The 112,698-nt window shown below is 70.3% G+C and carries 103 protein-coding genes, 1 tRNA gene, 6 pseudogenes and 1 riboswitch (2 of these 111 running past the window's edge); of the genes and pseudogenes, 50 read left to right on the top strand and 60 right to left on the bottom strand.

What is annotated here, in order from left to right; all coding sequences use genetic code 11:
• The 12 genes from AC068D_RS10340 to AC068D_RS10285 form a co-directional block, all read right to left on the bottom strand.
• A protein-coding gene (locus tag AC068D_RS10340) for an alpha/beta hydrolase (protein ID WP_478822521.1) crosses the window boundary here: on the bottom strand, nt 1-328 show its beginning. It extends 572 nt beyond the left edge of the window; only the first 328 of its 900 coding nucleotides appear in the window; the start codon lies at nt 326-328; the stop codon falls past the left edge of the window.
• A gap of 77 nt (nt 329-405) precedes the next feature.
• On the bottom strand, nt 406-1,653 hold the full coding sequence (gene kynU / locus AC068D_RS10335; protein WP_478822520.1) for a kynureninase: 1,248 nt from the start codon (nt 1,651-1,653) through the stop codon (nt 406-408).
• A complete protein-coding gene (locus AC068D_RS10330; protein ID WP_478822519.1) occupies nt 1,646-2,491 on the bottom strand; it encodes a tryptophan 2,3-dioxygenase in 846 nt (281 codons plus the stop codon). The genes kynU and AC068D_RS10330 overlap by 8 nt, the downstream gene beginning before the upstream one ends.
• 151 nt (nt 2,492-2,642) lie before the next feature.
• Nucleotides 2,643-3,056, bottom strand: a complete 414-nt coding sequence (locus tag AC068D_RS10325; RefSeq protein ID WP_478822518.1) for a DUF3151 domain-containing protein — start codon at nt 3,054-3,056, stop codon at nt 2,643-2,645.
• A 168-nt stretch (nt 3,057-3,224) separates the two neighbouring features.
• Nucleotides 3,225-4,697, bottom strand: coding sequence for an MFS transporter (locus AC068D_RS10320; RefSeq protein ID WP_478822517.1), 1,473 nt, complete (start codon nt 4,695-4,697; stop codon nt 3,225-3,227).
• A 141-nt stretch (nt 4,698-4,838) separates the two neighbouring features.
• Complete coding sequence (locus tag AC068D_RS10315) at nt 4,839-5,999, bottom strand: MalY/PatB family protein (protein ID WP_478822516.1); 1,161 nt, start codon at nt 5,997-5,999, stop codon at nt 4,839-4,841.
• 103 nt (nt 6,000-6,102) lie between these two features.
• Complete coding sequence (gene fbaA, locus AC068D_RS10310) at nt 6,103-7,125, bottom strand: class II fructose-bisphosphate aldolase (RefSeq protein ID WP_478822515.1); 1,023 nt, start codon at nt 7,123-7,125, stop codon at nt 6,103-6,105.
• A gap of 174 nt (nt 7,126-7,299) precedes the next feature.
• Nucleotides 7,300-7,839: an orotate phosphoribosyltransferase gene (gene pyrE / locus AC068D_RS10305; RefSeq protein WP_478822514.1), complete on the bottom strand. Its 540-nt coding sequence runs from the start codon at nt 7,837-7,839 to the stop codon at nt 7,300-7,302.
• A gap of 10 nt (nt 7,840-7,849) precedes the next feature.
• A complete protein-coding gene (locus AC068D_RS10300) occupies nt 7,850-8,653 on the bottom strand; it encodes an aldose epimerase family protein (RefSeq protein ID WP_478822513.1) in 804 nt (267 codons plus the stop codon).
• A gap of 20 nt (nt 8,654-8,673) precedes the next feature.
• A complete protein-coding gene (locus AC068D_RS10295) occupies nt 8,674-9,771 on the bottom strand; it encodes an SRPBCC domain-containing protein (RefSeq protein WP_478822512.1) in 1,098 nt (365 codons plus the stop codon).
• A 187-nt stretch (nt 9,772-9,958) separates the two neighbouring features.
• On the bottom strand, nt 9,959-11,488 hold the full coding sequence (locus tag AC068D_RS10290) for a polyamine aminopropyltransferase (RefSeq protein WP_478822511.1): 1,530 nt from the start codon (nt 11,486-11,488) through the stop codon (nt 9,959-9,961).
• An 84-nt stretch (nt 11,489-11,572) separates the two neighbouring features.
• Nucleotides 11,573-12,091 (bottom strand): DUF2617 family protein, encoded by a 519-nt coding sequence (locus tag AC068D_RS10285; protein ID WP_478822510.1) that lies wholly within the window; start codon nt 12,089-12,091, stop codon nt 11,573-11,575.
• 727 nt (nt 12,092-12,818) lie between these two features.
• Between AC068D_RS10285 and AC068D_RS10280 the strand changes: the two genes are divergently transcribed.
• Together AC068D_RS10280 and AC068D_RS10275 are read left to right on the top strand one after the other, a co-directional pair.
• A complete protein-coding gene (locus AC068D_RS10280; RefSeq protein ID WP_478822509.1) occupies nt 12,819-14,009 on the top strand; it encodes a pyridoxal phosphate-dependent aminotransferase in 1,191 nt (396 codons plus the stop codon).
• 366 nt (nt 14,010-14,375) lie between these two features.
• A complete protein-coding gene (locus AC068D_RS10275; protein ID WP_478822627.1) occupies nt 14,376-15,545 on the top strand; it encodes a hypothetical protein in 1,170 nt (389 codons plus the stop codon).
• Nucleotides 15,546-15,560: 15 nt separating this feature from the next.
• Here the strand turns inward: AC068D_RS10275 and AC068D_RS10270 are convergent, their stop codons facing one another.
• The gene (locus AC068D_RS10270; RefSeq protein WP_478822508.1) at nt 15,561-16,100 is read right to left on the bottom strand and encodes a type III secretion system chaperone family protein; all 540 of its coding nucleotides are present in this window, start codon (nt 16,098-16,100) and stop codon (nt 15,561-15,563) included.
• Between the two features lie 257 nt (nt 16,101-16,357).
• Entirely contained in the window at nt 16,358-18,949 is a 2,592-nt protein-coding gene (clpB, locus tag AC068D_RS10265) for an ATP-dependent chaperone ClpB (protein WP_478822507.1), read from the bottom strand.
• 129 nt (nt 18,950-19,078) lie between these two features.
• Here clpB and AC068D_RS10260 point away from each other — a divergent pair, with 129 nt between their 5' ends.
• A complete protein-coding gene (locus AC068D_RS10260; protein ID WP_478822506.1) occupies nt 19,079-19,492 on the top strand; it encodes a pyridoxamine 5'-phosphate oxidase family protein in 414 nt (137 codons plus the stop codon).
• 195 nt (nt 19,493-19,687) lie between these two features.
• Here the strand turns inward: AC068D_RS10260 and AC068D_RS10255 are convergent, their stop codons facing one another.
• A complete protein-coding gene (locus AC068D_RS10255; RefSeq protein WP_478822505.1) occupies nt 19,688-20,005 on the bottom strand; it encodes a (2Fe-2S)-binding protein in 318 nt (105 codons plus the stop codon).
• Entirely contained in the window at nt 20,002-20,250 is a 249-nt protein-coding gene (locus tag AC068D_RS10250; RefSeq protein WP_478822504.1) for a hypothetical protein, read from the bottom strand. Before AC068D_RS10250 ends, AC068D_RS10255 begins: the two co-directional genes overlap by 4 nt.
• A 130-nt stretch (nt 20,251-20,380) precedes the next feature.
• Here AC068D_RS10250 and AC068D_RS10245 point away from each other — a divergent pair, with 130 nt between their 5' ends.
• A complete protein-coding gene (locus AC068D_RS10245; RefSeq protein ID WP_478822503.1) occupies nt 20,381-21,403 on the top strand; it encodes a helix-turn-helix transcriptional regulator in 1,023 nt (340 codons plus the stop codon).
• Nucleotides 21,404-21,563: 160 nt separating this feature from the next.
• Here the strand turns inward: AC068D_RS10245 and AC068D_RS10240 are convergent, their stop codons facing one another.
• From AC068D_RS10240 to dnaK, 4 genes are read right to left on the bottom strand one after another with little or no spacing between them, the layout of a single operon-like run.
• The gene (locus AC068D_RS10240; RefSeq protein ID WP_478822502.1) at nt 21,564-22,013 is read right to left on the bottom strand and encodes a heat shock protein transcriptional repressor HspR; all 450 of its coding nucleotides are present in this window, start codon (nt 22,011-22,013) and stop codon (nt 21,564-21,566) included.
• 4 nt (nt 22,014-22,017) lie between these two features.
• Nucleotides 22,018-23,196 carry a molecular chaperone DnaJ gene (dnaJ, locus tag AC068D_RS10235; protein WP_478822501.1) on the bottom strand — a complete coding sequence of 393 codons (1,179 nt, stop codon included), beginning with the start codon at nt 23,194-23,196 and terminating at the stop codon, nt 22,018-22,020.
• A gap of 39 nt (nt 23,197-23,235) precedes the next feature.
• Complete coding sequence (gene grpE / locus AC068D_RS10230) at nt 23,236-23,904, bottom strand: nucleotide exchange factor GrpE (RefSeq protein ID WP_478822500.1); 669 nt, start codon at nt 23,902-23,904, stop codon at nt 23,236-23,238.
• Complete coding sequence (dnaK, locus tag AC068D_RS10225; RefSeq protein WP_478822499.1) at nt 23,904-25,760, bottom strand: molecular chaperone DnaK; 1,857 nt, start codon at nt 25,758-25,760, stop codon at nt 23,904-23,906. Before dnaK ends, grpE begins: the two co-directional genes overlap by 1 nt.
• A 233-nt stretch (nt 25,761-25,993) precedes the next feature.
• On the opposite strand from dnaK, the gene AC068D_RS10220 reads away from it, so the two are divergent.
• Both AC068D_RS10220 and AC068D_RS10215 read left to right on the top strand, forming a co-directional pair.
• Nucleotides 25,994-26,512 carry a sugar transferase gene (locus AC068D_RS10220; RefSeq protein WP_478822498.1) on the top strand — a complete coding sequence of 173 codons (519 nt, stop codon included), beginning with the start codon at nt 25,994-25,996 and terminating at the stop codon, nt 26,510-26,512.
• A gap of 127 nt (nt 26,513-26,639) precedes the next feature.
• Nucleotides 26,640-28,910, top strand: a complete 2,271-nt coding sequence (locus AC068D_RS10215; protein WP_478822497.1) for a heterodisulfide reductase-related iron-sulfur binding cluster — start codon at nt 26,640-26,642, stop codon at nt 28,908-28,910.
• A 117-nt stretch (nt 28,911-29,027) separates the two neighbouring features.
• On the opposite strand, the gene AC068D_RS10210 is transcribed toward AC068D_RS10215, so the two are convergent.
• Nucleotides 29,028-29,729: a hypothetical protein gene (locus AC068D_RS10210; RefSeq protein WP_478822496.1), complete on the bottom strand. Its 702-nt coding sequence runs from the start codon at nt 29,727-29,729 to the stop codon at nt 29,028-29,030.
• A 367-nt stretch (nt 29,730-30,096) separates the two neighbouring features.
• Here AC068D_RS10210 and AC068D_RS10205 point away from each other — a divergent pair, with 367 nt between their 5' ends.
• Both AC068D_RS10205 and AC068D_RS10200 read left to right on the top strand, forming a co-directional pair.
• On the top strand, nt 30,097-31,236 hold the full coding sequence (locus AC068D_RS10205; protein WP_478822495.1) for an FG-GAP repeat domain-containing protein: 1,140 nt from the start codon (nt 30,097-30,099) through the stop codon (nt 31,234-31,236).
• Nucleotides 31,237-31,404: 168 nt separating this feature from the next.
• Nucleotides 31,405-32,310: a Yip1 family protein gene (locus tag AC068D_RS10200; RefSeq protein ID WP_478822494.1), complete on the top strand. Its 906-nt coding sequence runs from the start codon at nt 31,405-31,407 to the stop codon at nt 32,308-32,310.
• Nucleotides 32,311-32,355: 45 nt separating this feature from the next.
• On the opposite strand, the gene AC068D_RS10195 is transcribed toward AC068D_RS10200, so the two are convergent.
• From AC068D_RS10195 to AC068D_RS10185, 3 genes and pseudogenes are all read right to left on the bottom strand, one after another.
• Nucleotides 32,356-32,904: a hypothetical protein gene (locus tag AC068D_RS10195; RefSeq protein ID WP_478822633.1), complete on the bottom strand. Its 549-nt coding sequence runs from the start codon at nt 32,902-32,904 to the stop codon at nt 32,356-32,358.
• Nucleotides 32,905-33,099: 195 nt separating this feature from the next.
• Nucleotides 33,100-33,329: pseudogene (locus AC068D_RS10190) on the bottom strand (transposase); the annotation flags it as partial.
• Nucleotides 33,330-33,372: 43 nt separating this feature from the next.
• On the bottom strand, nt 33,373-34,029 hold the full coding sequence (locus tag AC068D_RS10185; RefSeq protein ID WP_478822493.1) for a hypothetical protein: 657 nt from the start codon (nt 34,027-34,029) through the stop codon (nt 33,373-33,375).
• A 203-nt stretch (nt 34,030-34,232) separates the two neighbouring features.
• Between AC068D_RS10185 and AC068D_RS10180 the strand changes: the two are divergent.
• Nucleotides 34,233-34,679, top strand: a pseudogene (locus AC068D_RS10180) (hypothetical protein); the annotation flags it as partial.
• A 1,269-nt stretch (nt 34,680-35,948) separates the two neighbouring features.
• Here AC068D_RS10180 and AC068D_RS10175 read toward each other — a convergent pair.
• From AC068D_RS10175 to AC068D_RS10165, 3 genes are all read right to left on the bottom strand, one after another.
• The gene (locus AC068D_RS10175; RefSeq protein ID WP_478822492.1) at nt 35,949-36,458 is read right to left on the bottom strand and encodes a phosphoribosyltransferase; all 510 of its coding nucleotides are present in this window, start codon (nt 36,456-36,458) and stop codon (nt 35,949-35,951) included.
• A 13-nt stretch (nt 36,459-36,471) separates the two neighbouring features.
• A complete protein-coding gene (gene dcd, locus AC068D_RS10170; protein WP_478822491.1) occupies nt 36,472-37,047 on the bottom strand; it encodes a dCTP deaminase in 576 nt (191 codons plus the stop codon).
• Nucleotides 37,048-37,111: 64 nt separating this feature from the next.
• Entirely contained in the window at nt 37,112-37,303 is a 192-nt protein-coding gene (locus AC068D_RS10165; RefSeq protein WP_478822626.1) for a hypothetical protein, read from the bottom strand.
• A 340-nt stretch (nt 37,304-37,643) separates the two neighbouring features.
• On the opposite strand from AC068D_RS10165, the gene AC068D_RS10160 reads away from it, so the two are divergent.
• A tRNA-Gly gene (locus tag AC068D_RS10160) sits at nt 37,644-37,717 on the top strand.
• A 249-nt stretch (nt 37,718-37,966) separates the two neighbouring features.
• Here the strand turns inward: AC068D_RS10160 and AC068D_RS10155 are convergent.
• The 3 genes and pseudogenes from AC068D_RS10155 to AC068D_RS10145 form a co-directional block, all read right to left on the bottom strand.
• Complete coding sequence (locus AC068D_RS10155) at nt 37,967-38,185, bottom strand: hypothetical protein (RefSeq protein WP_478822490.1); 219 nt, start codon at nt 38,183-38,185, stop codon at nt 37,967-37,969.
• 370 nt (nt 38,186-38,555) lie between these two features.
• Nucleotides 38,556-39,076, bottom strand: a pseudogene (locus AC068D_RS10150) (tyrosine-type recombinase/integrase); the annotation flags it as partial.
• A 329-nt stretch (nt 39,077-39,405) separates the two neighbouring features.
• Complete coding sequence (locus tag AC068D_RS10145) at nt 39,406-39,720, bottom strand: DUF6234 family protein (protein WP_478822489.1); 315 nt, start codon at nt 39,718-39,720, stop codon at nt 39,406-39,408.
• Nucleotides 39,721-40,080: 360 nt separating this feature from the next.
• On the opposite strand from AC068D_RS10145, the pseudogene AC068D_RS10140 reads away from it, so the two are divergent.
• From AC068D_RS10140 to AC068D_RS10125, 4 genes and pseudogenes are all read left to right on the top strand, one after another.
• Nucleotides 40,081-40,281: pseudogene (locus AC068D_RS10140) on the top strand (alpha/beta fold hydrolase); the annotation flags it as partial.
• Nucleotides 40,282-40,519: 238 nt separating this feature from the next.
• Nucleotides 40,520-40,984, top strand: coding sequence for a hypothetical protein (locus tag AC068D_RS10135; protein ID WP_478822488.1), 465 nt, complete (start codon nt 40,520-40,522; stop codon nt 40,982-40,984).
• Between the two features lie 267 nt (nt 40,985-41,251).
• Nucleotides 41,252-41,542 carry a hypothetical protein gene (locus tag AC068D_RS10130; protein WP_478822487.1) on the top strand — a complete coding sequence of 97 codons (291 nt, stop codon included), beginning with the start codon at nt 41,252-41,254 and terminating at the stop codon, nt 41,540-41,542.
• 240 nt (nt 41,543-41,782) lie between these two features.
• Nucleotides 41,783-42,550: a MerR family transcriptional regulator gene (locus AC068D_RS10125; protein WP_478822486.1), complete on the top strand. Its 768-nt coding sequence runs from the start codon at nt 41,783-41,785 to the stop codon at nt 42,548-42,550.
• A gap of 406 nt (nt 42,551-42,956) precedes the next feature.
• Here AC068D_RS10125 and AC068D_RS10120 read toward each other — a convergent pair.
• Nucleotides 42,957-43,190, bottom strand: a pseudogene (locus tag AC068D_RS10120) (tyrosine-type recombinase/integrase); the annotation flags it as partial.
• A gap of 62 nt (nt 43,191-43,252) precedes the next feature.
• Here AC068D_RS10120 and AC068D_RS10115 point away from each other — a divergent pair.
• Nucleotides 43,253-44,038 (top strand): DUF6193 family natural product biosynthesis protein, encoded by a 786-nt coding sequence (locus tag AC068D_RS10115; RefSeq protein ID WP_478822485.1) that lies wholly within the window; start codon nt 43,253-43,255, stop codon nt 44,036-44,038.
• Nucleotides 44,039-44,300: 262 nt separating this feature from the next.
• Here the strand turns inward: AC068D_RS10115 and AC068D_RS10110 are convergent, their stop codons facing one another.
• Nucleotides 44,301-44,654, bottom strand: a complete 354-nt coding sequence (locus AC068D_RS10110; RefSeq protein WP_478822625.1) for a hypothetical protein — start codon at nt 44,652-44,654, stop codon at nt 44,301-44,303.
• 1,048 nt (nt 44,655-45,702) lie between these two features.
• On the opposite strand from AC068D_RS10110, the gene AC068D_RS10105 reads away from it, so the two are divergent.
• Nucleotides 45,703-46,143, top strand: coding sequence for a DUF6980 family protein (locus AC068D_RS10105; protein WP_478822484.1), 441 nt, complete (start codon nt 45,703-45,705; stop codon nt 46,141-46,143).
• Between the two features lie 326 nt (nt 46,144-46,469).
• Complete coding sequence (locus tag AC068D_RS10100) at nt 46,470-47,372, top strand: GNAT family N-acetyltransferase (protein ID WP_478822483.1); 903 nt, start codon at nt 46,470-46,472, stop codon at nt 47,370-47,372.
• A 125-nt stretch (nt 47,373-47,497) separates the two neighbouring features.
• Here AC068D_RS10100 and AC068D_RS10095 read toward each other — a convergent pair whose 3' ends face one another.
• Together AC068D_RS10095 and AC068D_RS10090 are read right to left on the bottom strand one after the other, a co-directional pair.
• Nucleotides 47,498-48,076, bottom strand: coding sequence for a suppressor of fused domain protein (locus tag AC068D_RS10095; protein WP_478822482.1), 579 nt, complete (start codon nt 48,074-48,076; stop codon nt 47,498-47,500).
• A 255-nt stretch (nt 48,077-48,331) separates the two neighbouring features.
• Complete coding sequence (locus AC068D_RS10090) at nt 48,332-48,745, bottom strand: VOC family protein (RefSeq protein ID WP_478822481.1); 414 nt, start codon at nt 48,743-48,745, stop codon at nt 48,332-48,334.
• A gap of 646 nt (nt 48,746-49,391) precedes the next feature.
• Here AC068D_RS10090 and AC068D_RS10085 point away from each other — a divergent pair.
• Both AC068D_RS10085 and lepB read left to right on the top strand, forming a co-directional pair.
• Nucleotides 49,392-49,856: a hypothetical protein gene (locus AC068D_RS10085; RefSeq protein ID WP_478822480.1), complete on the top strand. Its 465-nt coding sequence runs from the start codon at nt 49,392-49,394 to the stop codon at nt 49,854-49,856.
• A gap of 224 nt (nt 49,857-50,080) precedes the next feature.
• Nucleotides 50,081-50,827 carry a signal peptidase I gene (lepB, locus tag AC068D_RS10080; protein ID WP_478822624.1) on the top strand — a complete coding sequence of 249 codons (747 nt, stop codon included), beginning with the start codon at nt 50,081-50,083 and terminating at the stop codon, nt 50,825-50,827.
• A gap of 506 nt (nt 50,828-51,333) precedes the next feature.
• On the opposite strand, the gene AC068D_RS10075 is transcribed toward lepB, so the two are convergent.
• The gene (locus AC068D_RS10075; protein WP_478822479.1) at nt 51,334-51,570 is read right to left on the bottom strand and encodes an SCO5918 family protein; all 237 of its coding nucleotides are present in this window, start codon (nt 51,568-51,570) and stop codon (nt 51,334-51,336) included.
• A gap of 302 nt (nt 51,571-51,872) precedes the next feature.
• Here AC068D_RS10075 and AC068D_RS10070 point away from each other — a divergent pair, with 302 nt between their 5' ends.
• The 6 genes from AC068D_RS10070 to AC068D_RS10045 all read left to right on the top strand — a co-directional run bounded on the left by AC068D_RS10070 (nt 51,873) and on the right by AC068D_RS10045 (nt 58,580).
• Nucleotides 51,873-52,076 (top strand): cold-shock protein, encoded by a 204-nt coding sequence (locus AC068D_RS10070; RefSeq protein ID WP_478822478.1) that lies wholly within the window; start codon nt 51,873-51,875, stop codon nt 52,074-52,076.
• A gap of 588 nt (nt 52,077-52,664) precedes the next feature.
• Entirely contained in the window at nt 52,665-52,919 is a 255-nt protein-coding gene (locus AC068D_RS10065; RefSeq protein WP_478822477.1) for a hypothetical protein, read from the top strand.
• Between the two features lie 721 nt (nt 52,920-53,640).
• A complete protein-coding gene (locus AC068D_RS10060) occupies nt 53,641-54,132 on the top strand; it encodes a hypothetical protein (RefSeq protein WP_478822476.1) in 492 nt (163 codons plus the stop codon).
• A 585-nt stretch (nt 54,133-54,717) separates the two neighbouring features.
• Nucleotides 54,718-55,347, top strand: coding sequence for a hypothetical protein (locus tag AC068D_RS10055; protein WP_478822475.1), 630 nt, complete (start codon nt 54,718-54,720; stop codon nt 55,345-55,347).
• 289 nt (nt 55,348-55,636) lie between these two features.
• Nucleotides 55,637-56,707 carry a lysostaphin resistance A-like protein gene (locus tag AC068D_RS10050; RefSeq protein ID WP_478822474.1) on the top strand — a complete coding sequence of 357 codons (1,071 nt, stop codon included), beginning with the start codon at nt 55,637-55,639 and terminating at the stop codon, nt 56,705-56,707.
• 337 nt (nt 56,708-57,044) lie between these two features.
• Nucleotides 57,045-58,580: a DUF1254 domain-containing protein gene (locus AC068D_RS10045; RefSeq protein ID WP_478822473.1), complete on the top strand. Its 1,536-nt coding sequence runs from the start codon at nt 57,045-57,047 to the stop codon at nt 58,578-58,580.
• 25 nt (nt 58,581-58,605) lie between these two features.
• Here AC068D_RS10045 and AC068D_RS10040 read toward each other — a convergent pair whose 3' ends face one another.
• Nucleotides 58,606-59,031, bottom strand: coding sequence for a hypothetical protein (locus tag AC068D_RS10040; RefSeq protein ID WP_478822472.1), 426 nt, complete (start codon nt 59,029-59,031; stop codon nt 58,606-58,608).
• A gap of 247 nt (nt 59,032-59,278) precedes the next feature.
• On the opposite strand from AC068D_RS10040, the gene AC068D_RS10035 reads away from it, so the two are divergent.
• On the top strand, nt 59,279-61,087 hold the full coding sequence (locus tag AC068D_RS10035) for an alkaline phosphatase family protein (RefSeq protein WP_478822471.1): 1,809 nt from the start codon (nt 59,279-59,281) through the stop codon (nt 61,085-61,087).
• A 642-nt stretch (nt 61,088-61,729) separates the two neighbouring features.
• On the opposite strand, the gene AC068D_RS10030 is transcribed toward AC068D_RS10035, so the two are convergent.
• Complete coding sequence (locus AC068D_RS10030; RefSeq protein ID WP_478822470.1) at nt 61,730-62,491, bottom strand: CDP-alcohol phosphatidyltransferase family protein; 762 nt, start codon at nt 62,489-62,491, stop codon at nt 61,730-61,732.
• Between the two features lie 111 nt (nt 62,492-62,602).
• On the opposite strand from AC068D_RS10030, the gene AC068D_RS10025 reads away from it, so the two are divergent.
• From AC068D_RS10025 to AC068D_RS10005, 5 genes and pseudogenes are all read left to right on the top strand, one after another.
• The gene (locus AC068D_RS10025; RefSeq protein WP_478822469.1) at nt 62,603-63,622 is read left to right on the top strand and encodes a zinc-dependent alcohol dehydrogenase; all 1,020 of its coding nucleotides are present in this window, start codon (nt 62,603-62,605) and stop codon (nt 63,620-63,622) included.
• Between the two features lie 94 nt (nt 63,623-63,716).
• Nucleotides 63,717-64,115: a 6-pyruvoyl trahydropterin synthase family protein gene (locus tag AC068D_RS10020; RefSeq protein ID WP_478822468.1), complete on the top strand. Its 399-nt coding sequence runs from the start codon at nt 63,717-63,719 to the stop codon at nt 64,113-64,115.
• Nucleotides 64,116-64,192: 77 nt separating this feature from the next.
• Nucleotides 64,193-65,275 carry a glycosyltransferase family 4 protein gene (locus AC068D_RS10015; RefSeq protein WP_478822623.1) on the top strand — a complete coding sequence of 361 codons (1,083 nt, stop codon included), beginning with the start codon at nt 64,193-64,195 and terminating at the stop codon, nt 65,273-65,275.
• Nucleotides 65,272-66,192: a methyltransferase domain-containing protein gene (locus AC068D_RS10010; RefSeq protein WP_478822467.1), complete on the top strand. Its 921-nt coding sequence runs from the start codon at nt 65,272-65,274 to the stop codon at nt 66,190-66,192. The genes AC068D_RS10015 and AC068D_RS10010 overlap by 4 nt, the downstream gene beginning before the upstream one ends.
• Nucleotides 66,189-67,190 (top strand): annotated as a pseudogene (locus tag AC068D_RS10005) (lysylphosphatidylglycerol synthase transmembrane domain-containing protein); the annotation flags it as partial. The gene AC068D_RS10010 and the pseudogene AC068D_RS10005, both read left to right, overlap by 4 nt.
• Here the strand turns inward: AC068D_RS10005 and AC068D_RS10000 are convergent.
• Together AC068D_RS10000 and AC068D_RS09995 are read right to left on the bottom strand one after the other, a co-directional pair.
• Nucleotides 67,089-67,994: a RibD family protein gene (locus AC068D_RS10000; RefSeq protein ID WP_478822622.1), complete on the bottom strand. Its 906-nt coding sequence runs from the start codon at nt 67,992-67,994 to the stop codon at nt 67,089-67,091. The pseudogene AC068D_RS10005 and the gene AC068D_RS10000 sit on opposite strands and share 102 nt — an antisense overlap.
• Nucleotides 67,995-68,038: 44 nt before the next feature.
• Nucleotides 68,039-68,860, bottom strand: coding sequence for a creatininase family protein (locus tag AC068D_RS09995; RefSeq protein WP_478822621.1), 822 nt, complete (start codon nt 68,858-68,860; stop codon nt 68,039-68,041).
• A gap of 213 nt (nt 68,861-69,073) precedes the next feature.
• On the opposite strand from AC068D_RS09995, the gene ribA reads away from it, so the two are divergent.
• The 3 genes from ribA (at nt 69,074) to AC068D_RS09980 (ending at nt 71,836) form a co-directional block, all read left to right on the top strand.
• The gene (gene ribA / locus AC068D_RS09990) at nt 69,074-69,733 is read left to right on the top strand and encodes a GTP cyclohydrolase II (protein ID WP_478822466.1); all 660 of its coding nucleotides are present in this window, start codon (nt 69,074-69,076) and stop codon (nt 69,731-69,733) included.
• A gap of 161 nt (nt 69,734-69,894) precedes the next feature.
• Entirely contained in the window at nt 69,895-71,001 is a 1,107-nt protein-coding gene (locus AC068D_RS09985) for a hypothetical protein (protein WP_478822465.1), read from the top strand.
• 13 nt (nt 71,002-71,014) lie between these two features.
• Complete coding sequence (locus AC068D_RS09980) at nt 71,015-71,836, top strand: maleylpyruvate isomerase family mycothiol-dependent enzyme (RefSeq protein ID WP_478822464.1); 822 nt, start codon at nt 71,015-71,017, stop codon at nt 71,834-71,836.
• Between the two features lie 60 nt (nt 71,837-71,896).
• Here the strand turns inward: AC068D_RS09980 and AC068D_RS09975 are convergent, their stop codons facing one another.
• Together AC068D_RS09975 and AC068D_RS09970 are read right to left on the bottom strand one after the other, a co-directional pair.
• Nucleotides 71,897-72,547, bottom strand: a complete 651-nt coding sequence (locus tag AC068D_RS09975) for a hypothetical protein (RefSeq protein WP_478822463.1) — start codon at nt 72,545-72,547, stop codon at nt 71,897-71,899.
• Between the two features lie 237 nt (nt 72,548-72,784).
• On the bottom strand, nt 72,785-72,976 hold the full coding sequence (locus AC068D_RS09970) for a hypothetical protein (RefSeq protein ID WP_030858776.1): 192 nt from the start codon (nt 72,974-72,976) through the stop codon (nt 72,785-72,787).
• A gap of 168 nt (nt 72,977-73,144) precedes the next feature.
• Between AC068D_RS09970 and AC068D_RS09965 the strand changes: the two genes are divergently transcribed.
• Nucleotides 73,145-74,278 carry a glutathione-independent formaldehyde dehydrogenase gene (locus AC068D_RS09965; RefSeq protein ID WP_478822462.1) on the top strand — a complete coding sequence of 378 codons (1,134 nt, stop codon included), beginning with the start codon at nt 73,145-73,147 and terminating at the stop codon, nt 74,276-74,278.
• A gap of 249 nt (nt 74,279-74,527) precedes the next feature.
• Here the strand turns inward: AC068D_RS09965 and AC068D_RS09960 are convergent, their stop codons facing one another.
• Complete coding sequence (locus AC068D_RS09960; RefSeq protein WP_478822461.1) at nt 74,528-74,977, bottom strand: YybH family protein; 450 nt, start codon at nt 74,975-74,977, stop codon at nt 74,528-74,530.
• Between the two features lie 301 nt (nt 74,978-75,278).
• Entirely contained in the window at nt 75,279-76,586 is a 1,308-nt protein-coding gene (locus AC068D_RS09955) for a phytase (protein ID WP_478822460.1), read from the bottom strand.
• 470 nt (nt 76,587-77,056) lie between these two features.
• Here AC068D_RS09955 and AC068D_RS09950 point away from each other — a divergent pair, with 470 nt between their 5' ends.
• Nucleotides 77,057-77,614, top strand: a complete 558-nt coding sequence (locus tag AC068D_RS09950) for a DoxX family protein (RefSeq protein ID WP_478822459.1) — start codon at nt 77,057-77,059, stop codon at nt 77,612-77,614.
• A gap of 207 nt (nt 77,615-77,821) precedes the next feature.
• On the opposite strand, the gene AC068D_RS09945 is transcribed toward AC068D_RS09950, so the two are convergent.
• Nucleotides 77,822-80,899, bottom strand: coding sequence for a glycoside hydrolase family 3 protein (locus tag AC068D_RS09945; RefSeq protein WP_478822458.1), 3,078 nt, complete (start codon nt 80,897-80,899; stop codon nt 77,822-77,824).
• Between the two features lie 289 nt (nt 80,900-81,188).
• On the opposite strand from AC068D_RS09945, the gene AC068D_RS09940 reads away from it, so the two are divergent.
• Entirely contained in the window at nt 81,189-81,929 is a 741-nt protein-coding gene (locus AC068D_RS09940; protein WP_478822457.1) for a PP2C family protein-serine/threonine phosphatase, read from the top strand.
• 176 nt (nt 81,930-82,105) lie between these two features.
• On the opposite strand, the gene AC068D_RS09935 is transcribed toward AC068D_RS09940, so the two are convergent.
• Complete coding sequence (locus AC068D_RS09935) at nt 82,106-83,722, bottom strand: MFS transporter (protein WP_478822456.1); 1,617 nt, start codon at nt 83,720-83,722, stop codon at nt 82,106-82,108.
• 186 nt (nt 83,723-83,908) lie between these two features.
• Here AC068D_RS09935 and AC068D_RS09930 point away from each other — a divergent pair, with 186 nt between their 5' ends.
• The 4 genes from AC068D_RS09930 to AC068D_RS09915 all read left to right on the top strand — a co-directional run bounded on the left by AC068D_RS09930 (nt 83,909) and on the right by AC068D_RS09915 (nt 88,039).
• Nucleotides 83,909-84,616 (top strand): flavodoxin family protein, encoded by a 708-nt coding sequence (locus tag AC068D_RS09930; protein ID WP_478822455.1) that lies wholly within the window; start codon nt 83,909-83,911, stop codon nt 84,614-84,616.
• A 52-nt stretch (nt 84,617-84,668) separates the two neighbouring features.
• On the top strand, nt 84,669-85,820 hold the full coding sequence (locus AC068D_RS09925; RefSeq protein WP_478822454.1) for a sulfite oxidase: 1,152 nt from the start codon (nt 84,669-84,671) through the stop codon (nt 85,818-85,820).
• Between the two features lie 209 nt (nt 85,821-86,029).
• Nucleotides 86,030-87,316, top strand: coding sequence for a phosphoribosyltransferase family protein (locus AC068D_RS09920; protein ID WP_478822620.1), 1,287 nt, complete (start codon nt 86,030-86,032; stop codon nt 87,314-87,316).
• Nucleotides 87,317-87,493: 177 nt separating this feature from the next.
• Nucleotides 87,494-88,039: a hypothetical protein gene (locus AC068D_RS09915; RefSeq protein ID WP_478822453.1), complete on the top strand. Its 546-nt coding sequence runs from the start codon at nt 87,494-87,496 to the stop codon at nt 88,037-88,039.
• A 196-nt stretch (nt 88,040-88,235) separates the two neighbouring features.
• Here the strand turns inward: AC068D_RS09915 and AC068D_RS09910 are convergent, their stop codons facing one another.
• Nucleotides 88,236-89,426, bottom strand: coding sequence for a thiolase family protein (locus tag AC068D_RS09910; RefSeq protein WP_478822452.1), 1,191 nt, complete (start codon nt 89,424-89,426; stop codon nt 88,236-88,238).
• Nucleotides 89,427-89,713: 287 nt separating this feature from the next.
• Here AC068D_RS09910 and AC068D_RS09905 point away from each other — a divergent pair, with 287 nt between their 5' ends.
• Complete coding sequence (locus tag AC068D_RS09905; protein ID WP_478822451.1) at nt 89,714-91,303, top strand: IclR family transcriptional regulator domain-containing protein; 1,590 nt, start codon at nt 89,714-89,716, stop codon at nt 91,301-91,303.
• A 7-nt stretch (nt 91,304-91,310) separates the two neighbouring features.
• On the opposite strand, the gene AC068D_RS09900 is transcribed toward AC068D_RS09905, so the two are convergent.
• Nucleotides 91,311-91,907, bottom strand: coding sequence for a vitamin K epoxide reductase family protein (locus AC068D_RS09900; RefSeq protein ID WP_478822619.1), 597 nt, complete (start codon nt 91,905-91,907; stop codon nt 91,311-91,313).
• A 217-nt stretch (nt 91,908-92,124) separates the two neighbouring features.
• Between AC068D_RS09900 and AC068D_RS09895 the strand changes: the two genes are divergently transcribed.
• A complete protein-coding gene (locus AC068D_RS09895) occupies nt 92,125-92,259 on the top strand; it encodes a hypothetical protein (RefSeq protein WP_478822450.1) in 135 nt (44 codons plus the stop codon).
• A gap of 100 nt (nt 92,260-92,359) precedes the next feature.
• On the opposite strand, the gene AC068D_RS09890 is transcribed toward AC068D_RS09895, so the two are convergent.
• From AC068D_RS09890 to AC068D_RS09875, 4 genes are all read right to left on the bottom strand, one after another.
• Nucleotides 92,360-92,857, bottom strand: a complete 498-nt coding sequence (locus tag AC068D_RS09890) for a DUF5949 family protein (protein ID WP_478822449.1) — start codon at nt 92,855-92,857, stop codon at nt 92,360-92,362.
• A gap of 129 nt (nt 92,858-92,986) precedes the next feature.
• Nucleotides 92,987-93,271 carry a hypothetical protein gene (locus AC068D_RS09885; protein ID WP_478822448.1) on the bottom strand — a complete coding sequence of 95 codons (285 nt, stop codon included), beginning with the start codon at nt 93,269-93,271 and terminating at the stop codon, nt 92,987-92,989.
• A gap of 245 nt (nt 93,272-93,516) precedes the next feature.
• A complete protein-coding gene (locus tag AC068D_RS09880) occupies nt 93,517-93,756 on the bottom strand; it encodes a chaplin (protein ID WP_478822447.1) in 240 nt (79 codons plus the stop codon).
• 169 nt (nt 93,757-93,925) lie between these two features.
• Nucleotides 93,926-94,165, bottom strand: coding sequence for a chaplin (locus AC068D_RS09875; RefSeq protein ID WP_478822446.1), 240 nt, complete (start codon nt 94,163-94,165; stop codon nt 93,926-93,928).
• A gap of 229 nt (nt 94,166-94,394) precedes the next feature.
• Here AC068D_RS09875 and AC068D_RS09870 point away from each other — a divergent pair, with 229 nt between their 5' ends.
• On the top strand, nt 94,395-95,618 hold the full coding sequence (locus AC068D_RS09870) for a glycosyltransferase (protein WP_478822445.1): 1,224 nt from the start codon (nt 94,395-94,397) through the stop codon (nt 95,616-95,618).
• A gap of 113 nt (nt 95,619-95,731) precedes the next feature.
• Here AC068D_RS09870 and AC068D_RS09865 read toward each other — a convergent pair whose 3' ends face one another.
• The 5 genes from AC068D_RS09865 to AC068D_RS09845 all read right to left on the bottom strand — a co-directional run bounded on the left by AC068D_RS09865 (nt 95,732) and on the right by AC068D_RS09845 (nt 99,312).
• Complete coding sequence (locus AC068D_RS09865) at nt 95,732-96,400, bottom strand: chaplin (RefSeq protein WP_478822444.1); 669 nt, start codon at nt 96,398-96,400, stop codon at nt 95,732-95,734.
• 111 nt (nt 96,401-96,511) lie between these two features.
• Nucleotides 96,512-96,745 carry a chaplin gene (locus AC068D_RS09860; RefSeq protein ID WP_478822443.1) on the bottom strand — a complete coding sequence of 78 codons (234 nt, stop codon included), beginning with the start codon at nt 96,743-96,745 and terminating at the stop codon, nt 96,512-96,514.
• 537 nt (nt 96,746-97,282) lie between these two features.
• A complete protein-coding gene (locus AC068D_RS09855; RefSeq protein ID WP_478822442.1) occupies nt 97,283-97,477 on the bottom strand; it encodes a hypothetical protein in 195 nt (64 codons plus the stop codon).
• Nucleotides 97,478-97,590: 113 nt separating this feature from the next.
• Entirely contained in the window at nt 97,591-98,748 is a 1,158-nt protein-coding gene (locus AC068D_RS09850; RefSeq protein WP_478822441.1) for a methyltransferase, read from the bottom strand.
• A 12-nt stretch (nt 98,749-98,760) separates the two neighbouring features.
• On the bottom strand, nt 98,761-99,312 hold the full coding sequence (locus AC068D_RS09845; protein ID WP_478822440.1) for a DM13 domain-containing protein: 552 nt from the start codon (nt 99,310-99,312) through the stop codon (nt 98,761-98,763).
• Between the two features lie 91 nt (nt 99,313-99,403).
• On the opposite strand from AC068D_RS09845, the gene AC068D_RS09840 reads away from it, so the two are divergent.
• Complete coding sequence (locus AC068D_RS09840) at nt 99,404-99,811, top strand: GNAT family N-acetyltransferase (RefSeq protein ID WP_478822439.1); 408 nt, start codon at nt 99,404-99,406, stop codon at nt 99,809-99,811.
• 84 nt (nt 99,812-99,895) lie between these two features.
• On the opposite strand, the gene cobN is transcribed toward AC068D_RS09840, so the two are convergent.
• The gene (cobN, locus tag AC068D_RS09835; protein ID WP_478822438.1) at nt 99,896-103,498 is read right to left on the bottom strand and encodes a cobaltochelatase subunit CobN; all 3,603 of its coding nucleotides are present in this window, start codon (nt 103,496-103,498) and stop codon (nt 99,896-99,898) included.
• Nucleotides 103,499-103,537: 39 nt separating this feature from the next.
• Nucleotides 103,538-103,676: riboswitch (cobalamin riboswitch) on the bottom strand.
• A 55-nt stretch (nt 103,677-103,731) separates the two neighbouring features.
• On the opposite strand from cobN, the gene AC068D_RS09830 reads away from it, so the two are divergent.
• From AC068D_RS09830 to AC068D_RS09820, 3 genes are read left to right on the top strand one after another with little or no spacing between them, the layout of a single operon-like run.
• On the top strand, nt 103,732-105,099 hold the full coding sequence (locus AC068D_RS09830) for a cobalamin biosynthesis protein CobG (protein WP_478822437.1): 1,368 nt from the start codon (nt 103,732-103,734) through the stop codon (nt 105,097-105,099).
• Nucleotides 105,096-105,737: a precorrin-8X methylmutase gene (locus AC068D_RS09825; protein WP_478822436.1), complete on the top strand. Its 642-nt coding sequence runs from the start codon at nt 105,096-105,098 to the stop codon at nt 105,735-105,737. The genes AC068D_RS09830 and AC068D_RS09825 overlap by 4 nt, the downstream gene beginning before the upstream one ends.
• A complete protein-coding gene (locus AC068D_RS09820) occupies nt 105,734-107,254 on the top strand; it encodes a precorrin-2 C(20)-methyltransferase (protein WP_478822435.1) in 1,521 nt (506 codons plus the stop codon). Before AC068D_RS09825 ends, AC068D_RS09820 begins: the two co-directional genes overlap by 4 nt.
• A 160-nt stretch (nt 107,255-107,414) precedes the next feature.
• On the opposite strand, the gene AC068D_RS09815 is transcribed toward AC068D_RS09820, so the two are convergent.
• The gene (locus tag AC068D_RS09815) at nt 107,415-108,548 is read right to left on the bottom strand and encodes a cobalt-precorrin-5B (C(1))-methyltransferase (protein ID WP_478822434.1); all 1,134 of its coding nucleotides are present in this window, start codon (nt 108,546-108,548) and stop codon (nt 107,415-107,417) included.
• Between the two features lie 15 nt (nt 108,549-108,563).
• Here AC068D_RS09815 and AC068D_RS09810 point away from each other — a divergent pair, with 15 nt between their 5' ends.
• Nucleotides 108,564-109,310 (top strand): cobalt-precorrin-6A reductase, encoded by a 747-nt coding sequence (locus tag AC068D_RS09810; protein ID WP_478822433.1) that lies wholly within the window; start codon nt 108,564-108,566, stop codon nt 109,308-109,310.
• A 427-nt stretch (nt 109,311-109,737) separates the two neighbouring features.
• Here the strand turns inward: AC068D_RS09810 and cobM are convergent, their stop codons facing one another.
• On the bottom strand, nt 109,738-110,487 hold the full coding sequence (cobM, locus tag AC068D_RS09805; protein ID WP_478822432.1) for a precorrin-4 C(11)-methyltransferase: 750 nt from the start codon (nt 110,485-110,487) through the stop codon (nt 109,738-109,740).
• Nucleotides 110,484-111,734, bottom strand: coding sequence for a precorrin-6y C5,15-methyltransferase (decarboxylating) subunit CbiE (gene cbiE / locus AC068D_RS09800; protein ID WP_478822431.1), 1,251 nt, complete (start codon nt 111,732-111,734; stop codon nt 110,484-110,486). The genes cobM and cbiE overlap by 4 nt, the downstream gene beginning before the upstream one ends.
• Nucleotides 111,735-112,026: 292 nt before the next feature.
• On the opposite strand from cbiE, the gene AC068D_RS09795 reads away from it, so the two are divergent.
• Nucleotides 112,027-112,698 carry the 5' portion of an LLM class flavin-dependent oxidoreductase gene (locus AC068D_RS09795; protein WP_478822430.1) on the top strand. 417 nt of this gene lie beyond the right edge of the window, so 672 of the gene's 1,089 nt are visible here — the first part of the coding sequence; its start codon is at nt 112,027-112,029; its stop codon lies off the right edge, out of view.

Genomic DNA, 112,698 nt, shown 5'->3' with positions numbered 1-112,698 from the left:
CGCCCGCCCCCTCGTCCTCACGCTGCTGGGGCAGCGACGGGCCCCTGCGGTACTCCACACTGGCAACGGCGAAACCGCGCCGCGCCAGGAAGTCCGCGAAGGGACTCACGTGCTGCCGGTCGTACGGCGCCCGCCACGCCCCGCCGTGCAGCACCACCACCAGCGGCGCCCGGTCCCTGTCATCGCGCGGAGCGTAGAAGTCGATGATCTGGTCGGGGTGCTCGCCGTAGGCGGCAGTGGCGTCCGGAGCGACTGCCGGATGCGACATCGCCGAGGCTTCCTCGGCGGCGTCGCGAGCTTCGTCGTCGTGCGCGGCGGGGTCCGGCATGCTGCGCCAACCTTTCGGTGAGGGGGCCGAATTAGCCTGGCCAGCGGGGACGGTACCAGGCCCCCGGCCCCCTGCGATCAGCCGAGCGTCGAGGCGGGCACCTCGGCAAGCACGTCCGCGAGAACCCTCGCCGCGCGCTCGGTGTCCGCGAAGCCGACGTACAGCGGAGTGAACCCGAATCGCAGCACGTCAGGGCGGCGAAGATCGCCGACGACACCGCGTGCGATCAGTGCCTCCATGACCGCGGGCGCCTCGGCGCACGACAGCGCGACCTGGCTGCCGCGTTCATCGTGCGCACGCGGTGTCAGCGAGCCGACCCTCCCCTGGGGCCCTCCCCATCCGGGGACGTACGCCGCGACGCACTCCAGGAAGAAGTCGGTGAGGGCGAGCGACTTCGCCCGGACCGCCTCCACGGAAACCCCGTCCCAGACGTCGAGCGCCGCCTCCAGCGCAAGCATCGAGAGGATGTCGGGTGTACCGACCCGGCCCCGTGCCGCGCCGTCCGCCGCCATGAAGCCGGGGGCCATGGCGAACGGGTCGGCGTGCGAGTTCCAGCCGGGCAGCGGGGAGTCGAAGCGGCCCTGGTGGCGCTCGGCGACATACAGATACGCGGGCGAACCGGGGCCGCCGTTGAGGTACTTGTAAGTGCAGCCGACCGCGAGGTCCACACCGTGCACGTCGAGCCCGACCGGCAGCGCGCCGGCACTGTGGCACAGGTCCCAGACCGCGATCGCACCCGCCTCGTGCACGGCCGCCGTGAGCGCCGGAAGATCGTGCAGCCGGCCCGTACGGAAATCGACGTGGTTGATGAGCACCGCGACGGTACGGGGCCCGAGGGCCCCGGGCAGCTCCGCCGGGGTGACGGGCACCAGCCGGCATCCGGTCATCCGGGCGGCGGACTCGGCGATGTACCCGTCCGTGGGGAACGTCGTCGCGTCGACGACGATCTCGTCCCGGCCCTCGCCCCTGTCGCCGGCCAGGCGGACGGCCGCCACCAGCGCCTTGAAGACGTTCACGCTGGTGGAGTCGCCGACGACGATCTGCCCGGGGGCCGCGCCGACGAGCGGGGCGATCCGGTTGCCGATCCGCTCCGGCGCGGTCCACCAGCCGCTCTCGTCCCAGGAGCGGATACGGAGCTCGCCCCATTCGCGGGTGATGACATCGGCCATGCGGCCGGGGACATGGCGGGGCAGGGCGCCCAGCGAATTCCCGTCGAGATAGACCGTGCCGTCCTCGATCGCGAACAGCTCGCGCCGCTTGGCCAGTTCGTCCGCGGCGTCCAGCGCCGCCGCCTTCTCTATGAGGCCCGTGGAGAGGTCAGACATGGCTGCGCGCCGTCCACAGCTCGGGGAACACGTTCTTCGTCGCCCGCTTCTCCAGCCAGGCGACACCCGCGGAGCCGCCGGTGCCGGCTTTGGCACCCATGGCCCGGCGAGTGGCGACGAGATGGTCGTTGCGCCAGCGCCAGACCAGCTCACCGACGTCGGTCAGTGCCTCTCCGAGACGTACGAGCTCGGCGTCCTGGTCGTCGTCCGCGTACACGGACGCCCACACCTGCTCGATCTCGGGCGACGGCTCGTAGCGCTGCGACAGATCGCGGTCGAGTACCGCCTGCGGGACCGGCAGACCGCGGCGCGCGAGCAGCCGCAGGACCTCGTCGTACAGGCTCGGCTGCTGGAGCGCCTTCTCCAGTTCGGCATGGACACGCGGGGCGCCACGGTGCGGGACGAGCATCGACGCCGACTTCTCGCCGAGCAGGAACTCCATCCGCCGGTACATCGCCGACTGGAAGCCGGAGCCCTCGCCGAGGGCGCTGCGGTAGGAATTGAACTGGACGGGGGTGAGCTGCGCGAGCGGGCGCCAGGAGGCGTTCAGCGCCTCCAGCTCCCGCAGGGACCGCTTGAGGGCGTCCATCGCCACGGGCAGGTCGTCACGGCGCAGCGCGTCGGACGCGGTCTCCCACTCGTGGACGATGACGGTGAACCAGAGCTCCATCACCTGGGTCGTGACCAGGAAGACCATCTCTCCGGGATCGTCGGAGCGAGGGTGCTGGAGGTGGGTGAGGACGTCCGCCTGGACGTAGTCCTCGTACGGGGTCGTGCCCGCGAAGTCGAGGTTCGGGGTGACCGAACCGGCTCCGGAGGCATCGGGATACTGCGACATCGCTGTCTCCTGACACAAGTGTCCGGGTAGCGGTCCGCCCCTTTCCGTTGGTGGTATCGGAGCTCCGGTCCCCTGCGGGCATCATAAAGGCCACTCGCACGGAAGGGCGGGGCCGGTCGGACCCTGCCCTTCCGCATCGGTCCGGAGGCTGTCAGCCGAGGGTTTCGGCGGCAGTCCCGGAGGAATCGCGCAGGAACGTGGTGCAGCGCTCGTACTCTTCCTGCTCGCCGATGGCCTGCGCGGCGCGGGCGAGGGCGTGCAGGGCACGCAGGAAGCCGCGGTTCGGCTCGTGCTCCCAGGGCACCGGGCCGTGGCCCTTCCAGCCGCTGCGGCGCAGCGCGTCGAGACCGCGGTGGTAGCCGGTGCGGGCGTACGCGTACGACTCGACGACGCTGCCCGCCTCGAACGCCTCGTCGGCCAGCTGGGCCCAGGCCAGCGAGGAGGTCGGGTACTTCGCGGCGACATCGGCCGGGGCGGTGCCGTTCGCGAGCAGCTCCCGGGGCTCCGGGTCGTCGGGCAGATGGGTGGGGGGCGGGCCCCCCAGCAGGTTTTCGTGGATGGACATGGCTTCAGTGTCACAGAAGCCCGATGGCGCGGCCGCACCCGGCGGTCCGCCCGCCGCGCAGGCCCCGGCCGGCGAACGACCGGTGCGGCGGTCCCTGCCGGGACCGGTGCGGCGGTCCCTGCCGGGACCGGTGCGGCGGTCCCTGCCGACACGGCCGCTGCGACGGCCTCAGCCGACGGTCCCGTCCGGCTTGTCGGCGCTGCCCCGCCGCGGCTCGACGATGCGTTCCAGGGTGGGTGCCCCGACCCCGCACTGCACCTTGCACTCGGGGTGGCATGCCGTCGCCGCCGGCCGCCGCACCATCGCCCAGGCGATCACCGCTCCCAGCACCAGCACGCCCGCACACATCGGCATCGCGCGCCGGAACGTCGCGTCGAACTCCTCCGGCATGCGGTACGCCTCCTGTCCCATCCCGGCCAGCAACGGCAGCGCGGCCACCGCGAGCAGGCCGGCCGCACGGGCGGCCGCGTTGTTCACGCCGCTGGCCAGGCCCGCGCGCGCGGTGTCGACGGAGGCCAGCACGGTCGCCGTCAGTGGGGCGACGAGGGTCACCATGCCCAGGCCCAGCACCAGCAGGGCGGGCAGGACGTCGGCGACGTAGGAGGCATCCTCGCCGACCCGCAGCATCAGCAGCATTCCTGCCGCGCACAGCAGCGGGCCGACGGTGAGAGGGATCCGGGGCCCGATCCGCTCCCCGAGCTCGCCGGAGCGGGCGGAGAGCAGAAGCATCAGCAGCGTGGTGGGGAGGAGGGCGGTACCGGCCGCGAGGGCCGAATAGCCGGAGACGACCTGGAGCTGCAGAGCGGCGAGGAAGAAGAACCCGCTGAACGCGGCATACACACAGACAGTGACCAGATTGACCGCGGTGAACTGCCGTGAGGCGAAGATCGACGGCGGCAGCATGGGCGCCGGGCGCCGCCGTTCGACGATCACGAACACCACCCCCACCACCACACCTGCCAGCCCGGCCCACCAGGAGACGTCGATGAGTCCGTACGTCACCAGCGCGAGGCTCAGGGCGCCCAGCACCGCGCCCAGGACATCGAACCGGCCGTGGGCGGCCTGGTCCCGGGATTCGGGAACGTGTCGCAGCGCGACCGGTACACACACAGCGGCCAGCGGCACATTGAGCAGGAAGACCCAACGCCATCCGGGCCCGTCCACCAGCCAGCCCCCGACGAACGGTCCCACCGCGGCGCCGACCCCGCCGAACCCCGACCACAGCCCCACGGCCCTGGCCCGGTCGTCCGGATGGAAACTGGCCTGGATCAGCGCGAGCGACCCGGGGGTCAGCAGCGCCCCTCCGACGCCCTGCAGCGCCCGGGCGATGATCAGCACGGTGGCGTCCGGCGCGAGCCCGCAGGCGAGTGACGCCAGGGCGAACCACACGACACCGATGACGAACACGCGCCGCCGCCCGTAGCGGTCCCCGAGGGCCCCACCGAGCAGGATCAGCCCGGCGAGCGTGAGCATGTACGCGTTGACGGTCCACTGCAGGGCAGCCAGATCGGCATCGAGATCGTCGCCGATGTGCGGCAGCGCCACGTTCACCACGGTGGAGTCGAGCATCGCCATGCTGGATCCCAGGACGGTCGTCAGCACCACCCACCGACCAGTCGCCGACGCCAGCCTGATGTCCATACGCCGATCATCCTCGGTCCCCCCGCCCAGGGCCATTGTTCGGCGGCCGCCCTCCGCGGGGGCGGTGCGGACCGTGGCATTCGGCGTGCCCGCGGCTCCGGTGGGCCCAGTACCGGTGGGCCGCCCCGCCCCGGCGGCCGGTCAGCCCGTCCCGACCAGGCGGTTCAGTGCCCGGATCAGGGCTTCCGTGCCCGCTTCCGCCTTCGCCCGCGGGCATCCCACGTTCAGCCGGATGAATCCCGGGGCGCCGTACACGCCGCCCGGCATGACCGCCACCTTCTCCCGCTCGATCAGTTCACGCTGGAGCTCGTCGTCCGGCACATCCAGCTTGCGGAGGTCGATCCAGGCGAGATAGCCGGCCGCGGGAGGGGTCCAGCCCAGTACGGGAAACGCACAGTTCAGACGATCCGCGATCATGCACAGATTCCCTGCGACATAGCTCCGCAGCGCGTCGAGCCAGGGTCCGGACTCCCGGTAGGCGGCGATATGGGCCGTGAGGGACAGCGCCGAGGGGGAAGCGAGGCCCTCGCCCGTCTCCATCCGCGCGATGAACGCCGCTCGATCCTGCGGATCCCCGAGAATCCCGTACGAGCCCGTCAGCGCGGGAAAGTTGAAGGCCTTCGACCCGGACGTGACCAGCGCCCAGCGGCCGCCCTCCGCCGCAAAACGGGTCCACGGCAGATGCCGGTGGCCTTCGTGCACCAGGTCCGCATGGATCTCGTCGCTGATCACAGCGACGTCATGGGCCGCCGCGAGCCGTGCCATCCCACCCAGCTCGCCTTCGGTCCAGACCCGACCCGTGGGATTGTGCGGGGAGCACAGCAGCAGTATCCGGCTGTCGGGCCTTGCCAGCTCTCGTTCAAGGCCCTCCGCATCCCCCACCGGCACCTCCCGCAGCTCACGCCCGAGCCCGGTGACCGCCTTGCGGAACCCGTCGTACGTCGGCGTGTGGACGACGACCCCGTCGCCCGGCTCCGTCCACATCTGCAACAGCTGCGACAGCTGGCTGAGCACGGACGGTGCGTAGACGATCCGCTCCGGATCGAGCTCCGTCCCGTACCGCGCCGCGTGCCATGCGCATATCGCCGCGCGGAAGTCACCGAGTCGCCAGTCGGTGTATCCGAACACTCCGTGTGCGACCCGCTCCCGCAAGGCGTCCAGCACCTGCGGCGGAGAGGGGAAATCCATGTCGGAGATGGTGAACGGCAGCAGTCCGTCCACCCCGAAGCGGGCCCGGACGCCGTCCCACTGCACACACGCGGTGCCGCGGCGGTCCATGGGCTTGTCGAAGTCGTACGTCATCCCGGGTCCCTTCCGGACAGGACGGAGGCCCGGCACCGAAATGGTGCCGGGCCTCCTGTCTGGCTTGGTCTCGCTTGCCCTCGGCTCGCTCGCCTGAACTCGCCTACTTGAGCTTGGTACCCGCGGACCGCAGCGCACCACACGCCTCGGCCACACGCTCGGCCATGCCGGCCTCGGCCGCCTTGCCCCAGCTGCGCGGGTCGTAGGTCTTCTTGGAGCCGACCTCGCCGTCGACCTTCAGCACACCGTCGTAGTTCTTGAACATGTGGTCCGCCACGGGGCGGGTGAAGGCGTACTGCGTGTCGGTGTCGAGGTTCATCTTCACCACGCCGTTCTCCAGCGCGGTGGCGATCTCCTCCTGCGAGGAGCCGGAGCCGCCGTGGAAGACGAAGTCGAACGGGTCGGCCTTGCCGAACTTCGCAGCGACACCCGCCTGCAGGTCCTTCAGCAGTTCGGGGCGCAGCACGACGTTGCCCGGCTTGTACACGCCGTGGACGTTGCCGAAGGACGCGGCCAGCAGGTAGCGGCCCTTCTCGCCCAGACCGAGGGCCTCGGCGGTGCGGATGGCGTCCTCGACGGTGGTGTACAGCTCGTCGTTGATCTCGTGGGTGACACCGTCCTCCTCGCCGCCGGTCGGGGTGATCTCGACCTCGAGGATGATCTTCGCGGCGGCGGCCTGGGCCAGCAGCTCCTGGCCGATGGCCAGGTTGTCGGCGAGGGTCTCGGCGGAGCCGTCCCACATGTGGGACTGGAACAGCGGGTTCTGGCCGTTCGCGACGCGCTCGGCGGAGATGGCGAGCAGCGGACGCACATAGCCGTCCAGCTTGTCCTTCGGGCAGTGGTCCGTGTGCAGCGCGACCGTGATGTCGTACTTCGCGGCAACGATGTGCGCGAACTCGGCGAGGGCGACCGCACCGGTCACCATGTCCTTGCTGTGCTGGCCGCCCAGGAACTCCGCACCACCCGTGGAGATCTGGATGATGCCGTCGCTCTCGGCCTCCGCGAAGCCGCGCAGCGCAGCGTGCAGGGTCTGGGACGAGGTGACATTGATGGCCGGGTAGGCGAACTTGCCTGCCTTCGCCCGGTCGAGCATCTCGGTGTAGACCTCGGGGGTTGCGATGGGCATCTGTCCGCTCCTTGTGATGTGCGGGTTTGCGTTGCTAGGCCCTGACCTGGGTGCGACGACATCGTCGCACCTATCCTTCCAGACGCCCACGGGGGCTCCCGGTCCAAGGGGCCGAGGTTTCACGTGAAACCCTCGCCCCTTGGCGAATCCGCAGGTCAGACCCGAGCAGCCCGGTCAGGAGAGGCCGAGGTCCGAAAGCTGGAATCCGGTCAGATACGTCAGCCCCGCATCGGCGATCGCCCCAGCGGCACCACGGTCCACAATCGTGGCAACCGCAACGACCTCGCCGCCCGCCTCACGGACCGCCTCGACGGCGGTGAGCGGCGAGCCTCCCGTCGTCGAGGTGTCCTCGACGACAAGGCAGCGGCGGCCCTTGACGTCGGTGCCCTCGATACGGCGCTGCATGCCATGCGCCTTCTGGGCCTTGCGTACGACGAAGGCGTCCAGGCGCCCACCCCGTGCGGCGGAGGCGTGCAGCATCGAGGTGGCGACCGGGTCGGCGCCCAGCGTCAGACCGCCGACACAGTCGAAGTCCAGCTCCTCGGTCAGATCGAGCATGACCTGACCGACCAGGGGCGCGGCCTCGCCGTCCAGCGTGATCCGGCGCAGGTCGATGTAGTAGTCGGCCTCACGCCCCGAGGAGAGCGTCACCCTGCCGTGCACCACGGCCTTGTCCTTGATCTGCTGGAGGAGCTCAGCACGTACGTCAGTCATGGCCATGAGCTTAGGCCAGGCGGCGCCAGGTCCAGGTCGCCGCGATCTCGAGGGGATCGATGGGCGTGACCAGTCGCGGGTGGGTGTTGAGGCCGTTCGGAGGGCCGGACTGGGGCTCGACGCAGACCGCCTCGGGCTGCTCGTCGTAGATGACGACCCACTCGGCACGGCTCTTCACGGTGAGCTCCAGATGCTCCGGCCAGGTGAGGGTGACATCGACGCCGTCCGGCATGCCGAAGCAGTCGTCCCAGGGGCCGGGGGTGGGGCCGATACGGCGGCCGGTGGGGAGGTGGTCCGGTCCGCGCTCCTCCTGCCAGTCCGGGGTGAACGACAGCTGCGCGTCCTTGCCTCCCGGGAAGGCGCTGCGCAGGAACCAGGGGTGCCATCCTGCCTGGGCGGGAAACGAGACGTCGTAGGTCTCGACGCCGAGCTGAAGGGTGAGGGAGTCCTCGGTCAGCTCGAAGGTCTGGGTCACCAGTCCGGTGTACGGCCAGGGATCGCCGAGTTCATAGGTGAACGCGGCAGTGCCGGGGTCAATGGTGGGGGCGGTGCGCCAGGCGGTGTCCCGGCCGGTGCCATGAATGGCGTGCGGCGGGGAGTTCACGGGCAGCTGGTGCGGAACACCGCCGTTGATGAACCGGCCGTTCTCGGTTCTTCCGCACCACGGGACCATGGGAAAGCACCCGTACCGCTCGCCCTGGCGGAGGAGTTCGGTCCCGTCGATCCGCAGGCTGCTGATCCGGCAGCCGTTCGCCGGGTCCACGGTCAGCTCGACGTCGCCGGCAGTGAGCCGGACGCTCTCTTGGCTACTCACACCCCGACAGTACTGGCGGACTACCTGCGGCGCCGCAGGGCACGTCCGACAACCACCGCGGATGCGATGGCGAGTGCGGCGGCGGGCGCGATCCAGCGCAGGTTTCCCCCGGCCACGGTGGCCTGCGGCGCAGGCACGGGCGCGTACCGCCCACGCGGTGGCGCGTGATCGACCTCCTCCGCACTCCGCCCGATCATCGTCCGCCGGGCATGCGCCGCCTCGGCCGGAAGCTCTTCGTCCTCACCGAACTCCTCTTCCGCCATCGGGTCCAGCGCGGAGGGGGGCACGTCGACGTCGAACACGGATGCGCCGTCCTCGTCGCCGTTGTCGCCCGTGGCGTCGTCCCCCTCGTCGTCCTGGGCGAATGCGCCGTCCGCATTCCCGGCCGCGGTGTCCGGCGCCGTACCGGAACGCCCTTCGGCCGAGGGCCCGGCCGCCCCGTCGTCCTCGGACGGCGCCGCCTCGCCCGCCGGCCCTGCCTCCTGGGACTGGGCATCGGCATCGTGCTGCACCGGCAGATCCAGCGCCCCGCTGCGTGCGGTCTCGCCCACGGCAGCGGCCTCGTCGTCCGCCCCGGAGCCGGCCGGCGCATCCACTGCCGTACCGGACGCCGGCTCCGCGGTCGCCGCGGCGGCGGACTCCACGGGCCCGGCGGCATCGTCTCCGGGCGCGGCCGGGCCGGCCGCACGTTCCGTTGCGAGGGATGCCAGCGACGAAGCGAAACGGTCCAGCAGTCGGGTGGCCGCCTGGGCTGCGGTGTCCGCGGGGAGTTCGGCCAGCCGGCCCTCGATGTGGGACGTGCCGGTGAAGGTGATGTCCGTGCCGCCCTCCGCAGGGGTGAGGCGCACCGCGAGCGTGAGTTTCGCGGCACCCGCGCCGCGCGCCTCCGTGCCCTCGCCCTCGACGGCGAAGCCGCCGTCCTGCTCGGTGATCCGCAGGGCACCGCGATAGGTGATCGTGTGGCCGCCCACACGGAACTTCAGACGACCCGCCAGGGGACCGGCCGAGGCGTCGGCGTCCCTCTGGAGTCCGGGGACACAGCGCGCGATACGCGCGGGGTCGGCCAACGTCTGCCGGACGATCTCTGCCGGAACCGGAACGAACACCTCATGCTCCATGGGCCGAGCCTACTCAGCCTCGGCCCACACGGAGCAGTTCTGTGCAGAACCGGCACAGTTCGCGGCCCCGCCGCGGCCCTCCACGGCCCCACCCGGCGGACGGCGACACCGGAACGCGCACGACTTCCCAGGGACACGGCCGGGCCTCACGGCTCCGACCGGCCACCCGGGCTTCCGGGCACCCGCCTCACTCCGCGTACCGCGGATGCAGCAGCGTCGAGGGGCGCATACCCTCGGGGCGGTCGCTCTGCACGCCCAGGGCCCCCGGTCCGAGTGCCGGCCGCACCGTGCCCGCCGTCGCCAGGACGAATCCCCGCCCCGGCAGGCCCGGCGCCCGGTACGGCACGGTCGCGAGCCCCGCCGAGCGCATCGTCGCCTCGACGGTCCAGTACACCCCCGGGTGCGCTGCGACGGGCCCCGTGTGCACGGCCACCCGCCCGCCCTTGGCAAGCACGCCCGCGGTGAGGCCGTAGAACTCCTGGGAGTACAGCTTCGCCCCGGGCGTCGTCCACGGCTCGGGGAGGTCCGACACGACCACGTCGTACTCCCCCCGCGCCGCGCGGAGCCAGACGAACGCGTCCGCGTACGCCACCCGCAGCCGCGGGTCCCGGTACACCTGCCCGTTCAGCGCCGTCAGCGCCGGGTCCGTACGCGCCAGGCGGACGATCCCGGGATCGCGCTCGACGAGGGTCACCGAGCGCACGCCCGGGTGGTCGAGCACCTCGCGCGCCGCGAGTCCGTCGCCGCCTCCGAGGATCAGCACACGTGCGTGCGGCCCGCGCATCCCGGCGCGCACCAGCGCCTCCTGGTACCGCGCCTCGCCCCTGCCGCTCACCCGCAGACGCCCGTCCAGAAAGAGATCCAGGGGTCCGTGCCGCGCCCCGGTCAGCACGACCTCCTGCACTCCGGTGCGCACGGCGACCCGGACCGGCTCCCCGTACACCGCTCTGCGTGCCGCCGACTCGAAGTCGCCGACCAGCGCCGTCGCCGTGGCGAGCACCACCAGCACCGTCACATTCGCCGCGAGCAGCCACCACCGCGCCCGCCGGGAGAGATCCCGGCGGAACAGCCACAGCACCAGCGCCCCGCCCGCGACCGCGTTCACCGCCCCGGTCAGCAGCGCACCCGTGAGCTGCCCCAGCCACGGCAGCAGCAGGAACGGGAAGGCCAGCCCGCCCACCAGCGCGCCCACGTAGTCGGCGGCGAACAGATCCGCCACCGTGCCCGCCGCATCCTGCTCACCGCCGGCGCGCCTGGACGCCCGCTGGATGAGCGCCATCAGCAACGGGATCTCCGCACCGATCAGCACCCCGATCGCGAGCGAGAACCCCACCAGCGCGTACCGCGCCTCACCGAGCCAGGCGAACGCCGCGTACAGCACCAGCGCCGAGCAGCCCCCGATCAGCGCGAGCGCCGCCTCCACCAGGCCGAAACCGACAGCGGCATGGCAGCGCAGCCGTTTCGCCAGCAGCGAGCCGATGCCCATGGCGAAGACCATGACGGAGAGGACCACGGAGGCCTGGGTGACCGAGTCACCGATCAAGTACGTGGCGAGCGCCACGAGTTCGAGTTCGTACACCAGGCCGCAGGCCGCGCAGACGAAGACCACGAGGAGGACGAGGCACCGGCCCGAACCCGGACGGACGGGCAGCTGCTCCCCGCCCTGGAGCTGACGCGCCCCGCCCTTGAGGGACGTGGACGCAGGCGGGTCGATCATGCCGTAACGCTACGTCACGCACCCATCGCATCACGTCACCCACACGGGTGCAATTGCTGTGAAATGCCACGGCGATGTGTGGATTCAGCGTGACGCGGGCATGCGCTCGCCGACCCGCGTACGGGTCACCACGAGCTGCCCCTCCTGCGGATATGCGTGCCAAGTGCGCCATCGCACCTGCCCTTCGAGGCGCTGCGCCACCATGGCCGTGAACGCATGGGGCGAGCCGGGGAACGTACCCGCGAGCCCGTTCGGATGGTCCGCGACCAGTGCGAGCAACTCCTGCGCCCGCCCCGCGAACGAGCCCTTCGACAACGTCTCGACACGCGCCGCGAACTGGTACTCCCATGCACCGATCCGCTTGGCGACGCCCAGTGGAAGCGGGGTACTGCTGCCGGGGATGCAGGCCACGGTCTCGGAGCAGACGCCCTGATCCTCCTCGAGAAGCACCTGATGGGACGCGCCCAGCAGTCTCAACTGGAGCTTTGCTCCGGACAGTTCGAGGTCGAGCTCGGCAAGGGAGGGCAGCGGGTCCCGACCCAGCGCCCAGGCCAGATCGGCCGCACGGGTATCGGTGTAGGACGTATGGAGGGTCGTGAGCATGGGTCGGCTCCGCAAAACACGCGTAACTGGATGAAGAGGCGGTCCGGGGCGCCCCGGAGGAACCACAGAGGAGAGGGGACCGCCGGCTCGGGATCCACATCAGGGCCCGAGGGCTGGATGTCCTCAACAGCGAGGGAATCATGAAGTGCGCGCCGCTCACAGGGCTTTTACCCAACTTGACGTGCTTTCCATCCCCCCGGGGGCCTTACGGTTCAACTGTTCAACACAAATCCATCCTTGACGCGCCCGAGACCGCCCGATACGCGCACAGTGCGTCAACAGAACGACGCCCGGGGGGAGTTCATCTCCCACCCGGGCGCCTTTCTCTTTCACGGCGGATCAGCTGCCCCGTGTCAGCTGCCTCCTCCGCCGCAGCCGCCGCCTCCGCCCCCGCAGGAGGACGAGCCGCCGCAGGAAGAACCCCCTCCGCACGATGAGCCGCCGCTGTCACCGGACCACCAGCTGCCACTGCCGCCGCTGTGCGACCGCCTCCGGCCCCTGCGCCGGGAACTCGAAGCGGCGATCCCGACGACCACCCCTATGAACATCAGAATGAAAACGGCTCCGAGGACATCGGCCATCGTTCCCACCCTCCCCGTTTCTCAGCTGCATCTCTTAGGTGCATCGGTCCTGACTGGTTGCCGCACCGCTCTGTGCGTGTGAGGGGGATGCCCCCCGCCCGGGAGGCCCAAAGCAGACTTGAGCAAGTCCAGAGGTTGCGCGCAGGATGGCCGCCATGACCTCCAGCGAGCGCCCCTTCCTGAACCGCCGTCTCGCCGCATTCGGGACGACGATCTTCGCCGAGATGTCCGCCCTCGCCGTGCGCACGGGTGCGATCAACCTCGGCCAGGGATTTCCCGACACGGACGGCCCCGAGGAGGTCCGGGAAGCGGCCGTACGCGCGCTGCGGGACGGCCGGGGCAACCAGTACCCGCCCGGCCCCGGTGTCCCCGAGCTGCGCACCGCCGTCTCGGCACACCAGCAGCAGCGCTACGGGCTCGCGTACGACCCCGACACGGAGGTGCTGGTCACGGCAGGTGCGACGGAGGCGATCGCCGCCGCGCTGCTCGCGCTCGTCGAGCCCGGGGACGAGGTGATCGCGCTGGAGCCGTACTACGACTCCTACGCCGCGTGCATCGCCATGGCGGGAGGGCGACGCGTACCGGTCACGCTCCGGCCGCACGAGGGGACGTACGTACTCGACCTGGACGAGCTGCGGGCCGCGGTCACCGACCGCACCCGGCTGATCCTGCTCAACACCCCGCACAACCCGACCGGGACCGTCCTGAGCCGCGAGGAACTGGCGGCGCTCGCCGCACTCGCCGTCGAGCGGGATCTGCTGGTCGTGACCGACGAGGTGTACGAGCACCTGGTCTTCGACGGCGAGCACATCCCGATCGCGTCGTTCCCCGGGATGCGCGAGCGGACGGTCACCGTCGGCTCCGCCGGCAAGACGTTCTCGTTCACCGGCTGGAAGGTCGGCTGGGTGACGGCAGCGCCGGAGCTGGTCACGGCCGTCCGCTCGGCCAAGCAGTTCCTGACCTACGTCTCCGCGGGCCCGTTCCAGTACGCGGTGGCCGAGGCTCTGGCCCTGCCGCGGGCGTACTTCGACGGGCTCCGCGACGAGCTGCGCGCCAAGCGGGATCTGCTGAGCTCCGGGCTCACGGCGGCGGGCTTCGAGGTGTACCGGCCGGCCGGGACGTACTTCGTGACCACCGACATCCGCCCGCTCGGCGAGGACGACGGCTTCGCGTTCTGCCGGGCGCTGCCGGAGCGCGCCGGGGTCGTCGCGATCCCGAACGCCGTCTTCTACGACCATCGTGAACAGGGCGCGCCGTTCGTGCGGTTCGCCTTCTGCAAGCGCGAGGACGTCCTCATGGAGGCCGTCTCGCGGCTGAAGGGGCTCGCGGCCGGCTGACGCCGGCCCGTCCGCCGTCGGGGAGCGGGGAGGGCCACGGGGACGTGGGCACAGCCTCGACCGGCACCGGCCGAGGCGTACCGCCGCGGCTGCACGATCCTCCCGGACGCCTCCCGTCCTGCCGACGGCCGCCCGTGCCCGGTCACCCGTGCCGCGGTGCCTCGCCCTCCCCCGGCGACCAGTGGGTCGGGTTCCCACGGATGGGGGGATGCAGCGGGAGCGCCCCCGGCCTTCCGGCGGGGACACGCCCCCCGGCCGCCGCACGGAGCCCTGGCCCACCCGGATGGCCGCCCAGCGCTCGCGCCGCATCCGTGCGCCGCTGAAGGTCGGGTTGACTGACCGATCACGCGCGCACGGAGGTGTCCCCTGTTCGCCGAGACGTTTAACAAAGCGTCAGTCGATGCCGGGCCCGTACCCCGATGGCGCGCCTCCCTGCTGCTGGCGGCCCCCGCGCTGGGGCTGTTCGCGGCAGCCCGGCTCACCGGGATGGGGTTGCTGGCGCTGTGGGCCTGGCACACCGGCAGGTCCCCGCGGTCCCTGCTGGCCACCTCGTGGGACTCCGACTGGTACACCCGTATCGCCGCGCACGGCTACGGTCGCACGCTGTACTGGCCGGACGGTGTCGTCCAGTCCGATCTTGCCTTCTTCCCGCTCTACCCCGGTCTCGTCAGGTCCATGACGGCCGTGCTGCCGGTGACCGGCGGAACCGCGGGGCTGTTGCTCTCCTGGACCGCCGCGGGGGCCGCAGCGTGGGGCATCCATGCCGTCGTCGGGCGGCTGTACGACCGGCGGGTCGCCACCGTGCTCGTTCTCCTGTGGGGGCTGTTGCCGCACTCGATCGTGCTGTCCATGGCGTACACGGAACCGCTGCTCACGGCGCTCGCGGCATGGTCGCTGTATGCGCTGCTGACCCGCCGCTGGCTGTGGGCGGGCGCGCTGGCGGCGCTGGCCGGGCTGACCCGTCCCAACGGGATCGCGGTCGCGGCTGCGGTGTGCGCGGTTGCGGCGCACGAACTGTGGCGGCGCAGAGGGAGGCGTGCCGGCCGTGTGTGGGCGGCGGCCGGGCTGGCACCGGCCGGCTGGTGCGGCTATCTGCTCTGGGTGGGACTGCGCACGGGCGATCCGCTGGGCGGCTATTTCGCCGTGCAGAGCGGCTGGACGTCGCGATTCGACCTGGGCGCGGGCTCCCTGCGGGTCGTGCGGTCGATGGTGACGACCCCGGTGTTCTTCGGCTTTCCCATGGCGCTGGTGATCGTCTGCGCGGGCGTGCTGCTCTTCGTGCTCTTCGTGCTGGACCGGCCCCCACTGCCGCTGCTCGTCTACACCGGGGTGCTGGTGCTGATCACGGTGGGCGGATCGGGCTTCTTCGAGTCCAAGCCTCGTTTTCTGCTGCCCGCGTTCCCGCTGCTGCTGCCGCTCGCGGGGGCTCTGACGAAGGCACGGCCGAGGGCCGCGATCACGGTGATCGCGGCCCTCGCCGTGCTGTCGTTCGGTTTCGGGGCCTATGCGCTGACGCTGGCCCCGATGGCACTCTGAGCGGTGCCGGCCGTGTCAGGCCTCGTCGTCGGCGGGCTTCTCGTCGCCGGCGGCGGACTCCAGCCCGAACTGCTCCACGAGCCACTTGTCGAACTCGATGGACGCACGCACCCAGCTGACCGTGGACGACACGAAGTGCTCGAGGCTGACACCGGTGCCGATCAGCATCTGCGCCTCACCGATGAGACGGAGCGACGACGGCTCGCCCTCCTCCTCGTGGGTGTGCGTGTAGACCTTGGGCCACAGGGTGCGGCGGTTCCAGTCGTCGATCGCATCGAGGATCTTCGGGCGGTCCTCGACGGCGTGCGCGCGGTCGTAGAACGTGCGCACCGAGAAGACCTGCTGCTCGTCCTCGCCGCGGAACATGAAGTAGGTGCGGAACTCCTCCCACGGCGCCGCGAGGTCACCCTCGTCGTCGACGACGTACTTCAGTTCCATCTGGTCGAGCAGCTGCTTGACCAGATCCTGGTCGGGCACCACGGGGCCCGCCGGTGGTGCGGACTGAGGCTGGGGCTGGCCCCCGAAATTCGGAATCGAGGACGGGTCGATGCTCACGGGGTGTTTCCCTTCGTACGGATGCGGCCATCCTCTCCCATCCCGGGCGGGGGCTGGCAACCCCCACCGGGCCTTGAGCCGGACGTGTCCTAAACGGGCCTACCCGGCCCGGGCCCGATGATGACGCGAGCCCGGGAGCACTCCCGGGCTCGTCATCAGTCCGCCGGACGGGAGACCAGCGGGACGGGCGGTCCTCGGAACCGCGTCGTCCGCTGCGCGGGCGGGAGTGCAGGCCCACTCGGAGCCCGCTGCCGCGTCTACCGGGCGGGCCCGACGATCAGGCCGTCCTCGAAGCGGTCGACGCGCACCGTGTCGCCGTCCCTGACCTCGCCCGAGAGGATCTCCTTGGCCAGGCGGTCGCCGATCGCGGTCTGGACGAGGCGGCGCAGCGGCCGGGCGCCGTAGGCGGGGTCGTTGCCCTCCTCGGCAAGCCATTCCAGGGCGGCCGGTGTGATGTCCAGGGCCAGCCGCCGCTCGGCGAGGCGCTTGGCGAGGCGGTCGATCTGGAGCGCCGCGATACGGGCCAGATCATCCTTCGACAGGGCCGAGAACACGACGAGATCGTCCAGTCTGTTGAGGAATTCCGGCTTGAACGAGGACCTCACGACCTCCAGGACCTGCTGCTTCTTCTCCTCCTCGCTGGTCAGCGGCTCGACCAGGAACTGGCTTCCGAGATTGGAGGTCAGGATCAGGATGGCGTTGCGGAAGTCGACCGTCCGGCCCTGTCCGTCGGTGAGCCGGCCGTCGTCGAGGACCTGGAGCAGGATGTCGAAGACCTCGGGGTGGGCCTTCTCGACCTCGTCCAGCAGCACGACGCTGTACGGACGGCGGCGCACCGCCTCCGTGAGCTGGCCGCCCTCCTCGTAGCCCACGTATCCGGGCGGGGCCCCGACCAGCCGGGCGACGCTGTGCTTCTCGCTGTACTCGGACATGTCGATGCGGACCATGGCCCGCTCGTCGTCGAAGAGGAAGTCCGCCAGCGCCTTCGCCAGCTCGGTCTTGCCGACACCCGTGGGACCGAGGAAGAGGAAGGATCCGGTGGGACGGTCGGGATCGGCGATGCCCGCCCGGGAGCGGCGTACCGCGTCCGACACCGCCCGTACCGCCTCGGACTGGCCGATCAGACGCCTGCCCAGCTCCTGCTCCATGCGCAGCAGCTTCTGGGTCTCGCCCTCGAGCAGCCGGCCTGCCGGGATGCCGGTCCAGGAGGCGACCACGTCCGCGATGTCGTCAGGGCCGACCTCCTCCTTGACCATGGTGTCCTTCGCGGCCTCCACCTGGGCCTCCGCCTCGGTGGCCTCCGCCAGCTCGCGCTCCAGCCCCGGGATCTCCCCGTACAGCAGCTTCGACGCGGTGTCGAAGTCGCCGTCGCGCTGTGCGCGCTCCGCCTGCCCGCGCAGCTCGTCCAGCTTCTCCTTCAGCGCGCCCACACGGTTGAGGGACTCCTTCTCCTTCTCCCAGCGGGCGGTGAGGCCGCGCAGCTCCTCCTCACGGTCCGCAAGGTCGCGCCGGAGCTTCTCCAGACGCTCCTTGCTCGCCTCGTCGGACTCGCTCTTGAGCGCGAGCTCCTCCATCCGCAGCCGGTCGACGGAACGCTGCAGCTCGTCGATCTCGACCGGCGACGAGTCGATCTCCATCCGCAGCCGGGACGCCGACTCGTCGACGAGGTCGATGGCCTTGTCGGGCAGGAAACGCGAGGTGATGTACCGGTCGGAGAGGGTCGCGGCCGCAACCAGTGCGCTGTCCGCGATCTGGACCTTGTGGTGCGCCTCGTAGCGGCCCTTGAGCCCGCGCAGGATCGCGATGGTGTCCTCGACCGTCGGCTCGGCGACCAGCACCTGCTGGAAGCGCCGCTCCAGCGCCGGGTCCTTCTCGATCCGCTCGCGGTACTCGTCGAGCGTCGTGGCGCCGACCATGCGCAGCTCGCCGCGCGCGAGCATCGGCTTCAGCATGTTGCCCGCGTCCATGGCGGAGTCGCCGCCGGCGCCCGCGCCCACGACGGTGTGCAGTTCGTCGATGAACGTGATGATCCGGCCCTCGCTCTCCTTGATCTCGGAGAGGACGGTCTTCAGCCGCTCCTCGAACTCGCCCCGGTACTTGGCCCCCGCCACCATCGCACCGAGATCGAGGGCGACCAGGCGCTTGTCGCGCAGCGACTCGGGCACGTCGCCCTTCACGATCCGCTGGGCGAGCCCCTCGACGACGGCGGTCTTGCCGACGCCGGGCTCGCCGATCAGCACCGGGTTGTTCTTGGTGCGGCGCGACAGCACCTGTACGACGCGACGGATCTCCTGGTCGCGGCCGATGACGGGGTCGAGCTTGCCGTCCCTCGCCGCGGCCGTGAAGTCCGTGCCGAACTTCTCCAGGGCCTTGTACTGGCCCTCGGGATCGGGTGTGTTCACCCGGCGCCCTCCTCTTGCTGCGGCGAACGCCTCGAGCAGTTTCTTCGCCGTGGCCCCCTGCCCGGCCAGCACCTCGGCGCTTCGTCCGCCCTTGTCCGCGATGCCGATGAGCAGATGCTCCGTGGAGATGTAGTCGTCGCCGAGCTCGTTCGCACGGGCGGTGGCGTCGGCGATCACGGCGAGGAGCTCACGGTTGGCCTGGGGCGGAGCGACGGTGGAGCCGGTCACGCTGGGCAGGTCGGCGAGGACCCGCTCCGCGCCGGACCGCACTGCGGCCTGGTCGGCGTCGACGGCGGCCAGCAGGTCGGTGATGTTCTCATTGTCCTGACCCGCGAGAAGAGCGAGCAGGAGGTGCGCGGGGGTCAGATCGGGATGGCCCCCGGACACGGCTCGGCTGGAAGCGGCGTTGAGCGCGTCCCGGCTCCTGTTGGTCAGCTCGGCGTCCACGTGCGGTTTCTCCTCCTCGGCTCCGGTCTCTGCGGCGTCCGTACGCCCATGACAGATCCAACGTACACAAAGTTGAGTCGATTCCGCTCAAGGCTCGGGAAGTTCCTGCTCCGGAGATAGGTTCCGGGCATGGCCATCGACCTACGGAACCCCGGCGCGTCGTATCTCAGCTTCTGGCGCGAACATCTCATGTGCACTCTGACGACACCGCGGCCGGACGGCACTCCGCACGTCGCCCCGGTGGGCGTCACCTATGACCCCGAGGGCGGCGAGAGGGGCATCGCACGGGTGATCTCCAACAAGCACAGCCGCAAGGTCGCCAACATCCTGGCCGCGGCCCCGGAGCCGGTGCCGGTCGCGGTCTGCCAGGTGGACAGGAGGCGCTGGGCGACCCTGGAGGGACGCGCCACCGTCCGCACGGAGCCCGAGGCGGTCGAGGACGCGGTGGCGCGCTACGCGGAGCGCTACGGACGCACACCGGCCCCGAACCCGGACCGGGTGGTCATCGAGATCGTGCTGACCCGCGCGATGGGCCGGGCGTAGGGCCCGGCACCCTCACCGGTGCCCGGCCCCCGGGGGCCCGTACCTTCAGTCGCCCGCAGTCCGGACCGGACCGGGGCGCCGCCACATGGCCAGGGCGTACGCGCACAGCACAGCGGCGCCATCGTGTTTCAGGTCCACGATGGCGCCGCTGTGTGGGGGAAGCACCTGAGCGATCTTGAACGACGGGGGAACCGCTCAGGCACTGCGGGGGGTGGCGGTGACGGTCTGCGGTTCGACCAGCTGGTGGTCCCGCTGGTCGAGATTGACGAAGATCATGCCGTACCGGATGGCACAGCGAACGGGTTGCGGGGCACCACGGGGCCTTCTGAGGCACCGGTACGCGCGGATCTCCTCGTCGTCGCCACGGTTGATCACGACCGGCTCGCCGAAGAGGGTGACCATCAACGAATCGCCACGATGCGGCACCGCCGTGACGAGGTCGATGAAATGCCACCCGGAGCGGTACGCGGTCGCCATCTCCCGCCGGAAGCGGGGATCCTCGGGAACCGTCATGCCGTCACGGACCCCCAACCGGTGTTCGTGGCCGGAGCGACGTCCCAGCCCGGGTCCGGCACCGCCTTCGGCGCGACTTCCCAGCCGGGGTCCGCCGGTGCGATGTCCCAGCCCGGGTCAGGCGCCGCTGAGGTCACCTGCGAACCCAGACCCCACCCGGGACCCTCGGCCGATGCCGAGACCCCCGCTGCCGCAGCAGCGAAGAGCGCGACACCGACTACGGTGCGTATGAGCTTCTTGGCCATGACCGAGCAACCTCACTTGAAGGTGATTCCTACGGCTCCCCCGCAGCCATGACGATGGCTCACTCTCCACGTTTCCACCACTGACCCAATGCATCATGTTCCTGTATTGCAAAAGCCTGGGGGTGTACACATGGGGACGGAACTGGACAATCGGGGGCACCCTCACACACATGCCGAACTGTGCGAGGCCGGCTCCCGGCTCTACGCGAGCGCCCTGCGCAGCGGACGGATATCCAGGACGGAGGTGGTTCCCGCGCCGTGCCTGATCGACCTGGACCTGCTCCGACCCGATCCGGACGACGTCCAGTGGCTCCGTCCGGTTCCCCCTTCCGCGGCCCTGGCCCAGCTCCTGCTCCCGATCGAGAGCGAAATCCAGGAGCGTAGACGCCTCACCGTCGAACTGTCCGATGCGTTCGAGCCATTCATGACCATCAGCGCCCAGGATCCGTCGACCACCCACGCGATCACGGTCCTCGAAGGGCTCTCGCGGATCAACGCCAGCCTGGACCGTGTTGTCGCGGAATGCTCCACCGAGCTGCTGACCGTCCAGCCCGGCAGCGGCCGCAGCGCGGCGACTTTCGGTGAAGCACTGCGCAGGGTGAGGCCGCTCGTCGCACGGGGCGTCCGGATGCGCACGCTCTACCAGCACACCGCGCGGCACCAGCCGATCACTCTGGCCTACCTCGAGCGCATAGGCCCCGCGGTCGAAGTGCGCACGCTGGAGGAGATCATCGACCGGCTGATCATCGTGGACCGCAAGGTCGCCTTCGTCCCTGCCAGCCGGGACCGCCAGGTCGCGCTGGAGCTGCACCACCCGGGCCTCGTCGAGTATCTGGTCGGCGTCTTCGACCAGTTCTGGATGCAGGCGATCCCGCTCGACGACCCGGTGACGTACGAGCCCAGCCTGAACGGTGTCAGCGGGGTCCAACGGGCCATAGCCAGACTCCTCGTGGAGGGCCTCGTCGACGAGGCCATCGCCCGCCGCCTCGGCATGAACGTCCGCACCTGCCGGGCGCACATCGCCAAGCTGGCCTCCTCGCTGGGCAGTGGCTCACGGGCTCAACTGGGCTATCTGATCGCCCGCTCCGGCATCCTGGACAGGGACCAGTGCGCCGCCCCCTCGTCGTCCGAGCACACCCGCAGCGGTTCCTGACGCCCGGCGCACGGCCCAGGTGCTGACGGCCTTCGTGACACCGCCGCCGGACCGGGGCCGAACGCACACCCCGGACGCGACGGCCGGCGCCGTGGCGTCACGCCAAGGGGCCGGGAGAGCTGCCCGCTCTCCCGGCCCCTTCATGCTTCCTGACGTGACGTCAGCCGTCCCGCTTCGGCCGCCACACCACCAGCGCGCTCGCCTGCTGCACATCCTGGTACGGCACCAGATCGCGCCGGTAGGACGCATGCACCTGCGCCTCGCGCTGCTGCATCGCCGCCGCCGCGCCCTCGACCGCGGCCGAGAGCTCGGCCACGCGCGCCTGGAGCGCAGCGACCTGGTTCTCCAGCTCGATGATGCGCTTGATGCCGGCGAGATTGATGCCCTCGTCCTGTGACAACGCCTGCACCTGGCGGAGCAGTTCGATGTCCCGAGCCGAGTATCGCCGGCCACGGCCGGCCGTGCGGTCCGGGGAGACCAGGCCGAGACGGTCGTACTGCCGCAGGGTCTGCGGATGCAGGCCGGAGAGCTGGGCCGCCACCGAGATGACGTACACCGGTGTCTCGTCCGTCAGCTGGTATGGATTCCGGCGTCGGCCGTCCCTCTCCATGAGGTCACGCTCCCTTCGCAGCCTGGAACAGTTCTGCCCGCGGGTCCTCGTCCGCAGTCGCCTTCCGGTACGCCTCCAGTGCCTCCCGCGCCCCGTCGCCGAGTTCGGTCGGCACCGCGACCTCGACGGTGACCAGGAGATCGCCGCGGGTGCCGTCCTTGCGCACGGCGCCCTTGCCGCGGGCCCGCATCGTACGGCCGTTGGGGGTCCCTGCGGGCAGTTTCAGCGTGACCGGGGGTCCGCCGAGCGTGGGCACCTTCACCTCTCCGCCGAGCGCGGCCTCCGTGAAGGAAACCGGCACCGTGACGGTGAGGTTGTCGCCCTTGCGGCCGAAGACCGGATGGGCGTCGACATGGACGACGACATAGAGATCACCGGCCGGGCCGCCGCGCTCGCCCGGTGCGCCCTTGCCGCGCAGCCGGATCCGCTGCCCGTCGGAGACTCCCGCCGGGATGCGGACCTGCATGGTGCGCGAGGACTTGGCGCGGCCACTGCCGTGGCAGACCTCGCAGGGGGTCTCGGCGATGAGCCCGCGGCCCTTGCAGTCCACGCACGGATCGGTCAGCGAGAACGAACCGCTGCCGCCGCGCGACACCTGGCCGGTGCCCACGCAGGTCGGGCACACCCGCGGTGTGCCGTTCTTGTCGCCGGTGCCCGAACAGGCCTTGCAGGGCTGCTGGCTGGACATCCGCAGCGGGACCGTGGCCCCGTCCACCGCCTCGGTGAAGCTGAGCGTCACCTCGGACTCGATGTCCTGGCCGCGGCGGGGCTGCGTACGCGTCCCCGCCCCGGCTCCGCGGTTGAACAGTCCGCCGAAGACGTCCCCGAGACCGCCGCCGAAGCCGCCGGCGCCGCCGCCCTGGGGCTGGGCGCCCCCGAAGAGGTCGCCCAGATCGAAGTTGAACGTGCCGCCGGCGCCAGGAGCGCCCGCCCTGAAGCCGCCGTTGCCGAAGAGCGCGCGCGCCTCGTCGTACTCCTTGCGCCTTTTGGCGTCACCGAGCACGTCGTTGGCCTCGGAGATCTCCTTGAAGCGCTCCTCGGCCGTGGCGTCACCCTTGTTGGCGTCCGGGTGGAACTCGCGGGCGAGCTTCCGGTACGCCTTCTTGATCTCCGCATCGGTGGCGTCCTTGGGGACGCCGAGAACCTTGTAGTAGTCCTTCTCCACGAAGTCCTTCGTGCTCATCGACGTCCCTCCTCTCGGACGAATGCGCAATCGGTCACGTCAGCCCTCGTCCGGGCCACCGCTCTCCTCATCTGCCGCGTGCTCTTCCTTCGGCGCCGCGGGCGCCGCACCCGGCTGGGGCTCGGCCACCGCGACCCGGGCGGGGCGGATGGTCCGTTCGCCGATCCGGTAGCCCGGCTGCAGGATCGCGACGCAGGTCGTCTCGGTGACGTCCGGTGCGTACGAGTGCATCAGGGCCTCGTGGATCGTCGGGTCGAAGGGCTCGCCCTCCTTGCCGAACTGCTGCAGTCCCATCTTGGCTGCGACGGTCTCCAGCGATTCGGCCACCGACTTGAAGCCGCCGACCAGTTCGCCGTGCTCACGGGCGCGGCCGATGTCGTCGAGAACGGGCAGCAGCTCGGTCAGTAGCTGCGCGACGGCGATCTCCTTGACCGTGATCCGGTCCCGCTCCACCCGGCGACGGTAGTTCTGGTACTCGGCCTGGATCCGCTGGAGGTCCATGGTGCGCTCGTTGAGCGCGGTACGGACCTGGTCCAGCTGGGCCGTGAGGCCCGCGGTCTGGGCCGACTGGGCTGCCGTCTGTGCTGCGTCCCCGGCCGGGGCCGCCCCCTCCTCCGCGGAGGGGGAGGCGGCCTGCGGCGCTTCGTCGGGAGAGGCGCCGGAGGGGACGTCGGGATTCTCCTCGAAGCCCGGGGTCTCCTCCGTCATCAGGCAGCGCCGCCCTTCTGGTCCTTCTCGTCGTCGACGATCTCGGCGTCCACCACGTCGTCGGCGCCGTCGGCGGCCTGGGAGGCACCCGCGGCGTCGCCGCCCGCGGCCTGCTGACCGGCCTGCGCGTCGGCGTACATGGCCTGGCCGAGCTTCTGGGAGACGGCCGCAACCTTCTCGGTGGCGGTGCGGATCTCCGCGGAGTCCTCGCCCTTCAGCTTCTCCTTGAGGTCGGTCACCGCCGTCTCGACCTCGGTCTTGACGTCACCGGGGACCTTGTCCTCGTTGTCCTTGAGGAACTTCTCCGTCTGGTACACGAGCTGCTCGGCCTGGTTGCGGGTCTCGGCGGCCTCGCGGCGGCGGTGGTCCTCCTCCGCGTACTGCTCGGCCTCCTGGCGCATCCGGTCGACCTCGTCCTTCGGCAGCGAGGAGCCGCCGGTGACGGTCATCTTCTGCTCCTTGCCCGTGCCCAGGTCCTTCGCGGTCACGTGCATGATGCCGTTGGCGTCGATGTCGAAGGCGACCTCGATCTGCGGGACGCTGCGCGGGGCCGGCGGAAGACCGGTCAGCTCGAACATGCCGAGCTTCTTGTTGTACGCCGCGATCTCGCGCTCGCCCTGGTAGACCTGGATCTGCACGGACGGCTGGTTGTCCTCGGCCGTCGTGAAGATTTCCGAGCGCTTCGTCGGGATCGTGGTGTTGCGCTCGATGAGCTTGGTCATGATGCCGCCCTTGGTCTCGATACCGAGGGACAGCGGGGTCACGTCGAGGAGCAGGACGTCCTTGACCTCACCCTTGAGGACACCGGCCTGGAGGGTGGCGCCGATGGCGACGACCTCGTCCGGGTTCACACCCTTGTTGGCCTCCTTGCCGCCGGTCAGCTCCTTGACGAGCTGGGCGACGGCCGGCATGCGCGTCGAGCCGCCCACGAGGACGACGTGGTCGATCTCGGAGAGCTGGATGCCCGCGTCCTTGATGACGTTGTGGAACGGGGTCTTGCAGCGCTCGAGCAGGTCGGCGGTCAGCTGCTGGAACTGGGCGCGCGTGAGCTTCTCGTCCAGGTGCAGCGGGCCCTCGGCGGACGCCGTGATGTAGGGCAGGTTGATCGTCGTCTCGGTCGAGGACGACAGCTCGATCTTGGCCTTCTCCGCGGCCTCGCGAAGACGCTGGAGAGCCATCTTGTCCTTGGACAGGTCCACGCCGTGGCCGCCCGCGAACTGCTTCACCAGGTAGTCGACGACGCGCTGGTCCCAGTCGTCACCACCGAGGTGGTTGTCACCGTTGGTGGCCTTCACCTCGACGACGCCGTCGCCGATCTCCAGCAGCGAGACGTCGAAGGTGCCGCCACCGAGGTCGAAGACGAGGATCGTCTGGTCGTCCTTGTCGAGACCGTAGGCCAGCGCGGCGGCCGTCGGCTCGTTGACGATGCGCAGGACGTTGAGGCCCGCGATCTCGCCGGCCTCCTTGGTGGCCTGGCGCTCGGAGTCGTTGAAGTACGCCGGGACGGTGATGACCGCGTCCGTGACCTTCTCACCGAGGTACGACTCGGCGTCCCGCTTCAGCTTCTGCAGGATGAAGGCGGACATCTGCTGCGGGTTGAAGGTCTTCCCGTCCAGCTCGATCTTCCAGTCGGTGCCCATGTGACGCTTCACGGACCGGATGGTCCGGTCCACGTTGGTGACCGCCTGACGCTTCGCGACCTCTCCGACGAGCACCTCACCGTTCTTGGCGAAGGCGACGACGGACGGCGTGGTCCTGGCGCCCTCGGCGTTGGTGATGACGGTGGGCTCGCCGCCCTCCAGAACGCTGACGACGGAGTTAGTCGTGCCCAGGTCGATGCCGACCGCACGTGCCATTTCGATTCCTCCAGAGGACTTGAGTGGAACTCGCTCAAGGATGCATCACGGGCACCATCGAGTCAACAGAGCTGAGTCGACCCGGCTCAACTATGGTGCGCGCCCCCTGCGGGACACCGGCGCGGCCTGCGCTCTCCCCCGCCTCCACCGTGCCATCGTTCTACAAAGCACGCGAAAGGTTCACAGACGCGCCAGACAATGACAGAGAACAACAGAACGGTCGGGTGAGAGTCGTGCACATCGTGCAGCCGAAGCGCTTTCTCGATCTGACACTCGGCACGGCACTGCTGGTTCTCGTGGCGCCGCTGCTCGCTCTCGCCGTCTGCTCGGCGGTCCTGCGCCGACGGCCCGGCGGCGCGTTCGCGCGCGAGAGGAAGGCCGGACTGCACGGCCGCCCGTTCACCGTCCGGTCGCTGCGGACCCGTCGCTTCCGACTGGACCTGCTGTCCAGACTGCCCCATGTCGTACGGGGCCAGATGTCCCTGGTCGGACCCGCCGCGCTGGCACCGGGGCACCCGCGCGCCGCCGCCCCCTGGCGCCAGGGCGTCAAGCCGGGCCTGACCGGGCTCGCCCAGCTCGCCCGGCACTCGGCCATGCCCTGGGACGAACCCGCGCTACTCGATCAGCACTACGTGGAGCACCATTGGATCGGACTGGACCTGTCCGTGCTGCTGCGCACGATTCCGGCCCTGCGCCGGACCCGAACCCAGGACGATCTGCCCCCGGGACAGCCGGTACTCAGGGTGACCTGAGCGACGCAGATCACCGCCGGCACAACTACAGTGCGGCGGAATATCTGGGTAGTCTCAGCACGGACTGAATAAGTTACCGCTTAGTAAGTGCTGAATCTTTCCACCTCGCAGGCCCGAGGAGCCCCCAATGCAGCTCGCCGCGATCATCGTGTCGCTGGTCCTGACCGTGGTCGGCGTTGCGCTCATCGCCCGAGCCGTCGCGCAGATCTACCGGTTCGTGAAGCTCGGTCAGTCCGTGCCTGCGGGCAGCCGCACCGACGACCCCAAGGCGCGCACGGTCACACTGGTCAAGGAGTTCCTCGGCCACACCCGGATGAACCGCTGGGGGATCGTGGGCTTCGCCCACTGGTTCGTCGCGATCGGCTTCCTGACGCTGCCCCCGACGCTCGCCCAGGCGTACGGCCAGCTCTTCCAGGCCGACTGGACCCTGCCGGTCCTCGGCGGCTTCCTGCCGTTCGAGATGTACATCGAGTTCATCGGCCTCATGACGGTCGTCGGCATCCTCGTGCTGATGGCGATCCGGCTCCTCAACCTGCCGTCCCGTGCGGGCCGCAAGTCGCGTTTCGCGGGCTCGAAGGCCTGGCAGGCGTACTTCGTCGAGTACGTGATCCTCACCATCGGCCTCGCGATCCTGGCCCTGCGGGGCCTGGAGGGCGCGATCCACCACGTGGACCACTACGAGGCCGCGTACTTCGTCTCGTACCCCCTGGTCCTCGCCTTCGACGGGCTGAGCGTCCCCACCCTCCAGACGCTGATCTACTTCACCGCGATGATCAAGATCGGCACCTCGCTGATCTGGATGATCACGGTTTCGCTCAACACCAACATGGGTGTGGCCTGGCACCGCTTCCTGGGCTTCCCGAACATCTGGTTCAAGCGCAACGCGGACGGTTCCACCGCCCTGGGTGCGCTCCAGCCGATGACCTCGGGCGGCAAGCCGATCGACTTCGAGGACCCGGGCGACGACGACGTCTTCGGCGTCAGCCAGGTGGAGCAGTTCTCCTGGAAGGGCATCCTCGACTTCTCCACGTGTACGGAGTGCGGCCGCTGCCAGTCGCAGTGCCCCGCCTGGAACACCGGAAAGCCGCTCTCCCCGAAGCTGCTGATCATGTCGCTGCGCGACCACGCGCACGCCAAGGCGCCCTACCTGCTCGCGGGCGGCGGCAAGACCATGGAGGGCGAGGAGAAGGCCTCCGAGGAGCAGCTGAAGGACGTCCCGGCAGCCGCTCTCGCCGAGGCCGAGCGCCCGCTGATCGGCACCGCCGAGGAGAACGGCGTCATCGACCCGGACGTGCTGTGGTCCTGCACCACCTGCGGTGCGTGCGTGGAGCAGTGCCCGGTCGACATCGAGCACATCGACCACATCGTCGACATGCGCCGCTACCAGGTGATGATCGAGAGCTCCTTCCCGTCCGAGGCGGGCACGATGCTCAAGAACCTGGAGAAGAAGGGCAACCCCTGGGGCCTGGCCAAGAAGCAGCGCCTCGAGTGGACCAAGGAGGTCGACTTCGAGGTCCCGGTCGTCGGCAAGGACGTCGAGGACCTGTCCGAGGTCGACTACCTCTACTGGGTCGGCTGCGCCGGCGCCCTCGAGGACCGGGCGAAGAAGACCACCAAGGCCTTCGCCGAGCTGCTGCACATCGCGGGGGTCAAGTTCGCGATCATGGGCGGCGAGGAGAAGTGCACCGGTGACTCGCCGCGCCGCCTCGGCAACGAGTTCCTCTTCCAGCAGCTCGGCGCGGAGAACGTCGCGATGCTGAACATGGCGTTCGGCGAGGACGACGAGGACGAGTCGACGAGGAAGCCGAAGTCGGCGAAGAAGATCGTCGCGACCTGCCCGCACTGCTTCAACACCATCGCCAACGAGTACCCGCAGCTCGGCGGCGAGTACGAGGTCATCCACCACACCCAGCTGCTCCAGCACCTCATCGACGAGGGCCGGCTCATTCCGGTGACGCCGGTCGACGGTCTGATCACGTATCACGACCCCTGCTACCTGGGCCGTCACAACAAGGTCTACACGCCGCCGCGCGAGATCATGTCCGCCGTGCCCGGCCTGCGTCAGCAGGAGATGCACCGTCACAAGGAGCGCGGCTTCTGCTGTGGCGCCGGTGGTGCACGCATGTGGATGGAGGAGCGGATCGGCAAGCGCATCAACACCGAGCGGGTGGACGAGGCGCTGTCGCTGAACCCGGACATCGTGTCCACCGCCTGCCCGTTCTGCCTGGTGATGCTCACCGACTCGGTCAACGGCAAGAAGAACGACGGCGAGGCGAAGGAGAGCCTGCAGGTCGTGGATGTGGCGCAGCTGCTGCTCGATTCGGTGAAAACGCCGGCCGACCCGAACGCGGGCGCGTCGGAGTCGGCGGACGAACCGGAACCGGAGCCGGTGAAGTAGGCGTCTTCGTACGCGTACCGAACCAGTGAGCGGCCGGACCTGCCTCGGGGGCAGGACCGGCCGCTTCTGTGTGAGCGCCGATGCGAGCAACGCGTCGCCATGGCGCCCCGGCTCGGGTCACCCCTGCCAGCGCTGACCCTTGTACGTATGGATCAGCCTGCCGTCGAAGCCGTAGACCCAGGTGTTTCCGCCACGCTCGCCGTCGATGACGGCGAACCTCGGCTGCTTGCCGTCGGGGACGAGCTTGTACGTCCAGCCGGCATGGCGGGCGGACGGCTGCGCGGGGGTGAGCGTGCCGATGGGCCTGCCGCTCTTCGTCGAGACCTCGGCGCGGGGCTCCCCGCCTTCCCCGACCTTGACGAGCCTGGCCGTGCGCCCGTCGGGGGTGGTGATCCTGATGGATGCCAGGGCTGCGGAATGGGCGGCCGACTGCTTCTTGCCCTCGAGCCAGGAGACGACATTGCCGTCGGGCCTCAGAACGACGTGCAGACCGTTGCTCTGCACGGACACGGGGGCCCCGGTGGTCACGAGGGTGCGCAGTCCGGCGTCGTGGGACGGGATCTCGGCCTTGTAGTGGTGCGGGCCGAGCTTGTGGATACGGGCCATGGACCCGTCGGCGAGCTTGGCGGCCCTGCCCGTACCGGGCGCGATCCCGGCCACCCCTGCCTGTGCACCGGCGGTGCGGGAGCCGGAGGCGGGACTGTCGGCGGACGCCGCCTGGACCGGCAGCAGTACGGCCGCAGCGGCTCCCGTGGCGACGACGGCGACAGTGGCGACAGTGGCGACAGCGGTGCGGATGGGACGTCGGGTGGCACGCATATGAGGGCTTTCCTGTCTCGGGTGCGTCGGGTGCCCCGGAGTCGGCGCGCATCGGCGGTTCACGTCCTCGGCGATCCGGACGCCCTGGTGAACCGAGGGCTCCGGCGATCCGGAGAGGCTCGGTGAGCGATGCCCCGGCGATCCGGGCTGATGACGCCGAACCTACGAGCGCCCTGTGTGCGCCACCCATAGAGAACGTAACGAATAGCCGCAAAACCCAATACAACTATGTAAATAACCCCAAATCCAACCAAAGCGATACAGGGAGCAAGTGAGCCATTACCCACCGCCGAACCATTGGCCCAGGCGCGTGGCAGGAGCATGATGATGCGGCCGGTTATGGAGACACAGACGGGAAGGCCGATCCTTGAGGCGTCGAATACGCAACGCCGCCCTTGTCGGTACGGTCGCACTCCAGTGCGCACTGCTACTGGCCGGCTGCGGGCTCACCCCGCACCCCGCGACCGAACCGGACCACCCCGCCCCGGTTCCGGCCCGGGCTCCCGGCGCCTCCGCCCTCGCCGGAACGGCGGCCACCCCCGCCCTCCCCGTACCGCGCGGCGACGGCAGCCGCGTCCCGGAGGACTTCAACGGCGACGGCCACCGCGATCTGGTCCTCGACGACCTCGTCAAGGCCGCCGGTGCAGGCCACGACGACGACGCGGGCATCGGCATCGTCTACGGCACCTCCAAGGGCACACCCGGCCCCGCCGTACGCCAGCTGCTCACACCCCGCGCGAACGGCGCCCGGGTCGGGGGCGTGCTTCCCGCCGCGTTCGACTCCGAGGCCGCCTGCGACCTCGACAAGGACGGCTTCAGCGATCTGGTCGTGGCCACGGACCCCCCGTACGACGGCATCGGCCGCCCGCCCGTCCCCCTCCAGCTGCTCTTCGGCGGCCCCTCGGGCCTGGCCGGCAGGGCCGTCGTGCTCCGCATCCCGGAACAGGCGCGGTACGGCAACGAATGGCCCGACCACCCCGTGTGCGGCGACTTCGACGGCGACGGCGCGCAGGATCTCGCGGTCACCGCGAGCGGCGGCCGGGTCAGCTTCCTACGGGGCCCGTTCACCCGTACGGGCGCGCCACGCACCGCCGGTGCACCCGTCCCCGGCGCAGGGCCCGTCCTGGCCGCTCCCGAGCCCGTCGCGGACACTAACGGCGACGGCTACGACGACCTGGCCTGCTCGACGCGGGCCCGCACGCCCGGCGAGACGGCCAAGGCCGCCCTGCTGCTGGGAGGGCCGAACGGACCCGGCCGTCCCGGAGGCACGTACACCTTCAAGGCCGTACGCATCCCGCCACCGCCCCCGCTCCCGGCCGGCGAGGCCACCGTCGTCACGGATCTCCTGCGTTACGCGGACTACGACGGCGACAAAAGGGCCGACGTGGTGACGCGTACGCACCGCGGCGAGAACGCCGACCTCGTCGCGATCCACCCGGGCGGGAGGGCTGCCGGTCCGTCCGTCACCTTCAGCACATCGATCTTCCTCGAGCCGGACTCGGCCTGACCTCGGGCACCCGGCCCGGGGACGTCATGGCCCCCCTCCTGCCCCCTACGGCGGCCCTCGGGCGGACCCCCCGGGGTCCCCCTAAGGGATGTCACAGGTCAGCAGCAAAGGCCCTGTTGTTCCCTGGCCATGACACCGGACTCAGCGGGAACAGGTACGTTCGAATGCGTGGCTGGATTCAGGATCGGACGCGGCCGGGACAACAACCGCCCCCCGCAACAGCAACCGCAGCAGGCGCCCCCGCCGCCGTACGGACAGTCGTACGGCCGGCAAGGGGGAGGTCAGGCGGCGCCCTCGTACCCCCCGCAGCAGCAGTGGCCCCCGACGGGGGGCGGGCATGCGCAGCACCCGCCGCACGCCCCGCACGGTGAGCCGGAGTACTTCGGCGACCCGTACCACCAGCAGCAGGGGCACGGCGGGTACGCCGCGGGTGACCCCTACGCCGACAACCCCGGGCACACCCGGGCGTTCAGCGTGGGTGAGGACCCGTACGGCGACGGCTCCACCTACCGCGCAGGTGCCGCCCCTTCGGGTCCGCGTCTGCACTGGAAGGCCCTGCTGAGCGGCATCGTGCTGCGCCCGGGGTCGACGTTCCTGCAGATGCGGGACTACCCCGTGTGGGGTCCGGCCCTTGTCGTCACGTTCATCTACGGCCTGCTCGCGATCTTCGGCTTCGACCAGACGCGCGAGGAGGCGATCAAGGCGCCCTTCGTCACAGCGCTCGGCTCCGTACTGATCACGGGCGTGGCCTTCGTCATCGGTGGGCTGATCCTGGGTGCGGTCACCCATACGCTGGCCCGCCAGCTCGGCGGTGACGGCTCCTGGCAGCCCACGGTCGGCCTCTCCATGCTGATCATGTCGCTCACCGACGCACCACGGCTGGTGTTCGCGATCTTCCTGGGCGGTGAGAACTCGCTGGTGCAGGTGGTGGGTTGGGTGACCTGGCTGGCGGCCGGCGCGCTGTTCACCTCGATGGTGAGCAAGTCGCACGACCTGCCGTGGCCGAAGGCGCTGGGGGCATCGGCCATCCAGCTGATCGCGCTGCTGTCGATCATCAAGCTGGGCACGATCTGATTTCCGTGAAGTGAGCGGCCCCCACCGGACGGTGGGGGCCGTTGCCTATGAGACGGAGTGCGCGACGCTGCCCGTGTAGCGCCCGCCGAGGGTGTCCTGCGGGATCTTGATCACAAGGGTGGGCTGCCAGCGGGCCCTGTTGCCTCCTTTCCCTTCGGTGAGGCGGAAGGCCGTGCGGGTCGTGGCCAGGTTCACCCGCTGTGCCCTGGTGACCTGTCCCGGGACGAAGGTGCCGGTGCCGGTGGTGGACGTGGCGGGGCCGGACCAGTAGGAGATCTGGGTCCTGTTGATCCGCTTGGACACACCGCTCGGATCCGTGAGGTGGTTGGCGCTGACGACCGCCGTCCAGGAGGCGGAGGCCAGACCGCGCGAGTCGACGACTTCGACCGCCGAGGAGAAGCGCGCGTCGAGTGCGCCACCGGCGACGGCTTCACCGAGATCGGTCGCGGACGGGGCGGTGATGGACAGGGCCCCCTGGGCCAAAGGCACCGTGGCAGGGGCTCGGGCGGCGACGGAGGGCGCTGCGGGCACCTGGGCGGTGAGCGCCAGGGCGGTCAGGCCGACCAAGGTCGGGGTCGCGAGGCTCAAAAACATCGGCGGGCGTCTCAGCGAATCGGGGGAACTGACGTGCCAGCACTCTAGGTCAGATGGCGATGACCGCAAGTGACGGAACACCCGATCGGAGCACAGCGCCACAGGTGGACCCTTCGGCACGCGGCCGACGCCGCCCGCCACCCGCGGCCACCGCGGCGGACGGTCCGGGCGGAGTGACACGACCACGGTCGGCCGCCGGGCCCAGGTCCCGACTCGCTGCCAGCCGCGGAACAGGTCGTAGGCCCGGTCCCACGGCCGTAGCGTTCGGGCACGTCCCGCCAGGGGGCGCCGGTCCGGGTCCGCCACCGTATGCCGTCTATCAGCTGCCGGCGCGTCCACACCTGCGGACGGCCCGGCTTGATGCCCGTCGGTAGCAACGGCTCAAGCCGGGGCCAGTGCCCATTCGTCAAATCCCCACGCCCCACAGGATGTGATCATCAACGAACAAGATCCACTTCGCAACAGATCCTAGCCGCGCGGCAGACTCAGGAACTTTGCCGGAGCCAGCTCAAGGAACTTCGACCTCGCGGTGGCGAGCCGCGCCGCCTCGGGCCCACCGGGCTCGCCTGCCAAGCTACGGAACGTCAGTTCCAGGGCCCGGTCACCGTCGCGCACCAGAAGGGTGGTGATCTGGGCCTGCTGCCCGACCGGACCGGCGAGCATCGTACGCATCAAGGCGTCGTCACCGAACCTCTGCTCCACCTTGAGCGGCTCGCTCGGATCATCGGCCGGATCCACCACCTGGACGGTGATCTCCTGATCGCCGATGTTCATCGTCCAGGCGACGCACTGGGCGTACACCCGCCGCATGTCGGCCATCCAGGCCACGGCAGCCCGTGCTGCCCGCTCCGAGACTCCCTCGTCGACGACCATCGAGGAGTCGGCGTTCATGAACGAGGTCCTGACCTCTCTCGCGGCCTTGTCGCTGAACGCCCTGTTCAGCAGGGCCGTGAGTTCCGGGGTCGGACCGGTCATCGGCGGCGGGTCCTCGTCAGACGACGGCGACGCCAGCTCAGTGAAGTCGTCGAGGCCCGCGTTGGCCAGATCCGCTGCCGTGACCAGTAGCCGCTCAAGGTCCCCAGGCCGCACGGTCGGCGCCGATTGCGAACCGTCAAATGTGCTCACGAAGTTGCCTTTCTTCAAGCGGTAGATGGCAAGTGGAACGCGCCACCGTAACCCGCTTTGGCACCAAGATGATCAAGGCGGCCCGCCTACGGCGGCCCGCGCGCGCTGGCGGCCAAAGGCCCCCGCCGCTCCATGTCTTCGCCACCGCTCCCGGCAGCCCCCGCCCGCTCAGCGCGCAACAGCGCCACGGCGAACAGCCCGAGCGACGGGATGACCAGCACGGCGGTGAGGCACTGCGGCCGGCCGTGGTCGGGCAGCTCCGCTACGTCGTCGAGCTACTGAAGGAGAACCGGCCCGCTCCCATTCAGCACGGCCTGTACGGCGTGGCCGCCGAGCTCGCGCGCCTCGCGGGCTGGACGCACTTCGACGCACACCAGTACAACCAGGCCCGGTCGTATTTCACCGAGGCGTTGCAGTTCGCCCGGGAGATCGACGACCGGGAGTTCATGGCCAATGTGCTGGCCTGCATGAGCTTGCAGGCGACGTACCAGGACAGGCCGGGGGACGCGTTGGCGTTCGTCAACGCAGCCCAGGACGCGGCCCGCACAGCGGCCAGCACCATCCCGCGCGTGCTGTCGATGCTGTTGATGCGGGAGGCGTTCGCCCATGCGACGCTGGGCAGTCACACCGCCACCCACGTGCCGGTTGCCCTACGCGGCATGCACGACAGCCTCACCCTTTAAGCCCGCTCTTCCGCGGCATACCCGCCGTCCCGTCCCGCCAGGGACCACGGCGGCGCCGACCGGTCAAACTCCGCGCGGACAAGGCGTACTTCTCCGCCGAACACCTGGCCTGGCTGCGCGAGCGCGGGCTCGTCGCTCGCATCGCGCGGCCCGGCATCGAGTCTGGCGAACGCCTCGGTCGGCACTGCTGGAAGATCGAACGGTCGATCGTTTGGCTCTCCGGCTACCGCCGCCTCACCGTCCGATACGAACGAAAGGGCTCGCACTTCCTCGCCTTCCGCGGCCTGGCCGCCCTCGCGAAACTTGCCACGTGAAACACCCTCTAGTTCAACCGGAAGCTGGTGACGACCGTCTCGCAGGCTGTCGTACCAACCAAGCGGAGCCGCTCGTGTGCACTAGCATTCAGGATCGTCCGGGCCCCTACCCCGTGATCACCGACGGCTCTCCGGTAGAAGATCCGCCCGAATTGGCGCCACTCCTCTACCCGGAGAATCCCATGCTTCGCACCCCTGGCAACTCCGTACTTGCGAGAACCACGGCTGCCTTGGCGCCAACGACTTGTCCTGCTGCCTACGGGGCGCCGGCAGTGCTGGGAAACTCCTCGATAGCCCACCTGCGGAAGTGGAGAATCCCGCGCCCTCCGTGTTTACGCAGGACGTCCACCACTTTGCGGACCCTCTTACTGTTGCGCGCTGGAACGTACAGCACACACCCCCCGCGCTGCAATGCAGCATGGTGGACGCTCAGCGCTTTTCCCTCGTAGGCACCACGCTGCAAAAAACGTGTAAGTCGCGCAACCAGCCCATGGCGAGAACCTTGGGAATCCAACAAGCGTGCTCCCTCCGGCCCGCACAGAAGGTGCACCCAGGACAGATCGACGCCCGCGGCCTCCAGGTCCCGGCAGGAACGCTCTGCCTGTTCGTCGCTCTGGAAGACTGCCACTACCCGCTGAACCGGATAGAGATAAAAGCGCTCTTCATTCTTGTGCGGCTGACCCATGCCGGATCTCTCCGTTTCCGTGCAGGCGCCCTTGTGGTTACTGATGAGAGGCGTTCGGACCTCACGGCATGATCTATTAACAACCCTAGCGCGAGCATGCGCTGCGCTCCACAGGGGAAGCAGCACGGCGCATCTTCAGGCAGCGGTGTCGCCCTCTTGAGGACGGCCAGCACCCCCGCCCGAGCCGTCATGAGGCACGTTACCCAGGCTTAAAGGTCGCATTTCAGGCCGCCTTTTTTACAAAGCATCCTTCGACGGAGTGATCGGTGTGCCGGACTTACGACATGGAGGCAACACAGACCAGGGGAAGTTGATCCACTCGTCCGTGCGCTTCCACACATATTCGCACTTCACGAGGCTGTGCGACTTCTCGTAGATGACCGCGGACCGCACCTCGGCGACGTGGTCGAGGCAGAAGTCGTGCACGAGCTTCAGCGTCTTGCCTGTGTCGGCCACGTCGTCCGCGATCAGAACCTTCTTGTTCGAGAAGTCGATCGCGTTCGGGACCGGCGCCAGCATGACCGGCATGTCGAGGGTCTGACCAACACCTGTATAAAATTCAACATTCACAAGGTGAAGATTCTTGCAGCCAGGCGCATAGGCCAGTCCGCCCGCGACGAACACTCCGCCGCGCGCGATCGACAGGACGACATCGGGCTCGTACCCGTCGTCGGCGATGGTCTGCGCAAGCTCACGGATCGCTCCGCCGAACTTCTCGTACGTCAGGTTCTCGCGTGCCGCACTCATCGCGTACCGGCCCTCACACCTGCGTCCGATGGAAGTTCATGAACGACCGCGAGGCGGTCGGACCCCGCTGCCCCTGGTACCGGGAGCCGTACTTCTCGGAGCCGTACGGATGCTCCGCAGGCGAGCTCAGCCGGAACATGCACAGCTGCCCGATCTTCATCCCGGGCCACAGCTTGATCGGCAGGGTGGCGAGATTCGACAGCTCCAGCGTGACGTGACCGGAGAACCCGGGGTCGATGAAACCGGCCGTCGAGTGGGTCACCAGCCCGAGCCGCCCGAGGGAGCTCTTGCCCTCGAGGCGTGAGGCGATGTCGTCCGGCAGCGAGATGACCTCGTACGTCGACGCGAGCACGAACTCACCGGGGTGCAGGATGAACGCCTCGTCGCCCTCCGGCTCGACCAGGCGCGTCAGGTCAGCCTGCTCGACCGCGGGATCGATGTGGGGGTAGCGGTGGTTCTCGAACACCCGGAAATAGCGGTCGAGCCGCACGTCGATGCTCGACGGCTGAATCATGGCGTCGTCGAACGGATCGATGCGCACCCGCCCGGCGTCGATCTCGGTTCGGATGTCCAAGTCTGAGAGAAGCACGCCCCGAGGATACGCAGAGCGCGCGGGCCCGCCCACATCGGTCGGGCCCCACGCCCGCTCGGCGCTACCGCGCCAGCGGCTGTACCGGCACCGGAACGGGTACCGGCACGGCATGCCGCAACCGGGCGCACCGCGGACACCGGATGAGCCGCCCGGGCCCGATCCGGCCGGCACCGAGCTGCTGCATCGGGAACGACGAGATAGCGAAGACATGCCCTTCGGCACAGCGGACGACGGTGCGCTCCATCGGGTCCATCGACTCCATCGGATCCATCAAGTCCCTTCCCCAACACGTGGACGAGGCAGCCACATTAGGGGATCAACAGGACAGCACTCCACGCGGCACTCCGCCCCGGCAAAGGTACGCCCCCACGCCACCGCCTCGCCCTCGCATCCACCGTTCCGGCACATGCCCGCGGCCATTTCGGCACCGGCCGGGCGGACGGTCGACAGGCCGCCGCTCGACCGCCGGCCTGTCGACCGACGGACAGCCCGGACACATGCCCCGGACCGCACGAAAGCCCCGCGGCTGAATACACCGGGGGCCTCAATGGGGTACAGTGTGCGACGATGCGGTGCCGATCAAGGCCCGCTACGCGGGTGTAGTTTAATGGTAGAACATGAGCTTCCCAAGCTCAGAGCGCGGGTTCGATTCCCGTCACCCGCTCCAGACAGAAGCCCCAGGCCATCAGCCCGGGGCTTTGTTGTTGTCTGGACCGCGCCAGGCGTCGCGTGCCCGTTCCGTGCCCGATGCTTGACAGTTCGGCTCGCTCCCGCCGACCTCATCGGGCCCGTGTGCGATCGTCACGCCTCCCAGGTACGTTGAGCCGTCAGCCGAGGGGGAACGCTCGCGAGGGAGCGCCCCGCAACGCGTGGCTGCGGGGCGCCGATCCACTTTCACAACGGGCCCTAGTGGGGTTTAGTCGACCGTCTGCCCGTCGTACGTACCGCCCCTGCAGGTCGGGAGCACGGGCGTCGACCGATCGATCGTTCCGCCGCCGTCCGTGCACTCACCCGGGGTGACGCTGGCCGGGGTGACGCTGCCGGCGGTGGCGGTGGCGGTGGCGGCGCCTGTGAGGCCGAGTCCGGCGAGGGCTGCCGTGGCGAAGACTGCGGCGAGGATTCGTCGAATGCGCATTTGGTTCGCCTTTCACAGATTGCCTCGGTTGGGGCACTAGCCAGCTTGATCTTCACCCATATGGGTGGCACGTCATGTTGGGCCATTCGGGTGACAGTGTTGTCGGGTGCGGGGTCGGTGACGCGACCCGTCAGAGCGGGTGGAACCCGTGCCACATCCGTGCCAGAAAGAGCGGATCCCAGCGGTCAAGAGCAGTCAAGCGCGACGCCTCGCGATTAATCACCAGAGGCCGTTTGCGCTGGTCAGCGTCAACCCCCTCCGTGACGGCCCGGTGATTCCCAAGCTCAGAGCGCGGGTTCGATTCCCGTCACCCGCTCCAGACAGAAGCCCCAGGCCATCAGCCCGGGGCTTTGTTGTTGTCTGGACCGGCCTAGGCGTCTCGTGCCCGTTGCGTGCCCGATGGCTGCTCGTCGGGCACGTCAGCGGCCTTCTCCCGCTCGGCGCGAACGCGGGCGTCGACACCGCCGGCACTTCGCTCTGCCGCTCCAGGTTGGAGTGCGGGTAGATCAGTGCCGCCCGCTCGGAGGACTGTCCGGCACGGACCATCGTGTCCTTCAGCGTGGCCCCGGACTGGGTCGAGAGCGTATGCCCGGTGTGACGAAGATCGTAGAAGCCGAAGCCGTCGGGGAGACCGACCTTCGTACGGGCGGTACGCCACTTCCGACCGAAGGTCGACCGACGGAACGGCTTGCCCTTCTCCCCCACGAACAGAAGCCCGTCCGGACCCTTCTCCGCGTACCAGTCCGCTTGAGGTCCTTCTCCAGAAAGGCCGGCAGGACGAGGAACCGCTTGCCTGCATCGGACTTGGTGTCGCCTGGTGCCCCCCCGACCGGTGGTGAGTTCGGGCTCAGCGGTCCGCACCCAGATGCCGACGTTCTCCAGGTCGACATCTCCACATATGGATAGGGCCGGAGGCCATGAGTCGATCACCGCATAGAACGGCGTGCGGTCAAAGACGATGCCTCCGGAGGGGGATCGGCCGGCACGGGGATGGAGAGGCGCCGTCGCCGACTGCGGGACCGTTGGGGCGTGCGGGGGGTGCTCCCATCCCGTCCACCGTCGACCCAGGCAAGAGCCGAGCAGACGCGGCCCATGGCATCCAGGTCGTACAGTGGCGCGCTCCACCTGGACGCCATGAACCACGCCCGCTCCACGGTGTGTGGGTCGACGGCGGGATGGGAGCTGGGGTGAGTGGTGGTTGAGGTGTGGGCCGACGTGCGCTACTTGCGGGCGGCCAATGAGGCGAGCAGTCCCGCTCCGACTCCGAGGACAACTAGCTGCACGATGCCTGGAATACGCCATCGCAGAGCAAGAAGGCCACCACCTGTGACGACTGCTCCGCCGATCAGGAGCCACATTCCCCGCAACGCTTCCTTGGGTGCACTGGGCGGATTGTTGCTGTCGTAGCTGTCGGCCCAGCCCGTCATCCCGTAGCGGAGGAACACCAACCAAGCGATGACCACCAGATCAATGACGAGTAGCGCCACGCTGACACCGATCTGCGGGCCAGTCGACGGTTCACTCCCATGTCTCATACCGACCACCGATCCAATCTCGGGTGACAGTCTGTTAATGGCATGCCACTCAGCATGCTGTTGTGGCAGGCGTTGCACATGAGCACGGATACTCAGATGCGCCGCTCTCGTCGGGAGCCACAAGGATGCGATCGAGTTCTCACCGGCCGGGCCGATGCGGAGTGGTCCGAGTAGTAAGCCTCAGGGGTGCCGATTGGAAATCGTCAAGGGAGCCATGGCTCCCTGACACCAGCGGCTGACACCAACAAGCGCGAACAGCGACGGTCGGCGTCGGACCTCAGTGGACGATCGACCCAAGCGCAGCACTGGTTGGCCGACGTTGTCGCATCCCCATGATCGACCTGATAAGGATGAGGCCACTCCACCATCCACACCCCGCTCTACCTGGTTCTCGGCAAGCGAAGCCTCCTCGTGCACCCACGGCGGCAAGTGGAGCGCATCCCGCGCCTCATGCCCGGCGCCCGCGCCGAAATCGTCTCGAACACCGGCCACGGACCACAGATTGACCATGCGGAGGAGATCAATCGCCGCATGCTGAGCTTCATGGACACCGTCAGCTGACCACTGCCAAAGCCGACGGGCCGAGCTGCCACTCACCCTCCACACGGCCAAGTGGTTTCTGATCTTTGTGATCATCGAAGACAGTGCAATCACGCGATTCATTCTGGCGTCAGCGCTAGCACTTGCGGCAGACCGTTATGGGCGTGAGTCGACCAAGCGAGCCAGGCTTAAGTTCGTATCGGAAGGCTGACAGTCGGCACGTGGCTAGAGCGCCTTGGGCGCCCATCGAGGGGGATGTGTGAAGTACGTAGTCGTCGAGCAACAGGGCCAGGGAATCTTCTGGCACGACCCGAGTCCGTACGTTTCCAAGCTCCCGGAGCTACTGCCGGCACTTCCGCCCGGAGCCCGTGCCTTCGCGTCACATCCGGAGCACTACGACTTCTCGGCCCCTCGCTGCATCAAGGACCTGAGGCCCCAAGCGTTGCACGCCGCTGCCGATTCACTGGGACAGTACGAGATTCGTTTCGCCTGGTCAGGTTGCGAGGAGGACGTGCTCACGATTCGGTACAGCGGAGTCAAGAGCCTTCAGCTCGTGGCTGACGACGGCGGGACGATCGAGCTGTCGGACTTCAACTCCGTTCGCCTGGACGAAGTCCTGCCAGATGAGGCCGGGTGTAGTCACGAGCTGAGGCTGACAACCGCCATGGTACGCATCGTGTGCGCGGACTTCAGGGCTGAGTGGGTGGCCCGCCCCGGCGTCTGAGGCGCGCCCCTCGCGTGCCCGATCGAGCGGGGAACCCCGAGGAGTAGTGGGCAACCACGGGATGAGCACAGAAACAGCCCCCGACCCAATCTTGCTGGTCAGGCGCTGTTCATCTGCGGTGGGTGTGGGATTTGAACCCACGGCGACATCGCTGCGACGACGGATTTCAAGATCGCTGCCGAATTGACTCGGCAGCGGGGACTCCACCGTCCTGAGTTACTGTCTGGAGGCTCGAAAGTCGGGCGCAGTGAAGAGGAGGCCGCCGCCGTGTCCATACGAGAGAACTTCGCCAAGCTCTTCAAGAGCACGGCCAAGGCCTCTGACGGCGACCTGTTCGCGGTAGAGCGCCCATGCCAATGCTCGCCGGAGTGGCCCGGCTTGGAAACGACGGCGAACGCGCACATGCTCCCAGCTCAGCCCTCCAGCCACTACAGCGTTCTCACGAACCCGGACATCGGTCCGTTCGTCGCGCGCTGCACCGGTTGTCAGGCCCGCTATCCCCACCCTTGGGTGATCCCGCAGGGTGCGCCGATGCCATTCGACTGGGCTCGCGATTGAGACCGACCGCCCCAGCAATTGAGGCGCGGCTTCTGACGGCACTCTGACGGTAACCTCAGCGGGCGCCACGGTACGCAGCTGTACGTCACGGTCGATACCGCCGGCTACTTCGCTCTGCCGCTCCAGGTTGGTGTGCTGGTGGCTCAGTGCCGCCTGTTCCGGCTTGCGCTTTCCGCTGCGTCAACTTCTACGGTCTTCTGTGGGGCCGGAGAGACCGGCCCGGCGATGGAAGGCAGGGCAATGGCCTGGTCGATCGCGGACGTGGCCCGGATGTCCGGGGTGACGTCCCGGACACTGCGGCACTACGACGAGATCGGCTTGCTGCCGCCGGCGTGGATCGGAAGCAACGGGCACCGCTACTACGAGGAGGCCGATCTGCTGCGATTGCAGCAGATCCTGCTGATGCGTGAGCTGGACGTGGGGCTGCGCGAGATCCGGGCGGTCCTGGAGAGCCAGGTCGATCAGGTGGACGTGCTCCGCGAGCACCACCAACGGCTGCTCGCGGAACGGGACCGGCTGGAAACGCTCGCCCGCACGGTCGGCCGCACCATCGCCGAACTGGAGGAAGGCAAGGACAACAACGACATGGTGAAGATCAACAGGCCGGAGAACCTGTTCGAGGGCTTCGAGCCCTCCAGCCCCGAGAACGATGCCGAGGTCCGGGAGCGGTGGCCGCAGGCGTGGGAGCAGTCCCGGCAGGCCGTCGAGACGATGACCGCCGAGGACACGGAGCAGTGGCAGCGCGAGGTGACGGCGCAGATGATCCGCATGGCGGAGTTCATGGCGGCCGGCACACCGGTTGCCGATCCTGCGGTGCAGGCCGCGGTGGACGCGCAGTACCAGTTCGTTTGCCGGTTCTGGACCCCGAACGCTGCCGCTTACAAGGGAATGGGCCAGCACTTCGTCGATGACCCGCAGTTCCGCGCGAACTTCGACAAGATCGCCGACGGGCTGGTCGACTACCAGCGAGATGCGATGGTCTTCTACGCTGATACCCGGCTGAGCTGACCGGCGGATCCGCCCGCCGGGGGCTGCAGACCCCGGCGGCAAGCTCCCCCAATCCTCATCCACGCTCAGCGCATTCGACCCATCGGACAGGACCCTGGCATGCGTCCCGCGCTCGGGCATCCCGGACCGTCCTGGGCTCCCCGAAGCCGACGCCGAGAGCAAGCAGGAATCGCGCACCACGCTGCACCACCTCTGCACCATCTGCGGCGAATACTTGCGGTCAACGGCGGTGAACGAAGCGCCTCTCATGAGTCCCGTGCGGCCTGCCAAGGCACGGGTCACAGGCAGCTCTGACAGATCCCGCCCAGGAATTCCCAAGCTCAGAGCGCGGGTTCGATTCCCGTCACAGGCTCCGGACAGAAGCCCCAGGCCATCGGCCCGGGGCTTTGTTGTTGTCTGGACCGCGCTAACCGTCGGGTGCCCGTTGCGTGCCCGATCGCGGCTCGTCGGGCACGTCAGCAGCCCTCTCCCACTCGGCCCGGACGCGGGCGTCGTTACCGCCGGCTACTTCGCTCTGCCGCTCCAGGGTGGAGTGCTGGTAGATCAGTGCTGCCCGCTCGGAGGACTGCCCTGCGCGGACCATCGTGTCCTTCAGCGGGGCACCGGACTGGCCGGACTGGGTCGAGAGCGTATGCCCGGAGAGGATGCGCCAGCTCCCGCACCCACGCCCGGCTTTGTTCCCCCGCGGCATACGGTATGTGCATGAACGAACGTTCAAGGGAAGTGCTGTGCGACCTCTATCCAGAGCTGGCGGCGTCAGGCGGCCTGCGGGAAGCACTGGCTGGCGAGGCGGCTCGCCGCGGGCACGATGCCGGTGCCATGGATCCCGTCGAGGGGTACGATCCCGCGGTTGCCGCATGCAGCACACGTGGTGAGGCGCGGTTCGCCGTATACGCCACCAATGCCGACGAACGCGAGTTCCGTATCGAGATCTCAACGGAGTCCGGATGGCGTTGGGGTGCTTTCGGCAGTACAGATGATCTGGCGGTGGTGAACGCCGTCCTGCACGCCTGGTGTGACGGGGCATCGCTCGATCAACTACGTCGTGAATGGACGTTGCTGGCGGCGGATCCTCTGGATGCGGCACCGCCTGGGAGGGTTGTGTCGACCGCTTGGCGGCTGACTCTGGAGCGCTCGCCGGTGATCAGGCTGGGCGACGCCGAATTGGCCGAGGCCCTGTATGCGCAGCCGACCCTGCGCGTCTTCTTCCCCTTTCCGTCGCACGGTGCCTTCAGCCTGCTCACCAGTACCAAGGATCCGTTCTACGAGGAAGTTCCGCGAGTAGTGCCATGTGGAGAGGGTCTGTGGAACGTGGTTCTCCACTGGTCGCGGTGGTCGCCTCAGATACCGTCGCGCGTGCTTGGTTCCCACCTCAGCGCTCGCGAGGCCGCAGCGTTGGTGGCCGCGAACGTTCCCGCGGGCAGTGGCCCGGCCATCGAGGGAGGCTGGCCGCACCCGCCCCCAGCTATCGGTGACATCAACACCTGAGACCAACGGCACCGACCAGGACGACACGAGCCCCGACCGGCCCCGGGCCGGACCACGGACCGACCTGCACCAGCACTGGTGGACCGACGACCCTTCCATGCGTCCCGGACGCCACGGTGGAGCTACCTCCTGGTGCAGCAGCAGGGGCCGTGCCAGAACGGGCGGGGGCTCACCGGGAATCGGAGGCTGCAGGGTACGTGCAGGCCGACTCCATGCAAGGCAGGGAACCGCAGGTCACGCCCCAGATCGCCCCACCTCGCTCCTAAAGCGGTGATGGCTCGACCCATCGCTGTAGGCGGGCGCAGGCCACCAGTGCGCTGCCGTCCTCGGTGAAGTAGATCAGGAAGGTCCATTTCTGATCGGCAGAATCGATCAGGCCTCCGCGCACCGGCCGGCCATGCTCGCGGAGGAGCTGCACCATTCGTTCCAGCCCAAGAGGTTCGACTCCGTGCAGCCGCATGCGCCGAAGTCGGATTGCAAAGACCCCGGCGTGCTGCTCTGCGGGATGCGTCGTATCCCACACGCGGTAGGTGGCGCCGCTGCGGAGAGCGGCCAGAGCAGCCACGGACGCCTCGTCGTCACCGGCCAACAGCTTCTCCAGCAAATGCCGTTCCATGGTCACCCCCGCCGGGATCCTGCGGTACAGCAGCCAGGTAACGCAACCCCAGCAATCGCCCGCGTCCAGCCGAGTAGCGGTCGGAATGGCCGTCGCTGACCGATCCGGCCAGAGCTACGGATCAGGTGATGCCCACGAGAGGGGATGGTGCGCGGTCGGCTCTGGCAGGTCATCTGCTGGCCATCGACGAAGCCCGGCCGTCGGTTGGGTCCAGGACGATTCCCCGGGCCGCCCCCAGACAGGCCGGGGATGCAACCATTCCCTTCAGAGCTGGAACCCCCGGAAGCCGACCGCGCGCTTGAGACCCTAAAGGCCGTCACTGACAACGGCCTTGTACGTGATGGGCCGTTGAGCGGTGAGTCTCCAACTGCGTGACAGCGCCGACGAACAGCGGCGGACGAGCTCGAATGCCGCACCAGGCATGCAGCAGAACGTGCGGCGCACCGCCGTTGACGCGGGTCGCCAACACCTGGCCGGCGGCGCGGCGGCGCCCACCTGCCCCGCACACCGGGTACGGCGTGCCCCATCCGTGCCAGATCATGCGGGTAGCCACGGGGAATGAGGGGCACGATGGGTCCCCGGGCCGCACATCAGCGCTCTGGCCATCTGCACAGGTCAGGAGCGACGCCGCCCTCCCACTCTCCTCAAGGGGTGATCAGGGATCCTGACGCGGTGCACCATGGAGCTGTGCGAGTCTCAGGCAGTCCAGCGACGGCACCCAGGATGCTGCTGCTCAACGAGGTGAGGTTCGATCCGGATTGGATCTTCCGGCTCGACCGCCCTCTGTTTCTCATGCCAGGAGATCGGGTCGCCATGGAAGGAAATCGCCTTCTCGTGCAGCGGGTTGGCGGCCGGGAAGAGTACCCGCCTGCCGACCTCGCTCCGTGGTGCCGACGTTGGCGGCTCGTCTGATGGGCATGCCCGCTGTGTGCCCGATCGGGCGGATGACCGCGGTCGGTCAGAGCCGGCTGCGCGCCTCGACATGGCTACGCGCGTCCTCTGCTTCCCGGATCAGAGCACCCACCGACCTCCGTTGTACCGTGACCGCGTGAACCACGTAGAGGCGATGCAGGAGCACTGCTGCGAGACGATGCGGCACCACGTCGCGTGGGACTGCGATGTCCATAGCGATCCATATGCATGCCCTGACGTGCTGGTCCATTTCGTACCCCGGTACCAGGAGTACGGGCTGCTCATCCATGACGGAGGCTCCTCGTACGTGGAGCTCCTGTTCTGTCCGTGGTGTGGCGTGCGGCTTCCGGAGTCGCAACGTGACCGCTGGTTCGATGCGATGGAGGAGCGTGGCATCGATCCCTGGGGCGACGAGATCCCAGATGCCTTTCGTGATGATCGTTGGCTTCGCGACCGTGCCACGACCTCGCAGGATCCGACGGGGAATCGGCACCGTTTGCACAACACCATGGGTGGCGGGGAGGAAGCAGGCACCAGTCTGTCAAGGCCTTCGTCCGGCGTTGACATCAGCGGCTGACGCCAACAGGCGCGAATCTCACCGCTCGACGCCGATCAATGCGAACGTCAGCTGCAGGCCTGCCGGGGCGCCGGGCTGGTTGTGCCGGGTCCGCACCCGCGATTGACTTGGTGATCCACTCGGCACCGCGCGCCGTGTGAGTTGCGTTCTCGTGCCAGATCCTGAAGCCGGCAGCCTGCAGGGATCTGCTTGCCAACTGCTCGCGTGAGGCGATCAGGCCGTGTCCCTTCGATCATCGGCTGACTTCCCGAGCCTCCGAACCCTCACCAGTCCGGCCGGCCGGAAACCGGGTGCGCACGGTCGTGCCGTCGTATGTGATCGGGGGTATGGCAATTACCTTGGGCAAGCCGGGAGTCGAGGGGCTGAGCGAGGCTGTGCGCGTGCTGCGGGAGTGGCAGTACGACAGGGCGCCGATGCAACTGCATCCGGGGGACCTCGGCTGGTTCTGGCGGTCAGGTGCGGAGGCGACTGCTGCGGCGGTCAGGACGTGGAGCCGGGACGGACAGATTCTCGCCATCGGGCTGTTGGACGGTCCCGGCTTGTTGCGGCTGACGATCGCGCCGGACGCTCAGCGGGACGAGGAACTGGCGCAGCGGTTGGTCGAGGACGTGACCGAGCCGGAGCGCGGCGTGCTGCCCGAGGGGAAGGCGAGCATCGAGGCGCCGATGGGGGCGCTGGTCCAGAATCTGCTGTCCGAGGACGGCTGGAACGCCGACGAACCGTGGACGCCGCTGCGACGCGACCTCACGGCGCCGGTGAAGGACCCAGGCGTGCGGATCGAGGTGGTCGGGCCGGAGCAGGCGCACGTGTATGCCGCCGTGCATCGGGCAGCGTTCGACGGGTCGGGGTTCACGGACGAGCACTGGCACGCGATGGCGGCCGGATTGCCGTACACCGATGCCCGGAGTCTGGTCGCGTACGACGACAGGGGCGAGGCGGTGGCGGCGGCGACGGTGTGGTCGGCCGGTCCGGGCAGGCCCGGCGTGCTCGAACCGATGGGCGTGCACCGGGAACATCGCCGCCGCGGCTACGGCGAGGCGATCACCGTCGCCGCGGCGGCGGCACTCCAGGAGCTGGGCTCGTCGAGCGCGATCGTCTGCGCCCCGAGCTCCAATGTCGGCGCCGTCGCAACGTACAAGTCAGCGGGCTTCCGGCAACGCCCCGAGGTCCGGGATCGATACCGGGACGCCCAGGGCCTTGTCTCCTCGATCACGAGCGGAGCCGGATGAGGAGTGCGTCAGCGGTGACGGTGCCGGGGTTCCGGGGCCCAGGCCGTACGGCGGAATGCTCCGCCTGCTGGAGGTCGCTGAGCGTATGTGGCGAAGCCTGACGAGGCACCCAGCCGGGCCGGTGATCACACGGGCGTCGGCGGTGTGAAGACGTCCCGCACATCGAGGAGATCGCTGAAGAATGCCTCGGGCCGCAGCTCCAGTGCCCGAACCCGTTCCGATTCGCTGATCGGGACAACGTTCAGCACCCGAACGGCTTCGACGCAAGTCTCCACGGAGCCGGTTTGCCCGTCGGCCCAAACGCCCGCAAGGAAGACGCGGCGGCACCCAGGGAAGGTCGGCACATCGTCGGGGAAGGTGACCATCTCGCCCCAGCCGAGAGCCCGGCCGAACGTCCACGGATAGGCTGCCAGGTTTGCCAGGCACATGGCGATGTGCCCTTCATCGTGCGGCTCCACGTGCCCACGACGGAACAGACGGAGCTCCGCCCGGCCGCCCGTCCGGCCGTCATCCGACGGCATGGCTGCGACCGACATCCCGACCGTGGAGAAGACGGTGACGCCCGACGGGTCCGCCGCCCGGTGGACCATGACGTCGATACGGTCGAGCGGGCCAGGACCGTTGTCGAAGGTGATGCCGGCGTCCTCCTCCCCGAGCTCTTCCCGTAGCCGGTGGAAGACATCACGAACGATGGGTGCGGGCATGCGCGGGACTCTACACAGCGCCACTGTGCGCCATTCCAGGGCCCCAGCGGGATCCTGCGGCCCGGACGGTGCACGCGGGCAGAGCCTTGCTCGGCGGGCAGTTCCGGCGCCCGGTCGTGTCCGAAGGCAGCGCCCGAGCCGCCGGACCATGCCGCCGGCCGGTCGGCTCACAAAAGAAGAGACCCAGGTCACGAGCTTCGTGACCTGGGCCGCGTCGAGGGCGGACGATGCCCTTGGGGTCGTTGCTGCTGCCGCTCAGCCCTGCGGCTCGCTGATGTTGACCATCCAGGGGACACCGAACCGGTCCGTGCACATGCCGAACACGTCGCCCCACATCTGCTTCTCCAGAGGCACGGCCACGGAGCCGGCGGCGGACAGCTTCTCCCAGTAGCCACGGAGCTCAGCGGCATCCTCGCCGCTGAGGCTCACCGAGAAGTTGTTGCCCTGCGTGTGCTCCATCCCCGGCGGGGCGTCGGCACCCATCAGGGTGAAGCCGCTCGGAGTCTCCAGCATGCCGTGCATGATCCTGTCGGCCTCCGGCGTGCCGCTCTGGCCGGACTCTCCGTAGGTGTGCAGTGCCAGCGTGCCGCCGAAGACCTCCTTGTAGAACTCCATCGCCTGCCGGGCGTCGCCGCCGAAGCTGAGGTACGGGTTGAGACGCGAGGCCATGAAACCTCCTGAATCGATACAAACAGTTGGATTCCCGCAGGCTAGCCGGGGCACCGGCAACGGCACCCGGTGAGCGCCGTCTCCACCCGGGGAAGCAACCCGGATGGCGTGCCCGAGGGAAGGCGAAGGCCCCGACAGGACTCCGCTGACCGGGCAATCACCGGCCTGGCCGATCACCTCGAAGGAACGCGCCACGCCTCTCCCAGTCAATGCACCGGCGCGTGGATGACGCCGGGGCGCCGGTCGGCTGATGTCCTCCAGGGGAGCGCCGACGGGGTCGACGCACCAGGCTCTGCACCGACCGCGCCCGGGCGCCGGAACACGGGTCGAACCGCGCGCACCCCGCCCGCACCGGATCAGTCGGCCGGTCGGGCGCCGGTCCGGCCCTGCCGTCGGGTCAGCGTGCAGAGCGCACCTGCGTCGGGGTCATCGAGGTACGTCCAGAGCTTCAGGATTTCGCCGTCCCGCAAGGCCTCGTAGTGAAGCCGTCATCGTCCTCGAACCAGACCGTGACCCTGGTCCCGACGGCAAGGGACGGCGGTCGGGGGACGGCCGGGTCCCACCACGGGCCGCGGGCGAACCGGTTGGGCCCGCTTCATGGTCCGTTGCGGTCCTACGATCCCGGGGCCCTGCCATGCTGTCGGGCATGGAGTGGTTATCGCCGATCAGCACAACACTCGGTGCCGTCATAGGAGTCGGGTCGGCACTGCTCGCCGACCGACTCAGCTGGCGCCGGCAACGCGCCGGGCAGAGACTCGAGACACGGCAGCAGCTCTACGCCGACTACACCGCAGCCCTCTCCCGGATGCGGACCGGGCTGAACGAGTGCGCCCACGCAAGCATGTCGGCGCAGGAGCGGTCCCGGACAGCGCGGGAACTGTTCCTGGCCCCTGGCGCCTACGAGCTCCGCCACCAGCTGGCCGTACTCGCTCCACCGGACGTCATTGAGGCCGCTCGTACCGCCTTCCTGGTCCTGAGGGACACGAGGGACCTCCTGGTGGACCGCGCAGGACTCCCAGGTCCTGCCTACCAGGAGCTGGAGGACAGGTTCGACGCTGCTGTCGCCGACCTCCGCCGCACCATGCGTCGGGACCTCGGGGTACCGCACTGACACCGTCTCGAAGGCCGGGACGCAGGCTCGGGTCCCTGTCATGGCGACGCGCATGGGCCGTATGCGCAAACGGTTCTGCCGCACCGGCCGATTGGCCCCTGACTCCCCGGGAACTCACGCTCGTTATGACTGTCGTGGCCTGATGCCACACGCGTCGCTCCCGGCCATGTGCCGGCAACTGGGCGCGAGGTGAAGGGCGAGGCGCAGGAGTGGTTGTGGGGGACCTGGTGACCAGTACGCGGTCGATATCCGGTGGCGACGAAACCGGCAGCGGCGAAAAGGCCAAGGGCGGGAAGAAGCAGCGCCCCTTCTGGAAGGAGCTGCCGATCCTGATCGGCCTCGCGCTGGTCCTGGCGCTGCTGATCAAGACGTTCCTCGTGCAGGCGTTCTCGATCCCGTCGGACTCGATGCAGAACACGCTCCAAAGAGGCGACCGCGTGCTCGTCGACAAGCTGACGCCATGGTTCGGGTCGAGGCCCGAACGCGGCGAGGTCGTCGTCTTCCATGATCCGGGCGGCTGGCTGCCCGGGGTGGTCGACGAACCCAACCCGGCTCAGGAGGCGCTCAGTTTCATCGGCCTGATGCCGTCGTCGGAGGAGCAGAATCTCATCAAGCGTGTGATCGCTGTCGGCGGTGACACCGTCGAGTGTTCCGGGACGGGTCCGGTGAAGGTCAACGGCAAAGCACTCGACGAGCCGTACATCTACCCCGGCAACACACCCTGTGGCGACCAGCCGTTCGGGCCGGTCGAAGTGCCGGAAGGCCGGCTCTGGTTGATGGGCGACCACCGCCAGAGCTCTTCGGACTCGCGGTACCACCAGGATCTGCCCGGCGGCGGCACCGTTGACGAAGACAAGGTCATCGGCCGGGCCTTCGTGGTTGCCTGGCCGATCCCACGGTGGTCGACGCTTCCGGTTCCTACGACCTTCGACCAGCCGGGTCTCTCAACCGCCGCCGGAGTGCCGCAGTAGCGAAAGGCTCCGCCGCCGAAGGGGAGTTCAGGATCCTTCGCATTCAGCCGGCATCGTCCGGTGGGAGTGTCCTCGGGCGTGGCGTCGGGTGACGGGTCCGACGGTCGGCGTCCGCGTCCCGGCGCCACGGTCCGTACCTCGTGGACCGCGGAACGAACCAACTGATACGAACGGCCCTTGGGTACGGCGCGAACGGATGGCCGACCACGAGGTCGCCCGCGGCACGCAGTTCACGCCCGGAGCGCGGTATGCAGGACGGCTCCGCCGCGCACTGCACACGACTGGATGAGGGTCCCGCGCTGAACGTGCGTGCCGGATCCGGGCCCGATCGCTGATCGCCGGGCTGATTCGCGGTCTTCTCCGCTCGGCGTCCCCGCCCGGCTCTTACGCGGAAGCCGTCGGGCGGAGATCCGAGGTCCACGATCCGGCCGTCCCCCGTACACCCATGGGCGGGTGGACCTACGGGCTGTCCCGTGATCCCCGGTGGGCGCACGACGACACGCTGTTCAGGCGCCCGTACGGCAGGTGAATCCCAGGCGCTTCATCGCGCGGGTGACCTCGGCAGCGGTGAAGTCACGGCGGTCCTGACCCGTGATCGCGGCTCCCACCTGCTTGACCGGGTAGCTGCGCCGTCCGATGACGACGCACTCTCCCACGACGGGTTCAGGCGCGATACCGCTCATCCTCTGCTCCACCTCGCCTGCGGTGAGATCGAAGGGATAACCGGCGATGATGCAGCGCATATGCCCTCAACAGGGAGAGAAGGAGACGTGCGAGTGCTGCCAGGGTCGCACACCGCAGACCCGAGCGGGTAGCCGCACACGTCTTCAAAAAATTCTCAGTGAATCCGACGCGGCGGAAAGATCCGTGCTACCTTGTTTGTAGTTGCAGTTGTGGTACCCATGAACTTAGGCGCACCTGACGTGTTGTGACCGTCAGGTGCGTGTTTTCGTTTTTCCGGTCCATCCGGGTGGGGTCATTGCGGCGACCGGAAATTCGCACACGGCGAATTTCCAGCACTGCCCCTATTTTTAAGGAAATCAGTATGGCTACTGGCACCGTGAAGTGGTTCAACGCGGAAAAGGGCTTCGGCTTCATTGCACAGGACGGCGGCGGCGCCGACGTCTTCGCCCACTACTCGAACATCGCCACCCAGGGCTTCCGTGAGCTGCAGGAAGGCCAGAAGGTGACCTTCGACGTCACCCAGGGTCCGAAGGGCCCGCAGGCGGAGAACATCCTCCCCGCCTGACGTCGGAACGCTGTGCGCAGGGCCCGTACCCCTGGGGGTACGGGCCCTCGCCCTTGCCCCCGCGACCGGTCATGGACCGCACGGGGGCGTCGGCAGGAGCAAGCACGGAGCTCGCGGAGGAACTTCCCGGGGGATCGTGATGCGTGCCGCCGACCGACCCGTCGACAGAAAATCCCGCCGGCTGCAAGGGCCGGCTTCGGTGCAATACCCGGACACGGCAGCCTCGGCGCACACTTCGTACGAGATCTCTCGGAGCCGAATTGGCCTGCCTATTGGGCGGGCGGCACGCCTGCCCCATCAGTCGGGCTGTATGCCTGTCGCACCGGCGTTCTCACTACGCCACGCCTCGATTTCGGATCGTCTGCATCCAGGCCGCGGGGCACCATGAGACGACGAGAATATTCCGCGCATTCGCAGCTTCGGCGGTGTCGTTCTCGGCGAGCAACCACTCGGCAGAGGAATCACGCCCAGGAACGGGACCGTGTCATGACAACAATTCCCAGGCATACGCCTCCGCATGCGGCGCCGGAATCGTCATGCCGCCCGGCGTGCGATGCTCAAGGAGGTGGCGCCACGGACCATGAGCAGGTGCCTGTCGACGGGCATGCCGAGGTCCGAATCGTCGCGGCGACGCCCGAGGTTGCCCGGACGGTCGCGGAGGTGCTCCGCCGCTGCTTTGCTGCGACCGAGCAGCGCAGTTACCCCGCAGACCCCGAGGGGGGAACGCGCCTCCACCTCACCGTGGACACCACGCGCACCGCGGAATCGGCACGGTTCCGGCCGGCGGCGAACGGCCCGTCGTCCGACAACCACCCCTCGGTCGGACGTTGTGTGACCGGGTGAACACGGCTCAGCCCTCTGCTCCACCGCGGTGATGACGAAGCGTTGGCGGGACGGGGATGCAAGGCTTCTCGCACCACGGCTTCTCGCACAGCTGCGCCTGGGACCGATCTCCCTTTTGTTCCCTCCCCGCACTCGCCGCACGACGTGCTGGTGATGCGTTCCGCACCAGTACGCACCGTCACTCCGACGACGGCGGTCAAGAGCCGTCGGCAGGGACAACGCCGACCGCGGACCGGACTGTGCCGAGTGCTTCCGCACACGGGCGGCTGTGCCCGCCTTCTCCAGAGATACCGGCCCGGGTCGTCGTGGGCGTCCACGATGCCGGCGAACTCCGTTGCACGGATATGGTGCCGGGCGGTCGGACATACGGCGGTCGGACATACGGGCCGTCGTGGACGGCGTCACAACTTGATTGCGGGAGAACGCCGTTGCCCATACGTATCGATCGACTCGGATGACCACCGAGGCCGGCTCTTCCGTCCGACCCACGGAGGCGCCCGTGACACAGGGGGATTCATGCGTGCCATGCTCAACTGCCCTACCGACACTGCCGGATCAGCGGCGTTCTGACGGTCCGGGTGTGAACCGTGTACGCGGCATCCGGCAGCCGTTTGTGCAACTGCGGCGTGCGGAGCGCGGCACAGTGCCCCCGAGCCGGGCAGCCGGGGGAACCCGCCGCGCGCGAAGCCTGTCGGGCCACATGAGCGGAGGCGAGCCGGCCATGCCCTTCCGACGCACCGGCACACTCATGGCCCTGACCTCGGTCGTGCTCGCGCTCGCGGCTTCGCCTTCGGCGGCTGTCGATGGATCAGGCCTTGCAGTCAACGGAGACCGGCCCGCCCCGCGCGGGGCCGAGATCGCCGTCTCCGCGACGGAGGACACGTTCGTCTTCGCGGACGAGGACAACGAGGGCGCATTCATCACACTCGAATCACCGGCGTTCGCCGCACCGGTGGAGATCAGGCAGGGAAGGTTCTACTCGCACGGGAAGGCGCGGGTGCGCTGCGGAATCCCACCTGGCGACTACACCGTGAAGATGACCGGAGGCCGGGCCAGAGAGGCTCAGGAGAAGTACGGGGTCGGGTGGACGACGCTGACGGTTACGGCGGGTGTGGATCCCGGCCGCCGCTCGTACTGCGCCAGTGCCCGCGGCAGAAGAGAGGCCACGGGTGCTCCCGCAGCCGAGCCGGTGGCACAGGAACCTCCACACTGATCCTGGCGGGCGTGGCCGTGGCTCTCACCGCGACCGCAGCCGGTGGATTCCTCCATGTGCGTCGGAGCAGGCGGCGACCGTAGCCACTCCGGTCGGCGAACACCGGCCGTTCTGACGGTACGGCTCCGTCTCCGAAGCAGGCCCCCCTTTCCCGCCCGATGGAACGAACGCTCCTCGGCTCCGTGTCGGCCCCATGCCGCGTGGGCCGGGTGGGCAGGGCCGTTCGGTCGCTCCCCACGGATTGCGCTGCGGGCCGTCGGGGCCGCAAGCCCTGCGCCTCCGCATCGAGAGGGATATGCGATACGCCGGCCGCTGGGGCCCCGATACCCAATGTCGTCGGCGTCGTCAAGTCCCGATTCTTCGGAGCATGACCACACCCTGCCGACCGGGCCTAATTGAAGTGCGGGCCTCACCGAAAGGGAAATGAGGCGCACGGTGGCGGAGTTCCTCGGCGAGGATCATCGCCTTTGACCGAACCGCAAGTTTTTCCCATAGGCGGCTCCGGCGCAGCCGATCCGCCGACCAGAATACCCGACTTTCCGGGACATGCTGAGCATTCCCTTTTACATCGAAGGAGAAGGACCCATGACTCGCAATATCTTCACCCACGACGACGATCACAGCCACGAGGAGAAGCACACCCATCGACGGCGCTACCGCCTCGCGATGATCTTCGCCTCGGCGGCTGTGATCACCGGTGGCACCGTCCTCCCGGCATCGACGGCGATGGCGACCCCGATGCCTGCCTCGTCCGCTGCGAGCGTCGTGTCTGACGTCGCGAACCACAACAAGGACAACCACAAGAAGGACAACCACAAGAAGAACAAGAAGGCCAAGAACAACCGCGGCGGTGGAGGCGGCGGCGGTGGCGGCGGCGGTGGGGGCGGCGGCGGCGGCGGCGGTGGCGGCGGCGGCGGGGGCGGCGGCGGCGGTGGGGGCGGCGGCGGCGGCGGTGGGGGCGGCGGCGGCGGCGGTGGGGGCGGCGGCGGCGCCGGTGGGGGCGGCGGCGGCAACGACGACGGTGGCGGCGGCGGCGGCGGCGGCGGCGGCGGCGGCGGTGGGGGCGGCGGCGGCGGCGGCGGTGGCGGGGGCGGCGGCGGGGGCGGCGGTGGGGGCGGCGGCGGCGGCGGTGGCGGCGGCGGCGGCGGCGGCGGTGGCGGCGGCGGCGGCGGCGGCGGCGGCGGCGGCGGCGGCGGCGGCGGCGGCGAAGACTAGGCCCTGACGCCCGCAGACAGCCCGATCGAGTTCGCGGTCCGGCCGGTGGTGAATCCACCCGGCCGGACCGCGGACTTTTTTGTATGAACAGCGGACCTAGCAGGACCACTACCACCCGTCAAGCCCCGAGTTCCCCTGTCACGCAATTCAGGGGCATGACGCGATTCTACTCTTCGGGCTCAATGGAGGTACGGGTTCCCATAAAGCAGACAACCCGCGGCAGCAAATCACCCAGCCGTCACGAACTTCTTCATTTCTGAAACTGATGGACGAAATGCAGGTGGAAATCATGAGCACGTACACCAATGTTCAGGAAGTCGCACAGGGCGTCGCAGTCGCCCGTCAAGACGCGCCGACACCCCCGCCGGGCGGCCTGGCGCCCCCGCCCGACCCGGCGGTGACCGCTCCTCCGGCCGGCACGCCGTATCACCGACTGGCGCGGATCGAGCCGTGCCGCTGGTGGCGTCCTCTGCTGGCGATGCTGGTCTCCGTGGTCGGCTGGTGGCTGGTCACGGTCGCCGTGGTGATCGGACTGTTCCTGGTGGCCGTGACGGCAGGGGTCGAGGAGGGGAAGGGCGACCTGCTTTTCGCCGATCCCCTGTGGGAAAACGCCACCGGGCTGATCATCATCGGGGTGATGCTCCCGGTGCTGCTGCTCACCGCTCGGCTGGTGCAACGCCGGCGGGCCGGCACCCTGTCCTCGGTGACCGGGCGGCTGCGCTGGCGTTGGCTCCTGGTCTGCACGGCCGTGGCCGTGCCCGCAGTCATCCTGCTGCTCGGGCTGACATCCGTCCTCGACGCCGCATCCGGGGCCGGCACGGTGGCGGCCGACTCGACGTCCGGTGCCTGGGCCGGCTGGCCCTCGTTCCTGATCAGCGCCGCGGTACTCGTCCTGCTGGTCCCGGTCCAGGCCGCCGCCGAGGAGTACTTCTTCCGCGGCTGGATCCCCCAGATCTTCGGTTGCTACCTGCGCACCCCGTGGGTCGGCACCGTGGTGGGGAGTCTGCTGTTCGCCCTGGCCCACGGGCTGGGCACGCCGTGGGGCTTCGTCGATCTGGTCCTGTTCGGTTTCGTCCTCGGCGTGCTGGTGTTCCGTACCGGCGGTCTGGAGGCGGCCATCGCCTTCCACGTGGTCAACAATCTCGTCGTCTTCCTTCTCTCCGCCACCTACGTGGACGGGCTGAGCTCCACCGTCGACAGCAGTGCAGCCGATTCCCTCTGGCCGCTGCTGGTGGCCGACGCCATCGTGTTGCCGCTGTACGCATGGGTGGTCGTGAGTCTGAGCCGACGGTTCCGTGTGGCACGCACCGTCCCGGAACCCGCTCCCCCGGCGACCGAGCCCCTGCCCGTGACGGTCTGAAACGTCGACGGGTGCGACGACAGGCCGGGCCCGGCCTGTCGTCGGCTCATGTCCGCCGACTGCTCGGCCCCCGTCCGCTCCGCCCCTCGGCGGGGAACCGGTTGGATCACCCGACGACTCGACCGTACGGACGCGGTTGCTGGTGTCCATGGCCGGTGCTGTACTCGAGTGGAAGGGGTCCGGTGCCGGGCAGCACCCCGGCAGGAGCCCCAAGTGACTATGCACGGCGCGCGGTGCGACCCCTCTCTCTGGACGAGGCGCTGCCGGCCGGTGTGATCCGCCCAGCCCGTACGCAGGGACGCTGTGCTTGCGCGATCACTGGGAGAGGACGTGCGCGATGAACTCCGAAGCACCGGGCAACGGCTCGCTTCATCGCTTCCGGGACGATGTCGTGGAAGTGGCAACTGCCGTGGGCCAGGCGGCAACGACCACGGGCAGGGCTGCGGTGAGTGCCGTCCGGCATCCGGGAGCAGTGGTCGAACGCGCGCGCAAGGTGCCTCTGACCGTTCCGATGCTCTGGCAGGCGATGAGACCCGTCCTGACGGGGCGGGTGGGGGACTGGCGCGGAGAGTACGCGTACACGCTGGGTGAGCAGGCGTTCGTCTACGGCTTCCCGTACATCTACAACGCCCGGCTCCGCCACCAGTGGGTGACCGAGGAGCGCGACCCCGAGACCGTCCCGTACGCAGCCGTGAACCGGTTCTGGCATGCGCAGCGGCTGATGGATGCCGACTACCGCGACGGGGGGTGCCCCAACAACGACACCCTGTACTCGACCGCGTGGGTCGATCTGCGCGACGGCCCGGTCATCCTCTCCCACCCCGACATGGGCGAGCGGTACTTCACCTTCGAGCTGATCGGCATCACCTCCGACAACTTCGACTATGTCGGACAGCGCACCACGGGGCCCGATGCCGGCCGGTTCGCCATCGTGGGCCCGCACTGGCAAGGGGAGTTGCCCAGCGGGGTGCGCCGCACGGCGACCGCCACCAGCCCCTGGATCCTGATCCTCGGCAGGACCCTCGTCGACGGCGACGACGACGTGCCGAACGTCCGCGCCCTGCAACAGCAGTACACACTGACCCCGCTCCATCGGTTGGGAGCCGACGAGGCCGAGCTCCCGGAACGCCGTGACGTGCTCGTACCGATCGACCCCGCGGAGGATCCTCTCGGCCCCTGGAAGACGCTGAACGCCATGCTGGCCGAGAATCCGCCACCACGGCACCACGACGTCCTGCTGCAGCAGTTCGCGGGCATCGGTATCGGCCCCGGCCTCGACGTCGAGGCCCAGCCCGAGGCCGTCAAGCAGAGCCTGATCCGGGCCGCGACCACCGGAGTGCCCTTGCTCAGGGAGCAGATGCTCAGCGGCGAATGGGCCCGTCTGGTGAACGGCTGGCGGTATCCCCCGGCAGAGATGGGGCGCTTCGGTGACGACTTCATCAAACGTGCAGCGGACCAGTCGCTGGCCGGCATCGCCGCCAACGATCCGGCCGAGGCGGTCTACTTGATGAACTACGACGACGCGAACGGCGACACGCTCTCCTCGGGACGCTACGAGCTCCGCTTCGAACCCGGCGACCTGCCACCGGTCGAGGGGTTCTGGTCGCTGACCGTCTACGGCGAGGACATGAACCTGGTCCCCAACGCGGCACGCCGCTATTCCGTCGGGGACCGCACCTCCGGTCTGATCAGGGACCCCGACGACGGCCTGACCCTCCACCTCCAGCCCCGGTCACCGGGTGACGACCGGGAGCCGAACTGGTTGCCGACGCCGGAGCAGGGCGTCTGGTTCGTGATCCTGCGCATGTACCGCCCACGTCCCGAGGTGCTCGACGCGACCTGGGAGTGCCCACCGCTCAACCGCCTCGCCTGACGGCCGGGGGCCCGAGCGGCATCGGCTACTTCGGGAAGTGGTCCCCGCAGCGGTAGTTCGCGTCGCCGTCGACGGTGTGGGCCTCCAGATGGACCGTGGACAGTCCTTTGGGCTGCTGGAGGTGGGTGTCCCAGGCGCTCAGGACATTCGTGCCCTGTTCACCCGTGCGCCAGGAGTAATGGGTGAACGACCCGTCCTTGTTGCGCGACTGCAGACGGACCCGGGGGGCGTACCCGTCGTTCATCCTGTCCAGGGTCCAGATCCGGATCTCGTACCGGTCGGTGGGTCCCCCGCTCCCGCTGAAGGTCGCCCCGGCCCGGAAGGTCCCCGCCTTGTCCTCGCACTCGATGGAGAAGCTCCTGTCGGGCGCCCCCTGGGCCGGCGTCGTGAGGGTCGCTATGGCCGCAGCTGCTGCAACGGTCGCGGCAGTCAGTGTGGTTGAGCGTCGCATGGGTGCCCTGTTCTCCCTGTCGCAGTGATCTACGACACAGTGCCATCCGCCGATCCGTGCGCACAACTTCTCATCGGCCACCGAGGCTTAGCCCACCAGTTCGCCCCCACCCACCCCCGGGACCCGCGCACGGAGGGGCCCGGTGCTTGAATCGAAACCGCCGATGAGCCGTACAGATGACTGGCGGCCCGAGCCCCGGGCCCGGGGCTGCCGTACACCACAGGGCCTCGCACGGAAGGACCATTGGGTGTCGCTCTGGACGCGCTCTCGCCAGCTGCCCGATACGGACAACGCAACCACGGAGGAGGTACGGACCACGGACGGCTCCCCTGAGCAGGGGCCGGCCGGTACCGGTACCGATCCGGACGGAGCCGTGAGGGGCAGCCTGCGCAGCAGACACCCGGAAGCCGCCCGGGCCGTGGCGCAGGGAGCCACCGGCCTTGCCGCACTGCTCGTCCTCTTCGCGCTGCTGATGCCGAACGAACTCTCCCGCCTCACACCCGGTGCTTTCGTCCGCATTCCGGTGGAGGCCATCTTCGGCACCGCCTTGCTGCTCGTGCTGCGGCCCAGGGCAGCGAGGCGGGCGGTCGCGGCGGCCGCCGGGGCGGGTCTGGGGCTGCTGACCATCCTGAAGTGCCTCGACATGGGCTTCCACTCGGTGCTGGACCGACCGTTCGACCTGCTCTTCGACTGGGTCCTGCTCGACGACGCCCTGTCCTTCCTCGGGGACTCCGTCGGCCGTGCGGGGGCGATCGGAGCGGTGATCGCGGTCGTGCTCCTCGTCGTCGCGCTGCTCGTTCTCATGGCCCTGGCGGTCGTACGGCTGAGCCGGCTCATGGACCGGCACCGCGCCGTTGCGACCCGCGGCGTCCTCGTCCTCGGGACCGTCTGGATCACCTGCGCGGCGCTGGGCGCACAGCTCGCCGGGGTGCCGGTCGCTTCCCGGACCACGGCCCGCTATGCGCAGAGCAGCGTGCAGCTGGTGAGGGCGAGTCTGGAGGACAGCCAGGCGTTCGCCGAGGAATCCGCCGTCGACGCCTTCCGCGGCACCCCGTCGGACCAGCTGCTGACCAAACTGCGCGGCAAGGACGTCATCTTCACGTTCATCGAGAGCTACGGACGCAGTGCGGTCCAGGATCCGGAGATGGCGTCGCAGGTCGGTGCGGTGCTCGCGGACGGCACCGAGCGGCTGCGGGCGGCCGGCTTCTCCTCGCGCAGCGCCTTCCTCACGTCCCCGACGTACGGCGGCGGCAGCTGGCTGGCCCACTCCACCTTCAACTCGGGGCTCTGGATCAAGAACCAGCGGCGTTACGAGACCCTCACGTCGGGCGACCGCATGACCCTCACCGAGGCCTTCCGGCGCACGGGAGCCTGGCGGACGGTCGGTGTCATGCCGGGCGTCACCCGTTCCTGGCCGGAGGGGAAGTTCTACGGTCTCGACAACGTCTACGACTCCCGGCAGCTCGGCTACAAGGGGCCGAAGTTCAGCTGGACGCCGGTGCCCGACCAGTTCAGCCTTTCGGCGTTCCAGCGTCTGGAGCACGGCAAGCGGGGCCACAAGCCCATGATGGCGGAGATCATTCTCGCCTCCAGCCACAATCCCTGGGCGCCCATACCCAGAATGATCGGCTGGGACGAGATCGGTGACGGCTCGGTCTACGACGCCATCAAGGAGGAGGGCAAGGACCCCGGGGAGGTGTGGGAGGACCCGGCCCAGGTGCGCACCGAGTACCGGCGCGCCATCGAGTACTCGTTGAACAGCCTCATCTCGTACGTGGAGAGGTACGGCGACGACAACACCGTGCTCGTCTTCCTCGGCGACCATCAGCCCGTGTCGACCGTCACGGACGGCAGGCTCGGCAGGGACGTACCGATCGCGATCGTCGCCCACGACAAGACCGTGCTGGACCAGATCTCCGGGTGGGGCTGGCACGAGGGGCTGAAGCCCGGCCCGAAGGCCCCGGTCTGGCGCATGGACACCTTCCGCGACCGCTTTCTGACCGCCTACGGTCCGCAACGGGCACCGGCACCCGCTGCCGCTCCGCGCTCCCGTTGACGCGCCGGGCCGCGGGCTGCCGGTGCCGGTGCCGGCGGAGTGGTTGCCGCCTCCTGGCCGTGGCGCGGCGCCGGTCGGGCAACGGATGAATCACCGACCCGCTCCACCGGTCACGGCGGGCGTTGATCGTGACGTCGCCTCGGGCAGAGCCGGGGTTGCTGCAACGCATGGGCGCCCGCTCGCCGAGGCGGGCCGGCGTGGGCGCCCGCTCGCCGAAGCGGGCCCGTCGGTCCCGGGTTCAGCCGGGTGCAGCCGCGCTCTCCCCCGTCAACCGGCCGGTCCGTCGGCTGCGCTCGCCATGGTCGATGTCCCTGGCCCGGAATTCCTGTCCCGCGCGACCGGCACGGCTGTTGGCCCTGCCGGTGCCGGCATACGGACGAGGCACGTGAACGGGCTGTGCCGGCTGCGGACTCCGTGGCCGCGGCGCCCCGACACGGCACGGCACGGCGGCCGCTGCGGACTCCACCGACTCCACGGGCTCCATGCGACCGACGGGGTGGAAGGCATGTTCCGGCCTCCTCCCGGAACCGGCGGCCCGGAGGTCACCGCCGAGGGGGCTGCGGACGGGGCGTCACCCGCGCGCCGGGGATCCCGTACCTGCCACCCGCGAGCGGCCCGGCTCCCCACCCGTGTTCGGGCCGCTCAGACCCTCTCGTGCCTCAGCTCGCGGACCACCGCCGTGCCTTCATCGATCCTGACGCGCCACAGCCACCTGATGTCGCGGGCGAAGGACCAGACGAGCAGCGCCAGGGCGACGAGGACGACGGCGTGGGCCGCCGGGCGCGGGACGATCGCGGCGGCGACCACGAGAAGGACGATTCCCTGCAGCGCGGCCACCGTCTTGCGGGCGGTGCTCGGAGGAAGCGGTCCGTGCAGCCACGGCAGCACCCGGGCCGCCGCGACGAAGCCGTAGCGCATGGCGCCGATCAGCAGCACCCATGGGCCCAGCGACATGGCGACGTAGACGCTGAGCACGAGGATGAGGAAGGCGTCGACCTCCATGTCGAAGCGCGCACCCAGGGCTGACTCCGTCCCGGTGCGCCGGGCGACTTGGCCGTCGACCGCGTCGAGGACCAGTGCCACCGTGGTGAGGGCCACCAGAACCGCGACCGGTGGCGGGTTCACGAAGGAGTCCGCGACCAGCGCCGTCACTCCCCCGACGAGCGTCGCGCGGGCCAGGGTGACTCCGTTGGCAGGGCCGAACGGCTGCCGTGGCCATGACCGGTACAGGGCGCGGGTGAGCACGGCCCACGTGGCAATCGTGAACACCAGGCCCGTCAGCCATCCGGCGGGCCCCAGTCCGGTCAGCGCGCCGAGAAGGACCAGCAGGAGTGTCTGCGCGCCTGCCCCCGCGGCCGTCTCCGGGCGCACCAGCCTCATGTCGTATGTCCCGCTCAGGGCCACCACGCACCACCTCCAGCCGTGTGACAGATTCGCCGGGCGCCGCGTACCGTGTGCGGCCCCGTGACTATCAGAACGTGAACCATCACCCGAGCGTTCAGCAGGAGATCGCCAATGGAACGCTTTGCACACGCCTTCTGGCTGAGCTCACCCGGACGCGGCGAGATCCGCGAGGTCTCCCTGCCGGAGCCGTCGGGCGACGATGTCGTGGTGCGCACCCTGTACTCCGGGGTGAGCCGGGGCACGGAGAGCCTCGTCTTCCGCGGCGGCGTACCCGAGAACCAGCGCACCACGATGCGGGCGCCGTTCCAGGACGGCGAGTTCCCCGGGCCGGTGAAGTACGGCTACCTCAACGTCGGCCTGGTCGAGGAGGGACCGCGGCACCTCGTCGGCCGCACGGTGTTCTGCCTGTACCCGCACCAGAGCCGGTACGTCGTACCCGCCGGCGCCGTGACCCCGGTCCCGGACAGTGTTCCCGCCGGACGGGCCGTTCTGGCCGGGACGGTGGAGACCGCGGTGAATGCCCTGTGGGACGCCGCGCCGCTGATGGGCGACCGAATCGCCGTCGTCGGAGCCGGCATGATCGGCTGCTCCGTCGCGGCCCTGCTCGTCCGGTACCCCGGCGTCCGCGTGCAGCTGGTCGATGCCGAACCGGCCCGTGCCACCGTCGCCAAGGCGCTCGGCGTCGACTTCGCACTCCCCGAGGACGCCCTGGGCGACTGTGACCTCACCGTCCACGCCAGCGCCACCGAGGACGGACTCGCCCGCTCGCTGGAACTCCTCGCGCCCGAGGGCACGGTGCTGGAGCTGAGCTGGTACGGCGACCGACGGATCCGTCTGCCGCTGGGCGAGGCCTTCCACTCCGGCCGACTGGTCCTGCGCGGCAGCCAGGTGGGGCGGGTCTCCGAGGCACGGCGCTCCCGCCGGACGTTCGCCGACCGGCTCGCACTCTCGCTCGAACTGCTCGCCGACCCCGTCTTCGACGCCCTGATCACCGGTGAGTGCGCCTTCGAGGACCTTCCGTCGGTGATGCCCCGGATCGCCTCCGGCGACCTACCGGGAATGTGCCATCGCGTCCTGTACGACACGGCCGGCGGCGGCTCCACGGCGCGGCGTACGCCGGCCGGACACTGACGACCTGGGCCTTTGAACGCGCCGTACGCTCGGGCCGTACTGAAGGACATGGGCCGCCAGCGGCCTGACACGTCCGACCTGGAGGTCACAGCCGTTGTTCAGCGTCACCGTCCGCGAGCACCTCATGATCGCTCACAGCTTCCGCGGAGAGGTCTTCGGACCCGCACAGCGTCTGCACGGAGCGACGTTCCTTGTGGACGCCACCTTCCGTCGTACCGAGCTGGACTCCGACAACATCGTCGTCGACATCGGTCTCGCCACGACTGAACTGGGCAGTGTCGTCGGCGAGTTCAACTACCGCAATCTGGACGACGAGTCCGAATTCGCCGGTGTCAACACCTCGACGGAGTTCCTCGCCAAGGTCATCGCCGATCGTCTCGCCGACCGGGTGTACGCCGGGGCGCTGGGCGAGGGTGCCCGCGGCCTGACCGGCATCACGGTCACCCTGCACGAGTCGCACATCGCGTGGGCGAGCTACGAGCGGGATCTGTGAGAGCGGGCTCCGTGGAGGCCGGCTCCGTGAACCCCGAAGCCACCACCGGCACGCCCGAGCGTGTGGTGCGTGTGGTGATGCCCGGCGGCGTCGGGGATCCGGCGGCGCCGAGCGGCGGCAACACCTACGACCGCAGGGTGTGCCGGGACCTGCCCCGGGTCGGCTGGCAGGTCGACGAGCACGCCGTCGCGGGCGACTGGCCGCAGCCCGGAGCCGCCGCACGCACGGAACTGGCCCGAATACTCGAGGAGTCGCAGGACGGCTCCATCGTCGTCCTCGACGGACTCGTGGCCTGCCCGGTCCCCGAGATCATCACCCCCGAGGCGGAACGGCTGCGGCTGGTGGTGCTGCTGCATCTGCCGCTGGGGGACGAGACAGGACTTGCCCCGGAGACGGCCGCGGCCCTTGATGCCGCGGAGCGCAGGACCCTGCGGGCCGTGGCGGCTGTCGTGGCGACGAGCGACTGGGCGGCCCGCAGGCTGGTGGACCACCACGGGCTCGACCCGGCCAGGGTCCATGTGGCCGCACCCGGATCCGACATCGCTCCCCTGGCGCCGGGCTCGTCGTCCGGCACCACCGGCGCCCCGCGCCTGCTCTGTGTCGCGTCGGTGACGCCGCGCAAGGGCCAGGACCGCCTGGTGGAGGCGCTGGCATCCCTCGCCGACGTGCCGTGGAGCTGTGAGTTCGTCGGCGGTCTGGGCCAGGATCCCGGCTTTGTCTCCCGGCTCCGGGAGCTGATCGACGGGTACGGCCTCGGCGACCGGATACGGCTCGCGGGCCCCCGGACCGGAGCCGAGCTGAACGCGAGCTACGCCGCCGCCGACCTCCTGGTGCTCGCCTCGCACGCGGAGACGTACGGCATGGCCGCGACCGAGGCACTCGCTCGAGGCGTTCCCGTCCTGGCAACGGCCGTCGGCGGACTGCCGCAGGCGGTCGGACAGGCACCGGACGGGAGCGTGCCGGGGGTGCTCGTACCGCCGGAGGACCCGGCGGCACTCACCGCGGCGTTGCGCCACTGGCTGAACGAGCCCGGCGAACGCCACCGTTCGAAGCTGGCCGCGCGAGGACGGCGCACCGCGCTGGCCGGCTGGGAGACGACCTCGCGGAATCTGGCCAAAGTGCTGGAGCAACTCCGGCAGCAACCCCGGAGGACCATATGACGACGACCGACGCACCTCGTTTCGCCCCCGAGTGGCTCGCACTGCGGGAGAGCGCCGACGCCGGTGCCCGCGCACCCGAACTCCTCGACCCGCTGCAGCGGCACCTCACGGACCCGACACGGCACGATGCCGGGCTGGTGATCCGCGACCTCGGCTGCGGCACCGGTTCCATGGGGCGCTGGCTCGCCCCCCGGCTGAACGGCCCCCAGCACTGGATCCTGCACGACCACGATCCGGACCTGCTCGAACTCGCCGCCGCGCAGATGCCCCGGACGGCCGCCGACGGCAGCCCGGTCACGGTGTCGACGGAACGCGGTGACATCGCGCACCTGACCGCCGACGTGCTCTCCGGCACCTCGCTGGTGACGGCGTCCGCCCTGCTGGACCTGCTCACCCGCGAGGAGTTGGCCGGGCTCGCCGCGGCCTGCGCCGGAGCTGGCTGCCCGGCACTGCTGGCACTCTCCGTGGTGGGCCGGGTCGACCTCACTCCGGCCGACCCACTGGATTCCGAGATCACCGAAGCGTTCAACGCCCACCAGCGCAGGGTCGACAGCGGCCGGCGACTCCTGGGCCCCGACGCCGTCGCGGCGGCGTCCGTGGCCTTCGCACGGCAGGGCCTGCACGTGAGGGTGCAGCCGAGCCCCTGGCGGCTCGGGCCCGCGGCCGGCCCTTCGACGGGTCGGGCCGACGGTGCGGCGATCGGTTCCGCGATCGACTCCGCCATCGACTCCGCGCTGGTGGCGGAGTGGCTGCGCGGCTGGGTCGGCGCCGCCTGCGAACAGCGGCCGGACCTCGCACCCCAGGCCGATGCGTACGTGCAGCGGCGCCTGGCGGCCTGCGAGGCGGGCGAACTGCGGGTGGTGGTGCACCACAGCGATGTGCTGGCCCTTCCCGGCCAGGCGGGCGGCGCGTCATGAACCCGCAGCCGGCCCTCGCGGGCCGGGGGGTGCGGGCAGCACGCGCGGGCCGGGCTGCCCGGGCGGTCCGCGCCCGGCTCGGCATGCTCGCCGGAGCGGCCATCCTCGTGGCGATGCTGTGGTGGCAGGGCACCGGCGCCTTCCTGGACGGCCTGCGCGGGATCGACGGCCCCACCTTCCTGGCCGCCCTCGGGCTCGGCCTGCTCACCACGGTGCTGAGCGCGTGGCGCTGGTGCCTGGTGGCCCGGGGCCTGAACATCCGGCTGCCGATGGGCCGCGCCGTCTGCGACTACTACCGCGCTCTGTTCCTGAACGCGGCGCTGCCCGGCGGCGTCCTCGGCGATGTCCACCGAGCGGTGCGGCACGGGCAGAGCGCCGGTGACCTCGGCCGGGGAGTCCGCGCGGTCGTCCTCGAACGGGTCGCGGGCCAGGTGGTGCTGGTCGCGGCCGGTGTGGCCCTGCTGTTCACGCAGTCCTCACCGGCGCTGGCGGAGGCCGGTCACGCCGTGCACCGTCTCGCCACGGCACCGGGCGCCGTGGCGGTCCTCGTCGTACTGTGCGGCCTCGTGATCGCCGGTGCGTTCCGGCTCCGCGGAAGGCCGGACGCATCGCGCCGGAGCCGCGCAGTCCGGGCCGCGCTGGCCGAGGCACGCGCCGGACTGCTGTCCCGCCGCAGTTGGCCCGGTGTGCTGCTCTCGTCCGTCGTGGTGCTGGCGGGACATCTCGGCATGTTCCTGCTCGCCGCCCGGGCCGCCGGATCCACAGCGCCGGCGGCCGAGTTGCTGCCTCTGATGGTGCTGGCGCTGCTCGCGATGGCACTGCCGTTGAACATCGGCGGCTGGGGGCCCAGGGAAGGAGTCACGGCCTGGGCCTTCGGAGCCGCGGGCCTCGGCGCGTCACAGGGGCTGACCGTCGCCGTGGTCTACGGACTCCTCGCCTTCGCCGCCAGCCTGCCCGGCATCGCTGTGCTCGTCGCCCAGTGGCTCACCGGGCTGCGGCGTGCCGAGGTCGAGCTCGAAGAGGGTGTCGTCGCCGAGTACGGCGCGGCGCACCGGCGGACGGAGTGCGTCGCGCATCAACTCCGGGCCGTGGAAGGCGAGACCCGGGACGCCGTCGCCGATCAGAACCGGCGCCACGGTGACGTACAGCCGGTGCAGCGCGCCGGTGTGGAGGAAGCGCGAGACGGTGACGCCGCCGCCCTCGACCAGCACGCGGCCCAGGCCGCGCCGCGCCAGCTCGTTCACCAGGTTTCGGGGGGCGAATGCCTCACGGTCGGACAGGACCAGCACATCGACGCCGTCCCTTCCCGAAACGGCCTTCTCCCGACCGCTGCCGGCGCCCACCACCCACAGGGTCGGCGCCGCTCCGTCGCTGAACACACGGTGCCCGAGCGGTACGCGGCCGTGCGGATCGAGCACGACGCGGACCGGGTTGTCGCCGGCGCAGGCACGGACCGTCAGCTGGGGATCGTCGGCGACGGCGGTGCCGGCACCGACGACCACCGCGTCGGCGAGCGCACGCATCCGGTGCAGATGTTCGCGGTCCTCCTCGCCGGTGACGTAGTCGGCGTCGCCGGTGCGGGTCGCGATGAAACCGTCCAGGCTCTGCCCGAGTTGCGCGAACGTGAAGCGCGGACCGGCCAGGCACAGCGGCAGATAGCGGTCGGCGAGGACGTCGGCCCCGGGCGAGGCGTCCGGCCAGCGGAGCCGGCCGTCCGTGTCCCGGCGCAGCCCGGCGGCCCCGGCGTCCGCCGCGGACCGGATGCGGAGCAGCCGCTCCCAGGCTCCCGCTGCGTCGAGCACGTCTGCGTGCTGCCCGGCGCTGCCGCTCCCAGCGGCGCGGCCGGTCACCGCGTTCCCCGCGGGGCGTCGGCGGACCCGGGCGAGCCCGCCGCGTCCTCGACGTCGGACGAACGGACCGGGGGCTCGGCCGGAGTGAGCAGGGCGAGGTATTCGGCGAAGGAGTCCACGAGGCCGGCCAGCAATTCCTTGCCCTTGTCCGCCGACGCGAGGGACGGGCGCCCGATCACGCCGGTCTCCGTATAGGCACCCATACCGAGGGTCAACAGGTGCTCCCGGTCATCGGCAAGACAATCGGCGGTTTCATAACCGGGACGGATCAGTTCTGGATGGTCGTGCAACAGGATGGAGGTCTCCACTTCTCCCGCATGCATATCGCTGTGCGAGGACGTCTGGACACCGGCCCGGTCCCGTGCAGCATTCCAGTCGGCCGACCCGGGAAAAAGCGCCATGCGAGTTCCACTGCCGGCGGATTCCTGAACAACGTTCCGCAGCACATAGTTTCCGCCGTGTCCATTGATCAGAACCAGGCTATTGATTCCGGAGCGGCGGAGGGATTCGGCGATGTCCCGCACCACGGCATGGAGGGTCGCGGCGGAAATACTGACGGTCCCCGGCCATGCGGCGTGCTCGTGCGAACAGGAGATCGTCAGGGGAGGGAGGCAGTGAACGGGATGGGCGGCAGCGATCTCCCGGGCGATCGCGCAGGCTATGACCGTGTCGGTCATCAGCGGGAGAAACGGCCCATGTTGCTCGAAGCTGCCGATGGGAAGGACGGCCACAGCGGCCCGTCCGGCCCTCACGTCCTCCGTCGTCGTGTCCAGCGGCAGCAGACCGAATGCCGGCAGTCGCGGTTGTGGGCCACCCATGTCCCCGAACCCTTCTTTCCTCGTTCCACAAGAAAACGGCCGCCCGGGCGGCCCGAATTGGACGCGCACGGACGGACGTTCATCCACGTCCATGAGAGCAGGTTGTGCAAGTCCCGTGGACCTATTGGTCGAACATCATGAACCAACAGGTCAGTCGAGATTTTCTCGCCGATTTCCAGCCCGTCACCAGAGGTTACCCGATAGGATCAGGCCATGATAGATATCGATGACGCCCAGCCCGACAGCGCCTCCCGCACCTCGGGTGTCGAACGCGTGGCAAGTGTCCGGCTCTCCACCGAGCACGGCGTTTTCCTCGCTGTCGGCTACCTCGACCGCAATCGCGGCGAGGAACAAATAGCCTTGGTTTACGGGGATGTCGAGGGCGAGGGCGCCCTTACCCGGCTGCATTCCGAGTGCCTGACCGGAGATGCCTTCGGGTCGAAGCACTGCGAGTGCGGGGACCAGTTGTCCGCTGCGCTTCGCACCATCGCGAGCGAGGGACGCGGCGTCCTCGTCTATCTCCAGGGCCACGAGGGCCGCGGAATAGGCCTGTTGGCCAAGCTCCAGGCGATGCAGTTGCAGGCGGAGGGACTCGACACCGTCGAGGCGAACCTCGCTCTCGGACTCCCGGCCGACGCCCGCGACTACCGGGTGGCCGCGGAGATCCTGCACGACCTCGGGGTGCGATCCGTACGGCTGCTGTCGAACAACCCGCTCAAGCGCGCGGCGTTGCTGGAGCACGGCATCGAGATCAGCGAGCAGGTGCCGCTGCTCACGCAGCCGCGCGAGGAGAACATCTTCTATCTGCGCACCAAGCGGGAACGCATGGGCCACCACCTTCCGCACCTGGATCGTGTGGCCGACCAGTTCTGAGGCAGCGGCACGGGATGCCCCGTTCCGCCGGGCGTCGGCGATGCCCGGGACCCGGGCGGGCAGTGCGGCGGGGACTCTGCCGGCGGCAGCCCGTCCCCGCGACGGACACCCATGGCCAAAGGTGTTGCTCAGCGTTTGCACCGCCGGGGAAGATCTCGGCCGTGACCATCATCCTTGCCGTCATCACCGCTGCTCTCTTCGCCTGGCTGGGCTGGATCCTCCTGGGTCCTGCACGCCTCGCGCGCTGGGCCCGCACCAGGTTCGTACCGGCCGAATACGGACTCGTGCCCCGGGAACAGCTCGATCCGCGGCGCGCCGGACCGCCCTTGGCGCCCTATCGGTACAAGGAGATGCAGGCCGTCGCGGACGCGGCCCTGGACGGCGACTGGCGGCCTGCGGCCGCGTATGTGGACGCCACGGGCCAGGACTGGGACGAGCGCTGGTCCCGGACGGAGTTGCTGCAGGAGATCGCCGACGCATCGGACGCATGGCTGAACAGCTGGCGCGAGGCTCAGCCCGACAACTGCGACGCCGCCACCCTCCATGCCCAACTGCTGCTGCACCGGGCCTGGGAGATCCGCGGCACGGAGTACGCGCACAAGGTCCCCACCAACCGGATGAACACGTTCCGGGAGCTGCTTCCCGCTTCGATCACCGCCGCGAAGCACGCAGCGGAACTCGACCCGCTGAACCCGGGACCGTGGGTCGTGATGGTCACCGCCGCCCGCGGCGTCCAGTACTCCGGCGCGCAGTTCCGCCCACTGTGGGAGGGACTCGTCGCGCGCGCCCCGTACCACTACGACGGCCATTGGCAGGCTCTGCAGTACTGGTGCGCCAAGTGGTTCGGCTCCGACGAGCTGATGCTGGACTTCGCGGAGCGCGCCGTACGGTACGCGCCGCCCGGCAGTCCCCTCGCAGGCATGTACCTGCACGCGCTCGACGAGCTCGAGAAAGCCTCGTCGACCATCCCCTCGTCCTCCCGGACACTGCTGGCCGTCGTGGCCGACTCGCTGAACCGGGTCCCGGACGGCCACGAGCGTCTGCCGCAGCTCCGCCACAAGCTGGCCTTCCGCCTGGGCCGGGCCGGTCTGCACGCTGCGGCGCTGGACCAGTTCAGACGTATCGGCCCCTGGTGCGGCGCTGCCCCCTGGAGCAAGAATGGCGACCCGGTCGCCGCGTTCGACCTCGCCCGGGCGAGCGCCGCGAAGAAGTCCGGCGCGAGCCGGGCCACGACCGCCGGGGACCGGATCATGCCTGGACACTCGTGAGGGGAGCGGCGGCGTGGAATCAGTGACGTGGCAGGAGGCACGGACCGTTCTGCCCGAGGGGCTCGCCGATGCGATACGCGGCACCGCCGGGGAGATCGCGGCCCTGCTGCGCGGGGCCACCGACACCGGTGCGCCCGTGCCCGGGTCGGAGTGGACCGTCGGGGAGGCGGCAGCGCACCTGGCGCAGGCGAACGAGCTGATGGCCGCTGTCGCGGCGGGCGAGGAGCGCAGCCACGGGGACGGCACCCCGCAGAGTCTCGCCCTGGCCAACGAGCGTGCGCTCGCCGCGTTCGACGAGCGTGGAGCCGGTCCGCTGGCCGACATGATCACGGAACAGGCCGAGGCCTTCCTGCTGGCGGTGGCCCGGCCCGGGGCGGCGGAGTGGACTCCGGTCACCCCACTGGGGCCGATGAGCCCGGCCGTACTGGGCTCGTACCTGCTGACGCACATGCTCGGCCACGGCTACGATCTCGCCCGGGCGCTTGGACGGCCGCACATGATCGACCGCGCCCGGGTCGAGCTCTGTCTGCCCTTCCTGATCGTCGCCATGCCGAGGGTCGCCGACGCGGCCGCCACGGCAGGGCTGACCGCCCGCTACACGGTCCGGCTGCGGGGCGGCGCCGGCTTCGGTGTGACCTTCGCCGACGGCGCGGTGACCGTGCAGCAGCCGCCGGGCCCCTCGGACTGCACGATCCTCACCGAGCCGGTCGCCTTCCTCCTGATGGCGCTCGGCCGCCGTGGCCCCTGGGCAGCCATGGCCCGGGGCGGCGTACTCGCCTGGGGTCGCAAGCCCTGGCTCGCTCCCCGCTTCCCGACGCTCTTCACCGCGCCCTGAGCCCGTCCCTACGGGCCCGCCCCGGAGCAGCCGCACGCCGCCCGGTCGGGTCGACGGCACTCAGTGGGTGAGCAGCATGTAGGTGTTCTCCAGCTCGTCCTGCACGACGTGTGCCTCTCCCGCGACCGTGCGTACGGACAGGTCCTCGGCCGGGGTGTACACCTGGTACTCCCAGCCCTGCGGGAGCTGCAGCCGTTCACCGAGCGTGGCCAGGGACCGCATCGTCAGGCTGTCGTCCACGGTGTGGGAGTACGCCTGCAGGACATAGGTCCGGCCCTCGGGTGCGAGCAGTGCGTGCACCGGCCTGCCGGCCGACAGGATGTACCGCGTGTCCCGTTTGACCGTGGTGTCGACGTAGAACTTCTTGCTCCCGCGGGGGTCGACCCCGGCGGGAATGCTGACTTCGGCCACCCGCTGGGCCTGCAGCCCGCCGAACGTCTCCGTCTCGCCCTTCTCGTCCCATGTCGTGATCTCGTCGATCGTCCAGTAGCGGGGTCCGTTCAGGAACACCATCGGCACCTGGAACTCATCCGCCAGTTCACGGGGGTTGAGCGCGTTCCACTGGTCCAGCGGACAGTCGTTGACACCGAGGGTGTTGTAGACCGCCGCCTTGAGCCCGCCGCCCTCACCGGGTGAGATGAGCAGAACCTCGCCGTAGCGGGCGTTTCGCAGACCGCTCATGTGCCGGGCCGCTTTCGTCGTGTGTGACATCGCTGCTCCTCTTCTCACAGCCCCTCCGCGCGCTTGCGCGGAGACGGGCTGTGGGGGGGAAGGACCGCCGTCGCAAGCCCGCGGCACTGCCGCGGGCCGTCCACACATCGAGCACAACACACCCATGGGCAAGTCGCACGGCGTCACGGGACGACGATCGGCGCGCAGGTCTCGACGGCCGGCGATCGGCGCACTCGATGCCGGGTACCCGGAGGTGCGCTCAGCCTGCGGCGATGCTCAACGGTCGGCGATGTCCTCGCGAAGACCGTCGGAGAATTCCCACCACGAAAGAGGAAGCCAGTCGCCGTTGACGAAGCCGTCGACCGTCGCGCCGCGACCGCGGACAGTCACGGTCGTTCCCGGCGGATAGGTGGTGCCGGACAGCCCGGGTACGGCGACCAGCAGGGTTCCGAGCCGCTGTGCAGCCACTTTTCTCCCTCCCTCTCCATTTCTCGGGTGCGGTACCAGGAAGGTATTCATCCAGAGATTACCGGCTTGTCCGATCGCGCAGGCGGGAGAATCATGAGAGATGGGTCACGCAGAAAGAGCGGACAGGGGCGGGCAATCACGTGCATCGCGGAGTGGAGGTCGGCAGCCATGAAAGCCGTTGTGTACAAGGGACCGTTCACGGTGGCGGTCGAAGATGTTGAAATGCCGAAGATCCAGCATCCGAACGATGTGGTCGTACGGGTCACGTCCACCGCTATATGCGGCTCTGACCTGCACATGTACGAGGGCCGCACAGCGGCCGAGCCCGGGATCGTGTTCGGCCACGAGAACATGGGAATCATCGAGGAAATGGGCCAGGGCGTCACTTCGCTCAAGAAGGGCGACCGCGTGGTCATGCCCTTCAATGTCGCCTGCGGATTCTGCACGAATTGCGTCGAGGGGTTCACCGGTTTCTGTCAGACCGTCAATCCCGGCTTTGCCGGAGGCGCTTACGGCTACGTCGCCATGGGCCCGTGGCCCGGCGGCCAGGCGGAATATCTCCGCGTTCCCTACGCCGACTTCAACTGCCTGAAGCTGCCGCCCGGGAACGAGCACGAGACCGACTTCATGCTCCTCGCGGACATCTTCCCCACCGGCTACCACGGCTGTGAACTCGCCCAGGTGCGCCCGGGCGAGAGCGTCGCGGTGTACGGCGGCGGGCCGGTCGGGCTCATGGCCGCCTACTCGGCACTGCTGCGCGGTGCCAAGAAGGTGTTCGTGGTGGACCGCGTTCCCGAACGACTGCAGAAGGCAGAGGAGATAGGCGCTGTCCCGATCAACTTCGCCGAGGGCGACCCGGTGGAGCAGATCAAGGGGATGACCGAGGGCGTCGGCACGGACAAGGGTGTGGATGCGGTCGGCTACCAGGCGATGGCGCACGGCACGGAACGCGAGGAGCCCGCAACGGTCCTGAACTCGCTCGTCGGCACGGTCCGGCCCACCGGGGCACTCGGAATACCTGGCCTCTACGTGCCGGCCGACCCGGGAGGCCCCGACGAGGAGGCCAAGCACGGAATGCTTCTCGTCTCGATCGGCAAGCTCTTCGAGAAGGGCCTGCGGCTGGGGACGGGGCAGTGCAACGTGAAGCGGTACAACCGCTACCTGCGCGACATGATCATCGAGGGCAGGGCCAAGCCCAGCTTCGTCGTGTCGCACGAACTGCCCCTGGACCAGGCACCGTCGGCGTACGACAAGTTCGACAAGCGCATCGAGGGCTACACCAAGGTCATCCTGCACCCGTAGACCGGAAGGCGGACCGTTCCCGGTTGCCGAGCCCGACGGCCGAGAACGCCTGACGACCGGAGACGGTGCGGAACGAACCGGCACCGGAACGACCTGACACCGGAACAGCCGGACCGCCCGGGCAGCCGGACAGCCCGGACAGCCCGAAGGGCTCAGGTCCCGGAAGATCACGAACCCGGAGCGACGCTGCTCACCCATCGTGGAGAGCGTCCGTCGCTCCGGGCCTTCGTTCCGGGGCCGGTCACGGCATCAGGCGTCCGCGTGCCGCTCCGTGCCGGGATCGGGCGTGGCCGCCGCGTCGACCGAGGTGTCGGGGAACGAATGGTGCTCGTGCGCGACGACCCACCGGCCCTGCTCCCTGCGCAGTCCGAGAGTGAGTCTCAGGCGGAGCCGCGGCTGCTCGGCGAGCTCCCGCGGCGTCCCGCAGCGCAGCAGGGCGTGGGCGAAGGCGACGTCGTCACCGGCGGTGATGTCGAGCGACACGATCTCGAACGAGGCTCCTTGCCGCTGCCATTCGAAGAACGGCGGCCAGGTCTCCCGATAGGCGTCGATGCCCCGTGCGCCCTCGAACGGGGGTGGGACGTCGAACATCACGATGTCGTCGGAATGGTCCGCCAGCACACCGCTCAGGTCACCCCGGTGCACCGCTGCCGCCCATTCCTCGATCAGGGTTCGGATCTGCTTCTCGTTGTCGGACATGGCCGGGCTCACGCTCCTTTCGACGGTTGCACGACCTGAAGGTGGAGACTCTCCCTCCCAGCGGAACTCATCGCCCGTCCATGCGCAGCCGAACGCTCCGCCCTCGGCGCGATGCCCCCGTCTGCGAGCGCGAGGACGTCGGCTCGTCCTCCGATGTCCCGTCCTCACTCCCTCCGACCGCGACGCGGGGTCGTCCGCCGCCTTCACCCCGACCGCCGGCCCACCGGGCGTCCGGCGCTTCGCAACCGCGGTCGACGGCGCGCCACGGAGGGAGGCCGCGGCCTGAACGGAGGGAGCCCGCTCAGTCGTCGATGCGCTTCATCACGTCGCCGAGGTCCACGAACTTGAAGCCGGTGGCCTCGCGGTCACCGTCGGCCGGCGTGTCATGGCCGTCCTGGACCACGAGCAGCCCGTGCGGGTACTTCCGGCCGAGCGGGGCGTTCAGGACGGCGGCGCCGTCGCACTCCTCCGAGCCGTCCAGGGCGGCCGACGCGGCGGCGACGCGGAAGCCGCCCTCGTACTCGTTGGCGTCCTCCAATTCCCTGTCGTACAGGGCGAAGGTGTTGTCGCCCTGACTGGAGGCCAGCACATACCCGTCACCATCGGGCTCGGTCAGCAGTGTCAGACCCTCGACGTCGGCGGCGAGGTGCGAGCCGCCGTGGCCCGGGTCGGCGCCCGGGGTGCACTCCTCGGTCTCCTCGTCGTACACGCCCGGGACGCCGAATTCGCGGACCTTGTCCATGAGCTTCGGCGTCCCGGTGAGGTCGGCCCGGATCCGCCAGACGCCGACGTCCTCCTGGCCCGCGTAGAGCATGCCGTTGGCCGGGTCGACGACCATGCCCTCGACCTGGGGGAGTTCGTCCGGCTCGGCACACGGCGTCCAGGAGGTCCCGCCCGGGAGCCGGAAGGAGGACGGCAGGTCCAGTGTGCGGACCGTGCGGTAGGTGACGGTGCCGTCGGCCGTGGGGCGGAGTTCCAGCAGGGCGACGGCGGTCCGGTTGCGCCGGCTGACCACGGCGTAGGAACGTCCGCTGGCCCTGTCGGTCCAGGTGGCCAGGCCGTATGCGGTCCTCTGCTTGTTGATCTCGTCCTGGTCCTCGGAGAAGACGGGCGGAGCCGCGGGGTCGGTGACATCGGTCAGCGGGCCGCCGGGACGAGTGCGGTCGATGCGGTAGAACCGCAGCCGGTCGTGTCCCCGGTCGGTGGTGACGGCGAGATCGGCGCGGCCGTCCCGCAGCCGCAGCCCCTGGACCAGGTCCACGTTGTTGAACCGGCCGGGGGCATCGTCCGGGCGCTGCGCGGGAGGCGCCGAGATGGACTGGACCGGTCGTGCGTCGAGGTCGTAGACCCGCAGTCCGCCCTCCTTGGCCGTCGCGATCACCAGGCTGCGGTCCGGGTCGGCGGTGTTGCGCCAGATCGCCGGGTCGTCGGCGTTGGCGTTGCCGCCCGCCTCGTCGTCGTACAGGGTGGGCGCCTCGGCGCGCGGCGTGACGGCGGGCAGCGAGGCGGAGCCAGGGGTACGGGCCTCGGCGGGCACGGCTGCGGTGAGCGCCGCAAGGAGCGTACCCAGGACGACGGTGGTCGGCCGGGTGGTACGGGACCTGCTCACGTTGCACTCCTCGATGTCGGGGACATGGCGACTACCCGGTGAGGGTGGAAGCGGGAGGTGACGTCCCGGCGTCCTGCGCACGGTGTATTCATGTGCACGTCATGAACTCGGCCGTTGCCGCACTGCCTTCCAGCATCGCTCCCTGGACGGTCCCCGTCGGCGAGGAGGAGTATCGACGGTGAGGGGTGCCTCGTCCACGGCCCCTCCACGAGGCGGAAGAGCCTGCGGCGGAAGAGCCTGCGCGGCAGCACCGTCCCCCTTGCACAGCGGCCCCGTCCCGCCCCGGCCATCGCACACCCGGGCACCGGGGACCCGGGAGGCCCTCCGGCGGACACCGGGCAGGGCCGCCGATATCCCGTTACGCAGCGGCGCGGGCGCCTCGACAACCGTTCCACCCGGCCGCGCCGACGACCGGCACCCCGTACCCCGGCGGCCCCGGCCGAGTATCGGCGCAGGGAGGTGATTCCACGATGAACACGTCCACCGAGAGCGCCCGGCACTCCCCCGCCCACGGCGGGGCACCGGCGCCGCTGACGGTCGGTGCCGCCGACGTCGGGCTGCTGCTGCTGCGACTGGCCGCGGGCGTGATCCTGGCCGGGCACGGCGCCCAGAAGCTGTTCGGCGCACTCGGCGGCCCGGGACTGGACGCGACGGGGAAGGGATTCACGGACCTCGGCTACCGGCCCGGTGCCGTGTACGCCGGTCTGGCGGGAACCTCCGAGTTCCTCGGCGGCCTCGGGCTCGTACTCGGACTGCTCACCCCGCTCGCCGCCGCGGCGATCGTCGGGGTGATGATCAACGCCATGGCCGTCGCCGAGAAGCTGGACCTGTGGGCGGCCACTGGATTGGCCTACCCCATGACCCTCGCCGTGGCCGCGCTCACGGTGGCCGCCGTGGGCCCCGGAAGTCTCGCGGTCGACCGGCTCTTCCCCTGGCGCAACGGCGGATGGGGATCCGTGGGTTTCGCCCTGGTCGCGGGCGGCATCGGGGCCGCGGTCGTACTCGCGCTGCGCGGCAGCCCGGGGTGACGGTGACGTCCTGACGCAGCCCTGGGACGGGAGCGGACCGGCGCGGACACAGACCCAGGACGCGGAGCCGACGGCGCGGACACAGACCCGCGACGGAGCCGACCCGCACCGACACAGACCCGGGCCGGGACGGAGGTCCGGGCCCGAACGGACCCGGACCTGCGTCCCTGTGCCACGCATGAAAGCCGTGGCCGGCAGCCGCCGGGCTCAGCCCGTGGCCGCCCGGTAGGCCGTGACCAGTGCCGCCACCGCGCCCGTCAGATCCCCGGTCAGCAACAGATGATCGGCTTCGGCGAAAGGCCCCGCCGCCGCCGGGTTCACGGACTGGCCGATACGCTTCTGCACGATCGCGCGGGCCTTGCCGGCGAGGGCACGCCCCGCCTCGGAGCGGGCGCCGCCCGCCTTCTCGACCGCCTCCGCGGCGGCCGCCAGGGCCCTGAGAGTGCGTTCACCCCCCGCCGGGACGGAGCTGAGCGTCGTCAGACCCCAGCCGTACGGGTACTGCGGGTCGTACACCGCGTCACCGACGTTGATCGGCAGCTGCGCCTGTGACTTCGGCCAGGTGACGGGGAGTTGGCCGGTGAACGGGCGCCTGCCGTACAGCACGTCCGCCACCCCGTCGCCCTCCGTGCCCGGCAGCCAGGAGGCCACGAGCGCGTCGATGTCCCCGAGGCGGTCGCCGATCAGCTGCGGGCGGCCCGAGACGACGAGGACGGCGCACTTCATGGCGCCGCACACCCGGTCGACTGCGGCCTTGTCCGCGGCCGAGAGCTCGAGGTCGTGACCGTTGCCCACATCGCCGACGCCCTCGGCGTACGGGGTCTCGCCGACCACGACGACACCCACGTCATGGCCCCCCAGCGGCGCGGAGGCGTCCTTGGACCAGGTGACGGAACCGGGAGCCGCCGACTTCCTCATCGCCTCCAGGATCGTCGTGCCCTCGGTGATCCTTCCCGACGAGCCCTGCCAGCTGATCGTCCAGCCGCCCGCCTGGTTGCCCAGGTCGTCGGCGTTGGACCCGGCCACGTACACCTTCTGCGAGGACTTCAGCGGCAGCACCCCGCCCTCGTTCTTCAGCAGCACCTGGGACTTGGCCACCGCCTGTCTGGCCACCGCCCGGTGCCCGGCCGAACCTACCTTCGCCAGGCCGGAGGTGTCGGCGTACGGCTTCTCGAAGAGACCCAGGCGGAACTTCTGCTCCAGGATGCGCGCGACGGCGTCGTCCACGCGGGACCGCGGCACGCGCCCCGCCTCGACCTCGTCGACGAGGGTGCGCCGGAAGTCCTGGTACGCGGTCGGCACCATGATCATGTCGAGCCCTGCGTTGACCGAGGTGCGCACATCGCTCGCGTAGTCGCCGGGGATCTGGTCGATGGCCTGCCAGTCGCTGATGACGAAGCCCTTGAAGCCCATGCGGCCCTTCAGAACACCGTTGATCAGCTCGGCGTTGGCGTGCATCTTCACCGGACCCGCGTCGTCGCCGACGATGTCCACGGACGAGTAGGAGGGCATGACCGTGCCCACCCCGCGCCGCACCGCATCGGCGAACGGGGCGATGTGGACGGCCTCCAGCTCCTCACGGGTGACCTTGGTGACGCCCTGGTCGATCGTGTACGAGCCGGTCGTGGAGGAGCCGAACGCGGTGCCGCCGTCACCGGCGTAGTGCTTGGCGGTGGCAAGCACCTTGTCCGGGCGGTCGAGGTCGCTGCCGTTCGCCGCGCCCTGCATCCCGCGGATGACCGTCTCCATGGCGGTGACCAGCGCGGGGTCCTCGCCGAACGCCTCGTACGAACGGCCCCAGCGCTCGTCGCGCGTCACGCACAGACAGGGCGCGAAGTCCCAGGGGACACCGGTGGCACGCACTTCGGCGGCCGTGACGGCACCGGTCCGCTCGGCGAGGACGGGGTCACGGCCCGCGCCGATGCCGATGTTGTGGGGCATGATCGTGGACCCGACGACGTTGTTGTGGCCGTGGACGGCGTCGACGCCGTAGATCAGCGGGATCTGGAGGCGCGTGGCCTGTGCGCGCAGCTGATAGGCGTCCACCATCTTGGCCCAGGCCGCGGGGGAGTTGGGGTTCGGCACCGAGCCGCCGCCGGAGAGCAGCGAGCCGAGTCCGTACGCCGCGATGTCACCCTGCGCCTCGAGGGCATTGCGCTCCGCCTGCGTCATCTGGCCGGCCTTCTCGGCCAGGGTCATCCGCGACAGCAGATCGGCGACCCGCTGCCGCACGGGAAGCCGGGCGTCGAGATACGGCAGTCCATGGGCGTCGATCACGACCTGCGGGTCCTCGGCGGGGGACTTCGCCCCGGTCACGGTGAGCTTCAGAGGTACGGTCTCGGCGGACTCGGCCGAACCGTCCTTCAGAGTGGGCACGGAGACGGTACGGGACGTGCCCGACGCAGTGCCCGCGGGGAAGGTGACCGTACCGGTCACGGGCCGGTAGTCCTTGCCCGCGGTCGCCGTGCCGCCTTCGGTGGCGTAGGCGACCGTCACCGGCTCGGCGACAGGGGCGGAGCCGGTGGTGGCGACGGTGACCCGCACCTCGGCCGAGCCGCCCTCCTGCACCGGGTGGACGGCGGCGTCGGTGAGGACCCTGGCGGTGAGCTGTGGGTCGGCCCTGCCGTAGAGCTCCACACCGTCGAGGGCGAACTCGCCTTTCCTGCCGACCGGAAGCGTGAGGGCGTAGCCCCAGATCTCGTTCAGGCCGAGGATCTGGTCGATGCCCCCGACGGGCTGGTAGTCGGTGCGGTACTCGAAGCGGGAGAAGGGGATCTCGACGAGGTGCCAGCCCTGCCAGTCGTCGGTGAAGGAGGTGGTCCAGAGCTCGGACGCCTCGCCGTTGGCACCGCCGTCCTTGAGCTCGAAGTGGATGCGCTCGCCCGAACCGGGCGGCAGGGGAGCGGTGTTCCGGCCGTACCACCAGAAACGGATGCCCTGGTGGGCGGTCCAGTCGTGAGCGGGCCTGTCGAAGGCGAAGTCATGGGTGAAGCCGCCCCAACCGCTGATGTCGTAGGAGCCCTTGAGGACTTTGGCGCCCTCGGGTGCGTCGGAGCGCTCCTCGAGGCTCAGCCGGGGCTGGTCGTCGGCGTCGCTGCCCCAGGTGAAGATGCCTTCGGCGGGCGGGCCGGCGAAGGGGATCTCCCCTTCGAAGCGGTCGACCGGGACCGCGGGTGGATCGTCCGGCGCGGCCGTGGCGGCCGGGGCGAGGGGGAGCAGTCCGGCGAGGACGCATGCGGACACGAGCATGGCGGTTCTTGCGAACCGGGGTCTTGCCTGGTTCATGAGGCCACCTCCGGGAACGACGCCTTGCCTTGCTTCATGGATTTACTTCACGGGGCGTGAGTCAACTGGCGTGTCCCTATGGCGTCAAGACTTCACACCAAACCCCTTGAGTACCCAACTCCTCGGCACAACAGGACAGTTGTTCGTTCAGTCCTTGAACACGGATGACGGACGGCCGATGCGCCGGCGGCCCGGTCCCAGAGGCCCCGACCGCGTTGTACGCGATCGCCCCGGCGCGCAGAATGGTTGCGGGGGACACGCCTGCCGTTACGGAAGGGCGGGGATTCCCGTGCCGTACATAGCCGTGACCGCGCTGAGCGATGTCGGGCTGATCCGTGATCACAACGAGGACAGCCTCGTCGTCGGCCCGTGGACACTGTGCGGCACCGTGACCGAGAACCCCCAGACCCTGCTGTTCCCTCTCGGCACCCCACTCGTCGTCGCGGTCGCGGACGGGCTCGGCGGGCAGCCGGCCGGAGAGGTGGCCAGTGCACTGGTGGTGCGCCATCTCGCCTCGCTCGGCCCGTCACTGGACGACGAGAATTCCGTCCGTGACGCCCTGGACCTGTGCAACCACTCGGTGTATGCGGCGGCGGACGGCGAACCGGCACTGGCCACAATGGGAACCACGGTCGCCGGCACCGTGGTGCTGGCGGATTCGCTGCTGACCTTCAACGTCGGCGACAGCAAGGTCTACGACGTCGCCGAGAACGGATTTCGCCAGGTGAGTGTGGACGACAGTCCCCCGCCGGCACCGGGCAGGCGCACCACGTCGGCCGTCACGCAGACACTGGGCGGCGGTCTCGCGTTCAGCCCCGTCACGGCGCATGTGACGTCGTCCGCCGTGTCCGCCGGTGACCGCTATCTCGTCTGCACCGACGGTCTGACCGACCCGGTGCCCGACGAGGAGCTGGAGGGCCTGCTCCGCGTGCACGACGACGGCAGGGCCGCCTTCGAACTGTGGAAGGCGGCGATCGAGGCAGGAGGCCCCGACAACATCACGCTGGCGTTGGTACGCATCGGCGCATAATCGGCGCATGGAGGAACCCGGCGGTGCCCCCCGGGGGGCGGGGCCTGCGGCAGAGGGGGACCACCGTCACCCCGGAGCGCTGCCGTGGGGTCGTGCTTGCTGCATCGCTGGATGCCTTGCGGTCCGTGTGGGGGAAGGATGCGGATCGGCCCATGGTCCCGGCCGGCCGCCCGACGCTACCGGGGCGTCGAGCGGGGCTGGGCCGTCGGAATCCGCTGGGTGAAGAACAGTGCGACGAGGGCGGCGAACGCGAGGATGCCGAGTGCGGCGCGCAGTCCGGCCAGTCTCGCCTCGGCGTTCGCCTCGAGCGCCTCCCGGGTCACCTCCGAACTCACGCCCGCTCTGTCGAGGGCCTCATTGAGCTGGGCGTCCGACACGAACGGCACACCGGCCGCCAGCTCGACGCCCGCACGGCTCTTGATCTCGTCCGGGATCGCCGGGCTCTGCTCGATGTAGGTCACGAACGACGCGGTCAGAGCACCGATCATGACCGACCCGGCGAGAGCGGTGCCGATCGAGGCACCGAGATTGGTGACGGCATTCTGCACGCCCCCCACCTCCGCGCTCTGCTCGTCCGGAACCGCGGACACGGTGACCGACCCGAGCTGGGATGCGAGCGCGCCCATGCCGAGGCCGATCAGCAGGAGAGGGATGGTGACGATCTCCGCCCCCGCATCCGCGTCGAGCGCGACCAGCAGGACGACCGCACCCACGAACAGCGCCAGTACGCCGACCCGCACCACACGTCGCGGCGAGACATCAGGGAGCCAACGCGGGATCAGGATCGCGGCCGCGAGCAGCGTCAGAGAGAGCGGCAGCAGGTGCACGCCCGTCCTGAGAGCCGACAGCCCGAGCGCGACCGACAGATAGAGCGGCACCACGAAGAACACGCCCATCTGCACCAGATACTGGAAGCAGAACATCGTCAAACCGCCGGTGAGCTGCTTGTTCTGCAGCAGGACGGGCTCGAGCAGTGGCTCCTTGCGATGCGCCACGAGGCGACCCTCCCAGCGCAGGAAGAGCCAGACGAGAAAGAGCCCGGCCAGCATCAGCCACACCGTCGGGGAGAGCCCGGACCAGGACGGCGCGTCGGGCTTCGGGAGGAACCAGCCCCACTCGTCGGAGCGGAGCACACCGTAGACGAAGAGCCCGAGCCCCAGGGCCGAGAGGGCGGCACCGACGACATCGACGGCTCTGCGCTCGCCCACGGGTGCGTCGGTGACACGGCGCGCGAGCACCAGGATTCCCAGCACCATCACCACCTCGCCCGCGAACACCCAGCGCCAGGAGAAGAATGTCGTGGCGACGCCCCCGATGAGCGGGCCGACCGCGATCGCCACGGCCCCGGCGGCCGCGACGAGGCCGTAGGCGGCCGGACGCCGTTCCGTGACGAAATTACTGGCGACGAGAGCCACGATCGCGGGCATGATCAGCGCGGCCCCGATCCCCTCGAGGAACGACCAGCCGATCAGGAGCACGGTCAGATTCGGGGCCAGGGCGGTGGTGAGGGATCCGCAGCCGTAGACAAGGCAGCCGATCATGAACGCCCGCTTGCGTCCGACGAGGGCGCCGACCTTGCCACCGAGGATCATGAACATCGCCATCACCAGCGTGTACGCCGTGATGGCGCCCTGGATCCCGGTCACCGTCGTGTCCAGGTCCTTCGCCACTGTGGCAATCGAGACGTTCATGACAGAGCTGTCCAGGGCCATCAGGAACTGCCCGGTCGCCAGCGTCAGGAGTACGAGTCTCGACGCTGCTTCCTTCGCAGGAGTGCCTGCTCGCGGAGTCATGGGGCGCATGCTCCCAGCGGCCCGGCGGGCCGGTCACCGACCCGCCCGTCGGATCCGCCGGTTGGCGGCGCCGGCGGCGCCGGATACTCCGTTCGGCGGGGGCGGCGGCCGGGGGACGGGGAGCTTCCCGGCCGTGCGGGGCCGGCCCCAGTAGCGTCGGAATCCCCAGTCGATCACGAGGTGACCATGCCTGCTCGCTACGACGACCTCAGGGCGATGTTCATCAACTGCACGCTCAAGCGCTCGCCGGACGTCAGCAACACCCAGGGACTGATCGACAGGAGCCGTGAGGTCATGGAGACCAACGGCGTCGCCACCGAGCTCGTACGGGCGGTCGATCATGACATCGCGACCGGCGTATGGCCGGACATGACCGAGCACGGCTGGGCCGCCGACGAATGGCCCGCCCTGTACGAGCGCGTGATGAACGCCGACATCCTGGTGCTGGCAGGACCGATCTGGCTCGGTGACAACAGCTCCGTCATGAAACAGGTCATCGAGCGGCTCTACGCCTGCTCGTCGCTGCTCAACGACCGCGGGCAGTACGCCTACTACGGGCGGGTCGGCGGCTGTCTGATCACCGGGAACGAGGACGGCGTCAAGCACTGCGCCATGAACGTCCTCTACAGCCTCCAGCACCTCGGCTACACCATCCCGCCGCAGGCCGACGCGGGCTGGATCGGAGAGGCGGGACCGGGCCCCTCCTATCTCGACCCCGGCTCGGGCGGGCCGGAGAACGACTTCACCAACCGGAACACCACCTTCATGACCTGGAACCTGCTGCACATCGCCGCCATGCTCAAGCAGGCAGGCGGCATCCCCGCGCACGGCAATCAGCGCTCGGAGTGGGACGCCGGCTGCCGGTTCGACTTCCCGAACCCGGAACACCGCTGAGACCCGGGAGCCCCGGGAAGCACCGATCCGGCGGGCGGCGCACCATGGAGCCATGGAGGACGCCGCCCTCGGGCGGATCAGCACACCCGGGCGCCTCGCCGACTCGGGCGAGGGCATCAGCCCGCAGGAGCTGGCGCTCGCAGCCCGTAACCACGGCCTCCCGCTGGAGGCCCTGCGTTACGCCCTGACACCGCCGGGGCTGCACTACGTCCTCGTCCACTACGACATCCCCGGCATCGCCCCCGACGCATGGCGCCTGACCGTACGGGGCCGGGTGCGTGCGCCGCTCACCCTCGACCTCGCGGCGCTGCATGCGTACGAGCCGGTCACCCATCGCGTCACCATGGAGTGCGCGGGGAACGGAAGGGCCCGGCTCAGCCCGCGCCCGGTCAGCCAGCCGTGGCTCGTCGAGGCGGTGGGTACGGCGGAGTGGACCGGGGTGCCGTTGCGGGTGCTGCTCGACGAGGCCGGGGCGGAGCCGGATGCCGTCGAGGCGGTGTTCACGGGCGCCGACCACGGCGTCGAGCGCGGTGTCGAGCAGGACTACCGGCGCAGCCTGCCCCTCGCGGTGGCCCTGGGCAGCGATCCGGAGGTGCTGGTCGCATACGCGATGAACGGATCTCCCCTGCCGCCGCAGCACGGCTTCCCGGTACGCCTGGTCGTGCCCGGCTGGTACGGCATGGCCCATGTGAAGTGGCTGCGGGACATCACGCTCAGCGCCGCCCCGTTCACCGGCTTCCAGCAGACCGTCGCATACCGCTACCGGCAGTCCGCGGACGATCCCGGCGAGCCGGTCACCCGCATCGCGCCCCGGGCCCTGATGATCCCGCCCGGCTTCCCGGACTTCATGTCGCGCGCGCGTGCCGTGCGCCCCGGCGCGGTGGAGCTGGAAGGCCGTGCCTGGTCCGGACACGCCCCCGTCGTACGGGTGGAGATCAGCACGGACGACGGTCTGCACTGGCACGACGCCGAGCTCGGCGCAACCGACACGGCCGACAGCGCCGGGACCCGTGTCCGGGCCTGGTGCCACTGGCGTACGACCTGGACGGCCACCCCCGGCATGCATGTCCTCTGCGCCCGCGCCACCGACGCCGAGGGCCATTCCCAGCCCCTCACCCCGGTGTGGAACAGGGGCGGCTTCGGCAACAACCTGGTCCAGCGGATCGACGTGCTCTGCCTGGACCGCGGGGAGGGCTGCGACTGACACCCGGCGGAGGCGATCCGTGACAGCCGGCCACGGGCGACGGGACCGCGAGGCGGCCGTGACCGGCGATGCCCGCTGCGGCGGAACCGGCCGGAGTCCTGGCAGGGCCGCCTGCCAGGGCGGGCAAGGGCGCCGCTGCCCGTCCCGAGTTGCGAGCCGCCTCGCCATGGGGTTGTTTCGAAGGAGATCCCCTGTTGGGGGTGAGGCACGTGCTGTTCACCGATCGAGTCGACGCCGGCCAGCGTCTCGCCGAAGCTCTGAGGCATCTGCGGGAGGCCGATCCCGTGGTCCTGGGCCTGCCCCGGGGCGGGGTGCCGGTGGCGTTCCAGGTGGCGCGGGAGCTGGGGGCACCGCTGGATGTGATCGTCGTGCGCAAGCTCGGCGTGCCCTACCACCGCGAGCTGGGCTTCGGGGCGATCGGGGAGGGCGGGGTGCGGGTCATCAGCGACGACATCGTGCGCCGCGGGCATGTGTCGCGTCGGGACGTCGAATCGGTGGAACAGGCCGAGGAGGTCGAACTCGCACGGCAGGCAAAGAGGTTCCGGGCCGACCGGGAGCGGATCGACGTCGCCGGACGGACGGTGATCGTCGTGGACGACGGCATCGCGACCGGGGCCACGGCCGCTGCGGCCTGCGAGGTCGTGCGGGCGCAGGGGGCGGCCCGGGTGGTGCTGGCCGCGCCGGTCGCGCCGCCGGACGCGGTGGCCTGGCTGCGGACGGAGGCGGACGAGGTGGTGTGCCTGTCGACGCCGCGCGCCTTCTCGGCCGTCGGGGAGTGGTACCGGGACTTCTCGCAGACACCCGACGAGGAGGTCGTCGCGCTACTGGAGCAGGCGGCGCGGGCGGCGCCGACCGGCCCGCCGAAGTCCGAGGAGGTCGAGGTCGACGCCGGCGGCATCGGGCTGGAGGGCGAGCTGATCCTTCCGGACGGCGCCGCGGCGGCCGTGATGTTCGCCCATGGGTCGGGCAGCAGCCGCCACAGTCCCCGGAACCGCGCGGTCGCGGCCGTCCTGAACCGGGCCGGCCTCGGCACCCTGCTCTTCGACCTGCTCACGACGCCCGAGGCAAGCGACCGGGCGAATGTCTTCGACATCGAGATCCTCGCCCGCAGGCTCGCGGGCGCCACGCACTGGATGCGCACCCGCACTCCCGCCCCCATCGGGTACTTCGGGGCGTCCACCGGAGCCGCGGCGGCGCTCTGGGCCGCGTCGACCGCCGGCACGGACGTAGGCGCGGTCGTCTCCCGCGGCGGCCGTCCCGACCTTGCCGGTTCCCGGCTCTCCGGGGTACGCGCACCGACACTGCTGATCGTCGGCGGTCGCGACACGACGGTCGTCGAACTCAACCGGCAGGCCCAGGAGGCCCTTCGCTGCGAGAACCGCCTGGAGATCGTCCCCGGTGCCACGCATCTCTTCGAGGAACCGGGTGCGCTGGACGAGGTGTCGGCACTCGCCCGGGACTGGTTCACCCTGCATCTGACGCCGCAGGAACCCTGAGGCGCATCACCTTGAGGCTGGGGGACGCGGCCCGCAGCGTCCTGCTGCCGTATGTCCGCCCCGTCCGGCCCCGACCTCATTCCCCGGCCGACGGCGGGTGGTTGTGAGGCGGTGCGTACAGTTTTCCCTCGGCGGTGTCCGCCGCCCCCAAGGCCGCGCGGAAGAGGCAGAATCCTGATGACCGACATCAGCACGGCCGACCGGTGGGAGCTGCTGCCGGCCGGCATCCGCGCACAGGCCGACGCATACGTCCTCCAGGACTCCCGCATGCAGGCGATCCGCACCGTCTGGGAAGCCGGCCGTGCCCTCGGTCTGAGTCTCAACGACGCCCAACTCGTCGTTCACGACCGGTACCTCGAGCACGGTGACAGGATCGCCCGCACCCCCGACAGCCCTCTCGACCAGGAGTCCCTGGCCGCTCGTGCTGCCGGCGCCCCGGGGCGCATCGTGGCGATCGAGGCCGTCTGGGACGGCGACACCGTCCACGACTGGTTCGTGGACCTGCTGGCGGTCACCGACGACCCCGCGGACGACTATCGGCTGGCCACCCTCTACTGGGGCACGGCCGTTCGGTACCTCGGTGGGGAGGACAGCGGCCCGCTCTCCCCGCCGGCGGCCGCAGCCGACCGGGTCGGCAGAGCCCTGGCCGCCCGGCTCTCCGTCCCCTTCCACTTCGCGAGCCCGGACACCCCGGACGACCAGGCACCCCGCTGGCGGCCCTGAGCGCCGGAACACGGTTCCGCTGTCGCCCGGGCAAGCGGCGCGGTGAGGCTTCCCCGTTCCGCCGTCCGCCCGTGCCCGCAGCCCGTTGCAGCCGAGCCGCCTTCCCCCGGCCGGGGCTCCCGGGCCGGTCGCACCACGGCGTGCCGGTCCGGCCGCCGGCACGCCCGGTCGGCGCGCACAGCGGACCCCGTACCCGTCATCTCTCCAGCACGAGCGCCAGGCCCTGGCCGACACCGATGCACAGCGTCGCAAGACCCGTGCCGGAGCCCGCGGCGGCGAGCTGGTGGGCGACGGCACCGGTGAGCCGGGCACCGGACGCGCCCAGCGGATGGCCGATGGCGATGGCGCCGCCGCGCGGATTGAGGACGGCAGGGTCGAGTCCCGGCCACTGGCGCAGACAGGCCAGTGCCTGCGCGGCGAACGCCTCGTTGAGTTCGACGGTGTGCAGTTCGCCGAACTCCCGTCCCGCCTTCTTCAGGGCACGGCGCACGGCCTCGACCGGGCCGGCTCCGAAGTACTGCGGCTCGATACCGGTGACCGCCGATGCCCCAATACGGGCGAGGGGTTCACGGCCGGTGGCGCGCAGTCCGTCCTCGTCCACGAGCAGGAGCGCCGCGGCGCCGTCGTTGAGGGGCGAGGAGTTGCCCGCGGTGACGGTCCCGTCCTTGCGGAACACGGGCTTCAGTTTGGCCAGCGCCTCCGGCGAGGTGCTGTCGCGGATGCATTCGTCCCGCGTGAGTTCCACACCCCCGACGGGAACGACCTCACCGTCGTAGAGCCCTTCGGCCCAGGCCCGGGCCGCGTTGCGGTGGCTGGCGAGGGCGAAGGCGTCCTGCTCCTCGCGCCCGATGCCGTACCGCTCGGCGAGCAGCTCGGCGCCCTCGCCGAGGCCGACGGTCCATTCCTCGGGCATCCGCGGGTTGACCATCCGCCAGCCGAGGGTCGTCGAGTACATCTGCTGATGGCCGGCGGGGAAACCGCGCCCGGGCTTCTGCATCACCCAGGGCGCGCGGCTCATGGACTCGACACCGCCCGCGACGGCGACCGACGCGTCGCCGACGGCGATGGCGCGGGCGGCCTGGATGACGGCCTCCATACCGGAACCGCAGAGCCGGTTCACCGTCGTGCCGGGGACGGTGACCGGCAGGCCCGCGAGCAGCACCGCCATGCGGGCGACATCACGGTTGTCCTCGCCCGCCCCGTTGGCGTCCCCGAAGAAGACGTCGTCGATCCGGGCCGGGTCGAGGTCGGGGCTACGGGAGACGAGGGCGCCGAGGACCCCCGCGGCGAGGTCGTCGGGCCGGATGCCGGACAGCGCGCCGCCGTACTTGCCGATGGGCGTGCGGACGGCGTCGACGACATACACATCGCGGAGGCGGTCGGTCATGTCAGCTCCTTCATGGGCGCGTCCCTCACGGGCACTGCGGTCTTCTCCCGTGCGCCGCCGTGAAGCGCGAGGGTACGAGCAGGTGACACGGGCGATGCGGCCACGGCGGGAGCACGTCCGGGCCGCGGGTCACGACGCCGGGGGCCGGCGACGGCACCGGCTGCGGACCGCCCGACTGCGTCCATGGCCGCTTCCGTTCCCTCCGTTCGCCAGGTGAACTATGGTTCATACCCGGCACGCCATGAGTCTGCGTGCACCTGGCATGCATGTCAACGCCCGGAGAACCGATGCCAGCCGCTCCCCCCACCGAGGCCGTGACACCGCTGATGCGCGGCCTCTCGGTCCTGCGCGAGCTCGGCGAGGCGGGCGGCCGGATGGGCCTCGGCGAACTGTCCCGCACGACAGGGCTGGCCCGCTCCACCGTCGGCCGTATCGCCGGGACGCTCGCGTCCATGGGCTACGTACGTCTCCAGGAGCACGAGGCGGCACTCGCGCCCCGGCTCATGGAGCTGGGCAATGCCTATCTCGCCGCGGTCCGGGTGCCGGGCCCGCTGGGCCCGCTCGCCGAGAGGCTCGCCCGGGAACTCGACGAGTCGGTGTCGCTCGCCGTGCCCGACTGCGACGGCATCCGCGTCGTCCACCAGACCACCGGGTGGCGGGCCATGTTCCTGACCTTCCGCGTCGGCGATCTCCTGCCTCGCGAACGCACCGCGCCGGGAGCCCTGTTCGCGGTGGACCGGCCGGCGGACGGACGGGCTGACCGGCACCCGGACGAAGGTCTTGCGGCGGCCTTCGAGGAGCGGGTCGCGCTCGCCCGCAGGGACGGCTGGGCGCTCGAGGACCAACTGCTCGAACCCGGTCTGATCACCCTCGCCCTCCCCGTGCACGACCCGCTCGGACAGCGGGTGTGCACCGTGGGCGTCGTCAGCCACACCAGCCGCCACGACGCCCGCTCACTGAGCAGGACGGTCCTCCCCCGGGTGCGGCAAACGGCGGAGGCGATGGAACGGGAGCTGCGCCGGACCCCGCCCGGTTCACCGCCCCCGGCACCCGAGGGGCTCGCCCGTTGGACGGAGGCCTCCAAACGGGAACTCGGCGCGGATTTCGTGGAGTCGCTGGCGCGCGGGCTGACCGTGCTGACCGCGTTCGACGAGGGCCGCGCGGAGCTGCCGCTGACCGCTGTCGCCGAGGCCACCGGGCTCGCCAGGGCCACCGCCCGCCGCGCGCTCATCACCCTGGAGCACCTCGGGTACGTGGCCGGCCGCGACGGGAGGTTCCGGCTCACTCCGCGTGTGCTCGCCCTCGGCCATGCCCCGCTCTCCAGGAGCACGCTCCCCGAGATCGCCGAGCCGCACATGGCCGGGCTGGTCCGGCGGGTGCACGACTCGGTCTCGCTGGCCGTCCTCGACGGCGACGACATCCGCTACACGGCCCGAGTCGCCACGGAACGCATCATGAGCGTCAGCATCACCATCGGCACGCGCTTCCCGGCGTACGCCGCATCCATGGGCCGTGTCCTCCTCGCCGGCCTCCCCCCGCAGGAGCGCGCGCTCCGGCTGCCCGGACCCGGTCTGCGTCCGCCGACCCCGCGCACGGTCTCCGATCCGGCCGTGCTCGGCTCCCTGCTCGACCGCGTGCGGACGGACGGCTACGCCCTGGTGGACGAGGAGCTGGAGGAGGGCCTGCGCTCCCTGGCCGTACCCGTGCGCGACCGAGGGGGTCGCACGGTCGCCGCGCTGAACGTGGCCATGCACAGCAGCCGCCGGTCCACCGACGCGTGCCTGACCGACGTCCTCCCCCAACTCCGTGCCACCGCCGCTCGTATCGAGGCCGAGCTGCACATCGCGAGCCGCTTCACCCGGATCCCCGTGGGCTGACCCGGACTCAGCTCGTCCAGAACTCCCACCAGCGGGTGAGCACCAGCATCCCGATGATCCCCGTCCACAGCACCGGTGGCACCCAGCCGAATTCGCGCAGAGCCGCCCGCAGCCCCGCCGGAGCCGGCAGCATCCGGTGCTCGACGGTGTGGCGGGTCACGGCACAGAACAGGACGATCGTGGCGACCCAGGCCAGCGAACACCAGAGGCACAGCGCACCGATGCGGTACAGCGACTGGAACTGGAGCCAGCTGCAGAACGCCACGCCGAAGAGCCCGCCGGTGTTGAGGGCGAGCCAGAACCAGCGGCGGTAGCGGGCGCCCGCCAGGAGCCCTGCCCCGACGCCGGTCACGACGGCGTATGCGACGAGGCCGAGCATCGGGTTGGGGAAGCCGAAGACCGCTGCCTGGTCGCTCTTCATGATGCTGCCGCAGGACACGACCGGGTTGAGGCTGCAGCCGGGCGTGAAGTGCGGGTCCTCGAGCAGCTTGAACTTGTCGATCGTGATGACCCATGACGCGAGCAGTCCGGCCGCGCCGGTGACGATCAGCAGCCAGGCGAGGCCCCGGCTTCCGCCGGCCGCATCTGACGGTGTGTCGTCCATCGCCGACGCGTGTCGCGGGATGCGTGTTCGTACCTGTGTGTCCATGCCTGTGTTCCTCTCATCCGTGGCACGGGCCGGGAAGATCGTTTCCGCGGCCTCCGCCCCACCTGGGCCGATGCGCGCACGCAGTAACCGCGACCGTGCTCGACGCGACGGATCGTCAGATTCCGATTAGCGTCGCGAGTGTCCCTGCACTCTTGTATCGAGGAGCTCGATCATGAAGCTGACGCTTCGCCACCCGGCGGCCACCGCCGCCCTGACCACCGAAATAACACTCAGGCTCGCCGGGGGCACCCGGGCGGCCGCGCACCCCGCGGCCTCCTGCTCGGCGAGCGAGAACCCGCACCTGTGATCCGCAAGGCGTAATCACGGCCCGGCAGGCGGTCATGCAACCGTCGGCCGGGCCCTTTCATGCGCGCGACCGGTCGGTGCGTCCGCTGCCGGTCAGTCCGTCACCGGCCGACCGGCAGCAGACAGTGGGCCGCCGTGGACAGCATCGCCTCGTCCCCCACGAAGTCCCGTAGCTCCTCCTCGGTGACCGCCTTCCCGGGAGCCGCCTGAGTCCACGGGCGGGTGGCGAAGAGGAAGTACGCCTGGCCCCGCTCCCTCACCGCCGCCGACCACTGCGGCGACGCCGTGCACCGGACCGTCAGATGAGCCATCGTCAGGACCGCCTCGTCCCCGCGGACAACAAGTCCGACCGGCGGGCCGGGAACCTGCACGGCGTCCGCGTAGTCGCTTCCGACCGGCAGGCCCACTTCCTCGAGCAGCCATCGGGATGCGGCCTCCACCCCCTCGGGACCGCCCTCGCCGTCCCCGGAGGAATAGGCCAGCAGAAAGGGCATGTCGCCTTCGTCGGGATGTTCGCCGCACCACGCGATGACGCTCACGGTGCCCAGCTGACCGGGGCGGAAGGCTCGTCGTACGGTGCCGAAGGTCGAGGTCACCATCGGACCCTAGCGACTCGGCGGAACCCTCCGGGCGCTCGTGTCACCTGGGCGGGGGAGCCCCGCCGCCGATTACCCCGAAAGGGTCCGGCCCACTCGCGGCTGTTCGAGTGGGCCGCACGGCGGGTGCACTCAGGATCCGGCAGGAAGCCCGCCGACGAGCCCGCCCGGAGCACCGTGCCCGGCACTGTTCAGCTCATGAGTGGTGCCGTTGACCTTGTTGAGCAGCGAACCCTGCCGCTCGGTGTCCAGCGTCCCGACCGCCAGCGGCTCCGCCGCTGTCGCGGACTGCCTCGCGACGGTACCCAGCCCGCCGTCGAGGCTGCCGGGCGTGAGGTCCGCGGCAAGAGCCGGGGACGCGGCACCCACGGCCAGCAGGGAACCGGCGACGATCGCGGCGGCCTTCATGGGCTTCATCGGTGAATCTCTCCTTCGGCGGCGCGTGTCGCGCGCGCGGTCACATGCGTTTCAGACATAGTGCGGATGCTGCCGATACACGTCTGTCTGCCGTGCTGCTTTGTCCTGTACAACGATCCCTGCGCGGACCGGAAACCCCGTGGTCCGGAAATTCTCGTTTCCCGTCCGGGCGAGGCGGACATCGACAAGGCCGCCCTTCCCACCGTGGCGGGAAGGGCGGCCCCGGAAAACGCGCTGAAAGACAATCAGCCGTTGACGCAGGCGTTGCCGAACGTCGGGTTCAGCGCACCGATCACGTCGACGGTGTTGCCGCAGACGCCGACCGGAACGTGGACCGGAACCTGGGCGACGTTGCCCGAGAGAACGCCCGGCGAACCCGCCGCGGCACCCTGCGCACCGCTGTCGGCGGTGGCGATACCGGCGGAGCCCGCAACGGCAGCGGCAGCAAGGGTGGAAAGGACGAGAGCCTTCGCGGTACGCGACATGGAGAAGCACTCCTTGGTCATGTGTTTCGTGGCCGTGCGCGACTGCCCGGCCAACGCTTCAACGGAAGCGGCGACCGCCAGGTTGTGCGGCCACAGGGGTGAAAACCGATCGGTCAAAACGAAAGTCAGGGCCCGGCAGCGGGGAACTGCCGGGACCACTGCGACTGCGTCAGGCGTTCTGGCAAGCGCTGCCGGACGCCGGGTTCAGCAGACCGATCACGCTGACGGTGTTGCCGCAGACGCCGACCGGAACGTGGACCGGAGCCTGGACGGCGTTGCCGGACAGGACGCCGGGCGAACCCTGCGCCGCGCCGGTCGCGCCGCTGTCGGCAGCAGCCGCACCCGCGCCACCGACGACGAGGGCGGCTCCGGCGCCAGCCAGCACGACAGACTTGGCGATTCGCTTCATCATTCTTCCTTTCGGGTAACCGATGGGGACCACCAAACTCAACGACAGCGCCGATCCCGGGATACGGACGAATCCCAAAAGGACTAATCGGCAGCATGTCATCCTGCACGGCCCGGCAAAGAAGGCCGTTAGAATCTGATCCCGCCCCAGGAAACACACGAACTGGGCTGTCAGCCTTCCGTCCGATTCGGCGGGTCGCCGATTCGGCCGCGACTACTTGCTGTGCGCCATGCCCGTTTTCGCGGCCAGCTCATATGAATTCACGAGCGGAGATCTGCGCGTGCCGCAGCATTCCCTTCCCTCCGGCCGCTCCCCGGCCGTGCTCCATGTCGTGCAACCCGTCGACGGCGGGGCGGCCCGGGTCGTCATGGATCTGGTGACCGATCAGATCCGCATCGGTCTGCGGGTGGCCGTCGCCTGCCCCGACGGAGGTGCTCTGGCCCGCGCGGTGAGCGGGCTCGGTGCCGAGGTCCACCGCTGGCGGGCCGGGCACGGGCCGGGCCCGCTGCTGCTGCCCGAGATCGGTCAACTCGCCCGGCTGGTGGCACGGGTCCGACCGCGCATCGTGCACGCCCACAGCACCAAGGCCGGGCTGGCCGCACGGCTCGCCGTACGGGGCAGGATCCCCACGGTGTTCCAGCCGCACGCCTGGTCGTTCGAGTCGTCCGGCGGTGTCACCGCCCGGCTGGCCCGCCGCTGGGAGCGGTACGGGGCCCGCTGGGCGGACCGGGTCGTGTGCGTCAGCGAGGCGGAGCAGCGCACCGGACAGCAGGCGGGCGTCCGTGCCCGATGGACCGTCATCCCCAACGGTGTGGACACCGAACACTTCCGGCCTCCCGTCGAGGAGCGGCCGAGGGTCCTGCCGCCGCTCGTCGCCGATCTGCCCGAGTCCGCACCCCTGGTCGTGTGCGTGGGACGACTGTGCCGGCAGAAGGGCCAGGATCTGCTGCTCGCGGCCTGGGAGCAGGTGCTGCGCAGACTGCCCAACGCGTACCTCGCCCTCGTCGGCGACGGGCCCGAGGCCGAGTGGCTGCGTGCGTCCGCCCCTGCGTCCGTGCGCTTCGCCGGACCTGTGCGGGATGCAGCGCCCTGGTACCGGGCCGCTGATCTGGTCGTCGTGCCGTCCCGGTGGGAGGGTATGGCGCTGGCACCGCTGGAGGCCATGGCCTGCGGCCGGCCGGTGGTCGTCACCGATGTCGACGGGGCGCGCGAGAGTCTGCCGCCCGGGCATGCGCTGTTCTGCCTGACGCCGCCTCAGGACCCCTATGCACTGGCCACGGCGGTCGGGGATCTGCTGCTGAACGCGCCGCTGCGGACCACACTCGGCCGCCAGGGGCACCAGCACGTCCTCGCCACCCACGATGTGCGGCACACGGCGGACGCGGTCGCGGACGTGTACCGCGATCTGGTCGGCGTACGGCCCGTGCGTCGCAAGGAGCCGGCCGGCCTGTGACGGGCGTCGGAACCGGGACGCCCCGCGTCCGAGGTACGCGGCAACGCACCGGCCGGGAGAGTCGAGGGGAGACTCTCCCGGCCGGGAGTCACAGGGGTGCGGGGCGCAGAGCGTCAGCGCCGCGCGGCAGCCGTACCGCGCCGGTACAGCACGCCGCCGCCTGCCAGCAGGCCCACGGCGGCGGCCGTGGCGGCCAGCGAACCGGCGCCGAAGCCGGTCTCGGCCAGCTGCGGGGAATGGGCGACTGCAGCGACCTCCTCCACATGCGTGGTGTCATCGACGGACGAGGCGATCGGGACCACCTCACCGACCGGGGTCAACGGCGTCGGCGGGACGACCTCCTCCGTTCCGGGCGGCAGTTCCTCGCCGTTCACGCACTCACTGCCGGACACCGGGTTCAGCACACCGACGACGTCCACGGTGTTGCCGCACACATTGACCGGGGCGTGCACCGGGATCTTCACGTTGTTTCCGGAGAGCACGCCCGGGGAGCCCACCGCGTCGCCGTCGGCCTCGGAGTCGGCGGCCGCCCCCGAGTCGGAGGTGTTGGCGCAGCTGCTGCCGAATGCCGGGTTCAGCACGCCTACGGCGTCCACGGAGTTTCCGCACACGTTGACCGGAACGTCCACAGGGGCCTGGACGGTGTTGCCCGACAGCGCGCCGGGGGAACCCGCGGTCTCCCCGTCGGCGTGGGAGGCGGCGCTGGCGTAAGCACTGTTCAGAGACAGAATGCTGGTGGCCGCCGCGGCCGTCAGGATTCCCTTGCTGATGACCTGTCGCATCTCGTTGTCTTTCCCGCTCTTGGATAGAGAGCCGGTCCTGGGCTGTACCCGGAGGCACACCCCAGGACCGGCGGAAAACGACCCTTCAGGGCTGCGTGACGTGGACTTCCGTCAGCCGTTCACGCAGGCGTTGCCCGCTGCCGGGTTCAGCAGGGCGATGAGGCCGAGGGAGTTGCCGCAGGCGTTCAGCGGCACGTGCAGGGGAACCTGGATGACGTTCCCGGAGAGCACACCCGGGGAATTGGCCGCCGCACCGGTGGCGCCGGAGTCCGCGACGGCGGGAGCGGCCATGCCCATGGCCAGAACGGCCCCGGCGAAAAGCGTGGCAGTCTTCCTGTACTTCACTTGGATTCCTTCTCCTTGGATCGGGTGAATGTCGTGGCATTGCCACTGACGCACTACCAACGAGCAGTTACCGACGAAGAAACCCTTCAGCCAATCAATTCGACCCATTCGCCCCGGGCCCCATTGGTCCAATCCCGTGAATCATGCCGGGACCGAAGTGTTGTTGGGCCCCTCCGCCGAACAGGAGGAGAGGTTGTCCCATGCCTTTCCGAGGCCACCGACGAGCGTGTCCGCGCATGGATTCAACTCGGCATCCGGGTTTTGGTTTCCCCTCTTCACCCGAATGGCCCGCACGGGGCGGCGAACTCCGTGGCCAAGGGCTGTCCCGTAACCTCCGGTGGATCAGCGCGCGGCGTCGGATGCATGGGGTCTCCCGGGCCCGCCAGGGTCGAGGGGAAGCATCGTCAGGTGGAGGGGTGTCCTCATCCTGGGCGTATTCGGGCACTCCGACAACGCAGCGTGGGGGTGCCTCCCAGCGGCAGCCGGTGGAGTGCCGCAGCTGTCGTCGTGCGCCCGCCGGGGATTACGGGGCAGCCCTTACCAGCGCGGCCAGCAGGACCTGGAGACCAGAGCGGTCCACTCGCGGTCGGGGCGGCCGGGGAGGGTCCTGCCCTGGGCGGACCACTGGGCCATGAGTGACGCGTAGATGGGCTCCGCCGACCGCTCGTCCGGCTCCTTGCGGCTTGCCGGAATCAGCCTCTGCCGTTCCCAACGGCCCTTGTGCTCCGTCATGCCCCCAATATCCCTTACCGCCGCAGTCCTTGGAGCGAAGGAGCGAGGTATACGGGGGCACACGCCGGATGCGTTCGGCCGATCGGGTCACTCGCGGTCCGGCGGCCGGCGGGTCAGCGCCGCTTCACCGCGCGCAGGACGACGAACTTGGGATTGCTCGCCACCGTCTCGCAGTTGCCGAAGAGGCGGCGCAGCCTGACGTGGTAGCCGAGATGGCGGTTGCCGACCACCCACAGCTCACCGCCGTCCCGGAGCGCCGCGCGCGCCCCGGTGAACATGCGCCAGGAGGTTCTGTCGGTCAGGGCGCGATGGGCATGGAACGGCGGGTTGTTCAGCACGAGGTCGACGGATTCGCGCTCGACGCCCGACAGTGCGTCGCCGACCAGGAATTCGGCCTTGGCGGCCGGGCCCGTGTTCGCCCTGAACGTGGCCTCGGCCGAGGCGACGGCCTGGAACGACTCGTCCGTGAAGACCACGTGGGCCTCCGGGTCGGCGACCGCCACCGCCGTACCGACGACACCGTTTCCGCAGCCCAGATCCACGACCCGGACGGGACCGCGGGGGCGCGGCAGATGCTGGAGGAAGAAGCGGGTGCCGATGTCGAGGCGCTCCGCGCAGAAGATGCCGGCGTGATTGGTGACGGGGCGGCCCGACATCACCCCGATGTCGTCGGGCAGGTCGTAGCCGCGCGGCCAGGGGTCACCCGCGGGAGCGGAGGCCAGTAGCCCGGGGTCGGGGGTGCAGAAGATCAGCCGTGCCTTCTTCGCCGCCAGGGACGTCCTGGTCGGGCCGACGATCCGCTCGAACAGCTTCAGCGTGGAGGTATGGATCTCGCTCACCATGCCCGTACCGACGACGAGGGTGTCCTTGTGCAGGTGCGGCGCCAGGCGCTGCAGCTGGTCCTCGAGGAGGGCGAGGCTCTTGGGCACCCGCACGAGCAGGACGTCGATCCGGCCGGGGGGCGTGTCCCTGGACGACAGCAGCCGGACGCCCGCTGCCCCGGTGTGCTCCCGGTTGCGGGCGAGATTGGCGCGGGTCGCCTGCTGGGTCAGCCAGGAGTCCGTGATCTGCGCGGGGCGGTGCGCGGCGAGTGCCGTGACCAGGGCGCCCCAGCGGTCGCCGAGGACGACGGTCTCGCCCGCCAGGTCCTGGCCCTCCAGGTGGCGCAGCAGATACTCGTCGGAGGCGTCCCAGGCGCGGAGCTGGTCACGGGGGTCCTCGGGCCAGCGGGTGAGATCGAGGTCGCCCCATGACGTGGTGAAGATGTTCATCGTGCTCTCAGGCTACGCGGACGCCTTCGAGAGCTCCGCCGCGCCGAAGGAGACGTCGAAGCGGTCGCACCAGATGCTGACGCTGGAGTACTTCGTCAGGTCCACGTCGGCGGGCAGCGCGTAGTTCTGGTCGCCCTTGTTTCCCTTGAGCTTGCCGAGGCTGACATGGGCGCCGTCGTCGAAGACGCGCCAGCCGGCCACGCCCTTCTTCACGGGCGCGTCGGTGAGCCAGACCCGCAGGTCGGGGCCGTTGCTGGTGTCGAGGCCCTCCAGCCGGAGGACCCTGCTGCCGTCGGGGAGCCGGAGGATCCTGACCTTGCCCTCGGTGGCGTGCTCGTGGCTGATGAACGTGCCGGTGGAGATCGTCACCGGCTTCGCGGGCGCGTCCCCACCGGGTGCGGACGGGGCGGCAGGGGCCACCGCCGCAGGAAGCTCGTCCCGCACGGTCTCGTCGACGGCCAGCTTCCACGGCTGGAACCAGTACAGGCCCGCTGCCACCACCACGGCCAGCACCGCGAGCGTGGCGGCGACCACCGGTTTTCTCAGCACGTTCGAGATCCTCATACGCCCATTGAAGCCGGACGGCAGGCGCCGTGGGCGACCCGGCGGGTGACGAAATCCTTACGTCGGCGGCCCCGAGCAGTACGTTCGACGGATGGACGTTCATGTGGGCGAAGAGGACGACGTGCTCGAAGAGCGCCTGGGCCAGGAGCTGGACGACTTCAACGCGCGGGCGAGCGGCGCCGAGGAGCAGGAGTTCTTCGCTCGGGTCACGGGCGACGACGGGGAGCTGATCGGCGGGCTGACCGGATCGACGTGGGGCGACTGCGGCTTCGTCGACATGCTGTGGGTGGACGCAGGGCACCGCCACGAAGGGTGGGGCAGCAAGCTGCTGCACGCGGCCGAGGAGGAGGCGCGGGCGCGGGGCTGCACACGGATGTACCTGTCCTCGTACACCTTCCAGGCCCCGCAGTTCTACGAACGGCTCGGGTACGTGGAGACGCACCGCGTCGAGGGCATGCCGGGCGGGCATGCGGACGTGTGTTTCTGCAAGGAGCTGTGAGCCCAGGAGTCCTCGTGCACCGGGCGGGCCGTTGCCCGGCCCGCCCGGCACCCGGGGGACAGGTCCGCAGGCGCAGCCCCGGACCTAATCGTCCCCGCCCTCCAGATCCCCCTCCGTCTCCAGGAACACCTGGCGCAGCGCCTCGAGGACCGCCGGGTCGGGCTTCTCCCACATGCCGCGCGACTCCGCCTCCAGCAGGCGCTCGGCGATGCCGTGCAGGGCCCAGGGGTTGGCCTGCTGGAGGAACTCGCGGTTCTCCGGGTCCAGCACGTAGGTCTGGGTGAGCTTGTCGTACATCCAGTCGGCGATGACGCCGGTGGTGGCGTCGTAGCCGAACAAGTAGTCCACGGTCGCGGCGAGTTCGAAGGCCCCCTTGTAGCCGTGGCGGCGCATCGCCTCGATCCACTTGGGGTTGACGACCCGGGCGCGGAAGACGCGCGAGGTCTCCTCGACGAGGGTGCGGGTGCGGACCGTCTCGGGTCGGGTCGAGTCGCCGATGTACGCCTCGGGCGCCCGGCCGCGCAGGGCGCGGACGGTGGCGACCATCCCGCCGTGGTACTGGAAGTAGTCGTCGGAGTCGGCGATGTCGTGCTCGCGGGTGTCCGTGTTCTTCGCCGCGACCGCGATCCGCTTGTACGCCGTCTCCATCTCCTCGCGCGCGGCGCGGCCTTCGAGACCGCGGCCGTAGGCGTAGCCGCCCCACACCGTGTAGACCTCGGCGAGATCGGCGTCGGTGCGCCAGTCCCGGGAGTCGATCAGCTGGAGGAGACCGGCGCCGTAGGTGCCCGGGCGGGAGCCGAAGATACGGGTGGTGGCGCGGCGCTCGTCGCCGTGCTCGGCGAGGTCGGCCTGGGCATGGGCGCGTACGTAGTTGACCTCGGCGGGCTCGTCGAGCGAGGCGGCGAGCCGCACCGCGTCGTCGAGCAGGCCGATGACGTGCGGGAACGCGTCCCGGAAGAAGCCGGAGATCCGTAGCGTGACATCGATGCGCGGGCGGCCCAGCTCCTCGGCGGGGACGGGCTCCAGACCGCTGACCCGGCGCGACGCGTCGTCCCAGACGGGGCGGATGCCCAGCAGCGCGAGGGCCTCGGCGACATCGTCACCGGCGGTGCGCATCGCGCTGGTGCCCCACAGGGAGAGGCCGACGGAGGTGGGCCAGTCGCCGTTGTCGGTGCGGTAACGCGTCAGCAGCGAGTCGGCGAGGGCCTGGCCGGTCTCCCAGGCGAGCCGGGAGGGGACGGCCTTCGGGTCGACGGAGTAGAAGTTGCGTCCGGTCGGCAGGACGTTGACCAGTCCGCGCAGGGGCGAGCCCGAGGGACCCGCCGGGACGAAGCCGCCGTTCAGCGCGTGCACCGCATGGTCGAGCTCGTCCGTCGTGGCGGACAGCCGCGGGACGACCTCGCGGGCGGCGAAGGCCAGGATGTCGGCGACGGCCTTTCCGTGCCCCTCCGCCACGGAGGCGACGGCGGCCAGGTCCCAGTCGGCCGCCTCCATCGCCTCGACCAGGGCACGGGCGGCGGCCTCAGCCTCGTCGGCGGTGGTACGGGTGGCCGCGGACTCGTCGAGGCCGAGGGCTTCGCGCAGTCCGGGCAGCGCGGCCGTACCGCCCCAGATCTGACGGGCGCGGAGGATGGAGAGGACGAGGTTGACCCGCTCGGGTCCGGTCGGAGCGCCGCCGAGGACATGCAGACCGTCCCGGATCTGGGCGTCCTTGACCTCGCACAGCCAGCCGTCGACATGGAGCAGGAAGTCGTCGAAGCCGTCGTCGTCGGGCCGGTCGTCCATACCCAGGTCGTGGTCCAGCTTCGCCGCCTGGATCAGGGTCCAGATCTGGGCGCGGATGGCCGGGAGCTTCGCCGGGTCCATGGAGGAGATCTGCGCGTACTCGTCGAGCAGTTGCTCGAGCCTCGCGATGTCGCCGTACGAGTCGGCGCGGGCCATCGGCGGGACGAGATGGTCGATGAGGGTGGCGTGCACCCGGCGCTTGGCCTGGGTGCCCTCGCCCGGGTCGTTGACCAGGAACGGGTAGATCAGCGGCAGATCGCCCAGCGCCGCGTCGGGGGCGCAGGCGGCGGACAGGCCCGCGTTCTTGCCGGGCAGCCACTCCAGGTTCCCGTGCTTGCCGAGGTGGATCATCGCGTCGGCGCCGAAGCCGCCGTCGTCGGCGGAGGCGGCGATCCAGCGGTAGGCGGCGAGGTAGTGGTGCGAGGGCGGCAGATCGGGGTCGTGGTAGATCGCGATCGGGTTCTCGCCGAAGCCGCGTGGGGGCTGGATGACGATCAGGAGGTTCCCGCGGCGCAGCGCGGCGAGCACGATGTCGCCCTCGGGGTTGCGGGACCGGTCCAGGAACATCTCGCCGGGCGCGGGGCCCCAGTGCTCCTCGACGTGCTCGCGCAGTTCGGCGGGCAACGTGGCGTACCAGCGCCTGTAGTCGGCGGCCGGGATACGGACCGGGTTGCGGGCGAGCTGCTCCTCGGTGAGCCAGTCCTGGTCGTGGCCGCCCGCCTCGATGAGCGCGCGGATCAGCTCGTCGCCGTCGCCCGACTCCAGGCCGGGCACCTCCTCCTCGGCACCGAAGTCGTACCCCTCCGAGCGCAGGCGGCGCAGGAGGGAGACGGCGGACGCGGGGGTGTCGAGGCCCACCGCGTTGCCGATGCGGGAGTGCTTGGTCGGATACGCGGACAGCACCAGGGCGAGGCGCTTCTCGGCGTTCGGGATGTGGCGCAGCCGGGCGTGGCGCACGGCGATACCGGCGACACGGGCGGCCCGCTCGGGGTCGGCGACATACGCCGGGAGGCCGTCCTCGTCGATCTCCTTGAAGGAGAACGGGACGGTGATCAGGCGCCCGTCGAACTCGGGCACGGCGACCTGGCTGGCGGCGTCCAGCGGGGACAGCCCTTCGTCGTTCTCCTCCCAGGCACTGCGCGTCCCGGTCAGGCACAGGGCCTGCAGCACCGGCACGTCGAGGGAGGCGAGCGCGCCCGCGTCCCAGGACTCGTCGTCGCCGCCGGCCTGCGCTTCGGCGGGGCGGGTGCCGCCCGCGGCGAGGACAGTGGTGACGATGGCGTCGGCGCCCCGCAGCCGGTCGAGGAGTTCGGGCTCGGGGGCGCGCAGGGAGGCGACGTAGAGGGGGAGGGCCTGGGCGCCCGCGTCCTCGATGGCGTCGCAGAGAGTGCCGACGAAGGCGGTGTTGCCGCTCATGTGGTGGGCGCGGTAGTAGAGCACGGCGACCGTGGGGCCCGAAGCGCTCCTCGTCTCGCGGTCCAGGTGGCCCCAGGTGGGCGCGGAGGCCGGCGGTTCGAATCCGTGGCCCGTCAGCACGACCGTGTCGGACAGGAAACGGGCGAGCTGTTCCAGATTGTCCGGACCGCCGTGGGCGAGATAGGCATGCGCCTCGGCCGCGATGCCGATGGGGACGGTGGACGCCTCCATCAGCTGGGCGTCGGGAGCCTGTTCACCGCTGAGGACGACGACCGGCTTCTGCTGGGCGAGCAGGATGTCGAGGCCCTCCTGCCAGGCGCGGATTCCGCCGAGAAGGCGTACGACGACGAGGTCGGCGCCGTCCAGCAGGGCGGGCAGCTCGTCGAGCGGGAGCCGCGAGGGGTTGGCGAACCGGTACTCGACCGGGCCCCCGGCCGCACGGGCACTGAGCAGGTCGGTGTCGGAGGTCGACAACAGCAGGATCATGGCGTGCGCCAGGCCTTCCTCGGGGTGTCCGCGCCCCGGGTGGTCGTGAGGACGGCGGGAGTTCCTGACTCACCGGACCCCGTGGACGAGGCCTGGCTCACAGTGGCGGGACCGCGCCGGATTCCCACCGGGCTTCCTCCCTAGGGTCCTGGGACCCTGTGCCGTCTGCATAGTAGAGGCTGCCCGCTGCCAGGAGGGGGGCCACCTGGAAGGACGTGGGTATGCTCGCCGCCATGCCGCCCACTCCCTCAACCCCAGCAGACCCGGGCGAACCTCGCATACGGGACCGGGGCGACGCCTGCCCCGGCGCACTGCGGCTGCATGCGGCGGACGACGGGCTGCTAGCCCGACTGCGCCTGCCCGGCGGGCTTTTGACGTTTCGTCAGTTCTCAGTCCTGGCCGATGCGGCGGAGTCGCTGGGCGACGGGTCGCTCAGCATCACCTCACGGGGGAACGTCGAGCTGCGGGGCCTGGGGGAGGCGTGCGGAGCGCGGCTCGCGAGCTTGCTGCGGGAGACCGGCCTGCTGCCGACCGAGACCCATGAGCGGGTGCGGAACATCGTGGCCTCACCGCTCGCCGGCCTGGACGGACTCGGTTGCGCGGACGTGCAGTTGTGGACCCGCGAACTGGACGCACTGCTGTGCGCGACCGGATGGGCGGCCGGCCTCTCAGGCCGGTTCCTGTTCGCTCTGGACGACGGGCGTGGCGATGTGTCCGGGCTCGGCGCCGATGTGACCTTGCTCGCAGAGCCGGGCGACCGGGCGGGCAACCCGGCGGGCGACCGGATGCGCGACTCGGCCGTCGTGCGGGCCGGGAAGGCCGCCTTCCGCGTCCCCGCCGCCGATGCCCCGCGGGCGGCCGTCGCCGCCGCCGAAGCCTTCCTCGCCGCGGCCGCCGCGGCCGGCACGGGCGCCTGGCGCGTCGGGGAGCTGCCTGCCGCACAGGACATGGCGCTCGGCGCATATCTGGAAAGGGCGGGCATCCCGGCGGAACCGGCCCGGCCACCCGGCCCACCGGAGGACGGGCACGCGGTCACCGCCGACGGTGACGGTCCGCTGCCGGGCGTGCCCGGAGGGCGGGGCCCCCGGCCCGGGGTCGTCGAAGGGCCCGGCCGTTGGACCGTTTCCGTCGCCGCGCCGCTCGGTCGGCTCACCGTCGCGCAGGTCCGCGCACTGTTTCCCGAGCCCTCGGGCGAGGTACGGCTCACCCCGTGGCGCGGGATCGTCGTGACCGGATTCGCCGATCGCGAAGCGGCGCGGGCACGCCTTGCGCGGCTGGCCGGCGCCGGACTGATCACCAGCGCCGACTCCCCCTGGTACGGCGTCGGCGCCTGTACCGGACGGCCCGGATGCGCCAAGTCCCTGGCCGACGTCAGAGCCGACGCGAAGGCCCGACCGGGCGCACTGCCCGTGTACTGGTCGGGCTGCGAGCGCAGATGCGGCCATCCGCAGGAGGAGTACGTGGACGTCGTGGCCACCGGCGACGGCAGCTACCGCGTGAGCGTGCACGGGGTCGGCGTACCCGTGACGTCACCCGCACAACTCGAGGACGCCGTGGCCAGGGCACGTACCCACACCCGTACCCGTACGACGACGAAATGAGCGAGAGCAGAGTGTTCGACTACGAGAAGGACGGGGCGGAGATCTACCGCCAGTCCTTTGCCACCATCCGCGCCGAAGCCGACCTCGCCGCGCTCCCCGCGGATGTCAGCCAGGTCGCGGTGCGGATGATCCACGCCTGCGGCATGGTCGATCTCGTCCGCGATCTCGCCTATTCGCCCGAGGTGGTGGCCCGCGGCCGTGCGGCCCTGCGCGCGGGTGCCCCCGTCCTGTGCGACGCCCAGATGGTGGCGAGCGGAGTCACGCGCAAGCGGCTGCCCGCCGACAACGACGTGATCTGCACGCTCTCCGACCCGTCCGTGCCGGCGCTCGCCGCCGAACTGGGCACCACTCGCAGCGCCGCCGCCCTGGAGCTGTGGCGCGACCGTCTCGACGGAGCGGTCGTCGCCGTCGGCAACGCACCCACCGCCCTCTTCCGGCTCCTGGAGATGATCAAGGAGGGGGCGCCCCGCCCCGCCGCCGTCATCGGCGTCCCGGTCGGTTTCATCGGCGCGGCCGAGTCCAAGGACGCGCTCGCCGCTCACGGTTCGGAACTGGACCACCTGGTGGTGCGCGGGCGGCGCGGCGGCAGCGCCATGGCGGCCGCGGCGATCAACGCAATGGCGAGTGAGGCGGAATGAGCACCGAGAAGCGCGGCCGGCTGTACGGCGTCGGGCTCGGCCCCGGCGACCCGTCCCTGATGACCCTGCGAGCGGTCGAGGTCATCGCGGAGGCGGACGTCGTGGCGTACCACTGTGCCCGCCACGGCCGTTCCATCGCCCGCTCGATCGTGGCGAAGCACCTGCGCTCCGACCACATCGAAGAGCGCCTGATGTATCCGATCACGGTCGAGACCACCGACCACCCCGGTGGCTACCGGGGTGCGCTCGACGACTTCTACGAGGAGGCCGCCGAGCGGCTCGCGGCGCACCTCGACGCCGGACGGACCGTGGCCGTGCTGGCGGAGGGCGACCCGCTCTTCTACGGGTCCTACCAGCACATGCACAAGCGCCTGGCCCATCGCTATCCGACCGAGGTCGTCCCCGGCGTCACCTCGGTGAGTGCGGCCGCCGCCCGGCTCGGCAAGCCGCTGGTGGAGGCCGAGGAAGTGCTGACGATCATCCCCGGCACCCTGCCGGAGGAGGAGCTGACGGCCCGTATCGCCTCGACCGACTCGGCGGTGGTCATGAAGCTGGGACGTACGTTCCCGGCGGTGCGCCGTGCTCTGGACCGCGCGGGCCGGCTGGACGACGCGCACTACGTGGAGCGGGCCACGATGGAGGGCGAGCGCACGGAACATCTGGCGGACGTGGACCCGGAGTCGGTGCCGTACTTCTCGGTCGCGGTGCTGCCGAGCCGGGTCGACGAAGTGCCTCCGGCCGCCCGCGCCGAGGGCGAGGTCGTCGTCGTCGGCACCGGCCCCGCGGGCCCGCTCTGGCTCACGCCCGAGACCCGGGGGGCGCTCGCATCCGCCGACGACCTCGTCGGCTACACGACCTACCTGGAGCGGGTACCGGCCCGCCCCGGCCAGCGCCGCCACGGCTCCGACAACAAGGTGGAGTCGGAGCGCGCCGAGCTCGCCCTGGACCTCGCACGGCGCGGGCGGCGCGTCGCCGTCGTGTCCGGCGGCGACCCCGGGGTCTTCGCGATGGCCACGGCGGTGCTGGAGGTCGCGTCCGAGGAGCCGTACCGGGGCGTGCCCGTGCGTGTCCTGCCGGGTGTGACCGCGGCGAACGCCGCGGCGGCCCGCGCCGGTGCACCGCTGGGCCACGACTACGCGACGATCTCGCTCTCGGACCGGCTCAAGCCGTGGGAGGTCATCGCGGAGCGCCTGCGGGCGGCTGCCTCCGCCGATCTCGTGCTGGCCCTCTACAACCCGGGCTCGCGCAGCCGCACCTGGCAGGTGGCCAAGGCCCGTGAACTGCTGCTGGAACACCGTGCACCGGACACGCCCGTGGTCGTGGCCCGCGATGTCGGCGGTCCGGAGGAGAGCGTACGGATCGTGCGCCTCGCCGAACTCGACCCGGCGGTGGTCGACATGAGGACGCTGCTGCTGGTCGGTTCGTCCCGGAGCCGTACGGTGCGGAGGGGATCGGGCGAGGAGATCGTCTGGACCCCGCGGACCTACCCGGAGCCGGAGCCGGATCCGCGGAGCTGACCCCGGGCCCACGGTCCCGGGTTCGGCCCGGGACCGCGCCCCCTCCTCCCCCTGGTGTCAGTGGGAGCCACCAGGGCGTCTCGTTTGGATCTTGCCGGGCTCGCGTGCCCCGCGCACCGATCCAGCCCGATCCGGGCCTCGGGCCTCCTCCGGTGCCCGGTCAGCCCCGCGGGCCCTTCGGTGACGAACGGCCCACCACCGTCCCGGCACGGTCGATGCACACCACGTCCACCGTGACCGGTGCCCCCCTGAGCACTCCGAGGGCCTGGTCCCGGGCCGCCTCGGCCACCAGATCGCCCAGAGGGACGCCGCGGGCGGCGCACAGCTGGAGGGCGGCGAGGCCGGTGTTGGCGGATGCGATCTCCGCGGCCAGCGGCTCGTCCGCGCCGCCCCGGCGCGCCAGCGCCGCCAGGAACTCCTTGTCCACCTGGGACCGGGCGGAGTGGAGATCCAGATGGCCGGCGGCCAGTTTGGACAGCTTCGCGAAGCCGCCGCAGACGGTGAGCCGGTCCACCGGATGCCGGCGCACGTACTTGAGGACCGCTCCCGCGAAGTCGCCCATGTCGAGCAGGGCGTCCTCGGGAAGGTCGTGGAGCGAGGCCACGGTCTTCTCGGACGTCGAGCCGGTACAGCCCGCGAGATGCGTACGGCCGGCCGCCCTGGCCACGTCCACCCCACGCCGGATCGAGTCGATCCAGGCGGAGCAGGAGTAGGGGACGACGATCCCCGTGGTGCCCAGGACGGAGAGGCCGCCCAGGATGCCGAGGCGCGGGTTCCAGGTGGAGCGGGCGATCTCCTCGCCGTGGTCGACGGAGACGGTGATCTCCACGTCGCCGGTGCCGCCGTGCCGCCCGGCCACGAGCGCGACGTGGTCGCGCATCATCCGGCGCGGCACGGGGTTGATCGCGGGCTCCCCCACATCCAGGGGCAGTCCGGGGCGGGTGACCGTGCCGACGCCGGGGCCGGCGCGGAAGACGACGCCCGAGCCGGGCGGCAGGATCCGTACCGTCGCGCGGACCAGCGCGCCATGGGTCACGTCCGGGTCGTCGCCCGCGTCCTTCACTATGCCCGCCATGGCACACCCGTCCGCCAGTTCCTCGGCGGCCAGGGCGAAGGCCGGGGTCTGGCCCTTGGGCAGCGTGATCGTCACCGGGTCGGGGAACTCCCCGGTGAGCAGGGCGGTGTACGCGGCGGTCGTGGCCGCGGTCGCGCAGGCACCGGTGGTCCATCCGGGCCGCAGGCCGGTGTGCTTGAGTTGGGCGCTGCGCCCGCCGGTGGCCGCGGGCTCACTCATGGAAGGTCCTCCCCCATGCACATCCTCGTCCTGGGCGGCACGACGGAGGCCCGCGCGCTCGCCGAGGCCCTGCACACCAGTGGGCTGCGGGTGACGACCTCGCTCGCGGGCCGGGTCGCGGCGCCCAGGCTGCCCCGGGGCGACGTGCGCGTCGGCGGCTTCGGCGGGGTGGAGGGCCTCGCCGACTGGCTGCGCGGGCAGCGGGTGGATGTGCTCATCGACGCCACCCATCCTTTCGCCGGGACGATCAGTTTCAACGCGGCACGTGCCGCCGACCAGGCCCATGTTCCCCTGCTCGCTCTGCGCCGCCCCGGCTGGGCCCCCGTCGAGGGCGACGACTGGCACCTCGTGGACTCCCTGCCCCGGGCGGCCGACGCCCTGCCGGGGCTGGGCGGCCGGGTGTTCCTCACGACGGGCCGCATGGGCCTGGCGGCCTTCGCCCGTCTCGAGGAGCCGTGGTTCCTCGTCCGCTCCGTGGACGCCCCGGAGCCGCCGCATCCGCCCCGTATGGAGGTCCTCCTGGACCGCGGTCCCTTCACCCTGGACGGAGAACGGGAGCTGCTGCGCCGCCATCGCATCGATGTGCTGGTGACGAAGGACAGCGGGGCCGCGGCGACGGCCCCGAAGCTGACCGCGGCCCGCGAGGCGGGCATCCCGGTGGTCGTGGTCCGCCGCCCGCCGGTCCCGGAGGGCGTGCCGGTGGTGGCGACGCCGGAGGAGGCGATGGCCTGGGTTGCCGCGCTGACGACGACCGGGGGCTGACATCCCGGCACCGGCCGGTGGCGGGTGCTTCGCACGGCCGACGGGCCCCCGGCGCCGGCCCCGCTCGTCGACGGGCGCGGCCTGCGGCCCGCCGCCTGCCCGTCCGTGGTCCGCGTGGACCACGACGTGGCCGCCGTGCCCCCGTGCGCCTCCACCGCGCGAGCTGCGGTCGCCTCCCGAGGGGGAGCCCTCGCCCGGGCCCGGGCTCCGACGGGCCCCACCGCGTGCCTGCCGGGAGGGGAACGTCACACCGTGGGGACCGGAAGCGGGCGGCCAGGTGGTCTCCGCCCCGGCGGGCCATGGACGTCCCGTCGCACCGGCGGGCGGCAACGGGCGTGGCTCCGAGGCCCGGTCCTCCGGGTCCCGTGCGGCACGGGGGGCGGGGAAGCCGCGGGAGCAAGGGCAGACGGGGGAGCGGGGATCCCCGTCAGCAGATGTGACGGTCGCGCGCGGGGTCGTACAGGTGGCTGTCCCGGAACTGCGATGCGGCGAGCGTACGGCCGACGATGATCACCGCGGTCTTGGTGATGCCCGCTCCCTTCGTCTGCTGGGCGATGTCGTCCAGCGTCCCCCGCAGGACCACCTCGTCGGGGCGGCTGGCCATGGCGACGACCGCGGCCGGGCAGTCGGCCCCGTAGTGCGGCAGCAGTTCGTCGACGACACGGTCGACGTAGCGGGCGGCCAGGTGCAGCACGAGCAGCGCGCCGCTGCGCCCCAGGGTGGCCAGGTCCTCGCCGGGCGGCATGGGTGTGGCCTGCTGCGCGATGCGCGTCAGGATGACCGTCTGGCCGACCGTCGGAACGGTCAGTTCGCGCTTCAGCGCGGCAGCCGCGGCCGCGAACGCGGGCACGCCCGGGACGACCTCGTACGCGATGCCCAGCGCGTCCAGCCGCCGCATCTGCTCCGCCACCGCGCTGAAGACCGAGGGGTCCCCCGAGTGCAGCCGGGCGACGTCGTGGCCCTCCTCGTGGGCGCGGACGATCTCGGCGACGATCTGGTCCAGGTCGAGCCGGGCGGTGTCGACCAGGCGGGCCTGCGGCGGGCACTCGGCCAGCAGTTCGCGGGGTACGAGCGAGCCGGCGTACAGACAGACCCCGCACGACGCGAGCGTCCGCGCACCCCGCACCGTGATCAGGTCGGCCGCACCGGGGCCCGCACCGATGAAGTGGACGGTCATGAAGGATCATCTCCTGATTTGGTGACGGACCATTGGGTGACGGGCATCGGCTGGCGCCAGCCGGTGAAGCCGCCGACCGGAACGGCGTGCGCCACCGCGAGCCGCACCAGGTCGCCCCCGTGCCGCCGGTACCGGTCGGCCAGCAGCGCCTCGGACTCCAGCGTCACGGTGTTGGCGACGAGCCGCCCGCCGGCCGGGAGGGCGGCCCAGCAGGCGTCCAGAAGCCCGGCCGCGGTGAGCCCGCCACCGATGAACACCGCGTCGGGTACCGGCAGCCCTGCCAGGGCGGACGGTGCGGCTCCGCCGACGACGCGCAGCCCGGGCACGCCGAGCGTCTCCGCGTTGCGGACGATGCGTTCCGCCCGTACCGCGTCCCGCTCGACCGTGATGGCCCGGCACGAGCTGTGCGTACGCATCCACTCGATGGCGATCGACCCGGAGCCGCCGCCGATGTCCCACAGCAGCTCCCCGGGCGCCGGAGCCAGTGCGGCGAGCGTCGCGGCGCGGACATGGCGCTTGGTGAGCTGGCCGTCGTTCTCGTATGCCTCGTCCGGCAGCCCCGGGACGGCCGACAGCCGCAGCGCGTCCGCCGCGCGCACGCACTCGACGGCGACGAGATTCAGCGGATCGCCCGGCGGGTGCTCCCACTCGGCGGCGGTGCCGCTGACATGGGATTCCTGCTCCGAACCGAGCCGGGCCAGGACATGCATCCGGCTCGGCCCGTAGCCCCGTTCCCGCAGCAGCCGCGCCGTCTCGCCCGGCGTCGCCGCCCCCGCGCTGAGCACCAGCAGCCGTCGCCCGTCGTGGAGCGCGGCCGCGAGGGAGGCCAGTGGGCGGCCGACCAGGGTGACCGTCCCGGTGTCCTCCAGCGGCCAGCCGAGACGGGCGCAGGCGTAGGACATGGACGAGGGATGCGGCAGTACGTGCAGGGCTTCCGCGCCGAGCTCCTCCGCCAGCGCCCGTCCGATCCCGTAGAACATGGGGTCGCCGCTCGCGAGCACGGCCACCCGCCGCCCGGCGTGCGCGGCGAGAAGCCCCGGCACGGCGGGGCGCAGCGGCGAGGGCCACGGCACGCGTTCGCCCGCGCACTCAGCCGGCAGGAGGGCGAGCTGGCGTGCTCCTCCGATGAGCACGTCGGCCTCGCGCAGAGCGGTGCGGGACGCCTCGGGCAGCCCGTCCCAGCCGTCTGCGCCGATCCCGGCAACGATGACGGCGGGCCGGGTGGTCGGGCGGGGGTCGGGGCTCACGGTCCGGAACTCTACTGTTCGCCGCTCCGCACATGCGTTCCCGCCTCAGCCCCGGGGACCGGGGCCATGGGCGCGGAGTGCACGGGACACCGGGAGGGGCGCCGTCCCGCATACGGACGATTCGATCGACGACGCCGAGGGCGGCGGCGCACGCCTGCCGCGGCCTTGGATCCGGAGCCCGACACGTGCGGGCTCCGAGGCGCTCGGACCACGGCGGAATAGAAGCAGGCCCCGCCTCGGTTCAGGTGTCAGTTGAATATTCAATCAACTGGAAACCCTGGAGGCGAACGCGATGCAGTTCGGGATCTTCACCGTCGGCGACGTGACCACCGATCCGACCAACGGCAGCGCCCCGAGCGAGCACGAACGGATCAAGGCGATGGTCGCCATCGCGCTCAAGGCCGAGGAGGTCGGCCTGGACGTCTTCGCGACCGGCGAGCACCACAATCCGCCGTTCGTGCCGTCCTCGCCGACCACGCTGCTCGGGCACATCGCGGCGCGCACCGAGAACCTGGTCCTGTCCACGTCCACGACACTGATCACCACCAACGACCCGGTGAGGATCGCCGAGGACTACGCCATGCTGCAGCACCTCGCCGACGGTCGCGTGGACCTGATGACGGGCCGTGGCAACACCGGACCGGTCTACCCCTGGTTCGGTCAGGACATCCGCCAGGGCATCCCGCTGGCCATCGAGAACTACGCCCTTCTCCACAAGCTGTGGAGGGAGGACGTCGTCGACTGGGAGGGCAGGTTCCGCACGCCGCTGCAGGGCTTCACCTCCACACCGCGGCCCCTGGACGGTGTCCCGCCCTTCGTCTGGCACGGCTCGATCCGCTCGCCGGAGATCGCCGAACAGGCCGCGTACTACGGCGACGGCTTCTTCCACAACAACATCTTCTGGCCCGCCGAGCACACCAGGCGCATGGTCGAGCTGTACCGGAAGCGGTACGCGCACTACGGG

This window comes from Streptomyces sp. NPDC043861 (assembly GCF_056435905.1).
The sequence above is the reverse complement of the archived record's forward strand: the minus strand, read 5'-3'. Positions and strand labels throughout refer to the sequence as shown.

Coding starts and splice junctions, on each gene's coding strand:
- kynU (WP_478822520.1), bottom strand. CDS start 1,653: ATGTCTGACCTCTCCACGGGCCTCATAGAGAAGGCGGCGGCGCTGGAC.
- AC068D_RS10330 (WP_478822519.1), bottom strand. CDS start 2,491: ATGTCGCAGTATCCCGATGCCTCCGGAGCCGGTTCGGTCACCCCGAAC.
- AC068D_RS10325 (WP_478822518.1), bottom strand. CDS start 3,056: ATGTCCATCCACGAAAACCTGCTGGGGGGCCCGCCCCCCACCCATCTG.
- AC068D_RS10320 (WP_478822517.1), bottom strand. CDS start 4,697: ATGGACATCAGGCTGGCGTCGGCGACTGGTCGGTGGGTGGTGCTGACG.
- AC068D_RS10315 (WP_478822516.1), bottom strand. CDS start 5,999: ATGACGTACGACTTCGACAAGCCCATGGACCGCCGCGGCACCGCGTGT.
- fbaA (WP_478822515.1), bottom strand. CDS start 7,125: ATGCCCATCGCAACCCCCGAGGTCTACACCGAGATGCTCGACCGGGCG.
- pyrE (WP_478822514.1), bottom strand. CDS start 7,839: ATGACTGACGTACGTGCTGAGCTCCTCCAGCAGATCAAGGACAAGGCC.
- AC068D_RS10295 (WP_478822512.1), bottom strand. CDS start 9,771: ATGGAGCATGAGGTGTTCGTTCCGGTTCCGGCAGAGATCGTCCGGCAG.
- AC068D_RS10290 (WP_478822511.1), bottom strand. CDS start 11,488: ATGATCGACCCGCCTGCGTCCACGTCCCTCAAGGGCGGGGCGCGTCAG.
- AC068D_RS10285 (WP_478822510.1), bottom strand. CDS start 12,091: ATGCTCACGACCCTCCATACGTCCTACACCGATACCCGTGCGGCCGAT.
- AC068D_RS10280 (WP_478822509.1), top strand. CDS start 12,819: ATGGCCGCCATGACCTCCAGCGAGCGCCCCTTCCTGAACCGCCGTCTC.
- AC068D_RS10260 (WP_478822506.1), top strand. CDS start 19,079: ATGGCCATCGACCTACGGAACCCCGGCGCGTCGTATCTCAGCTTCTGG.
- AC068D_RS10255 (WP_478822505.1), bottom strand. CDS start 20,005: ATGACGGTTCCCGAGGATCCCCGCTTCCGGCGGGAGATGGCGACCGCG.
- AC068D_RS10250 (WP_478822504.1), bottom strand. CDS start 20,250: ATGGCCAAGAAGCTCATACGCACCGTAGTCGGTGTCGCGCTCTTCGCT.
- AC068D_RS10245 (WP_478822503.1), top strand. CDS start 20,381: ATGGGGACGGAACTGGACAATCGGGGGCACCCTCACACACATGCCGAA.
- AC068D_RS10240 (WP_478822502.1), bottom strand. CDS start 22,013: ATGGAGAGGGACGGCCGACGCCGGAATCCATACCAGCTGACGGACGAG.
- dnaJ (WP_478822501.1), bottom strand. CDS start 23,196: ATGAGCACGAAGGACTTCGTGGAGAAGGACTACTACAAGGTTCTCGGC.
- grpE (WP_478822500.1), bottom strand. CDS start 23,904: ATGACGGAGGAGACCCCGGGCTTCGAGGAGAATCCCGACGTCCCCTCC.
- dnaK (WP_478822499.1), bottom strand. CDS start 25,760: ATGGCACGTGCGGTCGGCATCGACCTGGGCACGACTAACTCCGTCGTC.
- AC068D_RS10215 (WP_478822497.1), top strand. CDS start 26,640: ATGCAGCTCGCCGCGATCATCGTGTCGCTGGTCCTGACCGTGGTCGGC.
- AC068D_RS10210 (WP_478822496.1), bottom strand. CDS start 29,729: ATGCGTGCCACCCGACGTCCCATCCGCACCGCTGTCGCCACTGTCGCC.
- AC068D_RS10195 (WP_478822633.1), bottom strand. CDS start 32,904: ATGTTTTTGAGCCTCGCGACCCCGACCTTGGTCGGCCTGACCGCCCTG.
- AC068D_RS10175 (WP_478822492.1), bottom strand. CDS start 36,458: ATGAGTGCGGCACGCGAGAACCTGACGTACGAGAAGTTCGGCGGAGCG.
- AC068D_RS10165 (WP_478822626.1), bottom strand. CDS start 37,303: ATGGACCCGATGGAGCGCACCGTCGTCCGCTGTGCCGAAGGGCATGTC.
- AC068D_RS10155 (WP_478822490.1), bottom strand. CDS start 38,185: ATGCGCATTCGACGAATCCTCGCCGCAGTCTTCGCCACGGCAGCCCTC.
- AC068D_RS10145 (WP_478822489.1), bottom strand. CDS start 39,720: ATGAGACATGGGAGTGAACCGTCGACTGGCCCGCAGATCGGTGTCAGC.
- AC068D_RS10125 (WP_478822486.1), top strand. CDS start 41,783: ATGGCCTGGTCGATCGCGGACGTGGCCCGGATGTCCGGGGTGACGTCC.
- AC068D_RS10115 (WP_478822485.1), top strand. CDS start 43,253: ATGAACGAACGTTCAAGGGAAGTGCTGTGCGACCTCTATCCAGAGCTG.
- AC068D_RS10110 (WP_478822625.1), bottom strand. CDS start 44,654: ATGGAACGGCATTTGCTGGAGAAGCTGTTGGCCGGTGACGACGAGGCG.
- AC068D_RS10100 (WP_478822483.1), top strand. CDS start 46,470: ATGGCAATTACCTTGGGCAAGCCGGGAGTCGAGGGGCTGAGCGAGGCT.
- AC068D_RS10095 (WP_478822482.1), bottom strand. CDS start 48,076: ATGCCCGCACCCATCGTTCGTGATGTCTTCCACCGGCTACGGGAAGAG.
- AC068D_RS10090 (WP_478822481.1), bottom strand. CDS start 48,745: ATGGCCTCGCGTCTCAACCCGTACCTCAGCTTCGGCGGCGACGCCCGG.
- AC068D_RS10085 (WP_478822480.1), top strand. CDS start 49,392: ATGGAGTGGTTATCGCCGATCAGCACAACACTCGGTGCCGTCATAGGA.
- AC068D_RS10075 (WP_478822479.1), bottom strand. CDS start 51,570: ATGCGCTGCATCATCGCCGGTTATCCCTTCGATCTCACCGCAGGCGAG.
- AC068D_RS10070 (WP_478822478.1), top strand. CDS start 51,873: ATGGCTACTGGCACCGTGAAGTGGTTCAACGCGGAAAAGGGCTTCGGC.
- AC068D_RS10060 (WP_478822476.1), top strand. CDS start 53,641: ATGCCCTTCCGACGCACCGGCACACTCATGGCCCTGACCTCGGTCGTG.
- AC068D_RS10055 (WP_478822475.1), top strand. CDS start 54,718: ATGACTCGCAATATCTTCACCCACGACGACGATCACAGCCACGAGGAG.
- AC068D_RS10050 (WP_478822474.1), top strand. CDS start 55,637: ATGAGCACGTACACCAATGTTCAGGAAGTCGCACAGGGCGTCGCAGTC.
- AC068D_RS10045 (WP_478822473.1), top strand. CDS start 57,045: ATGAACTCCGAAGCACCGGGCAACGGCTCGCTTCATCGCTTCCGGGAC.
- AC068D_RS10040 (WP_478822472.1), bottom strand. CDS start 59,031: ATGCGACGCTCAACCACACTGACTGCCGCGACCGTTGCAGCAGCTGCG.
- AC068D_RS10025 (WP_478822469.1), top strand. CDS start 62,603: ATGGAACGCTTTGCACACGCCTTCTGGCTGAGCTCACCCGGACGCGGC.
- AC068D_RS10015 (WP_478822623.1), top strand. CDS start 64,193: ATGCCCGGCGGCGTCGGGGATCCGGCGGCGCCGAGCGGCGGCAACACC.
- AC068D_RS10010 (WP_478822467.1), top strand. CDS start 65,272: ATGACGACGACCGACGCACCTCGTTTCGCCCCCGAGTGGCTCGCACTG.
- AC068D_RS09995 (WP_478822621.1), bottom strand. CDS start 68,860: ATGGGTGGCCCACAACCGCGACTGCCGGCATTCGGTCTGCTGCCGCTG.
- ribA (WP_478822466.1), top strand. CDS start 69,074: ATGATAGATATCGATGACGCCCAGCCCGACAGCGCCTCCCGCACCTCG.
- AC068D_RS09975 (WP_478822463.1), bottom strand. CDS start 72,547: ATGTCACACACGACGAAAGCGGCCCGGCACATGAGCGGTCTGCGAAAC.
- AC068D_RS09965 (WP_478822462.1), top strand. CDS start 73,145: ATGAAAGCCGTTGTGTACAAGGGACCGTTCACGGTGGCGGTCGAAGAT.
- AC068D_RS09960 (WP_478822461.1), bottom strand. CDS start 74,977: ATGTCCGACAACGAGAAGCAGATCCGAACCCTGATCGAGGAATGGGCG.
- AC068D_RS09950 (WP_478822459.1), top strand. CDS start 77,057: ATGAACACGTCCACCGAGAGCGCCCGGCACTCCCCCGCCCACGGCGGG.
- AC068D_RS09945 (WP_478822458.1), bottom strand. CDS start 80,899: ATGAACCAGGCAAGACCCCGGTTCGCAAGAACCGCCATGCTCGTGTCC.
- AC068D_RS09935 (WP_478822456.1), bottom strand. CDS start 83,722: ATGACTCCGCGAGCAGGCACTCCTGCGAAGGAAGCAGCGTCGAGACTC.
- AC068D_RS09930 (WP_478822455.1), top strand. CDS start 83,909: ATGCCTGCTCGCTACGACGACCTCAGGGCGATGTTCATCAACTGCACG.
- AC068D_RS09925 (WP_478822454.1), top strand. CDS start 84,669: ATGGAGGACGCCGCCCTCGGGCGGATCAGCACACCCGGGCGCCTCGCC.
- AC068D_RS09915 (WP_478822453.1), top strand. CDS start 87,494: ATGACCGACATCAGCACGGCCGACCGGTGGGAGCTGCTGCCGGCCGGC.
- AC068D_RS09910 (WP_478822452.1), bottom strand. CDS start 89,426: ATGACCGACCGCCTCCGCGATGTGTATGTCGTCGACGCCGTCCGCACG.
- AC068D_RS09905 (WP_478822451.1), top strand. CDS start 89,714: ATGCCAGCCGCTCCCCCCACCGAGGCCGTGACACCGCTGATGCGCGGC.
- AC068D_RS09900 (WP_478822619.1), bottom strand. CDS start 91,907: ATGGACGACACACCGTCAGATGCGGCCGGCGGAAGCCGGGGCCTCGCC.
- AC068D_RS09895 (WP_478822450.1), top strand. CDS start 92,125: ATGAAGCTGACGCTTCGCCACCCGGCGGCCACCGCCGCCCTGACCACC.
- AC068D_RS09890 (WP_478822449.1), bottom strand. CDS start 92,857: ATGGTGACCTCGACCTTCGGCACCGTACGACGAGCCTTCCGCCCCGGT.
- AC068D_RS09885 (WP_478822448.1), bottom strand. CDS start 93,271: ATGAAGCCCATGAAGGCCGCCGCGATCGTCGCCGGTTCCCTGCTGGCC.
- AC068D_RS09880 (WP_478822447.1), bottom strand. CDS start 93,756: ATGTCGCGTACCGCGAAGGCTCTCGTCCTTTCCACCCTTGCTGCCGCT.
- AC068D_RS09875 (WP_478822446.1), bottom strand. CDS start 94,165: ATGAAGCGAATCGCCAAGTCTGTCGTGCTGGCTGGCGCCGGAGCCGCC.
- AC068D_RS09870 (WP_478822445.1), top strand. CDS start 94,395: ATGCCCGTTTTCGCGGCCAGCTCATATGAATTCACGAGCGGAGATCTG.
- AC068D_RS09865 (WP_478822444.1), bottom strand. CDS start 96,400: ATGCGACAGGTCATCAGCAAGGGAATCCTGACGGCCGCGGCGGCCACC.
- AC068D_RS09855 (WP_478822442.1), bottom strand. CDS start 97,477: ATGACGGAGCACAAGGGCCGTTGGGAACGGCAGAGGCTGATTCCGGCA.
- AC068D_RS09850 (WP_478822441.1), bottom strand. CDS start 98,748: ATGAACATCTTCACCACGTCATGGGGCGACCTCGATCTCACCCGCTGG.
- AC068D_RS09845 (WP_478822440.1), bottom strand. CDS start 99,312: ATGAGGATCTCGAACGTGCTGAGAAAACCGGTGGTCGCCGCCACGCTC.
- AC068D_RS09840 (WP_478822439.1), top strand. CDS start 99,404: ATGGACGTTCATGTGGGCGAAGAGGACGACGTGCTCGAAGAGCGCCTG.
- cobN (WP_478822438.1), bottom strand. CDS start 103,498: ATGATCCTGCTGTTGTCGACCTCCGACACCGACCTGCTCAGTGCCCGT.
- AC068D_RS09830 (WP_478822437.1), top strand. CDS start 103,732: ATGCCGCCCACTCCCTCAACCCCAGCAGACCCGGGCGAACCTCGCATA.
- AC068D_RS09825 (WP_478822436.1), top strand. CDS start 105,096: ATGAGCGAGAGCAGAGTGTTCGACTACGAGAAGGACGGGGCGGAGATC.
- AC068D_RS09820 (WP_478822435.1), top strand. CDS start 105,734: ATGAGCACCGAGAAGCGCGGCCGGCTGTACGGCGTCGGGCTCGGCCCC.
- AC068D_RS09815 (WP_478822434.1), bottom strand. CDS start 108,548: ATGAGTGAGCCCGCGGCCACCGGCGGGCGCAGCGCCCAACTCAAGCAC.
- AC068D_RS09810 (WP_478822433.1), top strand. CDS start 108,564: ATGCACATCCTCGTCCTGGGCGGCACGACGGAGGCCCGCGCGCTCGCC.
- cobM (WP_478822432.1), bottom strand. CDS start 110,487: ATGACCGTCCACTTCATCGGTGCGGGCCCCGGTGCGGCCGACCTGATC.